Origin of the sequence: Actinomyces sp. oral taxon 448 str. F0400 (genome assembly GCF_000220835.1) — a bacterium.
Classification (GTDB): Bacteria; Actinomycetota; Actinomycetes; order Actinomycetales; family Actinomycetaceae; genus Actinomyces.
In genome coordinates this window covers 1857802-1951864 of sequence record NZ_GL985606.1, presented here as the reverse complement: position 1 = coordinate 1951864, position 94063 = coordinate 1857802, and the positions used below count along the sequence as shown (strand labels likewise).

78 protein-coding genes, 2 tRNA genes and 3 pseudogenes (1 of these 83 cut by a window edge) are annotated in these 94063 nt (G+C 68.9%); 59 read left to right on the top strand and 24 right to left on the bottom strand.

Features of this window, described 5'->3' with window-relative positions:
* Positions 1-43: 43 nt before the first annotated feature.
* Positions 44-1417: a dihydrolipoyl dehydrogenase gene (lpdA, locus tag HMPREF9062_RS08300; protein WP_034254004.1), complete on the bottom strand. Its 1374-nt coding sequence runs from the start codon at positions 1415-1417 to the stop codon at positions 44-46.
* 587 nt (positions 1418-2004) lie between these two features.
* Here lpdA and HMPREF9062_RS08295 point away from each other — a divergent pair.
* On the top strand, positions 2005-2517 hold the full coding sequence (locus tag HMPREF9062_RS08295) for a hypothetical protein (RefSeq protein ID WP_034254001.1): 513 nt from the start codon (positions 2005-2007) through the stop codon (positions 2515-2517).
* A gap of 59 nt (positions 2518-2576) precedes the next feature.
* Here the strand turns inward: HMPREF9062_RS08295 and HMPREF9062_RS08290 are convergent, their stop codons facing one another.
* Positions 2577-4001 (bottom strand): chloride channel protein, encoded by a 1425-nt coding sequence (locus tag HMPREF9062_RS08290; RefSeq protein WP_083820041.1) that lies wholly within the window; start codon positions 3999-4001, stop codon positions 2577-2579.
* 52 nt (positions 4002-4053) lie between these two features.
* The gene (locus tag HMPREF9062_RS08285) at positions 4054-6057 is read right to left on the bottom strand and encodes an alpha/beta hydrolase family protein (RefSeq protein ID WP_009749651.1); all 2004 of its coding nucleotides are present in this window, start codon (positions 6055-6057) and stop codon (positions 4054-4056) included.
* A gap of 219 nt (positions 6058-6276) precedes the next feature.
* On the opposite strand from HMPREF9062_RS08285, the gene dxs reads away from it, so the two are divergent.
* The 4 genes from dxs (at position 6277) to pflA (ending at position 11890) form a co-directional block, all read left to right on the top strand.
* A complete protein-coding gene (dxs, locus tag HMPREF9062_RS08280) occupies positions 6277-8238 on the top strand; it encodes a 1-deoxy-D-xylulose-5-phosphate synthase (protein WP_034253998.1) in 1962 nt (653 codons plus the stop codon).
* Between the two features lie 322 nt (positions 8239-8560).
* Positions 8561-10681, top strand: coding sequence for a pyruvate formate lyase family protein (locus HMPREF9062_RS08275; protein ID WP_009749648.1), 2121 nt, complete (start codon positions 8561-8563; stop codon positions 10679-10681).
* A 63-nt stretch (positions 10682-10744) separates the two neighbouring features.
* Entirely contained in the window at positions 10745-10990 is a 246-nt protein-coding gene (grcA2, locus tag HMPREF9062_RS08270) for an autonomous glycyl radical cofactor GrcA2 (RefSeq protein WP_008734270.1), read from the top strand.
* 21 nt (positions 10991-11011) lie between these two features.
* Positions 11012-11890: a pyruvate formate-lyase-activating protein gene (gene pflA, locus HMPREF9062_RS08265; protein ID WP_009749647.1), complete on the top strand. Its 879-nt coding sequence runs from the start codon at positions 11012-11014 to the stop codon at positions 11888-11890.
* 5 nt (positions 11891-11895) lie between these two features.
* Here pflA and HMPREF9062_RS08260 read toward each other — a convergent pair whose 3' ends face one another.
* Entirely contained in the window at positions 11896-13209 is a 1314-nt protein-coding gene (locus HMPREF9062_RS08260) for an HRDC domain-containing protein (protein WP_009749646.1), read from the bottom strand.
* Positions 13206-13808, bottom strand: coding sequence for a DUF3000 domain-containing protein (locus HMPREF9062_RS08255; RefSeq protein ID WP_009749645.1), 603 nt, complete (start codon positions 13806-13808; stop codon positions 13206-13208). The genes HMPREF9062_RS08260 and HMPREF9062_RS08255 overlap by 4 nt, the downstream gene beginning before the upstream one ends.
* 172 nt (positions 13809-13980) lie before the next feature.
* Here HMPREF9062_RS08255 and HMPREF9062_RS08250 point away from each other — a divergent pair, with 172 nt between their 5' ends.
* A complete protein-coding gene (locus tag HMPREF9062_RS08250) occupies positions 13981-15111 on the top strand; it encodes a lipid II:glycine glycyltransferase FemX (RefSeq protein WP_009749644.1) in 1131 nt (376 codons plus the stop codon).
* A 12-nt stretch (positions 15112-15123) separates the two neighbouring features.
* On the opposite strand, the gene treZ is transcribed toward HMPREF9062_RS08250, so the two are convergent.
* Genes treZ through glgX form a run of 3 tightly spaced genes read right to left on the bottom strand, consistent with a single transcriptional unit; the run spans position 15124 to position 21780 of the window.
* The gene (treZ, locus tag HMPREF9062_RS08245) at positions 15124-16971 is read right to left on the bottom strand and encodes a malto-oligosyltrehalose trehalohydrolase (protein WP_034253992.1); all 1848 of its coding nucleotides are present in this window, start codon (positions 16969-16971) and stop codon (positions 15124-15126) included.
* Entirely contained in the window at positions 16968-19535 is a 2568-nt protein-coding gene (gene treY / locus HMPREF9062_RS08240) for a malto-oligosyltrehalose synthase (RefSeq protein WP_009749642.1), read from the bottom strand. The genes treZ and treY overlap by 4 nt, the downstream gene beginning before the upstream one ends.
* Positions 19536-19572: 37 nt before the next feature.
* Complete coding sequence (gene glgX, locus HMPREF9062_RS08235; RefSeq protein ID WP_009749641.1) at positions 19573-21780, bottom strand: glycogen debranching protein GlgX; 2208 nt, start codon at positions 21778-21780, stop codon at positions 19573-19575.
* Between the two features lie 130 nt (positions 21781-21910).
* Between glgX and HMPREF9062_RS08230 the strand changes: the two genes are divergently transcribed.
* From HMPREF9062_RS08230 to HMPREF9062_RS08130, 21 genes are all read left to right on the top strand, one after another.
* Positions 21911-21983, top strand: a tRNA-Gly gene (locus HMPREF9062_RS08230).
* 1 nt (position 21984) lies between these two features.
* Positions 21985-22059, top strand: a tRNA-Val gene (locus HMPREF9062_RS08225).
* A gap of 189 nt (positions 22060-22248) precedes the next feature.
* Positions 22249-23496 carry a carboxylate--amine ligase gene (locus HMPREF9062_RS08220; RefSeq protein WP_009749640.1) on the top strand — a complete coding sequence of 416 codons (1248 nt, stop codon included), beginning with the start codon at positions 22249-22251 and terminating at the stop codon, positions 23494-23496.
* 181 nt (positions 23497-23677) lie between these two features.
* Positions 23678-24724: a lipid II:glycine glycyltransferase FemX gene (locus HMPREF9062_RS08215; RefSeq protein ID WP_009749639.1), complete on the top strand. Its 1047-nt coding sequence runs from the start codon at positions 23678-23680 to the stop codon at positions 24722-24724.
* An 85-nt stretch (positions 24725-24809) separates the two neighbouring features.
* Positions 24810-26855 carry a threonine--tRNA ligase gene (gene thrS, locus HMPREF9062_RS08210; RefSeq protein ID WP_009749638.1) on the top strand — a complete coding sequence of 682 codons (2046 nt, stop codon included), beginning with the start codon at positions 24810-24812 and terminating at the stop codon, positions 26853-26855.
* A 97-nt stretch (positions 26856-26952) separates the two neighbouring features.
* On the top strand, positions 26953-27540 hold the full coding sequence (locus HMPREF9062_RS08205) for an HIT family protein (protein ID WP_034254882.1): 588 nt from the start codon (positions 26953-26955) through the stop codon (positions 27538-27540).
* Between the two features lie 7 nt (positions 27541-27547).
* The gene (pgsA, locus tag HMPREF9062_RS08200) at positions 27548-28216 is read left to right on the top strand and encodes a phosphatidylinositol phosphate synthase (RefSeq protein ID WP_009749636.1); all 669 of its coding nucleotides are present in this window, start codon (positions 27548-27550) and stop codon (positions 28214-28216) included.
* Positions 28213-29190, top strand: coding sequence for a phosphatidylinositol mannoside acyltransferase (locus tag HMPREF9062_RS08195; RefSeq protein WP_009749635.1), 978 nt, complete (start codon positions 28213-28215; stop codon positions 29188-29190). Before pgsA ends, HMPREF9062_RS08195 begins: the two co-directional genes overlap by 4 nt.
* A complete protein-coding gene (locus tag HMPREF9062_RS08190; RefSeq protein ID WP_009749634.1) occupies positions 29187-30368 on the top strand; it encodes a glycosyltransferase family 4 protein in 1182 nt (393 codons plus the stop codon). The genes HMPREF9062_RS08195 and HMPREF9062_RS08190 overlap by 4 nt, the downstream gene beginning before the upstream one ends.
* A gap of 3 nt (positions 30369-30371) precedes the next feature.
* Positions 30372-31013 carry a hypothetical protein gene (locus HMPREF9062_RS08185; RefSeq protein WP_009749633.1) on the top strand — a complete coding sequence of 214 codons (642 nt, stop codon included), beginning with the start codon at positions 30372-30374 and terminating at the stop codon, positions 31011-31013.
* Positions 31010-32209: a PrsW family intramembrane metalloprotease gene (locus HMPREF9062_RS08180; protein ID WP_009749632.1), complete on the top strand. Its 1200-nt coding sequence runs from the start codon at positions 31010-31012 to the stop codon at positions 32207-32209. The genes HMPREF9062_RS08185 and HMPREF9062_RS08180 overlap by 4 nt, the downstream gene beginning before the upstream one ends.
* A 50-nt stretch (positions 32210-32259) precedes the next feature.
* The gene (locus HMPREF9062_RS08175) at positions 32260-32856 is read left to right on the top strand and encodes an NUDIX hydrolase (RefSeq protein ID WP_253270685.1); all 597 of its coding nucleotides are present in this window, start codon (positions 32260-32262) and stop codon (positions 32854-32856) included.
* A gap of 115 nt (positions 32857-32971) precedes the next feature.
* Positions 32972-33730, top strand: coding sequence for a YebC/PmpR family DNA-binding transcriptional regulator (locus HMPREF9062_RS08170; protein WP_009749630.1), 759 nt, complete (start codon positions 32972-32974; stop codon positions 33728-33730).
* A gap of 64 nt (positions 33731-33794) precedes the next feature.
* A complete protein-coding gene (locus tag HMPREF9062_RS08165; RefSeq protein WP_009749629.1) occupies positions 33795-34406 on the top strand; it encodes a crossover junction endodeoxyribonuclease RuvC in 612 nt (203 codons plus the stop codon).
* 91 nt (positions 34407-34497) lie between these two features.
* On the top strand, positions 34498-35127 hold the full coding sequence (ruvA, locus tag HMPREF9062_RS08160) for a Holliday junction branch migration protein RuvA (protein WP_009749628.1): 630 nt from the start codon (positions 34498-34500) through the stop codon (positions 35125-35127).
* A complete protein-coding gene (gene ruvB / locus HMPREF9062_RS08155) occupies positions 35120-36175 on the top strand; it encodes a Holliday junction branch migration DNA helicase RuvB (protein ID WP_009749627.1) in 1056 nt (351 codons plus the stop codon). Before ruvA ends, ruvB begins: the two co-directional genes overlap by 8 nt.
* A 151-nt stretch (positions 36176-36326) precedes the next feature.
* On the top strand, positions 36327-36722 hold the full coding sequence (locus tag HMPREF9062_RS08150; RefSeq protein ID WP_009749626.1) for a preprotein translocase subunit YajC: 396 nt from the start codon (positions 36327-36329) through the stop codon (positions 36720-36722).
* Positions 36723-36789: 67 nt separating this feature from the next.
* A complete protein-coding gene (gene secD / locus HMPREF9062_RS08145; protein WP_009749625.1) occupies positions 36790-38826 on the top strand; it encodes a protein translocase subunit SecD in 2037 nt (678 codons plus the stop codon).
* Positions 38823-39914, top strand: coding sequence for a protein translocase subunit SecF (gene secF / locus HMPREF9062_RS08140; RefSeq protein ID WP_009749624.1), 1092 nt, complete (start codon positions 38823-38825; stop codon positions 39912-39914). Before secD ends, secF begins: the two co-directional genes overlap by 4 nt.
* Complete coding sequence (locus HMPREF9062_RS08135; RefSeq protein WP_009749623.1) at positions 39911-40468, top strand: adenine phosphoribosyltransferase; 558 nt, start codon at positions 39911-39913, stop codon at positions 40466-40468. The genes secF and HMPREF9062_RS08135 overlap by 4 nt, the downstream gene beginning before the upstream one ends.
* A 138-nt stretch (positions 40469-40606) precedes the next feature.
* Complete coding sequence (locus tag HMPREF9062_RS08130) at positions 40607-42955, top strand: RelA/SpoT family protein (RefSeq protein WP_009749622.1); 2349 nt, start codon at positions 40607-40609, stop codon at positions 42953-42955.
* Between the two features lie 71 nt (positions 42956-43026).
* Here HMPREF9062_RS08130 and HMPREF9062_RS08125 read toward each other — a convergent pair whose 3' ends face one another.
* Both HMPREF9062_RS08125 and HMPREF9062_RS08120 read right to left on the bottom strand, forming a co-directional pair.
* Positions 43027-43668 (bottom strand): hypothetical protein, encoded by a 642-nt coding sequence (locus HMPREF9062_RS08125; RefSeq protein ID WP_156789997.1) that lies wholly within the window; start codon positions 43666-43668, stop codon positions 43027-43029.
* Positions 43669-43852: 184 nt separating this feature from the next.
* Positions 43853-45355 carry a DUF349 domain-containing protein gene (locus HMPREF9062_RS08120; protein WP_009749620.1) on the bottom strand — a complete coding sequence of 501 codons (1503 nt, stop codon included), beginning with the start codon at positions 45353-45355 and terminating at the stop codon, positions 43853-43855.
* Between the two features lie 357 nt (positions 45356-45712).
* Here HMPREF9062_RS08120 and HMPREF9062_RS08115 point away from each other — a divergent pair, with 357 nt between their 5' ends.
* On the top strand, positions 45713-46717 hold the full coding sequence (locus HMPREF9062_RS08115) for a helix-turn-helix domain-containing protein (protein ID WP_009749619.1): 1005 nt from the start codon (positions 45713-45715) through the stop codon (positions 46715-46717).
* 163 nt (positions 46718-46880) lie between these two features.
* Here the strand turns inward: HMPREF9062_RS08115 and HMPREF9062_RS08110 are convergent, their stop codons facing one another.
* Positions 46881-47522 carry a class I SAM-dependent methyltransferase gene (locus HMPREF9062_RS08110; RefSeq protein WP_009749618.1) on the bottom strand — a complete coding sequence of 214 codons (642 nt, stop codon included), beginning with the start codon at positions 47520-47522 and terminating at the stop codon, positions 46881-46883.
* Positions 47523-47648: 126 nt separating this feature from the next.
* Between HMPREF9062_RS08110 and HMPREF9062_RS08105 the strand changes: the two genes are divergently transcribed.
* The 5 genes and pseudogenes from HMPREF9062_RS08105 to hisS all read left to right on the top strand — a co-directional run bounded on the left by HMPREF9062_RS08105 (position 47649) and on the right by hisS (position 52382).
* Positions 47649-48491 (top strand): aldo/keto reductase, encoded by an 843-nt coding sequence (locus HMPREF9062_RS08105; protein WP_009749617.1) that lies wholly within the window; start codon positions 47649-47651, stop codon positions 48489-48491.
* 266 nt (positions 48492-48757) lie between these two features.
* Entirely contained in the window at positions 48758-49375 is a 618-nt protein-coding gene (locus HMPREF9062_RS13835; RefSeq protein ID WP_009749616.1) for an ATP-binding cassette domain-containing protein, read from the top strand.
* A 396-nt stretch (positions 49376-49771) separates the two neighbouring features.
* Positions 49772-50092, top strand: coding sequence for an ATP-binding cassette domain-containing protein (locus HMPREF9062_RS13830; protein WP_009749615.1), 321 nt, complete (start codon positions 49772-49774; stop codon positions 50090-50092).
* A gap of 4 nt (positions 50093-50096) precedes the next feature.
* Positions 50097-50924 carry an MBL fold metallo-hydrolase gene (locus HMPREF9062_RS08095; RefSeq protein ID WP_009749614.1) on the top strand — a complete coding sequence of 276 codons (828 nt, stop codon included), beginning with the start codon at positions 50097-50099 and terminating at the stop codon, positions 50922-50924.
* A gap of 58 nt (positions 50925-50982) precedes the next feature.
* Positions 50983-52382 (top strand): annotated as a pseudogene (gene hisS, locus HMPREF9062_RS08090) (histidine--tRNA ligase).
* On the opposite strand, the gene HMPREF9062_RS13660 reads toward hisS, so the two are convergent.
* From HMPREF9062_RS13660 to HMPREF9062_RS08075, 5 genes and pseudogenes are all read right to left on the bottom strand, one after another.
* The gene (locus HMPREF9062_RS13660; RefSeq protein ID WP_253270761.1) at positions 52326-52544 is read right to left on the bottom strand and encodes a hypothetical protein; all 219 of its coding nucleotides are present in this window, start codon (positions 52542-52544) and stop codon (positions 52326-52328) included. The pseudogene hisS and the gene HMPREF9062_RS13660 sit on opposite strands and share 57 nt — an antisense overlap.
* Before the next feature lie 803 nt (positions 52545-53347).
* A complete protein-coding gene (locus HMPREF9062_RS12550; protein WP_009749611.1) occupies positions 53348-54463 on the bottom strand; it encodes a winged helix DNA-binding domain-containing protein in 1116 nt (371 codons plus the stop codon).
* A 509-nt stretch (positions 54464-54972) separates the two neighbouring features.
* Positions 54973-55866: pseudogene (locus HMPREF9062_RS13655) on the bottom strand (transposase); the annotation flags it as partial.
* Positions 55848-56057 carry a hypothetical protein gene (locus HMPREF9062_RS08080; RefSeq protein WP_034253987.1) on the bottom strand — a complete coding sequence of 70 codons (210 nt, stop codon included), beginning with the start codon at positions 56055-56057 and terminating at the stop codon, positions 55848-55850. The gene HMPREF9062_RS08080 and the pseudogene HMPREF9062_RS13655, both read right to left, overlap by 19 nt.
* A gap of 253 nt (positions 56058-56310) precedes the next feature.
* The gene (locus tag HMPREF9062_RS08075) at positions 56311-58779 is read right to left on the bottom strand and encodes a DEAD/DEAH box helicase (RefSeq protein ID WP_009749606.1); all 2469 of its coding nucleotides are present in this window, start codon (positions 58777-58779) and stop codon (positions 56311-56313) included.
* A 461-nt stretch (positions 58780-59240) separates the two neighbouring features.
* On the opposite strand from HMPREF9062_RS08075, the gene HMPREF9062_RS08070 reads away from it, so the two are divergent.
* Complete coding sequence (locus tag HMPREF9062_RS08070; RefSeq protein ID WP_034254877.1) at positions 59241-59603, top strand: hypothetical protein; 363 nt, start codon at positions 59241-59243, stop codon at positions 59601-59603.
* Positions 59604-59634: 31 nt separating this feature from the next.
* On the opposite strand, the gene HMPREF9062_RS08065 is transcribed toward HMPREF9062_RS08070, so the two are convergent.
* The 3 genes from HMPREF9062_RS08065 to HMPREF9062_RS08055 are packed head-to-tail and all read right to left on the bottom strand — an operon-like array spanning position 59635 to position 62635.
* A complete protein-coding gene (locus HMPREF9062_RS08065) occupies positions 59635-60537 on the bottom strand; it encodes an ABC transporter ATP-binding protein (RefSeq protein ID WP_009749604.1) in 903 nt (300 codons plus the stop codon).
* Positions 60531-61502: an ABC transporter permease gene (locus HMPREF9062_RS08060; protein WP_009749603.1), complete on the bottom strand. Its 972-nt coding sequence runs from the start codon at positions 61500-61502 to the stop codon at positions 60531-60533. Before HMPREF9062_RS08060 ends, HMPREF9062_RS08065 begins: the two co-directional genes overlap by 7 nt.
* Positions 61499-62635 carry an ABC transporter substrate-binding protein gene (locus tag HMPREF9062_RS08055; protein WP_009749602.1) on the bottom strand — a complete coding sequence of 379 codons (1137 nt, stop codon included), beginning with the start codon at positions 62633-62635 and terminating at the stop codon, positions 61499-61501. The genes HMPREF9062_RS08060 and HMPREF9062_RS08055 overlap by 4 nt, the downstream gene beginning before the upstream one ends.
* An 814-nt stretch (positions 62636-63449) precedes the next feature.
* On the opposite strand from HMPREF9062_RS08055, the gene HMPREF9062_RS13650 reads away from it, so the two are divergent.
* The 3 genes from HMPREF9062_RS13650 (at position 63450) to aspS (ending at position 67965) form a co-directional block, all read left to right on the top strand.
* Positions 63450-65156, top strand: a complete 1707-nt coding sequence (locus tag HMPREF9062_RS13650; protein WP_009749600.1) for a hypothetical protein — start codon at positions 63450-63452, stop codon at positions 65154-65156.
* A gap of 158 nt (positions 65157-65314) precedes the next feature.
* Positions 65315-66103, top strand: a complete 789-nt coding sequence (locus tag HMPREF9062_RS08045) for a hypothetical protein (protein ID WP_156789996.1) — start codon at positions 65315-65317, stop codon at positions 66101-66103.
* Between the two features lie 86 nt (positions 66104-66189).
* Positions 66190-67965, top strand: coding sequence for an aspartate--tRNA ligase (gene aspS, locus HMPREF9062_RS08040; RefSeq protein ID WP_009749598.1), 1776 nt, complete (start codon positions 66190-66192; stop codon positions 67963-67965).
* Between the two features lie 430 nt (positions 67966-68395).
* On the opposite strand, the gene HMPREF9062_RS12540 is transcribed toward aspS, so the two are convergent.
* Positions 68396-68719, bottom strand: coding sequence for a hypothetical protein (locus tag HMPREF9062_RS12540; protein WP_083820039.1), 324 nt, complete (start codon positions 68717-68719; stop codon positions 68396-68398).
* A gap of 355 nt (positions 68720-69074) precedes the next feature.
* Here HMPREF9062_RS12540 and HMPREF9062_RS08025 point away from each other — a divergent pair, with 355 nt between their 5' ends.
* Positions 69075-69692, top strand: coding sequence for an L-threonylcarbamoyladenylate synthase (locus HMPREF9062_RS08025; RefSeq protein WP_009749595.1), 618 nt, complete (start codon positions 69075-69077; stop codon positions 69690-69692).
* A gap of 1 nt (position 69693) precedes the next feature.
* Here the strand turns inward: HMPREF9062_RS08025 and HMPREF9062_RS08020 are convergent, their stop codons facing one another.
* Positions 69694-70218, bottom strand: coding sequence for an ABC transporter ATP-binding protein (locus HMPREF9062_RS08020; protein WP_009749594.1), 525 nt, complete (start codon positions 70216-70218; stop codon positions 69694-69696).
* 17 nt (positions 70219-70235) lie between these two features.
* Positions 70236-71243: an ABC transporter substrate-binding protein gene (locus HMPREF9062_RS08015; RefSeq protein WP_009749593.1), complete on the bottom strand. Its 1008-nt coding sequence runs from the start codon at positions 71241-71243 to the stop codon at positions 70236-70238.
* Between the two features lie 57 nt (positions 71244-71300).
* Between HMPREF9062_RS08015 and HMPREF9062_RS13235 the strand changes: the two genes are divergently transcribed.
* The 4 genes and pseudogenes from HMPREF9062_RS13235 to HMPREF9062_RS13640 all read left to right on the top strand — a co-directional run.
* On the top strand, positions 71301-71492 hold the full coding sequence (locus HMPREF9062_RS13235; protein ID WP_009749592.1) for a hypothetical protein: 192 nt from the start codon (positions 71301-71303) through the stop codon (positions 71490-71492).
* Positions 71489-71647 carry a hypothetical protein gene (locus HMPREF9062_RS13230; protein ID WP_009749591.1) on the top strand — a complete coding sequence of 53 codons (159 nt, stop codon included), beginning with the start codon at positions 71489-71491 and terminating at the stop codon, positions 71645-71647. The genes HMPREF9062_RS13235 and HMPREF9062_RS13230 overlap by 4 nt, the downstream gene beginning before the upstream one ends.
* Before the next feature lie 74 nt (positions 71648-71721).
* Positions 71722-72066 (top strand): iron chelate uptake ABC transporter family permease subunit, encoded by a 345-nt coding sequence (locus HMPREF9062_RS13645; protein WP_009749590.1) that lies wholly within the window; start codon positions 71722-71724, stop codon positions 72064-72066.
* Positions 72067-72086: 20 nt separating this feature from the next.
* Positions 72087-72335, top strand: a pseudogene (locus tag HMPREF9062_RS13640) (iron chelate uptake ABC transporter family permease subunit); the annotation flags it as partial.
* Positions 72336-72376: 41 nt separating this feature from the next.
* Here HMPREF9062_RS13640 and HMPREF9062_RS08005 read toward each other — a convergent pair.
* Positions 72377-74686 carry an MMPL family transporter gene (locus HMPREF9062_RS08005; RefSeq protein ID WP_009749589.1) on the bottom strand — a complete coding sequence of 770 codons (2310 nt, stop codon included), beginning with the start codon at positions 74684-74686 and terminating at the stop codon, positions 72377-72379.
* A gap of 163 nt (positions 74687-74849) precedes the next feature.
* Here HMPREF9062_RS08005 and HMPREF9062_RS08000 point away from each other — a divergent pair, with 163 nt between their 5' ends.
* From HMPREF9062_RS08000 to nusB, 11 genes are all read left to right on the top strand, one after another.
* Complete coding sequence (locus HMPREF9062_RS08000; protein ID WP_034254869.1) at positions 74850-76262, top strand: replication-associated recombination protein A; 1413 nt, start codon at positions 74850-74852, stop codon at positions 76260-76262.
* Between the two features lie 378 nt (positions 76263-76640).
* Positions 76641-77264 (top strand): 30S ribosomal protein S4, encoded by a 624-nt coding sequence (gene rpsD, locus HMPREF9062_RS07995; protein ID WP_009749587.1) that lies wholly within the window; start codon positions 76641-76643, stop codon positions 77262-77264.
* 218 nt (positions 77265-77482) lie between these two features.
* The gene (gene alaS, locus HMPREF9062_RS07990) at positions 77483-80182 is read left to right on the top strand and encodes an alanine--tRNA ligase (RefSeq protein WP_034253977.1); all 2700 of its coding nucleotides are present in this window, start codon (positions 77483-77485) and stop codon (positions 80180-80182) included.
* Positions 80183-80196: 14 nt separating this feature from the next.
* On the top strand, positions 80197-80667 hold the full coding sequence (ruvX, locus tag HMPREF9062_RS07985; RefSeq protein ID WP_009749585.1) for a Holliday junction resolvase RuvX: 471 nt from the start codon (positions 80197-80199) through the stop codon (positions 80665-80667).
* Positions 80668-80677: 10 nt separating this feature from the next.
* Positions 80678-81928, top strand: a complete 1251-nt coding sequence (mltG, locus tag HMPREF9062_RS07980) for an endolytic transglycosylase MltG (protein WP_009749584.1) — start codon at positions 80678-80680, stop codon at positions 81926-81928.
* Positions 81925-82878 (top strand): shikimate dehydrogenase, encoded by a 954-nt coding sequence (locus HMPREF9062_RS07975; protein WP_009749583.1) that lies wholly within the window; start codon positions 81925-81927, stop codon positions 82876-82878. Before mltG ends, HMPREF9062_RS07975 begins: the two co-directional genes overlap by 4 nt.
* Positions 82879-82950: 72 nt before the next feature.
* Positions 82951-84183 (top strand): chorismate synthase, encoded by a 1233-nt coding sequence (gene aroC / locus HMPREF9062_RS07970; RefSeq protein ID WP_172634835.1) that lies wholly within the window; start codon positions 82951-82953, stop codon positions 84181-84183.
* Positions 84183-86051 (top strand): 3-dehydroquinate synthase, encoded by a 1869-nt coding sequence (aroB, locus tag HMPREF9062_RS07965; RefSeq protein WP_009749581.1) that lies wholly within the window; start codon positions 84183-84185, stop codon positions 86049-86051. The genes aroC and aroB overlap by 1 nt, the downstream gene beginning before the upstream one ends.
* Complete coding sequence (locus HMPREF9062_RS07960) at positions 86048-86611, top strand: shikimate kinase (RefSeq protein ID WP_009749580.1); 564 nt, start codon at positions 86048-86050, stop codon at positions 86609-86611. The genes aroB and HMPREF9062_RS07960 overlap by 4 nt, the downstream gene beginning before the upstream one ends.
* A 166-nt stretch (positions 86612-86777) precedes the next feature.
* Positions 86778-87341: an elongation factor P gene (efp, locus tag HMPREF9062_RS07955; protein ID WP_009749579.1), complete on the top strand. Its 564-nt coding sequence runs from the start codon at positions 86778-86780 to the stop codon at positions 87339-87341.
* 8 nt (positions 87342-87349) lie between these two features.
* Positions 87350-87895 carry a transcription antitermination factor NusB gene (nusB, locus tag HMPREF9062_RS07950; protein WP_009749578.1) on the top strand — a complete coding sequence of 182 codons (546 nt, stop codon included), beginning with the start codon at positions 87350-87352 and terminating at the stop codon, positions 87893-87895.
* A 402-nt stretch (positions 87896-88297) separates the two neighbouring features.
* Here nusB and HMPREF9062_RS12920 read toward each other — a convergent pair whose 3' ends face one another.
* Positions 88298-88639 carry a hypothetical protein gene (locus tag HMPREF9062_RS12920; RefSeq protein ID WP_156789995.1) on the bottom strand — a complete coding sequence of 114 codons (342 nt, stop codon included), beginning with the start codon at positions 88637-88639 and terminating at the stop codon, positions 88298-88300.
* On the opposite strand from HMPREF9062_RS12920, the gene HMPREF9062_RS07945 reads away from it, so the two are divergent.
* The 6 genes from HMPREF9062_RS07945 to carB all read left to right on the top strand — a co-directional run.
* Positions 88638-89006: a hypothetical protein gene (locus tag HMPREF9062_RS07945; RefSeq protein ID WP_156789994.1), complete on the top strand. Its 369-nt coding sequence runs from the start codon at positions 88638-88640 to the stop codon at positions 89004-89006. The genes HMPREF9062_RS12920 and HMPREF9062_RS07945 overlap by 2 nt on opposite strands.
* A 128-nt stretch (positions 89007-89134) precedes the next feature.
* Complete coding sequence (gene pyrR / locus HMPREF9062_RS07940; protein WP_009749576.1) at positions 89135-89752, top strand: bifunctional pyr operon transcriptional regulator/uracil phosphoribosyltransferase PyrR; 618 nt, start codon at positions 89135-89137, stop codon at positions 89750-89752.
* On the top strand, positions 89749-90753 hold the full coding sequence (locus HMPREF9062_RS07935) for an aspartate carbamoyltransferase catalytic subunit (protein ID WP_009749575.1): 1005 nt from the start codon (positions 89749-89751) through the stop codon (positions 90751-90753). Before pyrR ends, HMPREF9062_RS07935 begins: the two co-directional genes overlap by 4 nt.
* Positions 90750-92060, top strand: a complete 1311-nt coding sequence (locus HMPREF9062_RS07930) for a dihydroorotase (RefSeq protein WP_009749574.1) — start codon at positions 90750-90752, stop codon at positions 92058-92060. Before HMPREF9062_RS07935 ends, HMPREF9062_RS07930 begins: the two co-directional genes overlap by 4 nt.
* Before the next feature lies 1 nt (position 92061).
* Entirely contained in the window at positions 92062-93330 is a 1269-nt protein-coding gene (gene carA / locus HMPREF9062_RS07925) for a glutamine-hydrolyzing carbamoyl-phosphate synthase small subunit (RefSeq protein WP_009749573.1), read from the top strand.
* 1 nt (position 93331) lies between these two features.
* A protein-coding gene (gene carB, locus HMPREF9062_RS07920) for a carbamoyl-phosphate synthase large subunit (RefSeq protein WP_009749572.1) crosses the window boundary here: on the top strand, positions 93332-94063 show its beginning. The gene runs 2616 nt beyond the window's last position; only the first 732 of its 3348 coding nucleotides appear in the window; the start codon lies at positions 93332-93334; its stop codon lies off the right edge, out of view.

Genomic DNA, 94063 nt, shown 5'->3' with positions numbered 1-94063 from the left:
TTCACGGACTCGGACATGGTGGAAACTCTCTATCTCTTCGCGATCAGCCGTGATTGTGCAGCGGCTTGCCGGCGAGGGCCATGGCGGCCTCTCCAATAGTCTCGTTCTGGGTCGGATGGGCGTGCACGAGCGGAGCGATGTCGGCGGCATCGGCCTCCCACGAGACGATCAGCTGCCCCTCGCCGACCTGCTCGCCCATACGGGTACCGATGGCGTGGAAACCGAGAATGGGACCGTCCTTGAGCGAGACCAGCTTGACGAAGCCCTGCGCGCCCAGGATCTGACTCTTGGCGTTGCCGGCCACGTTGAACTCGGCTGTTTCGATGTTCTGCGCGCCATGGACCTCGGCGGCCCGTTCCTCGGTGAGGCCCACGGAGGCGATCTCGGGATCGCAGAAGGTCACCTTGGGGACCAGGTCGTCGTCGATCGGCCGGGGCTCCAGGCCCGCGATCGCCTCGGCGACCGCGATGCCCTGGGCGAAGCCGCGGTGAGCGAGCTGGACGCCGGGGACGATGTCGCCCACGGCCCACACGTTCTCGATGTTCGTGCGCCCATAGTCGTCGGTCAGGACGAAACCGCGGTCCATGGCGACTCCCGCCTCCTCGTAGCCGAGATTCGCGGTAGCCGGACCACGACCGACGGCGATGAGGAGTATCTCGGCGTCGTAGGTCGTGGAATCGGCGGTACGGACGGTTACGCCCGAGGCCGTGCGCTCGACCGAGTCGAACATGGTGTTGGTCTTGAAGGCGATTTTCCGCTTGCGGAAGGCTCGCTCGAGTTGTTTGGAGACGGCCTCGTCCTCACTAGGAACCAGGCGGGGCAGCCCCTCGATGATGGTGACTCGCGACCCCATGGAGGCCCAGGCGGAGGCGAACTCGACGCCGATGACACCGCCGCCCAGGATGATGGCCGACGTCGGCACGTGGTCGAGCTCGAGGGCCTGCTCGCTGGTCATCACCGGGCCGGAGATCTCCTGGCCGATGGTCTTGGAGAACGAACCGGAGGCGAGCACGATGTTCCGGCCCCTATACCGCCTGCCGTTGACTTCGACGACGTCCTTGGCGACCAGGCGGCCCCAGCCGCTGATCACCTCGATGCCGCGGGACGAGACCAGCCCCTGGAGACCCTTGTACATCCGGGCCACCACGCCGTTCTTGTACTTCTGGACCGCGGGCATGTCGATGCCCTCGAAGGCAGCCCTGACGCCGACGGCGGCGGCCTCACGCACGGTCTTGGCGGTCTCCGCCGAGTGCAGGATCGCCTTGGTCGGAACGCAGCCGCGATGAAGGCAGGTGCCGCCGACCTTGTCCGCCTCGATGAGCGCGACCTTCAGGCCCAGCTGGGCACCGCGCAGCGCGGCGGCGTAACCACCCGAGCCGGCCCCCAGTATGACCATGTCGTAGACGGTGTCTGTCACAAAAAACTCCTCATTGATGTCCTCCGCCCTTGTGGAGCGGCTCGGCACGTCTGCCATTGTTCCACCTGGGTGCGCTCCGCACGTGTCGGAACCGCTGCGTGAGAAGGACTTGGGTCCTGCGAGAACGGTGAGGCTGCTCACCTACGAGAGCGGATGTCCGCGCCCGACGCACTATTGGCGCCGGTGCCCGTCTCCCACGCGTCCGCCGGTGCCGATGAGGGACCCGGATCAGCATCGGCTCCGAAGAAATCCCAGGAGACTGGCGGCCCGACACCCGTGCCCCGAAGAGCACTGCGCAGATGCTCGAGCGCCGGCAGGGGCCCGAAGGCATCGCCGGCGCCGGTCAGGCATCCACCTGCACGTTCAGCGCCTGACGCGCCGCCGGAGCCGTGGTGAGCGCAACGGCATCGTCCGACTCCCCTCCCGGACCCGCGTCGGCGACGACCAGAATGCTGCCGGCGCGGACGTTCGAACCCAGGACGCCGGCGGGGGAGGAGGCGGTTCAGGAGTGGCCGCGGTCGCGATGGTAGGGTCCTGGACCAGTCCACCGTCGTCCCGGCCGACGCCCCGAGAGGAGAGCCGCACTGATGCCTGCACCAGTGGACGACCGTCCTGAGGTCCGAGGTGTCGAGGACCGGCGCCGCCCCGCCCACGGCTGGGGCCGACTCCTCGTCGTCGTCTTCGCCGTCTTCGGGCTGGCCGTCCTCGCACCCGCCGCTGTGGCGCTGGTGCGCACGCCCACCGCAGCGCCGGTGGTCGGGTCGATTAATGTCGCCGTCGGCCTTCTGTTCATCCTCTTGGCGGTGTGCGTTGCGCACAACGGGCGACGGATGCGGCTCATCGGATGGATGAGTCTGAGCGCGCTGCTGACCGGGGCGGCGCTCATCGGCGTGCTGACCTGGACCGATGCTGCTGAGGGGCTCGAGGCCAGCGTGTGGGCCGACGGCGGTCGGCAACTGTGCTACCTGCCGCTCCTGCTGCCGTTGATGGCGGCGGGCTGGATGTGGTTGAGCAACCCGCGGCGCATCGTCATCAATGCCGAGCGGATGGACGAGCTGGGCGCCACCCTGGCAGAGCGCCGACACTCGGCGGACCGCTGACGGGCCGCCGGCAAACGGGAAGAGGAACGGTCGGCGACTCACCAGACGCGCGTCCGCACCTATGGTCGGCCGGTGGAGTTCCGACGAGCCCGCCAGCGCCTTTGCACACGGGCGCCGAACGAGGTGGGCGCTTGCGGGTCCTCGATGCTCATGCCGCGGCGGCGCAGTTCCTCAGTGTAGATGGTCGAGCAGGTTAGGAACCGTCCCGTCACCGTGGACAGTACCACAGCGAGCATGAGCGGGGTCAGCAGGTTGTACTCTCCGGTCATCTCGATGATGAGAACAATCCCGGTGATCGGTGCACGGGCAGCGCCCGAGAACACCGCCCCCATCCCTAGCACTCCGAAAACGGCGGCCGCATGGGGGCGATCGGGCGCTACGAAAGTGCCGAAGCATGCACCCAGCATGCCTCCGATGAACAATGACGGGGCGAAGACGCCTCCGGGCATGCCCACCGCCAGAGTCACTGATGTCGCCACGATCTTCGCCAGGACCAAGCCGGCCAGGACCAGCGCCGGGTAGCGCCCGTCGAGAGCCCGGCCGAGCACCGCCGAGGACTCGCCGTACATGCTGGGAATCCCCAGAAGAAGCCCCCCGACCAGCAAACCTCCCACGGCGGGGCGCGCCCACAGGGGCAGCTGGAGCCGGTCGGCTCCCGCGGACACGGCGTCGGCGCTCAGGTACCGGCAGCGGGAGAAGCCAGCTCCGGTCAGACCACCTAGAACGCCGAGCGCGGCGACCCACCCGAGCTGGGCGGTGCCCGCGAGGTTGAGGGCGGGCAGGGACAACGACAGCGACGTGCCCAGCAGGTGGTGGGAGAGCACAGTCGAGGACACACAGGCGAGCACCACGAACGTGAAGGCGTCGACTGTGAAATCGACCAGAACCACCTCCATGGCGAAGAAAGCGCCCGCGAGCGGGGCGTTGAAAGCCGCGGCGATGCCCGCAGCCGTACCTGCGGCCGCCAGAAGCCGCACCGCTTGCCGGGGCAACCCCAGGCGCCGGCCGAACAGACTTGCGCTGCTCGCCCCGAGCTCGGCGATCGGGCCCTCGGGCCCCACCGACCCTCCGCCGCCGATGGTCAGCACCGCGCAGACCACCGTCGTCGCGGCGGGACCTGGGGCCATGACGCCGTCGGAAGCCCTCGACGACCACAGCACGCCCGCTACACCGTGCCCCGTCGGCGCACGACCCGGCCACGTCATGAGGGGACCGATGACCAGTCCCGACAACACGGGTGCGGCCACGATGAACCACCGCCCCAGGAAGGAGAGCGCGCCCGTGCCGGGACCCAGGGACAGCGTGTAGTCCTGCGCACCAGTCAGCGTTTTGGTCCAGGCATCGATGCCGAGGCGGAACAGGACGGCGCCCGCTCCCGAGACCAGACCGACGGCGATGGCCAGCATGAACAAGCCGCTGCGGTGGTGACGCAGCAGTCCCAGGATGTTGCTGCTCAGTCGTTCGCACGCGGGTCGGATGGTCATGGGCATAGACGGGGCGGCATCCGTCGGTGCGGGCCCGCCCCGGTGGCTGCGGTCAGTGGGCCAGATTCTCCACCTGCACCAGGACCGGGTCCTCCTCCGAGGACGCCATGCCCCACACCCGGGTGTAGAAGCTCAGTTCCGTGCGCAGTGCCCGGTGGATGTTCGAGGCGAGCCGCAGCCCGTGACCCTCGCCCTGGAAGACCTCGAGAGCGACCGGCAGACCCTTGGCTCTGACGGCCTCGTACATCGCGGTCGCCTGGTCCGCCGGTACGATCGGATCCTCGCTGCCCTGCAGGAGCAGGAGAGGGGCGTGGATGTCGTCGATGTGGTGCAGCGGCGAGCGCTCGGCCAGGATCGGGTCGTCGGCGTCTCGCGCCCCCGCCAGTGCGCCGATGTAGCGGGACTCAAATTTGTGAGTAGTGCGGGTCAGTCGGGCCAGGTCCGCCACGCCGTACAGAGAGGTTCCGGCGCTGAAAACCGTCGAGCGGGTGAGCGCGGCCAGGGCCGTAAAGCCGCCGGCCGAAGCGCCGCGTACCGCGATGCGGGCCCGGTCGACCTCACCGGAGTCGGCGAGGAACCGGGCGCCGGCGATGACGTCGTCCGCATCGTAGACGCCCCAGTGCCCGTCGAGCGCGCGCCGGTAGTCGGTGCCGTAGCCGGTCGAGCCCCGGTAGTTGACGTCCAGATAGGCGAATCCGCGGCTGGTCCAGTACTGGATGTTCAGATCGTAGCCGGGTCGGGCCGCCGCCGTCGGGCCGCCGTGGACGTTGACGATCAACGGGGGCAGCTCGTCGGCGGGGCCGGTGCGGATGGCCGAGGCCGGCGGGTAGAAGAAGCCGTGCGCGGTGGCGCCCCCGGTGGTCGGCCAGGCCACGGGCGTCGGCAGGGAGACGCCGATGGCCTCGGCCGCGAACTCGCCCGAGCCTCGCAGCACCTCGACGCCGCCGTCGCGCACTTCGACGATCGCGGGCAGCTCCATCTCATTGTTCGCCAGCAGGACGACGCGCCCCGCCGAGGAGGCGACGTTGCCCAGCGGCTGCCAGCCCACGTTCCACTCCTCGAGTTCACCGTTGGACAGCCGGATCGTACCCAGGTGCCACACGCCGTCACGGGCCCAGGAGGCGATGAGGTGCTCGCCGTCCAGCACGTCGTAGTGGTGGGGGCCCAGCACCCACGCGGGGGAGGTGAAGGTCGCCTCGGCCGGGTGCAGGGGGCGGGTGCGCAGATCGGCGGTCCATCCCTCGTGGTTGGTGCCGCGGCGGGGGAAGCCCTCGGTGCGGTACAGGTTGGAGAAGCCCGAGGCGTTGGAGATATGAACCAGTTCGCACTCCTCGGTCCACCGGGGCTCGGAAACGGCATTGCCGCCGCCGTCGATGACGGTCTGCTCCCCGATGCCGCCATCGGAGAGCAGGTCGCCCACATGCATGGTCGTGCTCTCCCACGGCATGCTCGGGTGGTTCCACGTGATCCACGCGAGGTGCTCGCCGTCGGGTGACAGGGTCGGAGAGGTTACGAAGTCCGTGCCCGACACGACGGTGGTCACCGGGGCGTCGTCGCGGGCCGCGGATCCGTCCAGTGGGATCGCCACTAGGGAGTTGACGGCCTCGCCCCGCCCGCGGTGGTCCTCGCGCACCGCGTAGACCAGGCCACGCGCCGTGTCGATCTCGAGGTCCCCGTGCCGCACGTCCCCGTAGATCGTCAGGGGCACCAGGCCGCGCATGCGGTGGGCGACGTCGTAGCGGTACAGGCGCCCGTCGCCGGCATGGGAGACGACGACGATCCCCGAGTCGACGGCGTAGGCGTGCCCGCCGTACTCGTGGACGCGGGTGCGCACGTCCACGAGTTCGTCGGAGGGAGTCAGGGGGAGGATCTCGCCGACCGAGCCGTCCCCGCTGCGGCGCAGCAGCACGTTGCGGCCCGCCTGCGAGGCGCGCTGCTCGACCCAGTAGGTGTCCGCGCCGTCCACGCGCACCTGCGACAGGCGCACTGTCCGGGTGGTGATGGTGCCGGGCGTGATGGGAGAGGGCCAGGTCCCGAACGGAGCAGTGGTGCTCATGGTTCCTCCTGAGTGGGGTGCGGCGGGGCGCAGCGCGGGCGTGCCGCGCATTCTGGGTCTCTACCCTACGTGCTCGTGCGCGGGTGCGGTGACGTCTCCGGGACCATGACCCCGACGCTTATGCTGGGGGCGTCGACACACGTGCGGCGGGCCCGCGATGTCGCACGGGCGGGGCCGGTGCGGGTGCACGGGAGGACCAGGACCGGGAGGAACGCGTTGATGAGTGAGAAGACGGCAGTGGCCGATACCGCACTGCCCCGTACGCCGCTGCTGTCCTCCATCGCCCGTCCCGGCGACCTGGACCGACTGACCAGTGAGGACCTGGTCGTCCTCGCTGGCGAGATCCGTAGATACCTGGTCGCCACGGTTTCCCGCACCGGTGGGCACCTGGGGCCCAACCTCGGCGTCGTCGAGCTGACCCTGGCGCTGCATCGCATCTTCCGGTCTCCGCGCGACACGATCGTCTTCGACACCGGCCACCAGGCCTACGTCCATAAGCTGCTCACCGGCAGGCAGGACTTCACCCGCCTGCGTGAGCGCGGGGGACTGTCGGGGTACCCGGCTCGCGACGAGTCCGTGCACGACGTCGTGGAGAACTCCCACGCCTCGACCTCCCTGTCATGGGCCGACGGCATCGCCCGAGCCAACCGGTTCCAGGGGCACGATAACCGCCATGTGGTGGCCGTCATCGGCGACGGGGCGCTGACCGGAGGCATGGCCTGGGAGGCCCTGGACAACATCGCCGACTCCTCGGACAAGCATCTGGTCATCGTCGTCAATGACAACGGGCGCTCCTACGCCCCCACCATCGGCGGCCTGGCCCACCACCTGGACGCCCTTCGCACTAACCCCGGTTACGAGCGGATGCTCGCCGGGGTCAAGCGCGTCCTGCTGACCCAGGGGGCTCCGGGGCGCGCGGCCTTCGACGCGCTGCACGGCCTCAAGCGGGGACTGAAGGATGTTCTCGTTCCGTCGGCCTTCTTCGAGGACCTCGGCATCAAGTACACCGGGCCGGTCGATGGGCACGACGAGACGGCTCTGGAGTTCGCTCTGACGCGGGCGCGCGAGTACGCCGAGCCGGTCATCGTCCACGTCATCACCCAGAAGGGCCGCGGCTATACGCCCGCCGAGGAGGATGTGGCCGACCGTTTCCACGCCGTCGGACGCATCCATCCCGAGACGGGACTGCCGATCGTGCCCTCGCGCTTCGGCTGGACCTCCGTCTTCGCCGAGGAGGTGCTGGACCTCGCGCGTGCCGATGAACGGATCGTCGGGGTGACCGCCGCCATGCAGCAACCGGTCGGGCTCCAGCCGATGGCGGACGCCCTGCCCGACCGGGTCATCGACGTCGGCATCGCCGAGCAGCACGCTCTGACCGTCAGCGCGGGCATGGCCTTCGCGGGCCTTCACCCCGTGGTGGCGCTGTACGCGACCTTCCTCAACCGCGCCTTCGACCAGGTCCTCATGGACGTGGGCCTGCACCGGGAGGCGGTCACGATCGTGCTCGACCGCGCCGGATTGACCGGTACTGATGGCGCCAGTCACAACGGCGTGTGGGACATGGCGCTGCTCTCCCACGTGCCTGGGCTGCACCTGGCCGCGCCGCGGGACGAGGTCAGCCTGCGCGAGGGCCTGCGCACCGCCGTGGCGACCACCGACGCCCCCACCGTGCTGCGCTACCCCAAGGGGGCCCTGCCCGATCCCGTCCCCGCCCTGCGCGTCCTAGGGCCTCAGGACGCGCCTTTCGAGGCGGTCGACGTGCTGGCGGAGCCGTCGCAGGAGTTCGCCTGCGATGAGCACCTGCTCCTGGTGGCCGTGGGAGCCATGACGTCCACCGTCCTGGCGGCGGGGCGGGCGCTGGCCGGGGAGGGACGCGCCGTGACCGTCGTGGCGCCCCGCTGGGTCGTGCCGGTGCCGCGGACGCTGGTGGAGGCGGCGCTGTCGGCCGCGGCAGTCGTCGTCGTGGAGGACGGTCTGGCCGACGGCGGCATCGGCTCCCAGCTGAGGGACGCCCTCGACGACGCCGCCGTTCGGGGCGGGCGCCGCAGCCCGGCCGTGGCTCGCGTGGGAGTCCCGCGTCGGTTCCCGGGCACCGCCGCCCGTGCCCAGCTCCTGGCTGACTTCGGCATGGACGAGGCGGGCATCGTGGACACCGCCCGCCGTCTGCTGGACGCCTCGTGACGGGCATCGAGGTCGTGGGACGCCCGTCCTATCGACACGATGACCGACGCTTATGCGAAGACGGGAAGATGGCCATGACCGTCGGGAAACTCGGTGTCCGCAACAACGATTCCCGGAACGAAGGATTAGGACTTAAGTCCCTATAGACGAGTGCTCAGCCGTTGCTTGTGAGTGATCCCACCGGCCTGCTGGACGGGCGGCCTCCGCAGTCGTCGAGGACCGGCCTACGCTGGTACCGACGGCGCAACGATGTGCCGCCGCGCCTCACGAGGGCGTACACGATCGGGTGGCCGACCGGCCACTCACCAACAGGAGGGCACGGATGACCACTGAGGTCACAGCATCCGCCACAGCGGAGGACACCATCAGCCGCGATGCGTGGGAGGGCTTTGCCACGGGTCCGTGGACCGACGATATCGACGTCCGCGACTTCATCCAGCGCAACTACACTCCTTACGACGGAGACGCCTCGTTCCTCGCCGACGCTACCGAGAAGACCCTTCGCCTGTGGGACACACTTGAGAACAACTACCTCTCCGAGGAGCGCAAGGTCCGCATCCTCGACGTCGACACCGACACCCCATCGGACATCGACGCCTTCAAGCCCGGCTACATCTCCGAAGATGATGACGTTATCGTTGGGCTTCAGACCGACTCCCCGCTCAAGCGGGCCATGATGCCCAACGGCGGGTGGCGTATGGTCGCCCAGGCGATCAAGGAGGCGGGCAAAGAGGTCAACCCCGACGTTCAGAAGATCTTCACGCGCTACCGCAAGACTCACAACGATGCCGTCTTCGACATCTACACCCCGCGCATTCGCGCCGCTCGCTCGAGCCACATCATCACCGGGTTGCCCGACGCCTACGGACGCGGCCGTATTATCGGCGATTACCGCCGTGTCGCCCTGTACGGGGTCGACCGACTCATCGAGCTCAAGCAGAAGGCCAAGGACATCGATGCTGACGAGCCCTTCTCAGAGCACTGGGCGCGCTACCGCGAGGAGCACGCCGAGCAGATCAAGGCCCTCAAGAAGCTCAAGAATATGGCGGCCTCCTACGGGTTCGACATCTCCGGCCCCGCGCGCAACGCCCATGAGGCCGTGCAGTGGACCTACTTCGCCTACCTCGCCTCCGTGAAGTCCCAGGACGGCGCCGCCATGTCGATCGGTCGGCTGTCGGCGTTCCTCGACATCTACTTCGAACGCGACCTGAAGGCCGGCCTCATTGACGAGTCACGCGCCCAGGAGCTCATTGACAACATCGTCATGAAGCTGCGCATCACCCGTTTTCTGCGCACCACCGATTACGACCAGATCTTCTCCGGAGATCCGTATTGGGCCACGTGGTCGGATGCAGGATTCGGCGACGACGGCCGAGCCATGGTCACCAAGACCTCCTTCCGTCTCCTGCAGACGCTGCGCAATCTCGGCCCGGCTCCCGAGCCCAACATCACGATCTTCTGGGACGAGAAGCTTCCGCAGGGCTACAAGGACTTCTGCGCGCTCATCTCGGTTACGACCTCCTCCATCCAGTACGAGGCGGATGAGCAGATCCGCGAGCACTGGGGCGATGATGCCGCGATCGCTTGCTGCGTGTCCCCGATGCGCGTGGGCAAGCAGATGCAGTTCTTCGGCGCCCGTGTCAACTCCGCTAAGGCGCTGCTCTACGCCATCAACGGCGGGCGCGATGAGATGACCGGTAAGCAGGTCGTCACCGGTCTTCCGGGCGTCGAGGGCGACGGGCCGCTCGATTTCGACGACGTGTGGGACAGGTACGAGAAGATGCTCGACTGGGTCGTCGCGACGTACGTCGAGGCCCTCAACATCATTCACTACTGCCACGACCGTTACGCCTACGAGGCCATCGAGATGGCCCTCCACGACTCCAACATCGTGCGCACCATGGGGTGCGGCATCGCCGGCCTGTCGATCGTCGCCGATTCATTGAGCGCGATCAAGTACGCCACGGTCACCCCCGTGCGCGACGAGACCGGCCTCGTGATCGACTACATCACCGAGGGCGACTTCCCACTCTACGGCAATGACGACGACCGCGCCGACGACATCGCCGCCACCGTGGTCCACACGATTATGTCCAAGATCAAGGAGCAGCCCTTCTACCGCGACGCGATTCCCACCCAGTCTGTGCTGACGATCACCTCCAACGTCGTCTACGGCAAGGCGACCGGAGCCTTCCCATCCGGTCACGAGAAGGGCACCCCCTTCTCCCCGGGCGCTAACCCTGAGAACGGCATGGACACGCACGGCATGGTCGCCTCCATGCTCTCCGTCGGCAAGCTCGACTACAACGACGCGCTCGACGGCATTTCACTGACCAATACGATCACCCCGCAGGGCTTGGGCCGCACGCTCGATGAGCGCGTGTCCAACCTCGTGGGTATTCTCGACGCCGGCTTCGTTCCGGATGACTGCGCCGAGGTTTGATCTTACCGGTCACCCACCGACTCTCTGTCGACCATATCTCTCACCACTAGAAAGGGGCCGATTATGGCCACGTATGAGGAGCGCCTCGCCTCGATGAAGGCGCAGCGTCAGGACAACGGCGGCGTGAAGGGTTTGTACCACGCCAACATCAATGTCCTGGATCGTAACACGCTCGAGGACGCGATGGAGCACCCGGAGAACTACCCGAACCTCACGGTCCGCGTCTCCGGCTACGCCGTCAACTTCGTCAAGCTCACGCGTGAGCAGCAGCTGGACGTCCTCAACCGTACCTTCCACGCTGGCGCCTGAGCTGGGCGGTGCTGGACTCAGATGACTGAGACCATCACCCCCGCGGCACCGGGCGGCCGGGACCAGGACTTCCTGGCCCCGGCCGCCCGTCTGCACGGGGCGGGGATCGGCGGGCTCGAGGAACTGACCGACCTCCAGCGCTCGGAACGTCTAGCCCGGATGCGCGACGGGTCGCTCGGATCCATCCACTCCTGGGAGCTCGTGACCGCGGTGGACGGGCCGGGCACGAGGATGACTATTTTCCTCAACGGCTGCCCGCTGCGCTGCCTCTACTGCCACAATCCCGACACCTTCCTCATGAGGGACGGGGAACCGGTCGAGGCCGACGAGCTTCTGCGTCGCATAAGGCGCTACCGGAGCGTGTTCCGAGCCTCCAAGGGCGGTATCACGCTGTCCGGTGGCGAGGTCCTCATGCAGCCCGCTTTCGCGGCGCGGTTGCTGGCCGGTGCCAAAGCGATGGGAATCCATACGTGCATCGACACCTCCGGGTTCCTCGGTGCGAACTGCTCCGAGGAGATGCTGGGCAACATCGACCTGGTGCTCCTCGACGTCAAGAGTGGTGACGAGGAGACCTACAAGAAGGTCACGGGCCGGGCTCTGGCTCCGACGATCACCTTCGGCGATCGGCTGGCCGCCCGAGGCATCGAGATCTGGATCCGGTTCGTTCTTGTTCCGGACCTGACCGACGATCCCGAGAACGTTGAGAATGTCGCTCGTATCGTTGAGCGCTGGCGCAGCACCGTCTCCCGCGTGGAGGTTCTGCCCTTCCATCAAATGGGTGCTGACAAGTGGAAGTCCCTGGGATTGAATTACCACCTGCGTAACACTCTGCCTCCGGAGCCCAAGCTCGTCGAATCGACTCGAGACATCTTTCGTTCTCACGGGTTCACCGTGCGCTGACCGGCTCACGCCAAAGCCGTGGTGAGAGCCTCGCTCAAGGCCGGACCCACCTGCTCGACCTGCCAGGGGCGTGCCTCCAGCTCCGTCAGACGCGCGGCCACAGCTGGCGTGGAGGTATCAGCCGGGGCTCCGGCCTCTCGGGCTCTGCCGAGATCCCAAGCGAGATGGCGCTGAGAATCCGGGGACAGGAGCAGCTCCTGGGGCAGACGCAGCTCGTCGGCCCGAGAGCGCACGGTCAGGCGCACGACCTCGAGCGCCCGCGCGGCTTCGGGGTGATGACGCCCCCATGAACGCGGTTGCGGGAGTTCGCCGTCGGGCAGAGGCGCGTGCACGGGAGGCAGGTCGCTTTCCGGTAGATGCATGGCCCGATCAACGGCCTCCCACCACACCTCCTGGTGCTGCCGGGTCTGACGAGAGGAGAATTCTTTGATCGCGACGAGCTTGCGCCGCGACGTCGGCCGTGTGATCGCAGCAGCGATGAGCGCCTGGTGCGACAGGACTCTGGAGGGGGTGCGATCCAGTTCGGCGGCCAGCTTCTCGCGGGCGATCCACAATTCTCGAAGTACCGCCAGCGACCGCGGAGTACGCACGGCGCGGCCCGCGTGCGGCGTCCTGCGCCACGGATCGACTCTCGTCGGACGCGGCGGCCTGGTCCGCTCGTATTCGAATTCCTGAGCCGCCCATTGCGCCTTGCCCGCTACCCGGAGCTCGGTGCTCAATGCGTCGCGCAGTTCGGCGAGCAGTTCGACGTCGAGGGCGGCGTAGATGAGCCAGGAGTCGGGTAGCGGGCGGACGGACCAGTCCGCCGCCGCGTGATCCTTGGCGAGTCTGAGGCCCAGAGTCTCCTCGGTGACCGCGCCGAGACCCACATGGGTGCGGCCGAGGAGACGGGCCGCGAGCTCGGTATCGAACAGGGAGCGCGGTCTTAGTCCGAGCTCGTGCAGGCAGGGCAGGTCCTGGTCGGCGGCGTGCAGGATCCACTCGGGACCGTCGAGCACCTGCGCGAGTGCATCCAGAGGCCCCGCCGTGACCGGGTCGATGAGGAGCGTGCCGCTGCCGGCGCGCCGCAGTTGAATGAGATAGGCGTCCTGCCCGTATCGGAAGCCCGAGGCTCGTTCGGCGTCGACGGCGACGGGCCCTGCACCCTTCGCCAGGGCCGCCGAGGCGCTGCGGAGGGCGGCTGGCGAGTCCGTGACCGGGGGCAGTCCGTCGCGCGGGCGCGTGTAGGCCACGACGTCGTCGGGCGGGACCGGTGAGTCGGTGGTCCCGGGTACCGGGACCGGGCGGGGGGTGGATTGACCGGATGGGCGCACCGTCACCGCACCACGCTGGCCAGCTCGATGGGCGTGGCGATCTCCGGCTCATGACCGGCGGCGACGTGGATCAGCTCGTACCACGCCTCCAGGTGGGGCGTGAGGTCGGGGGTGGTGGGGCTCCACGAGGCGCGGACCTCGGCATGGGCGCACGAATCGTCGAGCTCGAGCCCTCCGAAGGTCTCGGACAGTACGCGGGTGACCGTCCCGACGAGCGCCCTGTACCCCGCTCCGGCGCCGTGGAGAGCGTCGGTGAGCCAGGACCACGCGGCGGAGCCGAGCAGCGGATCGGTGCCCGCTTCCTCGTCAAGGCGGGACCGCGTCATGACCACCAGCCTGAGGTCGCCGTCCCACGCCTCCTGGCCGGCGGGATCGTGCAGGACGATGAACTTGCCCGAGGCCATCGGGGTGTCGGAGGACGTCTCGGCCGTCTCGGCGGTGAGCGCCGCCGCGTAGGGAGCCAGCCGGCGCGGTGCGGGGACCTCGTCCAGGATGAGGCCTCTGGGCCTGGTTGCGTGACGCATGGACAGCAGCGCCTCGGCGAAGCGATCGGGGACGGCGGGCTTGGGGTCTTGGGGGGAACCCGTGAGGGAGGAGTCGGTCACCTCGCCAGGCTACCGGGGCGAGGCGATGAGGCCCGCTGCCACGCCGACGGGAGCACCGACGGGAATTACTCACGCTGCGGACACGATCCTGGGGGGACAGGGGCTTCGTTACCATTAGTTCATCGTTGTCGGACCCGCGGGCGCTCGTGCATGGGCGTCGGAAGGAGAGCAGATGAGCCAGACCGGGACGGCGGCGACGGCCATTCCGCATGGCACGATGCGGCGCGTCGAGTGGGAGACATTCGCGCGGATCGCGCAGAATGCTGCGGTTACCCTGCCTGTGGAGCAGACCATCGTGTGGGACTCCTTCGACGCGGCCATGAGCGGTCGTGAGCCGTGGGGCCGCGTTGTCTACGAGCGTCCCGACGGCAGCCCCCGAGCCCTGCTCTCCCTGACGCGGATGAGCGTGCGCGGGTTCCCCTACTTATGGGCTCGGCACGCTCCGGTCTGGTTGAACGGGGCCCCCACTAGAAGTGAGGAGGCCGACCTGTACGAGCTTCTTCTCGACGGGGTGCGGTTCCACGACCCGTCGGTGGTGTTCGTGCGCGCCCACTTCCACCACGGGTCCGACCGGTCCCACGAGCTGTTGCAGACCATGACCTATGACCGCACGGTCGTCCTCGACCTGGGTCGCAGCGACGACGACGAGGCCGTGCTGGCCTCTTTCAAATCGCGCGGGCGGCGCGATGTCCGTAAGGCGCTGCGCAACGAAGACCTCACCTACCATGACGAGACGTCGCGGGCCGAGGAGGTCTTCTCCGAACTCTACGAAATCCTCGCCGAGACCGGTGAGCGCGACGGTTTCCGCGCAGCTCCCGAGGCCACCTACCGCACCATGCTGCGCACCCTCGGCCCTCAACACGCACGGCTGTACGTTGTGCGTCGGCGGGGCGGGAGGGCCCTCGTGTGGTCGCTGGTGACCGTTTGGGGGGACTGCGCCATGCGCTACTACGCCGGATCATCGGCCGAGGGACGCCGCATGCGCGCCGCCGACGCCCTGGTGTACAGGGAGGCCTGCTGGCTCAGGGCCGAGGGCGTGCGGCGCTACGATCTCATGGGGGTCGATTCCGAGCGGGTTCCCGAACTCGCGGGCGTGAGGGAGTTCAAGAACAAGTTCGTCACACGCGGGCCGATCGATGTTCCGGGGGCGTGGGACCTGCCCGTCCACCCGCACACCTACGCCGCCCTGGTGCGGGCTCTCGACCTCAAGCACAACGCGAGTCGAGCCGTCGCGGGTTTGCGTGACCGCGTCGGCTCCTCGTGGCCGTTCGGAGGCGAGACGGCGAACGCCGAAGGGAAGTGACCGTGGGGCTCTTCACGCGTACCGCAGGAGAGCCATGGTCTCCCCCGGATGCAGGATCGAGCCGTTGGGCGACGCCCCCCGCCAGGACAGGGCCACATCGAGCGCGGCGGCGTCCGGTACGAGGCCGTCGAGTCCGGTCGCGGTCGCCTCGGGCCGGTCGGCGGGTGCGAGACTCGTGGCCACGACCAGTTCCGCCTCGCGGCGGCCCGGACGCGCTGGGACGGTCAGAACGATGACGTCGCCGACATCTCGCAGCCCGGGCCACAGGCCCCGCCTGCCCAGGTCGAGCCGGCGCCGCAGGGCGATGAGGTCGCGGTACCAGGCGAGCATGCGGGCGTGGGCCGGCCGCCGGGGCTCGTTCCAGTCCAGGGTCGAGGCCTCGACGGTGGAACGAGCCTGCGGATCGGGCACTTCATCGGCGCCCCAGCCGAAGGAGGCGAACTCCCTGCGACGCCCCTGCGTCACCGCCTGAGCCAGATCGGGTTCTGAGTGATCGGTGAAGAACTGGAAGGGCCGACGAGTGCCCCACTCCTCGCCCATGAACAGCATCGGCGTGAATGGGGACAGGAGGATGAGTGCGGCCTCGGCGGCCACCGCGTCGTCGGTCAACGAAGCGGCCGGACGGTCGCCGGTGGCACGATTGCCCACCTGATCGTGGTTGGAGTCGAAAATGACGAAGCGGCGCGGGTCCGTCCCGGCCGGGACGGGTGCGCCCCAGCGGCTCCCGCGGAAGGACGACCATCCGCCGTTGTGGAGGAAGGCTCCCTCATAAACACGCCTGAGCGCATCCGGCGCGGCGAAATCCGCGTAGTAGCCCTGGGACTCGCCGGTCACCCGGGCGTGCAGGGCGTGGTGGACGTCATCTGCCCATTGCGCGGTCATGCCGAGCGAGGGTGTGCGGAAAGGCTGCATGGTGCGCGTGGGTGTGATCACGCCGGCGTCATTGAGATCTGATTCGGCTATGAGTGACAGGGGCTTGCCGAGCTCATCGGACAACTCTCCGACGGCGTCCGACAGCTCGGCCAGCAGGTGCTGATGGGGCTCGGCGCCGCGAGAGGCGTCGTCGCGGATCTCGTGGATGGCGTCCAGGCGCAGGGCGTCGACGTGGAAGTCCGTCAACCAGCGCAGCGCCGAATCGATGACGAAGGCGCGCACCTGTTCGGAACCGGATTGGTCATAGTTGACGGCGGAGCCCCATGGCGTCTCGTGCGCCTGGGTGAAGTAGGGGCCGAAACGGCCCAGGTAGTTGCCCGATGGGCCCAGGTGGTTGTAGACGACATCGAGGCACACGCCGATGCCGGCGGTGTGCGCGGCGTCGACGAACCCGGCCAGCGATGCCGGCCCCCCGTAGGCCTCGTGCACCGCCCACAGGTCGACGCCGTCATAGCCCCAGCCCGCCCGGCCGGGGAAGCCCGCCACCGGCATGAGCTCGACCAGATCGATTCCGAGGGCGGCGAGGTGATCCAGCCTCTCGGTGGCCGACTCCAAGGTTCCTTCGGGCGTGAAGGTGCCGACGTGGAGCTCGTAGATGACGGCGCCCAGGGCATCGCGTCCCTGCCAGCTCTCGTCCGTCCAGTGCAGGGCGGTGGCGTCGAAGACGCGCGAAGGGCCGTGCACACCGTGGGGCTGCCAGGCGCTGCGCGGGTCGGGAAGGTCGTCATTCCCGCCATCCAGCCGGAAGGCGTAGTCGGTGCCCGCGGGCAGAGGGCGGGGGCTGACCCACCAGCCGTTCCCACGGGCCTCCATGGTCAAGGTCTCGTCGGCCTCGGGCAGATGCAGGTCGACGCGGCGGGCCTGCGGCGCCCACACCGGCACAGATGGGCCCACCGGCAGCGCGGGGGAGCGTCGTCGGGCGTTCACGCGGCCTCCCCCCTCTCACGCGCCAGTACGACGACGGGCAGGTCGTCGAGCACGTCTGCCAAGCGCCGAGCTCCGCCGTCGACCGGGCGCCCTGACAGGACCTCGTTCCAGATGCCCTCGGGCAGCACGACGCTCTCCTCGCGCCAGCCGCCCAGCCGGGCCAGACGGCGGCTCAGGCGGCGCACGATGACGATGACATCGGGCTCCTCATCGAGCAGCCGGGCGTAGGAGAAGGCGTGGGAGGTCGTCACCGGGACCGTACGGTAACCCGAGCGCGGGCCGACGAAGGTGTCCGGCCGTTCAGCGCGCAGGTGGGTCAGGCATCGCGTCAGCCGCAGCTTCTCCTGGTCCAGTGTGCGAGGCGACCCGCCGGCGGAGATCTGGGCGAGCATCTCGCGCAGCCCTGCCTCGCCGTCGTAGGCCACAGGCCGGCGATTGTCCGGATCGACCAGACTTGTGCGAGTGACCTCACTGCCCTGGTAGATGTCTGCCACTCCGAACCAGGTCAACGCCATGGCCTTGTTCGCCAGGATGACAGAAGCCACATCCCGGGCGGTGAGGGAGGCGAAGGCGTTCATCTCCTGAGCCGTGTCCGGGTCGGCGAGCAGGTGAGCCGCGTAGTCGGCCAGGGCTCGCTCCCGGTCGGTGTCCGGGGCGGACCACGTGGTCCAGCCCTTCTGCTCGCGCGATGCCTTGACGAGATAGGCGGACAGCCGCTCGGGGGTCATGGGGTCGTCGGTGTCCGGGGCCCACGTGCCCCACAGGGTCTGCCACAGAAGATTCTCGGTGCGCCCGTCCAGATCGGTGGGGCGCGCGTCCTCGGTGGCGTCCCGCAGCCGGTGGACCAGGTCGTTCCACTCCTCGGCGTAGGAGGCCAGCACATCGAGACGGGCTCGCACGTCCTCCCCGCGCTTAGTGTCGTGGGTGGTCGTGGCCACCATCGTGCAGGGCCACACGTCCTGGACGCGGTCCGCCCAGGCGTGGGCCTCATCGGCGCCCAGGGCGAAGCCGCCCGGGTTCCCACCCACTTCGGTCAGACTGGTCAGATGCGTCCACCGATAGAAGGCCGTGTCCTCCACACCCTTGGCGGTCACAGCCCCGCACACCTGCTGGAAGCGGATGACTGCCTCGGCGCGCAGCGGGGAGGCGGCCAAGCCCTCGGACCCGACCGGCTCGCCGAGCAGGATCGCGACGACCATGTCGAGAGTCTCGCCCTGGTCGGCCTCGAGCCTCAGACGCGCCCGTTCGGCGTCCGCGTGCAGCACCGCCGCCTGCTCGGGATCGGCGGGCTGCCCCGGGCGGACGTAGGCTCGGTAGCGCTGCGCGGCGACGAGCAGCTCGACCACGCAGGCGCGCAGGTCCCGCCGCGTGTGATCGCGCAAACGCACATCCTGAACGGTGAGCTCGTCCAGAATGTGCGCCAGGCGGTCGACCTCCGCCGCCAGCGACCCGTCGATGACTTCCCGCTTGGCCTGCTCGACGACGTGCTCGTAGGAGACCGGCGCCTGCCCGGTCAGCTCGTGCATGAGAGCGCCGAGTCGCGCGGCCCCCCCGGGGTCGACCTGCAGCTGGTCGATGCGCCAGGAGGCGTCGTACCCCGTGGTGCCGGCGACATGCCAGGCGACCGGCAGGGGCTCATCAGGGGCGAGGATCTTCTCCGCGGCGATCCAGGCTCCGTCAGTGGCCTGCGCCAGGTGGTTGAGATAACCGGTGGGATCGGCCAGGCCATCGGGGTGGTCGACCCTCAGGGCGTCGACCACCCCCATGCGCAGCAAATCCAGGACGAGCTCGTGGGAACCGGCGAAAACCTCCGGGTCCTCCACGCGGATCGCTGCGAGGGTGCCGACGTCGAAGAAGCGCCGATAGTTGGTCTCCTCGTCGCCGACCTTCCAGTAGGCCAGCCGGTAGTGCTGGCGGTCGACGAGCACATGCATCGGCAGAGACTGGGTGCCCTCAGCGACGGGGAAGACATGGTCGAAATAGCGCAGCACCCACTGCTCGCCGCGCTCCGGTTCAGTGGGCACCGTCATACGATCGAGGACGAGCTGCTCGTCGGCGAGCACCTTGCCGATGCGCGCGCCGAGCACCGGCATGAGAATGGGGGCCTCGACCGACACGTCGAACCAGGAGGCGTAGGGGGAGTCCGGTCCGTCGCGCAGAACGGACCATAGGGGTAAGTTGTGCCACGCGGGGGTGGGTACCGCCATATGGTTGGGCACAATATCCAGAACTAGGCCCATTCCCGCCGCGTGCACATCATCGGCCAGGCGCTCCAGCCCGGCTCGCCCGCCCATGACCTCGCTGATGCGGGTGTGGTCGACGACGTCGTAGCCGTGCGTCGACCCCGGGGCGGCGGCCAGCACGGGGGAGAGGTAGACGTCGGTGATGCCCAGGTCGTGCAAATAGGGCACTAGACGGCGAGCGTCGTCGAAGGTGAGCGCGGCACCCATCTGGAGCCGGTACGTCGTGACGGGGGTGCGGCGGCCGTGGTCGGGCACGTGCCCCGACCACGGCGCGTACCCATCGGGCGCGATCGTGTGCTCCGACTCGGTCTGCGCAGTCATCGTGTCGTCCTCCTCGTGCCCGTGCGGTCCCTCGCGGTCAGGATACGACCGGGACGGCGGCCGACGTCAGGAAAAGCATGGAACGGGCCTCGACGACGACCTGGGCGCCCGCCTCGAGCGACTCATGGGGCTGGCTGTCCACGGCCGGGGCCGTGTCGAGGGCCTCCGACCAGTGCTTGCCGAGGCCCGGGCCCGGCAGGGTGAACGTGATGTCCTCCTCGCTAGCGTTGATGAGCACGAGGAAGGAGTCGTCGGTGACGCGGTGCCCCTGCTCATCCGGCTCGGCGATGGCATCGCCGTTGAGGAACACCGTCATAGCGCGGGCGTACCAGGTGCCCCAGTCCTGGTCCGTCATGCGCCCGCCAGAGGGTCGCAGCCACTCGATCTCCCCCAGCTCGGACTCCCCGCCGTGCGAGGCGGCGCCGGAGAAGAAACGACGCCGGCGCAGCACGGGGTGATTGCGACGCAACCACACCATGGTCCGGGTGAAGTCGAGGAGTTCGCGGTCCTCCTCATCCAGGTCCCAGTGGACCCATGTCATCTCATTGTCCTGGCAGTAGGCGTTGTTGTTACCGTCCTGGGTGCGGCCCATCTCATCGCCGTGGCAAATCATGGGCACACCCTGACTGAACAGGATGGTGGCCAGGAAATTGCGCGTCTGGCGCTTGCGCAGGGACAGGACCACCGGGTCGTCGGTGGGTCCCTCGACGCCGCAGTTCCACGAGCGGTTGTCGTTCGCCCCGTCCTGGTTGTCCTCCAGGTTGGCCTCGTTGTGCTTGGTGTCGTAGGACACCAGGTCGGCCAGAGTGAAACCGTCGTGGGCGGTGACGAAGTTGACGCTGGCCACCGGCGTGCGGCCCGAGTGCTGGTAGAGGTCGGAGGAACCGGTGATGCGCGAAGCGAACTCTCCGAGGGTCGAGGGGGTGCCGCGCCAGAAATCACGCACCGTGTCCCGGTACCGGCCGTTCCACTCACTCCACAGGGGAGGGAAGCCGCCGACGTTGTAGCCGCCGTCGCCCACGTCCCACGGCTCGGCGATGAGCTTGGTCTGAGACAGGATCGGGTCCTGGTGGATGATGTCGAAGAAGGCTGAGAGTTTGTCGACCTCGTGGAACTGACGGGCCAGGGTCGAGGCCAGATCGAAGCGGAAGCCGTCGACGTGCATCTCGGTGACCCAGTAGCGCAGGGAGTCCATGATGAGCTGGAGAACCGCGGGGGAGCGCATGAGCAGGGAGTTGCCGGTGCCCGTGGTGTCGAAGTAGTGGGTCTGGTCGCCGTCGACGAGCCTGTAGTACGCGGCGTTGTCGAGCCCCCGGAAGGACAGCGTCGGCCCCAGATGGTTGCCTTCGGCGGTGTGGTTGTAGACGACGTCGAGGATGACCTCTATGTCGGCCTCGTGGAAGGCTTTGACCATCGCCTTGAACTCCTGGACCTGCTGGCCGTCGGCACCGTAGGCGGTGTAGCCGTTGTGCGGAGCGAAGAAGCCGATCGTGTTGTACCCCCAGTAGTTGGACAGCCCCTTGTCCTGCAGGTAGGTGTCATTGACGAACTGGTGGACGGGCATGAGCTCGATGGCGGTGATGCCCAATTCCTTGAGATGGTCGATAACGGCGCCCTGGGCCAGGCCCGCATAGGTTCCGCGCAGCTCGGCGGGCACGAGCGGGTTGAGCTGCGTCATGCCTTTGACGTGGGCCTCGTAGATGATGGAGTTGTGGTACTCGTGAGCCGGCGGGCGGTCGTGTCCCCAGTCGAAGTACGGGGAGATGACGACCGAGCGCATGGTGGCGCTCGCCGAGTCCTCCGTGTTGCGTACCGAGACGTCGTTGAAATCGTAGGAGTACAGCGACGGGGACGCCGTCACGTGTCCGGAGATCGCCTTGGCGTAGGGGTCCAGAAGCAGCTTGGAGGCGTCGCAGCGCGGACCGTGCTCGGGGTCGTAGGGGCCGTGGACGCGGTACCCGTAGTGCTGGCCCGGCTGGACGGTGGGCAGGTAGGTGTGCCACACGTCCGCGTCCACCTCCGTCAGCTCGACCCGGGTCTCCGCCCCGGCGTCGTCGAACAGGCACAGCTCGATTCGTTCGGCGACCGAGGAGAACACGGCGAAGTTGCTGCCCGAGCCGTCGTAGGTTGCGCCCAGCGGATAGGGCTGCCCGGGCCACGTGGTGGGCGCCGGCGCGGGAGCGGTGTCGGTGGCTGCTGCGGGCCCGGACCGGCCGGGCGCGGCGGAAGGCGTGTCAGACGGCATGGGGACACTTTGCCACGTGCATGCCTCCTCGGCGCGGCAGAGCCGGCACTGCCCGCCCGATCGGGGACGATTTGGCCCCGTGCTCGTGCTCTGCTACCTTTCCTCCCGCACCGGTCATCGGTTGCAGCGCGCGGATGTGGCTCAGTTGGTAGAGCATCACCTTGCCAAGGTGAGGGTCGCGGGTTCGAGTCCCGTCATCCGCTCGGGCGATTGGCGCAGCGGGAGCGCGCTTCCCTGACACGGAAGAGGTCACTGGTTCGATCCCAGTATCGCCCACCATCGTCGGGTCCGGGACGTCATGTTCCGGGCCCTCGTTACGAGCGCTCTCCCTCGGGACGAGCTGTGCGCTCGCAGCGCATCACATCGAACCATGCTGAATCACACCGATCGCATCGCTCATGTCGATTGCGTCGCCGCGGCCCCCGCTCGGGCCCGGCGACCGGCGAGAACTGAGAACACGGAGAATCCATGCCCCCCTCCACGCGCCGCCCCTCGCGCCCCGACCTGCTTCCCGTGGTGATCGGCGGGGACATCGGCGGATACGCACTGGCCCGTCAGCTCCATGACGCCACCGGACAGCGGGTGACACTGCTGTCGCCCAGCCCCATCGAGGCGATCTCCCTGTCGAGCTACATCGACGTCATCCACCAGGACTCACGCGACGAGGCCGGTATGGTCTCCCGCTTGCGCGGCCTCGTGGCGGGACGGGCCGAGCGCAGCGCCGTGATCATCGGCAACCGCGATTCGACGGCCCAATTCCTCGTCGCCCATCGCGATGAGCTCGAACCCGAGTACGTCGTCCCCTTCCCCGACGTCGAGGCGATGAACACCCTGAGCGACAAGGTCGCCTTCGCCGCCGCCTGTGCGGACCAGGGCCTGCGCACCCCGCGGCAGGTCGTCGTGGACTGCTCCGAGCTCGCCGACGCCGATCCTCGGATCGACATCCCCTTCCCCCTGGTCGGCAAGGCCGCGGTTGGAGCCGACTGGGACGCCGTCGAGTTCCCCGGCCAGCGCAAGATCTACTTCCTCGACACCCCCGATGAGCTGGCCGCGCTGTGGGAGGACCTGCGCGGCGCCGGCTACAGGTCCACTTTCCTCATCCAGGAGCGGATCCCGGGCGACGACGACGCCATGCGGTCGGTGACCGCCTACATGGCCTCCAACGGCGAGATGACGATGATCGGGTCAGCGCGGGTGCTCCTGGAGGACCACGCGCCCACCCTCATCGGCAATCCTGTGGCCATGATCACCCAACCCTTCCCCGAGATGTGGCGGGGCGTTGAGAGACTGCTGACGTCCGTGGGCTACCGGGGCTTCGCCAACTTCGACATCAAAATCGACCCGCGCGGCGGAGACCCGGTGTACTTCGAGCTCAACCCTCGCATCGGCCGTAACTCCTTCTACATGAGCGCCGCCGGTGTCAATCCCATGGTCGTCATGATCCGGGACCTGGTCGACGCTCGCCCCGGACCGCGACGGGAGGCCGTCAAAGAGGTGCTTTACAGTCTCCTGCCGCGTCACCTCGTCCTTCACCAGGTCGACGATCCGGACCTGCGTCGCCGCGTTCTGCGCCTGGCGCCGCGCGCGGTGGACCCGCTGCTCGACCCCTGCGAGCGCTCGCTGCGTCGCCGTCTGCTCATCAGCGCTCAGAAGCTCAACCACGACCGGAAGTTCCACCGCTACCACCCCCGGCCGCTGGGCCTGAGTCGGCGTTGAGCCGATGCTGAGTCGGCGCTCCCGCTCTGGCATACTTTCCGCACGGCACCCGTCTACTCGCCGGGCCGTCCACCCCGTCCTCCTTTCGAGCGAGTGACGATCTCGTTCCAGGGGAGGAGCACAGGGACCCCACGGGCCGATACTCTCAGCCCAGAAGATATTCCATTGACCTGGAGGCTTCATGACGCACGCGTTCCGCACCACTTCGCGCACCGAGAGCCTCCGCCCCATCTCCGCGCGGGACATGCGGCTGGCCATCGGCTGCACTCCGGCTCCCATCGAGCAGCTGGAGCCGTGGGAGGCCTACGAGGCCAGCCAGGGGCACCCCCTGTTCGGGCGCTATGTCTACGAGAATGAGGGCAAGCCCGTCGCCGTCGTGGCTCTGTACCGCTACGAGGTCGCCGGTCAGCGCTTCCTGTGGGCCAAGCACGGGCCCGTCTGGCTCAAGGAGCAGAGCCCCGAGCGCGAGGCGCATCTGCGCTCGCTCCTCGTGCGGGAGGTCAGGATGAAGGATTCCCGCATCATCTTCGTACGCATGCATGCCCGCTACCGGGCGGCGGACACCCGCGAGCTGTTGTCGACCATCACCTACGACCGTACCTACGTCATCGATCTGCGACCTCGTACGCCCGAGGCCATCGCGGCGGCCATGCCCAAGGATGGGCGGCGCGGCGTCAAGCGCGCCGCCCGGGTCGCCGCCGAGGCCGGGTGCGTCCTGACCGAGGAAACCGGGCTGAGCCGTCAGGCCTTCGATGAGGTCTACGCGGTTATGGTCAACACGGCCGAGCGCGACGGCTTCAGACCCCATCCCTCCGAGGTCTACTGGGACATGCTGCGCACCCTGGGGCCGGAGCACGCCAGGCTCTTCGTGCTGCGTCGCGACGGCGCACCGCACTGCTGGGATCTGGTCACGGTCGCCGGCAGGGCGAGCGTCGCCTACTACGGGGCCTCCTCGGATGAGTCTCGGACGTTCCGCGGCGCTGAGGCACTCGACTGGTTCGTGGCCTGCACCATGGCCGCCGAGGGCAAGGACACCTTCGACCTCATGGGCGCGGATTCCGCACGGGTGCCTGAGCTCTACGGAGTCGGACGCTACAAGAAGCGTTTCGCCCACCACGCCACCGAGGTCGATGGCGCCTGGGACGTCCCCGTGCATAGGGCCATCTACGCCGGGCTCGTCCACGCGCGTCGTGCTCGCCACCTGCTGCGGGATCGTCTGGGCCTCTGAGGCGGCTGCCCCGACGAGTAGACTCCCCGCCGTCAGCGGGCGCACCCGTGCAGCGCCCGGTCCACGCAATCACAGGAGCAGACCCGTGCCATCCCAGCCCACCATCGACATCGCTCTTGACGGCGCCGTGCGCAGCATCGAGGCGGGCACCACGGGAACGGCCCTCTTCGGGGACGACCGCCGGATCGTCGCCATGAAAGTCGACGGCGATCCTTGGGATCTGGACCGCGAACTGCCCGACGGCGCCGTCGTCGAGCCCATCGTGCTGACCAGCCAGGACGGCCTGAACATCCTGAGGCACTCGGCCACGCACGTCATGGCGCAGGCGGTCCAGGAGATCTTCCCGGATGTCAACCTCGGTATCGGCCCTTTCATCACCGACGGTTTCTATTACGATTTCGGCAATATCGGCGCCGTCACCCCCGAGCTGCTCAAGGACATCGAGAAGCGCATGAAGCGCATCGTCAAGGAGGGGCAGCGATTCGTGCGTCGGGACATCACCGAGGCCGAGGGGCGCACCGAGCTGGCCGACCAGCCCTACAAGCTCGAGCTGATCACCACCAAGGGCAGGGGGGCCGAGGCCTCGGCCAGCGTCGAGGTGGGCGAGACGGGCCTGACCATGTACGACAACGTCCGCAGGAACGGCGAGGTTGCCTGGAAGGACCTGTGCCGTGGTCCCCACCTGCCCTCCACCCGATTCATCGGGACGGGTTTCGCCCTGACCAAATTCTCGGCCGCCTATTGGAAGGGCGACCAGTCAGGGGACTCCCTGCAGCGCATCTACGGCACCGCCTGGGCCTCCAAGGAGGACCTCAGGGCCCACCAGGAGCGCATCAAGGAGGCCGAGCGCCGCGATCATCGCAGACTCGGCGCTGAGCTTGATCTGTTCAGCTTCCCCGAGGAGATCGGGCCCGGCCTGGTGGTCTTCCACCCCAAAGGGGGAATGCTGCGTCACCAGATCGAGAGTTACGTCATCGCCCGGCATGAGGAGGCGGGCTTCGACTTCGTCCACACTCCGGAGATCTCCAAGGGGGGCCTGTTCCGCACCTCGGGGCATCTGCCCTATTACGCGGACACCATGTTCCCGCCCATGCTCGCCGATGAGGAGACCGACGCCGGGGGGAACGTCATCAGGGCAGGCCAGGAGTACTACCTCAAGGCCATGAACTGTCCGATGCACAATCTCATCTTCCGCTCCCGCGGACGCTCCTACCGGGAGCTCCCGATGCGCCTGTTCGAGATGGGGCGCGACTACCGCTACGAGAAGTCCGGGGTGGTCCACGGTCTGACCCGTATGCGCGGCTTCACCCAGGACGATTCCCACACTTACTGCACCCGGGAGCAGGCGCCCGATGAGATCAGGAAGCAGATCGAGTTCTTCATCTCGATCCTGTCGGCCTTCGGACTGACCGACTTCCACCTCGAGCTGTCCACGCGTGACGAGGACGGGAAGGGGAAGGGCAAGTTCATCGGGGACGAGGAGGACTGGACGGTCGCCACCCGGACCCTGGAGGAGGTCTGTCGCTCCACCGGGCTCGATTTCGTGCCCGATCCGGGCGGTGCGGCCTTCTACGGGCCCAAGGTCTCCGTCCAGGTCAGGGACGCTATCGGCCGGACCTGGCAGATGTCGACCATCCAGTACGACTTCAACCAGCCCGAGCGCTTCGATCTGGAGTACACGGCGGCCGACGGGAGCCGTCAGCGGCCGATCATGCTGCACTCGGCCAAGCTCGGCTCCGTCGAGCGCTTCATCGGCGTGCTGATCGAGCACTACGCGGGCGCGTTCCCCGCCTGGCTCGCGCCCGTGCAGGTGCGGCTCGTGCCCGTCGCCGAGGCCTTCAACGATTACGTCGAAGACGTCGCCGTCCGCCTGCGCGCACGCGGGGTGCGAGTCGAGGTCGACGTCTCCGACGATAGATTCGGCAAGAAGATCCGCAACGCCTCCAAGGAGAAGGTCCCCTTCACGCTCATCGCCGGCGGTGAGGACGCCGCCGCCGGCGCCGTCTCCTTCCGCTTCCGCGACGGTGCGCAGACCAACGGCGTCCCCTTGGACGAGGCCGTCGCGCATATCGTTCGCGTTGTCGACGACCGTATCAACGATCCGGCGGGGGAGAGGTTCACCCGTGACTGAGATCCCCGAGTCCGACGGCGTCCTCGTCTCCGGAGCCGGGGGCGAGGACACGGATGCGGCCGTCGAGCCGGACGCGTGCGCGGATTCCCGGACGGACCTGGCGCATGTGGAGGGCGTCGTCGTCGATGGCGTTCGCATTGAGACGTCCTTCCAGCACGCTGATGCCCCCGACCCCTTCGGACGCTTGTGGACACCGCATCGGATGGTCTACATCGGCGGCCAGGACAAGCCGAAGGACTCCTCACGCGAGCAGTGCCCCTTCTGCTCCGCCCCCGGGCGCTCCGACCAGCAGGCGCTGATCGTCCACCGCGGTGAGGCCGTCTACGTGCTCATGAACCTCTACCCGTACAACACGGGTCATCTTCTCGTATGCCCCTACCGCCATATCTCGGACTGGACCGAGGCCACTGACGCCGAGCGCGTCGAAATCGGCCGGCTGACCGCTCGCGCTATGGAGGTCGTCCGCGTCGTATCCCATCCCCACGGCTTCAATCTGGGCATGAACCAGGGCGAAGTCGCCGGCGCCGGCATCGCCGCTCACCTCCACCAGCACATCGTCCCGCGATGGACCGGCGATGCCAACTTCATGCCGATCATCGGCAAGACCAAGCCCGTCCCTCAACTCCTGGGCATTCAGCGCGACCAGCTCGCGGCCGCCTGGGACACCGCTCCCACGACCCTGTGAGGACCCTATGCTCGGACAGTACGGCCGAGGCCTGACCAAGGCACTTCTCACCCGTCCCGCGCTCGCCATGGCCCGGGTCGGGATCACTCCCAATATGCTCACCGTGACCGGCGCCGTGGCCTCGGCGGGCGTGGCCGTGGCGACTCTCCCGCAGGGCCGCTTCGTCGTCGGTCCACTCCTGCTCGCGCTCGTCCTGATCGGGGACTCCTTCGACGGCATCCTCGCCCGAGCTACGGGGAGCGGTTCCGTCTTCGGCGCCTTCCTCGACTCCACATTGGACCGGCTCGCCGACGGCGCCGTCTTCGGATCTCTGGCCGCCTGGGCGGCCCTGACGATGGATGCCGACGACATCCGGCTGCGCACTGCCACGGTCGTCCTCGCCCTAGGCTGCGTCGTGCTCGCCGCAACCGTGCCCTATGCCCGCGCCCGCGCCGAATCCATCGGGGCCACCGCCTCGGTCGGGATCGCCGAGCGCACCGACCGTCTTGTGATCGCCCTTGTGGCGACCTTCGCCGTCGGGCTCGGGGCCCCCCAGTGGGTGCTGTCCGTCGCCCTCGGCTACGTGGCGCTGGCCTCCGCGATCACCGTCGTCCAGCGCATCGCCGCCGTTCGCCGCCAAACGGTGGACCGGCAAACCAGCCGGGCGAGCGGGACCGCATCGGGGACGACCGCATGAGAACGCGTGCCGACGCCCTGTACCGCATCGCCTGGCGGCATGCGCACGCGCTGCCAACGCCACTGGGTTACGGCCTTTCCCGCGCGGGAGCCGACGCCGTGTGGACCGTGCAGCGGCTGCGCAGGGGACGGACCGGGGTCGATCAGCTCGAGAAGAACCTGGCGCGCCTCCTGCCGGCCAGTGCGACTGCCGCGCAGGTGCGCCGGACCTCCCGGGCGGGCATGCGCTCCTATATGCGCTACTTCTACGAGGCTTTCGCCCTGCCCGGCGTAAGAGAGGAGCAGATCCTCGCACGAGTGCGCCCCGAGCTGCCTCCGCAGGTGCACACCGACTTGAAGCAGGGCTCGATCGTGCTGGCCATGAGCCACATGGGCAACTGGGATCTCGTGGGCGCCTGGGCGTGCCGCCGGCTGGCCACCGTGCTGACCGTGGCCGAACGCCTGGAGCCGGCCGACCTGTTCGACCAGTTCGTCGCCTTCCGCGAGGGCCTGGGCATGAAGATCATCGGCCAGGGACGCGGCGAGAAAGTCTTCGACCGACTCGTCGTCGCCGCTCGGCACGGCGGCCCCTACGTCATTCCCCTCCTGGCCGACCGCGACCTGTCTGCCGCCGGCGTGAAGGTGGACCTGTGCGGGTGCACGGCGCGGTTCGCGGCGGGCCCCGCTGCTCTCGCCGCGCGTCTGGATCTGCCCCTGTACGTTGGCGCCATGCACTACGAGCGCCTGACGGGTGGGCGTCGGCGGGCGGCGGGATCGCGGTGGGGCCAGGTGCTGACGCTGCGCGAGGTGCCCCGACCCCGGGGACTGAGCGGGCGCGACCTCGTCGTGGCCCACACCCGTGCCTGGGCCGCCGTCATGGGGTCGCTGCTCGCCGAGCACGCCGTCGACTGGCACATGCTCCAAGCAGTCTTCGACGCCGATCTCGACCAGAGACGTCTGGCGCGTAGCCACGCGGCGCAGGAGGAGCGCGCATGAGGATCGGCCTCGTCTGCCCGTACTCGCTGGATGCGCATGGAGGAGTGCAGGTCCATGTCATGGACCTGGCCGCGGAGTTGCGCGGGCGCGGTCATGACGTGCGGGTGCTGGCGCCGGCGTCGGCCGATGTCGAGCTGCCCGAGTGGGTCACCAGCGCCGGCGATTCGATCGCCATCCCCTACAACGGCTCGATTGCCCGCCTCAACTTCGGCACCGCGGTGGCGCGTCGGGCCCGTCGTTGGCTGGAGACCTACGACTTCGACCTGCTTCACGTTCACGAACCGATCACGCCCAGCGTCGGCATGCTCGCCCTCCAAGCGGCTGCCTGTCCTGTGGTGGGCACCTTCCACGCCGCCATGGACCGCTCTCTGGCCCGCGAGCTGCTCTCGCCCGCCGCGGTACCGCTCATGGAGCGGATCGGCGCGCGCATCGCTGTGTCCGAGGAGGCGCGCCGCACTCTCATCCAGTACCACGGCGGCGACGCCGTTGTCATCCCCAACGGGGTCTACGTCGCCCCCTTCGCGGCGGCCGCTAAGGACGATCCGCGTTTCGCCGGCACGCCCGAGGCACCCACGATTTCGTTCCTGGGACGCCTGGATGAGCCTCGAAAGGGACTGCAGGTGCTGGCGGCGGCCATCCCCGCCGTCCTGGAGCGCGTTCCCGGAGCCCGCTTCCTGATCGCCGGTCGCGGTGAGGCCGAGGAGCAGCGCAGCGCCCTGGCCCGCCATGGCGACGCGGTGGTCTTCCTGGGCGGGGTCTCGGACGCGGACAAAGCGGCCATGCTCGCCTCGACCTCGTGCTATGTGGCGCCTCAGACCGGCGGCGAATCCTTCGGAATCGTGCTGGTGGAGGCCATGGCCGCGGGCACCCGAGTGGTCGCCTCGGACATCACGGCCTTCTCCGACGTCCTGGGAGAAGGGGCCTACGGCGCGCTGTTCCGCAACGAGGACGGTCAGGACTTGGCGCGTGCCATCGTGGAGACCCTGACCGACACGCGCGCCTCCGACGCCCGTCGCGTTGCAGCCGCCGCCGTGGTGGGCCGCTACGACTGGTCCACGGTGACGGATGCGGTGCTCGACGTCTACGACATGGCCCTGTCCACCGCCCATACCCGAGTGACCATCGCACCGGGCTCGCGCACCATCGTGGGCCGCCTGCGCGATGTCCTGGAGGACTGACCCGTGGATGCCCCGCTGACCGTTCTGGCCGCCGTGCTCGCAGCGGCTCTCGTCCTGCTGGCCCTGGGGTGGACCCTGTATGCCGTGGCGCTGCGCGTGGATCGGCTCCATCGGCAGGTTCTGGGCTCACGGGCCACACTGGAGGCGCAATCGATCCACCGCGCTCAAGCGGCCCTCGATCTCGCGGCCACCGGGGCGCTCGACCCGGCATCGGCCCTTCTGCTGTCCCGCGCAGCCCACGACGTCCTCGACTGCGAGGGTCCGCTGGTCGAGGATGGGCTGGACCCCGAGGCCGGCGGCAGCGTCGTCGCAGGGCGCAGCCGGTCTCTGATCGAGTCCGACCTGTCACGGGTCATCCGGGCAGTGCTGCACGCACGCGCGCGCGCGGCCCTGGCCGACCAGCCGCTGGCCGACGACGCGCTCGCGCGCCTGGACAAGGCCTGCTACCGGCTTGTCCTGGCCCGGCGGTTCCACAACACCCACGTGGCCGAGGCGCGGCACCTGCGTTCTGGCGTCCTCGTCAGGCTTCTGCATCTGGCCGGTCGCGCGCCAATGCCCCGGACCTTCGACATCGACGACGACGCGGCTCCGTCCGGGCCGGTCACCAGACCGGACGGCATCCCTGTGGACGGGGGGACGGTATGAGCATGCACACCCCTCCCGCCAACGGCTGGTCTCCGCGCGCCGGCTACCGGCGCACGGCCTACCCCGCAGCGGCCGCGGGCCCGTCGTCACTGACCGAGTGGACACCACAGGTCGCCTCCGCACGTCGTCACAGCCTCATCGCGACCGCCGTGCTCGGCGTACTGGGGGGACTGGGGCTGCTCATCATGCTGGTCGTCGTCTACCTCTCGACGGGAGAGGCCTCTCGACTGCTGACTCCGGTGCTGCTGGCGGCCGTCCCTCTCACCATCGTCCTGGGCACCGTGCGCTGGATCGATCGGTGGGAGCCCGAGCCCGTGGGCATCCTGGCCGCCGCCTTCCTGTGGGGCGCGGGCGTGGCCACGGTGGTCTCGTTGGTGGTCAACACCTCAACCTCCTCCCTCGTGGTCTCCTCCACCGGGTCCAGCTCCGGGGCCGAGTTCTTCTCGTCGGTCGTCTCGGCGCCCTTGGTCGAGGAGTCGACCAAAGGTCTGGGCGTGCTCCTCATCTTCCTGGTGTGGCGGCGCTCCTTCAGCGGCCCTGTGGATGGGATCGTCTACGCTTGCGTCGTTGCGGCGGGTTTCGCCTTCGCTGAGAACGTCCTGTACTTCGCCACTTACTCCGACCAGATCGTCTCCATCTTCATCATGCGCGGCATCCTCTCGCCCTTCGCGCATGTGACCTTCACCGCCTGCACCGGGTTGGCGATCGGCGCGAGTTCGCGCATGCGCTCCTCCCTGGCCTGGATTTGGACGACGCCGCTGGGTCTGGTGTGCGCGATCGTCCTCCACGCCTTCTGGAACGGCGTCATCGGCCAGGCCCAGGTGCTCTACTTCCTCATCGAGGTGCCCTTCTTCATCGGCTGGGTCGGCCTGGTCGTCTGGCTGCGGTGGAGTGAGCGCATGAACATACGTGCACGGCTGTCCGATTACCAGCGCGCTGGTTGGTACGGCTCAGCCGAGATCATGATGCTCACCACCAGCTCGGGCCGTTCGGCGGCCGTTCGGTGGGCCAGGAGCCGGGGGCCGCAGGCTTTGAGCGCCATGAAGACGTTCTTGACGACGTCGGCGGCGCTTGCCCAGCTGCGCCAGCAGGCGCTCGACGGCCATGCCGAGGCCGACTTCGCGACACGGGAGGCGGCTCTGCTGCGCACGGTGTCCTCCACCCGTCGCGTATTCACCGGTGTGGGTCCGGTATGACCGGATGCGACGCGGTCGGCCTGGCTGACGACGGCCGGGATCCTCGGCGCGTGCCCGAGAACTGGCGCGAGTTCGTCGACCCCGACGAGTGGGTCCTCAATCGCGAGGGGCTGCCGGCGCGGCGGGCGGCGCGTGTCATCGTGCTGCGTCGGACTCCGCGACCGGCGATCCTGCTCGCCGTCGGGCACGACGCTGCCGACGCGGGGCGCTTGTGGGCGTTCACTCCGGGGGGAGGCATCCTGCCCCGGGAGGGCCCGAAGCAGGGGGCGCTGCGTGAACTGGCCGAGGAGACGGGCGTGCACTTGACGGCGCGCGATCTGGTCGGGCCGGTTGTTGATCGCTCCGCCCGTTTGGATTTCGACCGCATCACCTGCAGGCAGGAGGAGCTGTTCTACCTGGCCCGGCTCGACGCCCGGGGCGTCGGACGTGCCGACGCGGCCCGCGGGGAGGATGGGCAGATGGACCGCAGCGGCTGGACCGCTGCGGAGCACGAGGTGCTCGATTCGCTGCGGTGGTGGCCCCTGGACGAGCTCGACGCCGCCGCGGGCGCCGGGATGACCGTCTACCCCGCTGTGCTGCCGGCGCTCGCCCGCAGCCTCCTGGCCGGCTGGGACGGGAGGCTACGCGTGATCCGCGAGGAGGACTGACCGCCGCCCAGCGTTAGTATGGCCGAGGTTTTCCATGAGCCGCGAGGCGGCCCGTGGTCGTAAACATGGCGCTCCCGCACGGGACGCGCATCCGGATCGATACCCAGGAGAACACATGTCGGGTCACTCCAAGTGGGCCACAACCAAGCACAAGAAGGCCGCGATCGACGCCAAGCGCGGCAAGCTCTTCGCCCGCCTCATCAAGAATGTCGAGGTGGCGGCGCGCACCGGGGGAGGCGACCCTGCCGGCAACCCCACCCTCTTCGACGCCATCCAGAAGGCCAGAAAGAACTCCGTGCCAGCCGATAACATCACTCGAGCCGTCAAGCGCGGGTCCGGTGAGGAGGCCGGCGGCGCCGACTGGCAGACCATCATGTACGAGGGCTACGGTCCCGCCGGTGTCGCCTTTCTCGTCGAATGCTTGACCGACAATCGCAACCGAGCTGCTTCCGACGTACGGGTCGCCTTCACCCGAACCGGTGGGAGCCTCGCCGATCCGGGAAGCGTGGCTTACAACTTCACCCGCAAGGGCGTGGTCGAGATCGCCAAGACCGATGGCATCGACGAGGACGCGATCCTCATGGCGGTGCTGGACGCGGGAGCCGAAGAAGTCGTCGAGGGGCGGGACTCCTTCGAGGTCATCAGCGAGCCCAACGATCTCATCGCGGTGCGCAGCGCCGTGACGGAGGCGGGCATGGACTACGACTCCGCCGAGTCCCACTTCGTGGCGGGCACCAAGATCGAGGTCGGTCCGGAGGACGCCCGCAAGGTTCTGCGCCTCATCGACGCCCTGGAGGACCTCGACGACGTTCAGAACGTCTTCACCTCGGCGGATATCTCGCCCGAGGTCGCCGCCCGACTCGACGACGAGTGAGCCGACCCTGGTCCCCCTCGCCGTCCGGCCCGCCTCCGCCAGCGCCGTCGTCGCCCAGCAGCGGGTGCTCGGGGTCGATCCGGGTCTGACGCGGTGCGGTCTGGGCTGCGTCGACATCGATCCCCGGCGTCGGGCGCGCCTCGTGCGGATGGGTGTCGTGCGCACCCCGCCGTCCCAATCCCCCGAGCAGCGCCTGCTGACCATCGCCGAGGCCTTCGAGGACTGGATCGCCGGGCTTGCCCCCACGGCCGTGTCGATCGAACGCGTCTTCGCCCAGGACAACCTGCGCTCGGTCATCGGGGTCGCTCAAGTGACGGGTGTGGCGATGGTCGTCGGCGCTCGGGCTGGCCTGGAGGTCGCCTTGCACACCCCCAGTGAGGCTAAGGCGGCGGTGACCGGGTCGGGCACGGCGGGCAAGGCTCAGGTGCAGGTGATGGTCCAACGGATCCTGGGGCTGGTCGAGCCGCCCCGGCCGTCGGATGCCGCCGATGCCCTCGCCCAGGCCATCTGCCACGGATGGCGCGGCGGCGGGACGGGTGCGGACGGGGCCGCTGAGATGGTCTCCGCAGGCGGTTCGGTGCGCGTGTCGGCGCGCACCTCCGCACAGCGGCAGTGGGCGGCCGCGCAGGCTGCCGTTAGACGCACCGGGGCCGTCGACCCCCGGCGTCGGCGGTGACGGCGCGCGCCGTGCGCGTACGGCTCCCCGGTCGCCGGCTGCTAGCCTGTGGACAGGTGTTCGACCCCCTTCTACCCAAGGAGCCTGCCCCATGATCGCGTCACTGCGCGGAAGAGTCCTCGACGTCTCCCTGACCGGAGCGGTCATTGAGACGGGGGGCATCGGCATGGCCTTCCAGGCGACGCCCGCCACGTTGTCCGGGCTGCGCACCGGCGAGGAGGGCTTCGTGCTCACCGAGCTCGTCGTCCGGGAGGACTCCATGACCCTATTCGGTTTCGCCGACGCCGACGAGCGCCACTGCTTTCGCGTTCTGCTGTCGGCCAAGGGCGTCGGCGCCAAGCTGGCGCTGGCCGTGCTCGCCGTCCACGCCCCTGACGCCCTGCGCCGGGCGGTCGCGAGCCGGGATGTCGCCGCTCTGACGCGCGTGCCCGGTCTGGGCCCCAAAGGGGCGCAGCGCGTCATCATCGACGTTGGCGACGGGCTGGGCGCGCCCGCCACCGACGTCGAGTCCGTCGCCGAGGCCGGGGGCGGGACGCAGGGGGAGGGGGGCGAGCCGAATCCGGACGTCGTCGCCGCCCTGATTCAGCTCGGCTGGAACGAGACGACGGCCACACGAGCGGTGATCGCCGTCGAGTCGAGTGGCGAGGGGGGAGCCGGGCTGAGCGTTCCCGAGCTGCTGCGGGCTTCCCTGCGCTGGCTGGGAGGCGGTCACCGTGACTGATGCCGTTCCATCGGCGCCGGGGACGGACCCGGCCGGTCGCCTCGTCACCGGCGGCGCAGATGATACCGAGCGCGCCGCCGAGGCCGCCCTGCGTCCCCGGCGCCTGGAAGACTTCATCGGCCAGGAGGTCGTGCGCAGTCAGCTGTCGGTCGTGCTGCGCGCCGCCCTGGCCCGCGGTGCCACGCCCGATCACGTCCTGCTGTCGGGCCCGCCCGGACTGGGGAAGACGACGCTGGCCATGATCATCGCCGCGGAGGTCGAGGGCTCCCTGCGACTGACCTCCGGACCGGCCATCCAGCACGCCGGCGACCTGGCGGCCATCCTCTCCTCTTTGGAGAGGAGCGACGTTCTGTTCATCGATGAGATCCACCGCCTGGCCCGCACCGCCGAGGAGATGCTCTATCTGGCCATGGAGGACTATCGGGTCGATGTCGTCGTGGGCAAGGGGCCCGGTGCGACCTCGATTCCGTTGACGCTGCCGCCCTTCACGGTGGTCGGCGCGACGACTCGCGCTGGGCTGCTGCCTGCCCCGTTGCGCGACCGCTTCGGCTTCACCGGTCACCTGGAGTACTACGGGCCGGCGGATCTGGCCCGCATCGTGGCCCGGTCCGCCGATCTGCTCGGCGTCGTCATCGCGCCCGATGCGGCCGACGAACTGGCGCGCCGATCGCGCGGCACCCCTCGCATCGCCAACCGCCTGCTGCGGCGCGTTCAGGACTGGGCCCAAGTGCACGGCACACCGGGACGGTTGGATTTGAGGGCGACCCGCGACGCGCTGGCGATCTTCGAAGTGGACGTCTTGGGGCTGGACCGCCTCGACCGCTCGGTCCTGCACGTCCTGTGCACCCGTTTCGCGGGCAGCCCGGTGGGGCTGACGACCCTAGCGGTCAGCGTCGGGGAGGAGCCCGAGACCATCGAGACGGTGGCCGAGCCCTATCTCTTCCGCGAGGGCCTGATCGTGCGCACGCCCCGGGGCCGCATGGCGACGCAGGCCGCCTACGAGCATTTGGGGCTGGCCGTCCCCGACGACGGCCTTCTGTTCTCCTGACACCGCGCGAGGCGTCGGGGACCGAGCGCCCGTGACGGCGACGGTCATGTCTCACACGCGCTCGCGCGCTGACAGCGTCGGGCGGTGGCCTAGACTCGGCAGCGCTGTTCCTCTCGACAAGAGGATCTCTCAGACGAACGGAGTCTTCCTCATGATTTCCATGCTTCTCATGGTCGGCCTCATGCTGCTGGCCCTGTGGGCCATGTCGCGCTTCTCACGCACGCAGCAGCAGAAAATGGTCGCCGAGCAGGAGCGGCGCACGGAGGAGGCTCTCGTGCCGGGTAACTGGGTGCGCACGCGTGCCGGTTTTTACGGCACCGTGGTCGAGGTCAGCGGCGATGTCGTGACGTTGGCCACTCCATTGGGCGATGAGTCGCTGTGGAACAAGGCCGCGATCATCGGGGCCGAGGAACCGCCCTTCGCCACCGAGGACGACGGTTCCGCGGACGACGGGCGCACCGGCGGCGCTGGCCCGGACGAGGGCGGGACTTCCGATGCGCCCGGCGATGAGGACGCCGAGGCGGAGAAGGTCGATGACGAGGCCTGACACCCCCGCGCGCACCAGAGACACCTGAGCGGCCGAGAGCCGCACCACCTCCTGAGGAAGGGACCGCGTGTCCACCAAGCAGACGAAGCATCCGGGACGTCGCCTCCTGGTGCTGCTTCTCATCATCGTGATCGGTTTCGCAGGGCTCTACGCCGGCGCCGCCACCGGCCGTGCATCCATGACTCCGGGCCTCGCCCTGGATCTGGAGGGCGGTACTCAGATCATCCTGACTCCCACGACGTCGGACGGTTCCGAGATCACCGACGACGACGTCAACCAGGCCATCGAGATCATTCGTCAGCGCGTGGACGCCTCCGGCGTCGCCGAAGCGCAGATCTCGCGCCAGGGCGGGCAGAACATCGTGGTTTCACTGCCGGGCACCCCCAGTCAGGACACGCTCGAGCTGGTGCGGACCTCGGCCGTGCTCTACTTCCGGCCGGTCATCAGAATCATCCAGGGCAGCGCGAGCGCGATCGCGGATTCTCAGAACCAGTACCTGGCCCAGCAGGCCCCGGCTACCGACGAGGCCGGCCAGGCGGACGCCGAGGAGGGGGCGTCCGAGACCCCGTCGGGGGGGACCGCTCAGCCCGAGGCCGACTCCCAAGCTGCTCAGCCCGACTCGGGGACGGGCGACGATGCCGCCGGAGGGACCGCCGAGCCGTCCGCCCCGCAGACCGTCACCCCCGAGCAGGTCGCGATGACCTACGCCGACACCAACGGCGATGGAATCATCAGCGATGAGCCCCTGGCCTCGACCTCCGACGACAGCTCCTCGGACTCATGGATCACCGAGCAGATGATCTACGACGCCTACATGACCGATTGCACGGCGCCGGACAACCTCACCGGCGAGACGCAGGACCCGGCCAAGGCCGTCATCTCCTGCTCCAAGGACGGCTCCGGCACGGCCTACATCCTCGGTCCCGCCGATATCGCGGGCACCGACATCGCTAGTGCCACCTCCGGTCTGGAGACCACCAGCCAGGGTACGACGACCAACAAATGGGTCGTGTCCCTCGAATTCGACTCCGAGGGTACCCAGGAGTTCGCCGATGTCTCACAGCGCCTGATCGCCTATCGGGACCAGGCCGCCGCCTCCCAGTCGCAGGGGTCCTCCGGAGCGCAGTCCACGGACGCGCAGAAGGCCCAGTTCGCCATCGTGCTGGACGGGCTGACCATTATGTCCTCGGGCTTCAACCAGGAGGTCACGAGCCCCATCACCGACGGCCGCGTCCAGATCACCGGCGGGTTCACTCAGGAGCAGGCCAAGACGCTGGCCAATCAACTGTCCTTCGGCTCCCTGCCGCTGAGCTTCACCGTCCAGTCCGAGCAGCAGATCTCGGCGACCCTGGGCACCGAACAGTTGCGCAACGGGCTGATCGCCGGTCTGGTCGGCTTTATCCTCATCATCGTCTACCTGGCCTGGCAGTACCGGGGCCTGAGCGCTGTCGCCGTGGCCTCGCTCATCGTGGCTGCCGCCATCACCTACCTGGCGATCGCACTGCTGAGCTGGGGTATGGGCTATCGCCTGTCTCTGGCGGGTGTGGCCGGGCTCATCATCTCTATCGGCATCACGATGGACTCCTTCATCATCTACTTCGAACGGGTGCGCGACGAGGTCCGCAACGGTCGCACCCTGGTAGCCGCCGTCGATGAGGGCTGGAGGCATGCACGTCAGACGATCATCGTCTCCGACACCGTCAACCTGGTGGCCGCCGTCGTGCTGTACTTCCTGGCCGTGGGCGGTGTGCAGGGCTTCGCCTTCACCCTGGGCGTGACCACGGTGGTCGACCTGGCGGTCATCGTCCTGTTCACCCATCCGATGATGGTCTGGATCCTGCGCTTCGCCTTCTTCGGCGAGGGGCATCGGCTGTCGGGTCTGGACCCCGAGCATCTCGGAGCCCGCTCTCTGGCCACCTACGGCACGAGGCGCCAGGCGGTCATCGAGGCCGCTACGGGTTCGTTGGCCCGCCGCAAGGCCGAGGCCCGCAGACGGGAGACCGCCGACTCGGGGGATCGACAGGACCGTGAGGAGCCGGAGGAGGCGGACGGAGACGGCGCCGTCGGCTCCGAGGCCATCGAGGGAAAGGACGAGACTCAGTGATCTCGCTCGCCGCGCTGGGCAATGAGCTGTACTCGGGCAGGACCTCCCTGCCCTTCGTCCCCAGACGACGCCTGTGGTACACTATCGCCGTCGTCGTCATCGTCGTCTCCGCCGTCCTCGTGGTCAAGCCGGGCCTCAACCCTGGCATCGACTTCAAGGGTGGTTCGGAGATCACCATCACCGGGGTCGCGGATCCATCAGAGGGCCCTGCGAATGACATCCTGAACGATGAGGGCCTGTCCGCCGGCTCAAGTGTGACGACCATGGGCTCCTCCTCCGTACGGGTTCAGGCCAGCGAACTCGACAAGTCGCGGCTCGACGCTCTGGCCTCCGCCTTGGCAACTGCCTACCGGGTGGACGCAGGCAACGTGTCGGCCACCACCATCGGCCCGACCTGGTCCTCGGATGTGACCAGCAAGGCGATCCGAGGCCTGGTGATCTTCTTCCTTCTCGTGGGCGGCCTCATCTGGATCTACTTCCGCACCTGGAAGATGGCCGTGGCCGCCCTGCTCGCCCTGGGTCACGACATCATTATCACCGTCGGCGTCTACGCCGCCTCGGGCTTCGAGGTCACTCCCGCGACCATCATCGGCGTGCTGACCATCCTGGGGTACTCTCTGTACGACACGGTGGTCGTCTTCGATAAGATTCGTGAGAACACGGCGCACTTCGATACTCAGACGCGTTCGACTTACAGTGAGTTGGCCAATCTCGCGGTCAATCAGACCTTCATCCGGTCGGTCAACACCTCGGTGGTCGGTGTCCTGCCCGTCGCCTCCCTGCTCGTGGTCGGCGCTTTCATCCTGGGAGCGGGCACGCTGCGGGATATCGCCCTGACCCTGTTCATCGGCATGATCGCCGGAACCCTGTCCTCCATCTTCCTGGCCACCCCGTTGCTGGTGGACCTGCGCAGTCGGGAGCGGAGCGTCGTCGACCAGGCGGAACGAGTGGTCGCCAGGCGTGCAGCGCAGGCCGGCGACGACGAGGCACAGGCGGCCGTAGCCGCCGCGCCGGCGGCCGCTCCGCTCATCCCCGGCCACCATCTCGGCGTGTCCGCGCAGCCCAAGAGAAGGAGAAAGCGGTCATGACCGCACCCGCGTCCGTCCTGCCGGCCGAGCTGACCCGGCTCGTTGTGGACAACCTCCGGGAGGTGCCGGACTTCCCTGAACCCGGTGTCCTGTTTCGCGACATCACTCCTCTACTGGCCAACGGGCCCGCCTTCGCCGCCTTTATCAACGGTCTGGCGGCCCACTACCGTGGACGGGTCGATGCCGTCGCGGGTCTGGAGTCGCGCGGCTTCATTCTGGCAGCGCCCCTGGCCGTGCATCTGGGCATCGGCATGATCACCGTTCGCAAGGGAGGCAAGCTGCCGGGACCGGTCGTCGGCGTGGACTACGAGCTGGAGTACGGCACCGCCCGGATGGAGATCCGCCCCGAGACGGTCGTCCCGGGCCAGCGGGTTCTCGTCATCGACGATGTTCTAGCCACCGGCGGGACCGCCTCGGCCTCCATCGAGTTGATCGAACAGGCGGGCGCCAGCGTCGAGGCTATTTGCATGCTCCTCGAGTTGGCGGGGCTCGGCGGTCGGGATAAGCTTCCGGGCCGCGAGATCGACTCCGTCGTCACGTTCGCCACGACCTGACGTTCACGGGACTCGGCGCGGCGTCGACGGAGGCACCCCCCGGCAGCCGGCCGAAAGCTGCGCAGCAGGCGTAGGGCGGGGGACTTGTGAGGCTGCGTCGGGTCGGGGCATGACCTGCTTCACGGCTATGATCCCGACATGACGGAGACGAAGAGCAGCGGCGTCGACGGGCGAACCGTTGTCCCAGGGTCGCGGGTCCGCAGCCGCCTAGCGTGGTTCGGCTCGCGCGGGCATTCGACGCCCGCGGCTATTGAGCCGCTCATGCGGGCGCTGCGCGCCAACCATCCCAAGGCGGACACCAGTCTCATCGTGCGCGCCTACGAGGTCGCTGAGAAGGCCCACACCGGGCAGTTCCGCAAGTCCGGTGAGCCGTATATCACCCATCCTGTGGCGGTGGCGACCATTCTCGCCGAACTCGGCATGACGTCGCAGACTCTGGCGGCCGCTCTGCTGCACGACACCGTCGAGGATACCGACTACTCCCTGGATCGTCTGCGCGCCGACTTCGGTGGTGAGATCGCCCTGCTCGTCGACGGCGTCACCAAGCTCGACAAGCTTCAATACGGGGAGGCGGCGCAGGCCGAGACCGTGCGCAAGATGATCGTCGCGATGTCCAAGGACATCCGCGTGCTCGTCATCAAGCTCGGCGACCGGCTCCACAATGCGCGCACCTGGAAGTACGTCTCCGCGGAGAACGCAGCCCGGAAGGCCAAGGAAACCCTTGAAATATACGCGCCTCTCGCACACCGTCTGGGCATGAACACCATTAAATGGGAGTTGGAGGACCGCTCCTTCAAGGCCCTCTACCCCGGTGTGTATGAGGAGATCGAGCATATGGTCGCCGAGCGGGCTCCGGCTCGTGAGGAGTACCTGCGCCAGGTCCGGCTTCAGATCGAGGAGGATTTGCGCGTCAACAAGATCAAGGGTGTCGTCACCGGTCGCCCCAAGCACTACTACTCGATCTATCAGAAAATGATCGTACGGGGTAAGGAATTCGATGACATCTACGACCTGGTAGCCGTGCGCATCATCGTGGACACTATTCAAGACTGTTACGCCGTCCTCGGTTCTCTGCACTCGCGGTGGACGCCCATGAGCGGTCGCTTCAAGGATTACATCGCCGTTCCCAAATTCAACCTCTACCAATCCCTGCACACTACTGTTGTCGGCCCGGGCGGGAAACCGGTGGAGATTCAGATCCGCACCCATGAGATGCACCGCATGGCGGAGTACGGGGTAGCGGCGCATTGGAAGTACAAGGAGGATCCCAACGCCACAGGACCCAGTCCCCTGGGAGGCGCTCCCGGGGACTCGGACGCAGGGGAGATGGGCTGGCTGCGTCAGCTCGTCGACTGGCAGAAGGAGACGAAAGACCCCACCGAGTTCCTGGACTCGCTGCGCTATGAAATGGCGGGCACACAGGTCTACGTTTTCACCCCCAAGGGCGACGTGATGGCGCTCCCCGGCGGGGCCACACCGGTGGATTTCGCCTACGCCGTGCATACTGAAGTAGGCCACCGGACGGTGGGGGCCCGTGTCAACGGGCGCCTCGTCCCCCTGGACACGCGTCTGGACAACGGTGACACCGTCGAGGTCTTCACCTCCAAGGCGCAGGGCGCCGGGCCGAGCCGCGACTGGTTGACCTTCGTGGGCTCCACGCGTGCCCGCAGCAAGATCCGTTCCTGGTTCTCCAAGGAGCGTCGTGAGGAGGCGATCGAGGCGGGCAAGGACGCCATCGCCCGCGCGATGCGCAGGAAAGATCTGCCGATCCAGAGACTCATGAGTCGCGACTCGCTCATGGATGTGGCCACCTCGCTCGACAAGGGGGATATCGACGGTCTGTACGCCGCTGTGGGGGAGAGACGCATTTCGGCCCAGCATGTCGTCGAAACCCTCGTGGCCGCCTTGGGCGGGGAGGCAGGCACCGAGGAAACCCTCTCCGAAGGGGTCGTGCCCACCAAATCCGCCGCGGATCATCGCCGCGGTGGGACGGCCGACGCGGGCGTCGTCGTCGACGGCATGGAGGAGGGCGATGTCTACGTCAAGCTCGCCCGCTGCTGCACGCCCATGCCGGGGGACCCGATCATCGGCTTCGTCACCCGCGGCTCGGGCATCTCGGTGCACCGGACCGACTGTCAGAACGTCGAGCAGCTCGGACGCGAGCCCGAGCGCATGCTCTCGGTGCACTGGGCCGAACACGCCCACAGCGCCTACCTCGTCCAGCTCGAGGTCGAGGCCCTGGACCGCGGGGGTCTGCTGGCGGACATCACCCGCGTCCTGGCCGATAACCACGTCAACCTCATCAGCGCCACCATCGGCACCTCACGCGATCGCGTCGTGACCGGGCGATTCGTCGTCGAGCTCGCCGAGGCCGGTCACCTGGACCACACGCTGTCCTCGCTGCGTCGCATCGACGGCGTCTACGAGGCGCGACGCACCACGTCCACGGCCGCCCGCCGGCACAGGCCCGAGCTCTCGACAACGTAGGAGCCGCGCTCGTGGGCGCCTCACCCGCGCCCCGTGTTCCGGAGGTTTCCCCCGGGCGAGGAGTCGAGGCCTCATTCGCGGGCTCTGTGCTCCGGCACGATCGCTTCGATGATGCGCCGGGCACGGGGTCCGCCGCGCTGCGACGCACCCCGGCAGGTCATCAGCGCCAACGCCAGACGGTTCCGGTCCAGCCCGGCGTCGCGGGCGCGGATCATCGCGTCCACGGCGCGCACGGGCGGTGCTGTTCGAGCGACGTCGACCACCGCCCGTGCGAGTGTGCTGCACGGCACGCCGCCGACGAGTTCGACCTCCTCGGGTGGGATAAGCGCTCGGGAGAACACGACCGTCCGGTTCCGGCCCCGGCGGGCCGGGTGGGCGACGTGAATGGCGGCGGGGGCCTGCCCGTCGAGATGAACCCACACTGCCGTATCCATCGCGATAACCCCGCCGTCGGGCACGACGGTGGAGACGATGCGTGCGCGCGCACCGGGAGTGCGCAGCAGATCGCGAGGGACCCTCATGGTGCCGACGGGCGCGAGGAGCCGCTCGTCGAGTCGATGGCAGCGCAGCACAGTCAGCTCCCGGTCCGACAGGGGTCCCAGCGCGGGCTCGAAGGGGCGGGGCAGGAAACGGGCGAGCACCGTGCGGGCGCTCAGATCCCGTGGGAAGTCCGATGGGCGGGCCGACGCGGCGGCGATGGAGGAAGGAGGCATGGGGCCATGGTGATGGCACTGCCGCGCACCGCACCAGAGCACGGGCGCCTTGTGGATAAAACCCGTCTGCGACGCCATGAGCTCCGACACGCGGAGGCGGGGTGTTGAAGACAGACGCCCCGTCGGCGCCGTCGGCCCACTGGATGACGGCGCCGACGGAGCGGCGGGAGCGCGCCGGCGACTCTCAGGCGCGGGCGGAACGGCGCACTTGGTCGAGCCAGGCGCGCCGGGCCGTGAGCGCGGCCTCGGCCTCGGCGATCTTCTTCGTGTCGCCCGCAGCCGTTGCCGTCGCCAGATCCTTCTCCAGCTCGGCGATCGAGTCCTCGAGCTGGCCGGCCAGGCCTTCGGCCCGGGCCTTGGTCTCCGGGTCGGTGCGGCGCCATTCGGCGTTCTCCGCCTCGCGGATCGCGTCCTCGACGGCGCGCATGCGGCCCTCGATGCGGCGCAGAGCCGAGCGCGGGACACGACCCGCCTCCTCCCAGGCGTCCTGGATGGGGCGCAAGGCCTTCTTGGCGGACCTGACGTCCTTGACCGGGAGGAGCGCCTCGGCCTTGGCGGCGAGGGCCTCCTTGACCTTGAGATTCTCGGCGTACTGAGCGTCGATGGCCGCATCCTTGGCGCGACGGGCGTCGAAGAACACCTGCTGGGCCGCGCGGAAGCGAGCCCATAGAGCATCATCCTCCTTGCGGGAGGCTCGGCCCGCCTTCTTCCATTCGTCCATCAGGGCGCGGTACTTCGCGGAGGTCCCCGCCCAGTCGGTCGAGTCCGACAGCTCTTCGGCGCGCTTGATCAGGGCCTCCTTGGCGACCTTGACCTGCGCCTGCTTGGCGTCCAGTTCGCTGAAGAACTGGCGGCGGTGGCGGTCGAACGCCGTGCGCGCGTGGCTGAACCGCTTCCACAGGGCGTCCTCCGTGGGGCGGTCCAGACGCGGGCCACGGCGCTGGGCCTGCTTCCACTTCTCCAGCAGCTCGCGCAGCTCGGCGCCCGAACTCTTCCACTGGGTGCGGGCAGGATCCTGGATACTGATCGCTTCGGCGCGCTCGACGATGGCGGTGCGGTCCTTCAGCGCCTGCTCCTTGGCGGCAGCGCGCTCGGCGGCGACAGCTGCGCGACGCTCGGAGGCGACGGCCTTCAAGGCCGTGAAGCGGGCTCGCAGCCCCTCCAGATCTCCGACGGCGGCCGGCTCGGTCAGGGACTGGTCGATCGACTTCAAAGTCGAGTCGATCTCCCTGATGCTCAGCTGGGGAAGACGGGTGGCGAACAGATCGACCGTGGCTTTGAGGTCCAGGAAGCGGCGTACGTAGAAGGCCATGGCTTCAGCGATAGGAGCGTCGGGGAACTGACCGACCTCCCGCTCAGCGCCCTTGTCCTGGACGTAGACCCTGCCCTCACCGTCGACGCGGCCCCACTTGGCGGCGTCCATGGCCTCCTGAGGGTCGACCTCCGGTTCGCCGGACGCGGCCGCCGCAGGGGCCTGGGAGACGGCGGGCTGCCTGGGCTCTGGTGCATCCCCGGCGGGGGGATCGGTGGGCCGAGTCTTTCCGGTGGCGGGCGGCTCCGGTGATGCCGGTCCGGACGCGATGCTGCGCTCCCCGGCGCTGGCGGTGGTCTCGATGGCGGAGGAGGGCTCCGTTTGGGACGTGGCGGTGGGATCCAGCTCGGTGTCGGGCTGCGTCTGCTCAGTCACGTGTGCTCCTTCATAAGTTGACGGGGTGGATCCGGGCAGAAGCCCTGGCCATGTCCGTTCGCGCCCGGCGGTGCCGGGAGTGTCCTGCTGCGGGGCGGCAGAGATGAGCACCACTCTACGTGCTCATCGCGGTGCGCGGGACCGCCTGGCACCGGCAAGCACCCGGTTCCTGACCCCGACGGCGTGGTGATATCGACTGCGCCGCCCCGACCGCATTGATGGCCGTCGATGGATGCCGAGAGCCGGACATTGTCCTGACACCCGCCCGGTGACGGGGGAGAGTCGTTACGGTGGATGGCGGCCGGCTGACCGGTCGCCATCCGACGGACACTCGAGCAACATGTGTGAGGAGCGAGGATGAGCCGCACGAACGACCAGAGCACCGAACTGCCGCACCACGAGCCCACCGACTCCGACATCGCCGAGGCGATGCGCGATCGGCGCGTCGAGCTCGGCCTGACCGTCGAGGAGTCCGCCGAGAGGGCCGGAGTATCGACGCAGACCTGGCGCAATTACGAGCACGGGCGGACCACGGTGCGCGGTGACAAGCAGCACGGGGTGTGGGACGTCCTGGGCTGGGAGCAGCCCGGCCGGTGGGCGCCCCTCAGCGCGTTGGAGAGAGTCGTCGAACCGGCCGGCGGCCCACTGGACGACGACGTCATGGAGAGCTTCCGCAACCTGTGGGGCGATGAGCCGGCGGATGGGGCCACGAAGACGCTGGGCCCGCCCGCCTGGGACAGCGTCCCCGACGTTCTCGGCGCCTACTCGCCGTTGCTCGCGACCACCCTGGGGGAGGGCGCCGCCCGCTGCTACGCCCTGGGAGCGGACCTGTACGGCCGTCTCCTGGAAGAGGACCTTGGGGCTCTCGCCGCTATGCCCCGGGACGCGCACATCGGCCAGCTCGACGTCTCGCACATGAGCGAGATGCTTCCTTCTCTATGGCTCACACGCTACGACTACGAGTTCCTCTTCCAGCTCAAGGAGATCGGAGCGGTCACGACCCATCGCCTGGTCGGTGCGGAGCCCGCCCCCGATGAGCCGCTCGTACGCAGCTTCGCCGAGGCGATCGTCGTCCACGACGCCTTCGCTCTGGGAGGCGTCGTCGCCTCCTCCTTGGGGGTGGACCTCGCCGAGCGGGACTGGGAGGGCTGGGTCAACGCACTCAGCGGTCCGGCCGAGCCTGCTCACCGGCTCACGTCCACCGTCCTCATCCCGTCGGCGGATGAGATGATCCACATCGATCACTGGTTCGATCCGCTCACCGATCCCTTTGTCCCCGCCTGGAGAAGCGTCGATGACGTTCCTAGCGCCGGAGGGCCCGAGGCCGGGGCGACTGTCACCGCGCTGCACCACGAGGACTGAGCGATCCGCGACGGCCGGCCGCACTGTGCTCGTGGCGGATCGACGACCGGTTCCTCACCGGCTGCCGCCAGAGGTTCGGAGCATCCCGGGAGGGGCGGGGTGCGCGTGCGGTTGCGGGACGAACGACCGGCGTGCCGCGCATGTCCCCGGGGCACAGGGAGGCTCAGCGTTCGGCGACGACTCGCAGCCAGCCCCTGCGCGGGTGGCGCTCGGCCGTGGTACGGGCGAAACCGGCCGCTCGGCACGCCGCGGTCAGCACCCGCGCATCGGGCACCCTCATCGCGAGGCGCTCGGCCCACGCCCCCGCCGAGCGGCGATCCGCGAACTCGTCCGCCACCACGAGGCGGCCTCTCGATCTCAGAACGCGCACCGCCTCACGCAATCCCGTCTCCAGATCCGGCCAGAAGTAGACGGTCTCGAAGGCGGTGACGACGTCGAAGCAGGCCGAGCGGAACGGGAGCGCCTCGGCCGAGCCCTCCATCACTCGCAGACGTCCGCGGGCAACGTCGGCGGTGTTGAGCCGGCGCGTGCGATCGACCGCAGTGGGGGAGTGATCGACGGCGCCCACCTCGGCGCGCGTCAGGCGCAGGATTCGGCGCACGGCGGCCCCGCCGCCGCAGCCGACGTCCAGGACCCGCGAGTCCGGCCCGATCGAGCCCGCGTCCAGCCCCCACCGATGCAGGCGCCGGTGCCCCAGGTTCATCGACCGCAGCGTGAGCCGGCCGAGCAGTGAGGAGGAGGGCAGCTCGAAGTTGGAGGGCCTGGCCCGACCGGAGGGCGCATCAGCGGAGGAGGCGGTGCTCATGCGCCGAATATTGCGACCTCGAGGCGCCGGCGCGCTAGAGCCGTCGTGACGTCGGTCCGACCGCTCGCCGCACCGGAGCTCGAGCGAGGCCTGGAGGTGGCGCCGCACCCGTGGCAGGGTCGGAGCATGGAGAACTTCACTTTGAACAACAACGTGACCATGCCGGCCCTGGGGCTGGGCGTCTTCCAGATGACGGGGGAGCAGGTGCGCGCCGCCGTCCCGGTCGCCCTCGATGCCGGCTACCGGCTGCTCGACACCGCCTCCCGTTATTACAACGAGGAGGACCTGGGTGCGGCCATCGCCGAGTCTTGCGTCGCACGCGAGGACCTGTTCATCACCACCAAGCTCTGGTTCAAGGATCACGGCTACGAGGCCACGAGGACCGCCTTCCGGATCAGTCTCGACAAGCTCGGCCTGGACTACCTCGATCTGTGGCTCGTCCACCAACCCTTCAACGACTACTACGGGTCGTGGCGGGCCATGGAGGAGCTCGTCGACGCCGGGCTCGTCCGCGCTATCGGGGTCTCCAACTTCTACCCCGACCGTTACTACGACCTCGTGTGCCACAACCGGGTGGTCCCCGCCGTCAATCAGCTGCGCCTCAACCCCTACGACCAGCGTCGCGACACCCGCGAGATCTCCGCCCGGTACGGCACCGTATTGCAGGCCTGGTCTCCGTTGGGCCAGGGCGGTGCCGTTCTGAAGGATCCGGTTCTGGTCTCCATCGCGCGGGAGCACGGCAAATCCGTCCCCCAGGTCATCCTGCGCTGGCTCGTCCAGACCGGTGTGAGTGTCGTCGTCAAGTCCGTCCACGAGGACCGGCTGCGTGAGAACATCGACATCTTCGACTTCGCCCTCACGCACGCGCAGATCGACGCGATCAACGCCTTGGACCGCCGGGAGACCGGCAACGGCGGCCCCGATCACCGTGACCCCGCCATGCTCGACTTCCTGCGCACCTTCGAGTGACATGCGTCCGCGAGCCCGGATCCGCTGTCTTCGACGACGGCCGAATCGGTCGACTCAGCCGGGTCGGAGCCTGCCCCGAAGCACGTGCGCTCCTTATATGAATTGATGGGGCGGTTCCGAAGGAGCCTCCGGCCATGTCCGTTCGCGTCCGGCGGTGCCGGGAGTGTCTTAGTGCTGCTACGGTCGCGGGGACGAGCGCCTTGGTCGCTCGGATATCCTGTGATCCGTCTCACCGAAGGGGCCGTGCCGCGGTCCGACTCGAGTCCGTGTCGTTCTCCTTCACTGCGGAGCCGCTCCTCGACGGCGTCACCTTCACCGTCGGCGACGGGGAGCGCGCATGCCTCGTCGGCCCCAACGGCTGCGGCAAGACCACTCTCCTGCGCCTTGTCGCGGGTGACCTCGTTCCCGACTCCGACACACTCAGGGCCCCTGCCGTCGCTCCCGTCCCCGACGTCCTGACCCGCACCGGCGACATCGGCGACTACCTCGATGCCGCTACCGCGCCTCTGCGATCCATGACCACGCGCTTCGAGACGATCACCGCACGATTGGTCTCGTGTCCCGACGATGCCGCTCTCGTCCGCGATGACGATGAGCTCTTCGCCGCCATGACCGCGGCCGATGTGTGGAACCTGAATATTCGCATCACCTCGGTGCTCGCTGGTCTCGGGCTCGGCGGCCTTGCCGAGACCTCGGCGCGCTTGCGCGAACTGGCGTCCCTGTCGCCCGGCCGGCGCGGCCGCCTCTCTGGCCGCTACTCTGATCATCCGCCCCGCCGCGCTCCTTCTGGACGAGCCGACCAACCACCTCGACGACGGGGCAGTCTCTTTCCTCTCCGAGACTCTCCGCGGGTGGGAGGGCCACGTCCTGCTGGCCAGTCATGACCGCGCCTTCATCGACGACACCGCCACCTGCGTCCTCGACCTCGACACCGCCCCCTGGCAGGCGCTCCTGACCGTCTCCGGTGGCGGACGGGTGCCCGGCATCCACCGCTGCTCCGGCGCCTACACCGACTACCTGGAGAACAAGGCCCGCGCTCGCGCCTCTGCTCGTCACCGATCTCAACGGGTGCGGCAAGACGACCCTGCTGCACTGGATCGCCACCGGTGCACCGCCCACCACCGACTCCAGCGGGGCGCTGGCCGCGTCCGGTCGCATCGCCGTTGTCCCCCAGCGGTTGCCTCGCCCCGGCGACTCCGGCCTGGGGAAGGAGACCTGGGACTCGGGTATCGGCGAGGTCGGGGCCGGTGTCCTGCATCCCGCACTACTGAGGGCGACGGGTGGCCGAACTGTCCGCGGGGAATCAGCGTCGCGTCCAGTTCGCCGCAGCGGTCGCCGCCGATCCCGAGATCCTCATCATCGACGAGCCCACCAACTACCTCGACCTCGACACCACGGAGGCGCTGGAGGCGGCGCTGGCGGCCTGGAACGGCACGCTGCTCGTGGCCAGCCACGATCGCTGGCTCGTCGCCCACTGGAGCGGGCCCCGGTTGCACCTGACGAGTGCGCTGCAGGACCACCGGCCGATGACCCGAGCCGATGAGCCGCGGAGGCTGCCTCGTCGTGGCGATGTCCATGAGACCCGGACGCGCATAGGCTGATCCCATGATCCTCGAGCGCACAATCGCCCCCGTCTTCGCCGCGAACTGCTACGTCCTGGCCCCCGGCCCGCTTCGACCCGCACTGGTCGTCGACCCCGGGGCCGGGGCGGCGCGCGGGGCACTGGCGCTGCTGCGCTCCAACCGCTTGACGTTGGGGGCCGTTCTGCTCACTCACGGCCATGCCGACCACGTATGGGACACGGTGGCCCTCATCGAATCCGCTCGTGCCGAGGGTCTGCTGGCCGACGAGAGTGGGGCCAACGGCGCCGCACCCGTACCCGTCTACATCCCCGAACCCGACCGCTACCGGCTTCGGGACCCGGATGCCACCACGGGCATCCGTTCTGGCGGCATGAGCTTCGCCGACATGGCCACTACGCCCTGGCGCGAGCCGGACGGCATCCGGGTGGTTCCCGCCGAGGCCTTCACCGATGCCGTCGAGTTGGTGTCGGGAATCGCCCTGAGGGCCCTGCCGGCTCCGGGCCATTCGGAGGGCTCGACGCTGTTTTTCCTCAACGCCCGCCTGCGGGCGACCGACCTGCTCTACGAGGCCGAGGTCGTCGAGGACGACCCGTCCGTAGCCGACGAGGAGCACGACCACCTCATTGCACTGGACGGCGACGTCATCTTCAAAGGCTCGGTGGGCCGCACCGATCTGCCCGGCGGCGACCAGGTCCAGATGTGGGCCACGCTGCGTTTTCTCTCCTCGGTCGTCAATCCCGAGACGGTCCTGCTGCCCGGGCATGGGGCTGTGACCACGATGGCCCACGAGCATCAGGCTAACCCCTACCTGGCGGAGGCAGAAGTACGCGGCGGGGATCGGCACGCGTGAGTCTGCGCGTCGCCGCACCGGTGGTGGGGCGCGCAGGACGGCGTGAGAGGATGCGCCTATGGCGCACCCCGCACAGGCACGACAGGCCCTCTCATCCATCTCCGGCTTCCCCGAGTGGCTCCCGGCGGGCCGCATCGTCGAGCAGTACTTCCTCGACACTCTGCGCCGCACCTTCGAGCTTCACGGCTTCAGCGGCATCGAGACCCGTGCCGTCGAGCCCGTCAGCGAACTGACGCGGAAAGGGGAAACCTCCAAGGAGGTCTATACGCTCTCCCGCCTCCAGGCCGACCCGGCGCAGGCTGATGGGACCGATGCCGAAGACGCGGACTCCTCCAGGCGGCTCGGCCTTCACTTCGACCTGACGGTTCCTTTCGCCCGTTATGTTGTCGACAACGCCGGAATCCTCCACTTCCCGTTCAAGCGCTACCAGATTCAGAAGGTCTGGCGCGGAGAGCGGCCCCAGGAGGGCCGTTTCCGCGAGTTCTACCAGGTCGACATCGATGTAGTCGGCGATGGCTCCTTGCCGCTGCACCAGGATGTCGAGGTTCCTCTCGTTATGCACGAGGCTCTGACCGCGCTGCCCATCCCCCCGGTGACCATCCACGTGTCCAATCGCAAAGTTGCCCAGGGCTTCTACCAGTCCGTGGGCATCGGCGACGACCGGCTCGTCGAGGTTCTGCGCGTGGTTGACAAGATCGACAAGATCGGCCCCGGGAATGTGGCCGGCGAACTCGTCGAAGCGGTCGGCATTACGCGGTCGCAGGCCGAGGCCGCCCTGCGTCTGGCCGCCATCACGGGCGCCGACCCCGCCGGCGTGCGCGCGGCCGTTACCACTGCCCTGGAGGGCGTCGAGCCCGGTGAGCTGCTCACAACGGGCCTGGATGAGTTGACCGGTCTGCTGCGGGCCGCCGCTCGACGTCGCCCGGGCGCCATCGTGGCCGACCTGAAGATCGCCCGCGGTCTGGACTACTACACCGGCACCGTCTACGAGTCCTTCATGGCTGGCCACGAGGACCTCGGCTCGGTGTGCTCGGGCGGGCGCTATGACTCGCTCGCTTCCAGCGGCAAGCGCACTTTTCCGGGCGTGGGCATCTCCGTCGGCCTGTCGCGCCTGCTCTCGCGCGTCCTGGGAGCCGGCTCGGTCAGGGTCAGTCGGACCGTGCCCACCGCCGTACTCGTGGCCGTGACGGATGAGGACCACCGCGCCGTCTCCGATACCGTGGCCGATTCTCTGCGTGCTCGGGGTATCGCCGCCGACGTCGCCCCTACGGCCGTGAAGTTCGGCAGACAGATCCGGTTCGCGGACAAGCGGGGCATCCCCTTCGTCTGGTTCCCGGGGGCGGGGGCGCCGCCGACTCGGTCAAGGACATCCGCTCCGGCGAGCAGACGGATGCGGACGCATCAACATGGACGCCCGCGGACGAGGCCGACCTGGCTCCGCGCATCCTGCCCTCCTGAAACGGACGGCCGACGGTCGCCGCAGCCCGATCCATGGCTCGCGGACATTCCGTTCCCGCAACGGGCCGGCCGTTCAGTGGAGTCATCATTATCGATGCCGAGCACATCGGTCTTCCCGTCGGCGTGCAGGCGGGTATAGGTGGCGCGCCCTACGCGTCCCATGCCGAAGACGACCGTTCGCATCCCTAGGATGTTGAGCGGACGCTCCTCGGGGACAAGTTTATTTAATTATGCAGCTACTTCTTTCGCGCTCGTGGCGTAGACGGGGAGCGCAGAGGGACTCAGAGGGCGGGGGGTAGGGAGAGTGGGGAGCGCACTTGCATGCATAGGGCCATATGGACTCCTCCAAGTCCCTCCGTCCTTCCTGGGGTCGTGTTTCCAATGCGAAAGTCATGGAGGTCTTCGTGGACAGGTCTCTCCGTAGTCTTGTCCCTGGCCCCTCCAAGGCCTCTCTAGGTCTTGTACGGGGAAACCGCTTTAGTGACTGAGGTGGAGTTGCGGTCTGTTCGGCAGGTTGTGACGACAATGTTGGTGCAGCAGCTGCGCGGCGCGTCCTCCCATACTGGGGCCAGGCCGTCCGCTGTTCGAAACTGATCGACACCGGTTTCGCGGCTCTTCGCAGAAATCGTCGACGCGGTGCTCCCTGAGCGATTCCCTGCCATGCATCCGATCTATCAGGCTACATACGAACTTCAACTTTCCGGATGGTTGCCGGTGGAACTGTCAGATTGCACCGTTACCTACGATCTGTCTTTCACACGGCACGGCGCGCTACGACGTGTCGTTTTATGGCTGGTCTACCCCGGTGATATGTCTGTCATGCTGGAGCTCAACACCGATCTCTGGACACAGTAGACCGGTTTGGAGCGAATTGCGTCTGTCACGAATCTGCTGTCCCGGGCGGCAGAATCACCGGGGAAGCGCTTGTCCCAACAAGACGGAATGGTGCGGTGACACTGCGGGGGTCATCCCGTCCGCGGTGTCACCTTCACCAAACCATGCACCGCTGCAAGCCGCGCAGCTGCATCCTCCAGCACCTTGGGTGGCGGCGCCTGCTCACCTGGAAACGGGGTGACGACAAGATTCTCGTCATCCATTTCCCAGACGCCGGTGATCCGCCCCCCTTGGGTCAGGACGGGAGCGATCCAACCCGCAGCCTTGCTCACCCGCGAGCGATGCTTGTTCGCCAGCATGTGAGTGTCCTTAGTCCCAGGACCAAGGACGAACTGGTCGAACGCTCCTAGGAGGTGGGTAGCACGGCTGGGCTGGGTGGCCGCGAGCTCGTCCTCATGCTCGGCGAGCAGATATCGTGTCTCATCCTTCACCTGCACCTCGACGACTTGCTTGCCAAGACTAGCGAACCAGCCCTTGAGCGTTGACTTCTTGTTGCTGTTGCGCGAAAGCCACGCGTCAAAGGTTTCAGGGGTCGCTGGGCCATAGACGGAGAGGTATCGCTTAATGACCTCCGGTGCTGCCTCCACAGGATCAGGTAGCCCATTCCAGTTCTTCAGAAAACTGGCAGGATTAGTAAATGTCACCTTCGAAGAACGGCTCGGACCATAGCACAAGGCACCCTGCCATGCGAGAGGCTTGAGTAAAGCACCCCACCCGGAGCGCAGTTGTTCTTCCATCCCCTTGAACCGTTTGTCCTGAACCAGTTCGCTCACTAGCTCATCGCGAGACAGTACCTGACCGTCGAGGAGGTCAGCGACAGACTCCGTCAGTTGCTCGATCTCTTCTGGCGTAGCGCCGAAGTGCCGTGACCAGGTGGGCTTGGCCCACGTACGAGCGCTAGCTAGCAGCGATAGGTACTCGGCTACGTCCGCAGACCGCACCGCGTGCAGCGTTCCGCGCATCGCCCAAGTCTTGACAAGCGAGCGGTCGGAGTACGCACGCTTGACCCCTTTAGGTCGCGGGTTGCGTTGCCGTAAGGCGATAGCGGTCTCAGCAGCGGAAGCCACCTGCGCCTGCGTACCGCAGAGCCGTCCGACGATCTCAACAGGACCTGCGTCTGTCAACGGTTCCAGGTACTGCCTGTGCAGCCGCCATGCGAGTACCTGTTCGGCGGAAACCTCGATCAATGTCGTTCCCTCTCGTCGTTACCGTCAGATTCTAAGCCTCTTCGGAGCTTTGATTCGGTACACAGGGTTGCATTTCACACAACCAGTCGCTGCGTGCCCGCTGAGATTTCCACTCCCGCGGGTATTCCATCGACACTTCCTCCAAGTGGACGCCGGAGAGCTCGATGGCGCGAGGGATGTGCAGGTGTCCGTACACCACGATCTTCGCGTTGTACTCGATGCGCCACCGTGCGGTTTGGTCAGTGCCGCACCACAGGCCGAACTCGGGGTGACGCAAAATCTGCGTGGGTTCGCGGTGTAGCGGCCAGTGATTGACGAGCACTGTGGACATCCCGTTGAGGCAGGCCAACCGGTTTCGCGTGTATGCGAGCCGCGCACGATACTAGTCCTCACGGGTGGGGTAAGGATCCGGATGCAGGAAGTACTCGTCAGTGCAGACGACGCCAGCGGACGCCGCGACAGAGAGTGCCTCGTCAAGCCGCGAGAGGGGCGGGCGCGCGGTAGGCCTCTTAGTTGCGGAGCATGGCGAACAGGACGTCGCAGCGGCGGCGGGACAGGCAGATGAGTGCGGCGTTGTGTTTGTTTCTTGCCCTGGGCCCGTTTTGCGATCGTGTGACGGGGTCGGAGCGCAGCGCGGCGAATGCGGACAGGAACAGGGCTCGTTTGAGGTGCTTGTTCCCGGAGCGGGCTGGGAACTCGCCTCGGATGCTGGTGTCGGAGCGTCGGGTGACCGGCGCCAAGCCGGCGCAGGCGGCGAGGTGTCGGCTGTGAGGAACTGGAGGGCGTCACTGACGTCGAAGAGGATCCGTACTGCGGTCCTGACTCCGAAGCCTGGCATCGAGGTCAGGACCTCGGCAAGAGGGTGAGCATCAACAATTTTTTCGACTTGACCAGCGAGTTCGGCCCGCTGGTCCAGGACGTGCCGCAACGACGCTGCCAACCTGGGAAGGACTTGTCCGGCGGCGGCCGTTCCGGCAACGACGATTGCGGCGGTGATCGCGTCGGCGAAGTCGGTCGCACCGCGCGGGGAGGCCTTGGTGATGACTCTCAACAGTTTGCTATTTGACGCCGTAGCCATTCCTCAAGGGTCGCCGGGTCGTTCGATCACGGCCAGGCCTTGTTTGGCGGTCAGTCGGGGTCCGATGACGCGTTTCAGTGCGGAGTGGATCTCGGTGAGTAGTCCGCGGATGTGGTTCGACAGCCGGGTGGCTTCGGCGGTGAGGTCTTCGTCGAACCCGACCAGGATCTTGAGTTCGGCGAGGGTTTTTCTCCGGTGTCGACGCGGCGCGGCGCATGGCAAGGCCGGGCAGGTAGGCAACTTCGATGCCCACCGAGCGCGCCACTGCGATCGGTAATGCGCCGATCGTGTTCGGCTGATCAACGATCACCAGCACCCGACCAAGGGTTTGGAGTGTGTTGTACCCGCAATCTCATGACGGGCGAAGGTTTTGAGGTCGGGCTTGAGCCCGATGATGAGCAGCAGCACTGCGACACCGAGATCACCGAGAGACCCGATGAGGTTGAGATTGGGAATTCTGGACACGCCCAGCACGAAGCCCGCTGCGAGGAAGTCGACGAGCGGTGGGAGGCGCATATGCCGAACCTCACCGGAGGCGGCCTACGGGTATCGGCCGGTATTCCGCGCTGACCCGCGAGCACGGGGGAGAGGAATTGCCGGCGAGCCGGTCCGGGACCTCGAGGTCCCACCAGCCCGCGGGTGCGGGGAGGAGGACGATGCGGGGCCTCGCGAGCGGGACTGAGCATCGGGGCCCGGACCAGTGGGGACGGTTCGGCGTGCGGCGCCCGCGTCCACCATGTGCGGCTCTCCATCTCAGCGGGCCACCGCTTCACCACCGCCTGCCGTGTCCCGGGCGACGGTCGTCGCGCCGGTTCGCCCAGCGTCGATCACCACGATCGCTCCGATCCTCCCACCGGCCCGCACCGCGGTGGTCGTTGCGCCGGAATCCGTTGCGCTGACCACCGCTGCGGCCGCGACCGTGCTGATCGCGGACCTCGCGCCGTTCCGCACCGCGCCGCTCGCGACTCTCCCAGCGCCGGTCACCGCGACGATCGTCGTGCTGGTTGCCACCACGATCCTCGCGGCCGGAGCGTCGAGACCGGTCCGACCGGTGGGTGATATCGCCATCGCCACGCGGGTCATCGTCCCATCCGCGCCCCGGACCCTGATCCGGACGGATGCGCAGCTCGCGACCGCTGAAGGTGGCCCGGCCCAGCGTGGCCAGCTGCTCCTCGCTCAACGGGGTGCGGATCTCCACCAGGGAGAAGGACTGGAGGATATCGATCTTGCCGATGTCAGCCCCCGGGATACCGCCCTCGTTGGCGAGCGCCCCCACGATCGCGCCGGGCAGGACCCGGTCGCGGTGTCCGACCTCGATGCGGTAGACGGTGCCGGCGCCGTCATAGGTTCGGCGACCCCCGCGGGCGGCACCGGGCTTGTTCTCTGGGCGGTTCGAGCGACGGCCACCACGATCGCGGCTCCCCTCGAAGGAGGCGGATACGAAGGCGCCCTCATCATCGAGATGCTCTTCGCGCCGCGTGCGCCGGTGGGACTCGCCCTCGCGACGGCGAGGTCCGTCATCGCCCACGGCCAGAGCCAGCAGGGTGGCGGCGAGCTCGTCGGCATCGATGCCCAGTCTCTGCGTCCCGGTGGCGACCAGTCCCCGGTACAGAGACAGGCGTCCGCGCTCATGGCGGACGGCCGCCTTGTTCAGGAGCTTGCCGGCGCGGTGCTCGGAAACGTCGGCGGGAGAGGGCAGGGTGATCTCCTCCAGGCGCGTGCCGGTGAGTCGTTCGATCTGGCGGAGCTTGCGCTTCTCCTTGGGGGTCAGGAAGGTGACGGCCTCGCCGTGCCGCCCGGCCCGGCCGGTTCGTCCGATACGGTGCACGTAGGCCTCGGCCTCACGGGGCACGTCGAAGTTGACGACCAAGCCGATGCGGTCCACGTCCAGTCCGCGGGCGGCGACGTCGGTGGCCACGAGCACGTCGAGGGTGCCAGTGCGCAGGCGCTCGACGAGCCGCTCGCGCTCGCGCTGGGGGACGTCCCCGGAGATGGCGGCGGCCTGGATACCGCGGCCGGCCAGCTCGATAGCAACGTCCTCGGCGCTCGACTTGGTGCGCACGAACACGATGGCGGCCTCGGCGTCGGTGACCGCCAGAACTCGGCAGACGGCGCCGATCTTGTGGCGGAAGGGCACGACTGCATAGGTCTGGTGGACCGTGTCGACGGTCGAGGCCTGACGGGAGACCTCGATCTGGACGGGCTCGTGCAGGTGCTGGCGGGCGACCGCCTGGATCGCCGGGGGCATGGTCGCGGAGAACAGGGCGGTGCGCCGTCGGCCGGGCAGGGAAGCGGCGATCGTCTCGACGTCCTCGGCGAAACCCATGCGCAGCATCTCGTCGGCCTCGTCGAGCACGAAGTACTTGACGTCGTCCAGAATGAGAGCGCCTTTGTCGATGAGGTCGATAACGCGTCCGGGTGTGCCGACGACGACCTGGGCGCCCTCCCTCAGCGCACCGATCTGCGGGCCGTAGGGGGCGCCGCCGTAGACGGCGACGACGTCGAGGCCGCGGGACCGGTGCGCCATGTCGGTGACGGCGTCCGCGCTCTGGAGGGCCAGCTCGCGGGTGGGAGCCAGAACTAGGGCTTGGACGTCGTGCTCGTCCGCCTCGACGGCGTTGAGCAGGGGCAGGCCGAAGGCGGCCGTCTTGCCGGTGCCGGTTTGGGCGACACCCACGACGTCCTGGCCCGCGAGCAGTACCGGAATGGCCTCGCGCTGGATCGCGGTGGGGGTCTCGTAGCCCATGTCGGTGACGGCCTTGAGAAGGTCCGCCGGCAGCCCGAGATCGGCGAAGGCGATCTCCTCAGGGGCTTTGACGGCAGGAGCGTCATCGGCGTCCTCACCGGCCGCCTCGTCCCCGCAGCCGGTCTTGAGGAAGGACGTGCGGCCGTTGATGTCGTCCTCGCTCGTCTCCTCATCCCCGTCGCCGACCCCCTTGTCCTCGGGGTCGACCTCGGGGAGGGCGAGATCGACATCATCGGCTTCCTCGTCGTGCTCAACGTCCTCGGGGTCCTCCGGGGAGTCCGAGGAAGCGGGAGTGGCGAAGACGTCGGGGGAAGCGGGCGAGGGCGCCCGGCCCGTGTGAGGCGCAGCTATCTCCTCCGCCTCCTCCCCGGAGGCGATCCCCGTCGGGGGGCCGGAGGCGGCGACCTCGGCGTTGAAGAGGTCGTTGAGGCTGGGCGAATCGCTCACGGTCCCCTCGGAGGACTCGGAGGGGCCCGTATTGGTGGCGGTCATGACGTTCTTCCCGTATCCGGCCCGCTGAGGGGCCCATTGCGGAGTGTGGGGGAGGACGGTTCGTCCTCCACTCTTGCCGCACCGCACCCACCACACTCGTCCTTACCTCGTCTCGCCCCGGGAGGGTAACGACGAGTGACGGACTTCACGCACAGACTCACGGGGATGGTCCCGGCTGCCTGCACTCGCAGATCGTTCGACCGGCCCCGAACGGGATTCGCACTGCGGATCGCTCCTTCCCGCATCCTATGAGCGCGAGTCGACGCGCGGGAGCCGGCGCATGATGTAACGCCGAACGTCACACGTGAGGCCCGTCTCGTGAAGCTGCGCGGCCGGGTGCACGGGGAGGACTCCCCGTCGCCGCGACGGTGCTCATGTGCTTCTACTTCGGGTGGCGGCAGTGCCGGTGCCGCACCGGTGACGTCGGCGCTGGTCCGTCGCCCGCTATCGAGAGGACGACCGTGGCCCACGACGACAGACTCATCGGAATCGTGGAGACGTCTCGATGGGGCCGTCCATCGGCCTCATTGATCCTTTACGCGGGTCACCCGCCGACCGCCGGCACCATCAGGGGTTTGGGCCATGCCTGCGTGGGACGCTTCTGGCAGGGCGTCGCACTCCGGCTCATCGAGCGGGGCGAGGCGCCCGAGGTGGAGAGTCTGGGCGCCGAGTCCGGCGTCTTCTTCGCCAGCGGCGGTCAACAGCCGATCGAGGCCCTCGCCGAGGCTCTTATGCCTTATCTGACCGACGCCGAGGCCGTCACGGCGCTCGTGCGTGAAGCCGACGCTGTCGGCTTCGACTTCCACGACGACTGCGGCCCCTGAGGCGGTGAGTGCAGGCGGCACGGTGGCCGTCTCATCGCCCCAGCAGGTGCAGGATCCTCGTGCGCAGGTCCTGGAACGTCGACGAGGCTTGATCCTGCCCGACCCCGTCGGGCACTTCGATGTCCGCCACGACGTGCGCGGGTCGTTCGGAGAGCACGATGATACGGCCGGACAGGCGCAGCGCCTCGTCGACGTCATGCGTGACCAGGACCGCGGTGAACCGTTGGGAGATCCACAGCCTTCCGACCTCGTCCTGCAGGGTCAGACGCGTCAGGGCGTCGAGCTTGCCGAAGGGCTCATCCAGGAGGAACAGCCGGGGCCGGTTCACCAGGGCCCGGGCGAGCGCCACCCGCTGCGCCATGCCGCCCGACAGGGTCGAGGGGTAGGCATCGGCGAAGTCCCGCAGCCCCACGATCTGGAGTGCGGCGGTAATACGGCGCTCATCGACGGTGAGCCGTTTACGCGCCTGCGGCCCCAGAGCCACGTTCTCCCGCACTGTGCGCCATGGCAGCAGGGTCGCATCCTGGAAGGCGAGCGCCCGTTCGGGCTCGGGAGCGGTCACCGGTCGTCCGTCGACGTCAACGCGTCCGGCGCTCGGCCTCTCCAGTCCGGCGAGCAGCCGCAGGATCGTCGACTTGCCGCAGCCGGACTGGCCCACGAGAGCCACGAACTCGCCGGGTGCGATGTCCAGATTGATGCCGTCGAGCACGGCCAGCTCGGAGGGCTTGGCGGCCTCCGCCTCGTGGCGGGCGCGGGCGGCGGGAGAGACCAGGCGCACCAGCGAGGGCACCCAACCGTGGTCGAGATCGCGGGAGAGAGGGTAATGGTGCGAGACGCCGTCCAGGCGCACGTGCGCGCCTCGCGGCGCCCGCGCCGAGGAGCTCGGGGCGCTGCCGGAGTCATCGGTTGTCGTCTCGATCATATCGGTCACCACCTGACGAGATTCTGCTGCCAGGCGAGCAGTGAGGAGCGGAGCTTGAACAGCAGGACCATCAGAGCACGGCAGAAGACGATGAGGACGACCAGCCCGACGTACATCCTCGGGTAGTCGGCCCACCCCTTGACCCAGTTGATGTACCAGGCCAGCCCTCGGTCGACGCCGACGAGCTCGGCCGTCATGAGTGCCGCCAGGCTCGTTCCCAGCCCGGTGAACAGTCCGGTGAGCATGTCGGGCAGCGCCGAGGGGATCGCCACGCGCGCCACCAGGAAGCCCTCGCCCGCCCCCAGCGTACGCGCCACGTCGATGAAGGACTTGGGCACCGATCGCACACCGGCCCGGGTCATCGTCGCCATTGGGAACCACGCCCCGAAGGCCACGATGAAGGCCGCCGACAGGTATGTGGTCGGCACGACGAGCACCGCCAGGGGCAACAGAGCGCTGGCAGGGACCGGGCCGACCGTCTGCAGGAGGGGGTGCAGCCAGTAGTCGGCCCGCCTCGACCATCCCATGAGCAGTCCAGTCGCGAAACCCGCAACCGATCCGATGAGATACCCCGCCATGAACAGCAGTCCGGAGGACAGCAGGCATCTGGCCAGGAGGGTCCAGTCGTCGACGAGATCCGCGATGAGTACCTCGGGAGCCACGAAGTAGGGCGGGTCGAGCAGACCCGATTTCACAGTCGACAGCTGCCACGCCAGGAACCATCCGCCGCCGAAGACGATCCACGGCAGACGATGCGCGAGGGCGCGCGCGACAGTCCCCGTGGGTCGGTCCAGAGCGAGGACGAGCCAGCTGACGAGGCCCACCAGCCCCGCCCCGACGATCGCTGCGAGCGGTGCGGTGGGGGCGGTGCGCGCACCGGCGGTATCGGGCAGAAGAAGAACGACGGCGAGATAGGCGCCCCACAGGGCGAGGGCGATCGCGCCCCATAGACGCAGGAGCCGGCGGCGGGCGCTCATCGGGTGATGCCCAGGTCCGCGTACACCGTGTCGGCCAATTCATCGGGGCTTGCGTCCGCCGAGATGAATCCGGTGCCCTTGAAGTCTTCGATGCCGCTGGCGATAGCGGTGCGGAATTCGGTGGCGGACGCGTGCCAGCCGTAGGTCTCCAGGATGTCCTCGATGACGCTACGCTCGGCGGCGACGTACTCGTTATCGGCCTCGATCTTGGCGATCTCCCGACGGTTGGCCTGATCCTGCGCCAGGTAGTCCGACCCCTTGAACCAGGCCTCCGTCAAGGCCCTGGCGCGGTCGGGCTGGTTGGCGACGAAGTCCCCGTTGAGGGCGACCGAGCAGCAGAAGGGCTCGGCACTGTTGGAGGCCAGCACCTTCGCGGTGCCGTTGAACACCGGTAGGAGCGGGGCCGGGTCCGACCCCATAATGGCGTCGACGTCCCCGTTGGTCAGACGCCTGCCCAGGGAGTCCTCGTCAACGGTCACCCACGAGACGTCTCCCTTGTTCGGGTCGACATCGAGACCGGCGCGGGACAGACCGATAGCGAAGTAGGCGAAGGCGGAGCTGGACAGCGAGGGCACGCCGACTCTCCTGCCCCTGAGATCGGCCATCTGCGTGATGGGGGAGTCGTTGTTCACGACGAGCTGGAGGCAGCCGGAGTGGAAGCCGCCGGTGAGCTTGGCGTTGACGCCGTTGTAGATCGGTTCGAGCCAGGCGAAGAAGATGCCGGGGGCGCCGATGTATCTGCCCGCGCCGACGGCGTCCTTGGTGTCCTCCGTGCGTTGAGTACGGGCCAGGGTCACGTTGAGGCCGGCGTCGTCGAAATAGCCCATGTGGTAAGCGGCGTACAGAGGGGCGGCGCAGATGTCTCCGCCGATGACGAGCGGCAGCTCCTGAGCGGCGCCGACGACGCCCTGATTGGTGCGGCGCAGAGTCAGCCAGGCGCCGCCGGCGACGAGGGCGGCCGCGGCGGCTGTGCCGCCGATAAGAAATCGACGACGCGATACGCGGCCGGTGGCCGGGACGGTCTCGGCCTCATCGTCGGCGGCGAGGATCTCGGCGGCATTCTCGGCGGTGACTTCGGGCGGGTCGGAAGACGGGCTGTCGGTGCTGTCGGGGGTGGTGGAGGTGGGTGGCACGTCGGTCTCCTGAGCGGAACGGTACGGAGGACTCGTCCGGTGGTGGGGGTCTGTCAGGCGCGGGCGCGGAAGAGGACTACCAGAGCCGATCGGCCACGGCCGTGCGGTTCGGGTCGGGGTGACGGAGCCGGGCTGTGAGCGATGGCCGCTCAACGAGCCGGGCTGCGGCGCGGTACCGGTGTCCCCGGCACCGCGGCCCCCCGCGCTCTGCGGACGGGGTTCACAGCGCCTGACAGCGACGACACGTACGAGGAGCGCACATGGCGGCGGCCGTCAGAGCGGCGCACACGGTGTGAGTCGTCGACGTGATTCGTGCCATGGGGCGGACATTACGCCCTCCGGGTGCGGGGCGCACAAGACGCGAGCCTGCGGTGTGAGTCACGCTCGACGAGCGGCTTCCGACCACTCTGCTGTCTAGCTACGCAGTTGTTACCGAGATGAGACCTTGGTGCTGCTCGGCCCGACCGCGGGCGGGCCGAGCCTAGAAGGAGTAGGAGGAATCGTTGAAATGACGAGCATGCGGTGTTCGTCGCCGGCGAGCGGGAGGCCCCATCCGCCTCGGAGAGCGGCGCCCCGGGGCGCCGCAGCGGCTCGTGGATGGTTTCACCGCATCACCGGCGGAGATACCATCTGCCGCGTCGGATGACCGACTCGCCACGATCTCCGTGCCGGCCGGGACCGACGTCCCCAACCGCCGCAGCGGCCCCTGGGCGCTCGCGACATGATCCTTTAATCCCTCGAGCCCATCGACGAGTTTCACCGCATGACACGCTCACCGCGCCACGTCGCAGCGCACCCTGGGACCAGGGCTTGCGTGCACGTCGCGTTCGTGCTGCTCGCGGTGCTCGGCATCGCCGCGGGCGGTGCGGGCACCGCCGCGGCCGTCGGCGCGACGCGACCCGCGCAGCTCGTAGCCGATAGCGAATTCGTTCTCCAGGACTCGGACGGAACCGGAGACGCACCGGCGACTTCTCTCCCGGAGCCGACGGCCGAGATCTGCGAGGGGCCGGGCCCGAGTGCCACCGTCGTCGCCGCGGACGGGACGGCCTCCGACGCCGGGCCCGTTTACCGGCCCGGATCGCCGATCCGGGTCACCGGCGGCGGCTGGTGCATCGGCGGACGCCCCGCTCAGGGGGAGCAGGTCCTGCGAGCGCGCTTGGTCGCCGTGGGCGGCTACGTCTCCCACGAGAAGACGACCCAGACCGTCGTGTTCGCCGACGGAGCCTTCGACACGACGATTCGGATCGCCGACCTCTACGCCCATCTGCCCCGCGGCGCCGAGGATCATTACTACCTGTCCGTCACCCTCGATTCGCGTGCCTTCGTCGGCAGCAACCAGTTCCAGATCTCCGAGCGGGGGCCTTGGTCGGAGCCCTCCTCCCCGGAACCGGCCGACGCCGACGCACGTCTGGGGGAAACAGATTCGGGCGCGAACGGCGCCCCCGCGTCCGGTGGGGAATCCGATTCCGAACCCGGGAACCGGCCTGCGGACCCAGGCGCCGTTGCGGAGTCCTCGCCTGGGGACCGGCCTGCGGACCCGGGCGAGGACCGGCAGACGCCCTCGCCGTCGTCTTCGGGGACGGCGGAACCGACCGACCGGCCGACCGACCAACGGGACGTTCAGGACGTCGGACCGACCGACCGGCCCACCGGCTCCACCGCCGGACCGGGAACGGACGTCACTGCCGGCGCCGTTGCGGAGTCCTCGCCTGGGGACCGGCCTGCGGACCCGGGCGAGGACCGGCAGACGCCCTCGCCGTCGTCTTCGGGGACGGCGGAACCGACCGACCGGCCGACCGACCAACGGGACGTTCAGGACGTCGGACCGACCGACCGGCCCACCGGTCGGCCCGATGCGGAGCCGACGCCGGCCCCGACCCCGGCCACGGGCTCGTCGGAAGATGGGGGTGCCCCGGGCGGCGGATCCTCCGCCGTGCCCCGACCGACCGGCACGTCGGCCGAACCCGGTCGAGGCCCGGATCCCACCGCTCCGACCGACGCGATGACATCGGATGCGCAGGAGGATGCGGGGCGCCCCTCGCAGGAGCCCTCGGTCCCGGTCAGGGACGCCAGCGAGCTCAACGCTTCCAACGCCGGCTCGCTGTCGGGCACCCGGCACGGCAACGTCGTCTCGCTGATCCTCCCGTCGGGCAAGGCGAAGATGGACGACTGGGTCGCGGTCTTCCTCTTCCCGGGTGATTCGACGCCCGGATGGACCCAGGTCGACGCCGACAATTCGGTGTCGATCGATGTGTCGAACCTCAGCGCCGGCACCTACCAGCTCGCCGTCATCGACAGGGATTCCCTGCTGCTCGGCTGGGCGCAGCTCGAAATCACGACCGCCGCCGCCAGCACCTCCGACCCAGCGGTTCTCATGGTGGAGACGACGACCTCCTCCTCCGATGCGCGCGCCCTGGGCCGGGACGACTGGATGCTCGTCTCAGCGGGCGGTCTCCTGCTCGTCGGCGCCGCCTCCTTCCTGGTCCTCGCGCGGTCGGCGCTGACCGGTCGCACGACGTGAGCGCGCGAGGCGACAGTGAGCCGGTGAGCGGGACGCGGGCAGTGCCGCCAGTGCCGCAGGCAGCGGTGCGCAGACCATCGCGAGGACTGCGGTACGAACCGTCCCCGGGAGGAACCAGCGCCTCGACGGCTCTCACCCGTTCGGGACGCTGCTTGGTCGTGCTGGTCCTCACGCTGGCGGCGCTGCTGTGCGCCGTCGCGGCATGCCCGGTCGTGGGCGCCGCGGAGCCGAGCGAGTCGACCACCGGCACGGCATCGACCGTCAGTCCCTCGATCGTGGCGGTCGGCGGCACCCTGACCTACACGCTGTCCGGGTTCCCGCCCGGCGCCGCCATCCAGATCCTCGTCGACGACGGAATCCCCGTGCCGGGCGGGCAGACCGCCGAGCAGGACGTCATCGGCGGTGCTGTTGTCGACGAGGATGGGATAACCTCAGGAGTGGTCGAACTGCCCGACTACATCGCCAAGGGCCCTCATTGGCTGCGATTCGAGGTCTCCGCCGGGCAGGACGTTCCGACCAACAAGATCCGCACCCTGGACTACACGAACAAGAGCCCCTATTTCACGGTCGGTGATGTGACGATCATCGCAGGCGCACCCGCAGCACCCGGGGTGGGTTCCGCGGGGCCGCCGGCGACCGCCGAGCCGACCCCCGGGCTCGGGACGGAGGACGCCGCCGATGACTCCCGTACGACCCAAGTCGATATCGTCGCCGAAGGAGAGGACACGCAGGCCCCCGCCATCGAGGTCTCCAATGGCGCCTTCCCCCTGGTGGGGATGTTGATCTTCGCGATCGCCCTCCTCCTGGCCGTCCTGGCGGTCGTCGTCGTGGTCTGCCGACGGCGGCTCGCCCGCAGACAGGACCCGCCCGCGTGTGCTGCGTCGTGCGGGGAATCCGCTTCGGACCCTCCTGCACGTGCGCGCGGCGAGTCCCGGACTCCGGCGTAGGATCGCGGCGGCGTCCGCCCGTTTCGCGGTGCGCCCCGACGAGCACCGGTTCAGTGCCCAGCCCCGTACGGAAGGAACCCAGCACCGTGCTGCGAACCCGCACCGCAGGCTCCCTGCGCGCCGCCGATATCGGCCAGGTCGTCACCCTCACCGGATGGGTGGATCGTCGCCGCGATCACGGGGGCGTCGCCTTCATCGATCTGCGCGACGCGTCGGGCATCGCTCAAGTCGTCATCCGTCAGGAGATCGCTCACGACCTGCGCGCCGAGTACGTTCTGGCGGTGACCGGGCGGGTGACTGCCCGCCCGGAGGGCAATGACAACCCGAACCTGCCCACGGGTCAGATCGAGGTCGTCGTCACCGACGTCGAGGTCCTCAGTCCCGCGGCCCCCCTGCCCTTCCAGGTCTCGGATCACGCCGAAGATGCGGGCCAGGTCGGTGAGGAGACGCGTCTGAAGTACCGCTACCTGGATCTGCGCCGCTCGCAGATGCAGCGCGCCATTCGCCTGCGCGCCAAGGTCAACCAGGCTGCGCGCCGGGTGCTGGACTCCCACGACTTCGTGGAGATCGAGACCCCGACCCTCACCCGATCCACCCCCGAGGGCGCCCGCGACTTCCTCGTACCCGCACGACTGGCGCCCGGTTCCTGGTACGCCCTGCCCCAGAGCCCCCAGCTGTTCAAGCAGCTGCTCATGGTCGCGGGGATGGAGCGCTACTACCAGATCACCCGCTGCTACCGGGACGAGGACTACCGCGCCGACCGCCAGCCCGAGTTCACCCAGCTCGACGTCGAGATGAGCTTCGTCGAGCAGGCCGACGTCATCGCGGTGGCCGAGGATGTCTTGAGATCGGTCTGGGCGCTCATCGGTCACGATCTTCCCACTCCGATTCCGCACATGACCTACGGGGAGGCGATGAGCAGGTACGGCACCGACAAGCCCGATCTGCGCTTCGGCTGCGAGCTGGTCGAACTGACTGACTTCTTCGAGAACACCCCTTTCCGCGTCTTCCACAACGAGTACGTCGGTGCCGTCGTCATGCCCGGCGGCGCCTCCCAGTCCCGTCGCACCCTCGATGCCTGGCAGGACTGGGCCCGGCAGCGCGGTGCCAGGGGACTGGCCTACGTCACCGTGGCCGAGGACGGATCCCTCGGCGGCCCCGTTGCGAAGAACATCTCCGGCGCTGAGCGCGAGGGACTGGCCGCTGCCGCGGGCGCGGCACCCGGCGACTGCATCTTCTTCGCAGCCGGGCCCGTGGACGCCTCTCGTGCGCTCCTGGGCACCGCGCGCGAGGAGATCGGCAGGCGGTGCGGCCTCATCGATTTCGACGCGTGGTCCTTCGTGTGGATCGTCGACGTCCCCCTGTTCAAGCCGTCGGCCGAAGCCAGGGCTGAGGGTGATGTTGCGCTGGGTGAATCCGCGTGGACCGCCGTCCACCACGCCTTCACCTCTCCCAAGCCCGACTGCCTCAATACCTTCGACACCGATCCCGCGGGTGCACTCGCCTACGCCTACGACATCGTGTGCAACGGCAACGAGATCGGCGGAGGATCCATCCGTATTCACCGGCGCGACGTTCAGGAGCGCGTGTTCAAGGTCATGGGCATCGACGAGACCGAAGCGCGCGAGAAGTTCGGCTTCCTGCTGGACGCCTTCGCATACGGCGCTCCGCCGCACGGCGGCATCGCCTTCGGCTGGGATCGGATCGTCTCCCTGCTGACCGGAGCCGATTCCATCCGCGACGTCATCGCCTTCCCTAAGTCCGGCGGCGGCTACGACCCGCTCACCGAGGCGCCCGCCCCTATCACGCCCGAGCAGCGCAGGCAGGCCGGTATCGACGCCGAACCGAGAGGGAAGGCGTAAAGCAGGAGGAGCGGACTCTCCGCCGAGGCCTGACGAGCCGTACTCGGGCGCCGGGTCCGAATCCCGCGGGGCCCGGGATCGCGCCGGTGCAGTGCGATCCCGGGCCCGATGTTCTCACGGACGATCCAATGTCGGACGGTTCGTAACGACGCTCCTAATCTTCCCGCTAGTCCTCTTCGTTCCACACACTCCACCGACGTTCGAGAATCTATTTCGCGTCCATGACGCGTGCACTTTCCCCTGACCCCGGGGGCCGTGAGAGAGCCCTACTTTCGAAGAAGAATCTGGTATTCATGAGTGACCGCGAAGATTCGCGTTTTTCGGCCGAGTTCCCGGAACGGGTGCCCGGCGTGTATTCGGCCAGGACCACCGGTGGCTCTGGCCGAATACACGCCGGGCACGTGTTACGGCGCAGGTTGGCGAGTGCCCGTCAGGCCGCGTGCGTGCAGGTGGGGCAGGTGCAGTCCTGGCAGTTGCACGAGACGCAGGAGTCGCTGCAGTGCTCGCACGAGCAGACGTTGTGGTTGCAGGTGGGGCAGCTGCAGTCCTCGCACGTGCAGGTGGCGCAGTGGTCGGAGCAGTGCGGACAGCTGCAGATGTCGCACTCGTCGTAGTGACCGTTGTCCTCGCGGTGGACGTGCCCGTCGTGCAGGTAGTCGACGTGGTCGCCGTGGATAATGGCCCGGTGGCCGCAGCCGGGGCCGTGGGTGTGGGAGTGGGCCTCGGCCGGACGGTGCTCAAGAGTTGCGGTCATAGTGTGCCTCCAGGGATCGATGCAGCTTGACGCGCTGCGATTCTGCTGACGTATAGAATCGTAAGGGGGAATACATGTGATCGCAACTATAGAACGCATCCTCATCAGTCAATGACACGGAGATAAAAGATAATCGTTTTCGTTAATGTGATGAAGGAATGCGACTCGTTATCGCGAGGAGTGAGTTGTGGGCGATCCGGAGGCGTTGCCGAGGTGCGGGTGGTGATGAAGGAGGGACGAGCGTCGTCGCCGGCGTCCACCCGCGCGCCCGGAAGGATTTCCGGCTCGCACCCGGTTCGAGCGCCACTCGCTGCACCGTCCCCTGCGTCGGCGGTTTCTGGAGCACAATGAGCCCATGTCCCGCTACATCGAACTCCACCCCGCCAACCCTCAGACTCGTCTCGTCGACAAGATCGTCGCCGTGCTGGAAGAGGGCGGCCTGATCGCCTATCCGACCGACTCGGGCTACGCTCTGGCCTGCGCTCCAAGGAACAAGGAGGGAATGGACCGCATCCGGGCCATTCGCCAGCTCGACTCCAAGCACAACTTCACCTTCGTGTGCGCGGACTTCGCTCAGGCCGGTCCGCTGGCGATCGTGGGGAACAACGCCTTCCGCCTCATCAAGCGCCTGACTCCCGGCCCGTGGACCTTCATCCTCAAGGGGACCAAGGAGGTGCCCCGGATGACGCTCAACCCGAAGAAGCACACTCTGGGCGTGCGCATCCCCGACCACACGATCGCTCAGGCCCTCGTCTCGGGCTTCGACGCCCCTATCCTGTCGTCGACCTTCATCCGTCCCGGACGCACTGAACCGGAGAGCTCCGGGTGGCAGATCGAAGACACCCTGGGGCATCTCATCGATGTCGTCGTCGAGGGGCCGGTGGGCTCAACCGAGCCCACCACCGTCGTCGATCTGACCGACGACGCTCCCGAGGTCGTGCGCGAGGGCTCGGGAGACGTCAGCCTGCTGTGACTCAGGGCCCCTCGGAGTGGACGTGGGCGCGCGGCGGACTCGGCAGGATGAGGGGAGTCCCCGTCACCGGATCGGGCGTGATGCAGACTTCGAGCCCGAAAGCCTCGTGGATGGTCTGCGGCGTGATCACCTGCGCGGGCCGTCCCCGGGCGAGGATCCTGCCGGCGCCCATCACCACGATGCGGTCCGCGTATCGACAAGCCTGGTTGAGATCGTGCAGGACGGCCACAATCGTGGTGCCCAGGACCTGATTGAGCTCCCGGCACAGCTCGAGGACCTCCACCTGATGCGCCAGGTCGAGGTAGGTCGTCGGCTCGTCGAGCAGCAGGATTCGCGGCTGCGCCAGGAATCCAACCTGACGCGCGAAGACCTTGGGGTGCATCGAAGAGATCTCGCGTCCGTCGAGAAGGACCGTCCCCGAGCGCGGCGGAAGCACCTTATCCTCGCCGGCCGCGTACCCCAGGTGCAGGTCGTGGCCCTCCAGGGCGGGACGGGCGGGGTTCTCCGCCCGCGGGACGGTCGTCATGGCATCCTCGCGGGGACTCACGCGGACAGTGCCGAGGTGAGCGTGTCCATCACGACGCGCGCGGCTGTCGGGCCGGCGTTGAGGAAGAACGGGTCGTGGTCGACCTCGACCGCGCGGCCCGCGGCCACCGCGGACAGGGACGGCCACAGCTTCTCGCCGGTCAGGCCGGCGGTATCCCTGCTCTGGACGCCGTAGAAGAGCCAGTCGCCGTCGGCCTGGTCGAGGGTTTCCGCGGAGATGTCCTGGGAAACACCGTCGGTGAACTGCTGCGCCTTCAGACGGGCCAGGCCCAGGTCCGCGACCACGGAGTCGGCGAAGGACAGAGGGCCGAAGATGTGGAGCTTGTCCTGACCGCTGCGCAGCAGGGAGATGGTCGCCGTTCGCTCCAGTGCGGTCCCTCTCCGGGCGGCCTCGGCGGTGGAGGCGTCGAGCATGCGCTGGGTCTCCTCCCGCTTGCCTAGGGCGTCGGCGAGCAGGAGGAAGTCTGTCCTCCAGTACTGGCCGGTACTATGCATCGAGACGGTCGGAGCGATCCGGGTCAGGGACCGGTAGAGGGTGTCGGCGTCGTCCTTACCCGAGGCGTTGGTCGCGATGAGATCAGGGCGCAGGTTCCCGATGGCCTCGGTGTGCGGACTGTTGCGCGAGCCGACGGAGGTGATCGTCGCGATAGCCCCGGCCTGGTCCGGGTGGGCGCCCTTAAGGTATTGGGTGATGGGATCCTCCGCACCGGAGGGCGCCGCCGCACCGATCGGACAGAACCCGAGAGCCAGCAGCGCATCGGCCTGTCCGGTGCCGATGACCACGACGTTCGTCGGTGCGGCGTTGATCATGCTCTCGCCCTGGTAGCGGATGACCGCGCGGGGGAAGACGCCGTCGGCCGCGTCCAAGCCCATGCCCTCTTCCATTTGCGTCGGAACGGTGGCGGCGGGCTGCTCGGAGGAGGCCGTGCCGGCCGCGTCGGTGGATGCGCCGCCCGAGGACGAGCAGGCGCACAGGGCGTCCAGGGCGGACAGCGCGCCGCCCACCAGGAGCGTGTGACGGGGGACGAAGCCATAAACGTATGGTGAGGCTAACTTTTCTATATGAGACAGACCGGCATCCTGCGTCGTGCGACGCGTCTCAGGTCCGTCGTCCGGAGCGCAGCAGTCGTCCTCGTGCCCGTCCTTCTCATCGCACTGCTGCTTGCGATGAGTCTGGCGCTGGGCTCGCGGACGCTGTCCCCGTCCCCGAACCCGGGATCCTGGGAGTCAACGCCGGCGCCGCCCTCGGGGTGATCCTGGCGATTAGCGCACTCGGCCTGCCCGAGATCGGGCAGTACACGCCCTTCGCCCTACTCGGCGCCGGCTGCGCCGCGGCGGCGGTCTACACGATCTCCCACCGCACGATCGAGACCGGATCGCTCGCCTCGTCCTGGCCGGAGTTGCCCTGAGCGCGGCATTGTCCTCGGTGACGGGGACGATCACCATGTACGACTCCCGGGCCTTCGACTCCTACCGTTTCTAGGTGGTCGGCTCGCTGGAGGGCCGGGACGCTTTCGTACTGACGCGCATCGCTCCGCTCCTCCTGGTCGGTCTAGTCCTCGCAGTCGGCTCGGCCCGCGGATTGAACGCACTGGCCCTCGGCGAGGAGCAGGCCATAGCGCTGGGCGCCGACCTCATGGCGACCCGGGCGTCGGCCCCTTGCCATCACGCTGCTGTGCGGAGGCGCCACCGCGGCCGTCGGCCCTTGTCCTTCGTTCGTCGGGGCGCCCGTCCTCCTCCTGCTCGCCGTCAGGAGGGAGCTGAGCCCGCGCCCTCGCAGAAGCATCCTGGAGACGGGGGGACGACACCGCCGCCGGTCTCGGATTGAGGCCCAGGCGCACACGAGTCGTGCTGATCGGCTACGGTGTCGTTCTCGCCTCCGCCTGCGTGACGGCGACCGGGCCGATCGGATTCCTCGCCCTGGCTGCCCCGCAGGTCGCCCGGAGGTTCTCGCGTGTCTCGGGGCTCGGCGTCCTGCCTTCCTTCGGGGGCGGAGCGGTGCTGCTGACGCTGTCGGACCTCGTGGCGGGCCGTCTGCTCAGTTCCTTCCAGATCCCGGTGGGACTTATCACCTCGGCCGTCGGCGGCCTCTACCTCATGCAGCTCGTGGGAGCCGGGCGGACGGGCCACCCCATGAGTCATGAGTCATTCGTCGTAGGGGACCGGGGCGGGCCGTCGTCTATGCGCCTCAGGCGCTGCGGCGCCCACCAGCTCCAGCGGCCGAGCAGGCTCATGGTCGCGGGCACCAGGAGCATGCGCGTCACGGTGGCCTCCAGCGTCACCGCGGTGGCCAGCGCCAGGCCGATCTCCTTGACCATGAGCAGGTCGCTCGTTACGAGGCAGAGGAACACGACCGCCATTACCAGAGCCGCCGCGGTCACGGCGCGCCCCGAGCGCTGCAGTCCCCGCTCGACCGCGGCGTCATCGCCGTCACCGGCGTCCCGGCACTCCTTGATCCGGTCCAGGACGAACACGTCGATGCTCATCGTCAGGGCCAGGCCCACGCCGGCGGCCGCGACGACCGCGCCGGCCTCGATCCCACCGATCGGGGTGAAGCCGAGCAGCCCGCTGAGACGACCGCCCTGGAAGACCCATACGGTGATCCCCAGGCAGGCCGCCAGGCAGACGGCGTTGACCAGCAGCGCCCGAAGCGGCGCGATCACCGACCCGCTCATCAGGAACAGGAACACCACGCTCGCCGGCACGAGCACACTCGCCGCCCACGGCGCCCCGTGAACGACGGCCTGATGGAAGTCGAGCTGAGTGGCGGCCTGCCCCGTGACCCACATGTCCGCCGGCGCCTGGAGGGAGCGGATCGCAGCGACCGCCTTCTCAGCGGTGACCGAAGAGGCCTCGCCCTCCAGGTCGAGGTAGACCACCGTGTAGCTGCCGGCGGTCGCCGACCGGAGCACCTGGGTCACCCCGTTCGTGGCGGCGACCTGCTCGTTGATGTAGGACGTTACCCGCTCGCCCGTCGACGCGACGATGAGGGTGGCGTCCTCCTCAGCCTGCGTGGCCGCCGGGTAGTCGTCCTGCAGGAGCTGGAGATACGTGCGCTGATCGGAGTGAGCCGGCAGGAGCTCGGTGGTGGAGGTCAGCATGCGCAGATCATGTAGAGGCGAGGCCAGGACGATCAGGAGGGCAATGCCGGCGACGGCCGCCACCCAGGGCATGCGTCGCACCTGGCGGGCGATCCAGGCCGGGCCCCCGATCCGCCCGGAGGCGATCTCGGAGCGCGGGAATGAGGATCGGCCCATCGCCCGCCGCAGGAGCGAGGGGCGCTGGAGCCGCCTGCCCATGAGCACCAGCAGCGCCGGGACCAGCGTCAGGGCCGCCGCAACGGCGACCAGGGCGGCGAGCGTACCCGCCACGCCGACGGACCACAGAACGTCGGCTCCCATGAGCGTCAGCCCCGCCAATGACGCGGCCACCGTCAACCCGGAAAACAGCGCGGTGCGCCCCGCCGTGGTCAGCGCCGTCGTCATGCAGTCGGCGACGAGCGGGTCGCGGCGACCGGTGCGTCGGCGGCGCCGGAGGCCGTAGGCCGCTGAGTCGTCCTCGTCCTGGCGGGCCAGCTCCTCGAGGTAGCGGCGGGTCAGGATCAGCCCGTAGCCGAGAGACAGGGCCAGTCCGAGGGCTGAAGCGGTGGCGACGACGAAGGGCGACAACCCGTTGACCAGATCGAGCGCGTAGAACACCCCCAGCGAGCCGGCGACCTGGACCAGCCCGCCGAGCAAGGGGGCGACGGCGGCGAGGGGGCCGTCCAGGACCAGCGTCATAACCAGGAGAACCAGAGGCAAGCAGATGAGCCCCCCGCGGACCAGATCCTTCTCGACCCGATCGTCGACCGCCCGCGAGACGAGCGCGTCGTCCGAGACCACGCCAGTCGCCGCTGGGCTGACGGCGTGCAGCTCGTCAGGGATCTCCTCCAGACGGGACTCGACTTTGGAGACCAGGCTCGCGACCTCGGCCGCATAGGCTCTGTCTCCCGCCGGGGCCACCTTGCTCCCGTTGGGATTGACGGTCACGATCATGAGGAAGCCGTCCAGGTCGGCGGAGGCCAGGGCCTGCGCCGCGGGTTCCGAGAGCATGCCGGGGACCACGAAGGGATCGAGCACGTTCTGCTCGCCCACCAGCGCGCGCAGGTCGGCATGCGCCCCGGTCAGAGCCGAGGCGACCTCCTGCTGAGTCCCGGTGTCCGAGATGTCGATGCCCGTGACCAGCAGGCTCACGGTCTGCGAGTCGCCGGACAGGGTGCGCAAGACCTGCTCACCCCGAGCGCTCTGGGCCCTCGGCACCGATGAATCGCCGGTCTCCAGCTGGCCGAACAGGCCCGCGCCCCCGAGGCCGCCCAGGCAGACGGTCAGGAGGACGACGGCGAGCACCGCCCACGTACCGACGACGTACCAGGCGTCCTTGACGACGCGACGGGAGAGCCAGGCGAGCATAGGGGCATTGTCGCAGACGGACCGGCCCGCCCCGCGGACGGACGGTGTTACGGCGGTGTCACGGACCGGCCTCGATGCGTTCGAGCCGTCGACGCCGGCGAGGCGCAGGGGCCCGTCGAGGCCGTCAGGAGGCGGGCACGACTAAGGTCGACCCATGGGGGACATGGACCTGTTCGAGAGCGCCGGGACCGACGACGTCGGCGTGCCGCTGGACTCCCGCGCCCCGCTGGCCGTGCGCATGCGTCCGCGCACCTTAGACGAGGTCGTCGGCCAGGACCACCTTCTCGTCCCGGGATCACCGCTGCGCCGACTGGTCGACCCGCCCCGCGACCGCGACCGCGGGGCCGGCGGAGCCGGCGGAGCCGGCGTGGCCAGCGTCATCCTGTGGGGCCCCCCGGGTACCGGCAAGACGACCCTGGCCTACCTCGTGGCACGGGGGAGCGAGCGCCGCTTCGTCGAGCTGTCCGCGGTGACCGCCGGTGTCGGGGACATTCGTCAGGTTGTCTCCGACGCCCGGCGACGTCTGGTCGCCGGCGGTGAGGAGACCGTCCTCTTCATCGACGAGGTCCACCGCTTCTCCCGATCCCAGCAGGACGCCCTGCTGCCCAGCGTCGAGAACCGCTGGGTCACCCTCATGGCCGCCACCACGGAGAACCCGAGTTTCTCGGTGGTCTCCCCGCTGCTGTCGCGCTCCCTGCTGCTCACCCTCCGGCCTCTGGACGTCGAGGCGGTCCGGAGGCTGATCGACCGAGCAGTGGCCGACGAGCGCGGGCTGGCCGGGACCGTCTCCGTCGACGATGACGCCCGCGAGCAGATCGTGCGCATGGCGGGTTCGGACGCACGCAAGTCCCTGACCGTCCTGGAGGTCGCAGCCGGGGCCGTGCTGGCCGGGGACGGACGTCCGCCGGTCGGCACGGGGCGCGCCGCTGACGAGCAGGAGACCCCCGTCGTCACCCTTGAGGACGTCGAGCACGCCGCCGACGTCGCCGCCGTACGCTACGACCGGGCGGGAGACCAGCACTACGACGTCGTCAGCGCCTTCATCAAGTCCATGCGGGGCTCCGACCCCGACGCCACACTCCACTACCTGGCCCGCATGATCGCCGCCGGGGAAGATCCTCGTTACATCGCGCGGCGCATCACGATCCACGCGGCCGAGGACGTGGGCCTGGCCGACCCGACCGTGCTGTCCACCGCGGTGGCCGTCCAGCAGGCGGTCGCTCTCATCGGCATGCCCGAGGCACAACTGGTCCTGGCCGAGGCGGCTCTGGCGGTGGCGACCGCTCCGAAGTCGAACGCGGTGACCACGGGCATCGGCCAGGCCATGGCGGACGTGCGCGCCGGTCGTCTTGGCCAGGTTCCCGCTCACCTGCGCGACGCCCACTACGCCGGTGCCGAGCGCCTGGGCCACGGACGCGACTATCTCTATCCGCACGACTTCCCCCACGGCGTCGTCGCCCAGCGCTACCTGCCCGACGAACTGGCCGGGCGACGCTACTACGAGCCGACCGGCAACGGCTTCGAGAAGCAGCTCGCCTCTCGTTTGGAGGCCGTTCGCCGCATCCTGGATCGCTGAGGCGCCGCCCGTGCGCCCCGACGCCCCCGAGGGCCGGCGGATTCTGAGACCGGGCCGGATGCCACCGAGCCCGGTGGCCAGGAACCGCGGCGGGGCTCCCGGCCGGACTGGTCGGCGCAGGCGCCGGAGAGGGTCGGGGCGCCGAGGACATCACGGTCCCCGATGCGGCGAGAATCGATGGGCCTGAGGATCCGCTCACATCGATGCGCTCCCAGATGCGCGGGCGGTCCGCAGGCAGCTAAAGTTCTCGGGCTGTCGTCGGGCGGTTATCGCCGCACGACGCAGCACTCCTGGGGTCCCGGCCCACGCAGGCTGACCCCGCGTCGCGGCAGACTCGCCCGCGATGTGCGATCACTCCGACAGGAAGACGACAGATTCATGAGCTCCTCCCGCTCCCGCCGTCAGGTGCGCCTCTCCCGCGCCCTCGGCATCCCGTTGACCCCCAAGGCCGTGCGCTACTTCGAGAAGCGGCCCTACGGCCCCGGTGAGCACGGCCGCGCCCGTCGGCGAGCCGAATCGGACTACGCCGTCCGCCTGAAGGAGAAGCAGCGTCTGCGCGCCCAGTACGGCATCCGCGAAGCTCAGCTCCAGCGCGTCTTCGAAGAGGCGCGCCGTGAGAAGGGTCTGACCGGTGAGTCCCTGGTCGAACTGCTCGAGATGCGTCTGGACGCCCTCGTACTGCGCTCCGGCTTCACTCGCACCATCGCCCAGGCCCGTCAGAGTGTCGTCCACCGTCACATCCTCGTCGACGGCAGGATCGTGGACCGTCCCTCCTTCCGCGTCAAGCCCGGCCAGACCATCCAGGTCCGCCCGCGCTCGCAGGTCATGGTGCCCTTCCAGGCCGCCGCCGCCGGCACCCACCGGGACGTCCTGCCGCCCGTGCCCGACTACCTGAGCGTCGAATTGGAGAAGCTGTCCGCCACACTCGTGCGCCGCCCCAAGCGGGACGAGGTCCCCGTGACCTGCGACGTCCAGATGGTCGTCGAGTACTACTCGCGCTGAGCCCCACGCGACGCAGCGCTCGGGACGCCCCGAACCACCCGTCGGTTCGGGGCGTTCGCGCGTTCGGAGGCGATCGGGGAGTACTCTCACCCCGACCCGCCGTCTGCGCCGACCACTGTCCATCGATCGCTTCAACATCCGCAGCCGCCTGCAGCACCCCGCCTCCGCCGGGCGGCCCCATGACCACCACGCACATACGCGAGGAACCGAGGAACTCCATGCGCACTTCCGAGATCCGCACCCGCTGGCTCGACTACTTCGCCGCGAACGGGCATGAGATCCGCCCCTCCGTATCTCTGGTCTCCCCAGAGCCCTCGATCCTGTTCACCGTGGCCGGCATGGTCCCGTTCATCCCCTACATCCTGGGCACGGAGCCCCCTCCTTGGCCGCGGGCCGCCAGCGTGCAGAAATGCATCCGCACCAACGACATCGACAATGTCGGCGTCACCACCCGTCACGGCACGTTCTTCCAGATGAACGGCAACTTCTCCTTCGGCGACTACTTCAAGGAGGGGGCGATCGACTACGCCTGGAGGCTGCTGACCGGGTCCAGGAACGAGGGCTGCTACGAGTTGGACGGCGACCGGCTGTGGATGACGATCTGGGAGGAGGACCGAGTCTCCTTCGACCACTGGACCCGCGTCATCGGCGTACCCGAGGCGCACGTCCAAAAGCTACCCTTCGAGGAGATCTCCTGGTCCACCGGTCAGCCCGGTCCGGCCGGCTCGTGCTGCGAGATCCACTACGACCGCGGCAGCGACTACGGCCCCGACGGCGGCCCCGCGACCGATGCGCAGGGGGACCGCTTTCTGGAGGTCTGGAATCTCGTCTTCGACGAGTTCGTCCGCGGCGAGGGCCGAGGCCACGACTTCGAACTGGTAGGCAAACTCGACCGCACGGCGATCGACACCGGCGCCGGCTTGGAGCGCCTCGCCTTCGTCATGCAGGACAAGCCCAATATGTACGAGATCGACGAGGTCTACCCCGTCATCGCCGCCGCCGAGGAGATGTCCGGCAAGTCCTACGGGCGCGGCTCCGCGGGGCCGACGGCCGGGCAGGCCCACCTCGACGACGTGCGCATGCGGGTGGTGGCCGATCACGTCCGTTCCTCGCTCATGCTCATCGGGGACGGAGTGCGCCCGGGCAACGACGGACGCGGCTACGTCCTGCGCCGTCTCATTCGCCGAGCGGTGCGCTCCATGCGTCTGCTCGGCGTGGACGAGGCCGCTCTGCCGATCCTGCTCACCGCGTCGAAGGACGCTATGAAGGCCTCGTACCCCGAACTCGAGACGAACTGGGAGACGATCCGCCAGGTCGCCTACGCAGAGGAGGACGCCTTCAGACGCACCCTGGCCGCGGGCACCGCCATTCTCGACACGGCGGTCGCCGACGCCAAGAGCCGCCCGGGCAGACCGGTGCTCGGCGGCGACCGGGCTTTCGCCCTGCACGACACGTACGGGTTCCCCATCGACCTGACCCTGGAGATGGCCGCCGAACAGGGGGTCGAGGTCGACGAGGCCGAGTTCCGCGCCCTCATGGAGCAGCAGAAGGAGCGCGCCCGTAGGGACGCGCGCACCAAGAAGGCCGGCTTGTCGGATGTGCGCGTCTTCCATGAGATCGAGAAGTCCATGGGGGGCCCCTCGGTCTTCCTGGGGTACACCGAGTCGGCGGCCGACGCCACTGTCACCGGCCTGCTCGTCGACGGTCGCCCGGAGCCGGCGGCCACCGCCCCCGCCGAGGTGGAGGTCGTCCTGGACCGCACCCCCTTCTACGCTGAGATGGGCGGCCAGCTCGCCGACCACGGCACCATCCGCCTGGCCGATGGCGGCGTCATCGAGGTCCATGATGTCCAGGCCCCCGTCAAGGGGCTGTCCGTCCACCGCGGGACCCTCACAGAGGGCACGGCGGCGGTGGGGGAGCGCGCCTATGCGCAGATCGACGTCGTACGCCGCCTGGCCATCGCCCGCGCTCACACCTCCACTCACATGGTCTACGCCGGGCTGCGCCGGGTGGTCTCCCCCGACGCTCCGCAAGCCGGGTCCGAGAATTCGCCGGCCCGCCTGCGTTTCGACTTCCGCCACTCCTCGGCGGTCAGCGGCACTCAGATGGACGACATCGAATCCCTTGTCAACGACAGGGTCGCCGATGACCTCGCAGTGACCACCGAGGTGATGTCGCTGGAGGAGGCGCGGCAGTCCGGTGCGATCGCCCTGTTCGGTGAGAAATACGGCAGCCGGGTGCGCGTGGTCACCATTGGGGACGACTTCGACAAGGAGCTGTGCGGCGGCACCCACGTGCCCTCCACCGGTCACATCGGCCGGATCACCCTGCTGGGCGAGGGATCCATCGGCTCAGGTGTGCGACGCATCGATGCGCTCGTGGCGGACTCGGCCTACCGGCTCCAGCACAAGGAGCACGCGCTGGTCTCCCAGCTGTCCGCTCTGGTGGGCGGACGGGCCGAGGAGCTGCCCGAGCGCGTGGCCTCCCTCATGGGCCGGCTGAAGGAAACGGAGAAGAGACTCTCCGCCGCCCAGCAGGCGGCGCTGGCCTCGCATGCGACGGAGCTCGCGGCCGCGGCCACCCGCACGGGTGACTACCTCGTCGTAGCCGCGAACGCGGGCGACGTCGGTTCAGCAGATGCGCTGCGCGGCCTCGCCCTGGATGTGCGCGGGCGCCTGCCCGACTCCGAGCCGATCGTCGTGGCCGTGGCCGGTACGGCGGGCGACCGGCCCCTCGTGGTCGTCGCCACCAACGCCGCCGCCCGCGACGCCGGGACCAGAGCGGGTGCGCTTGTGCGCGTGGCCGCGACCGTTCTCGGGGGCGGGGGCGGCGGCAAGGATGATGTCGCTCAGGGCGGCGGGCAGGACGCGGGCAGGATCGACGCCGCCCTAGCCGCGGTCACCGACGAGCTCGCTTGAGTTCGGGAGGAAGCGTGCGTCCGGGTGTCCGGCTGGCTTTCGACGTCGGCACGGTGCGGGTGGGCGTTGCCCGTTGCGACGCCGAGGCCATCCTCTCCGTGCCGCTGGCCACGCTTCGCCGCGATCGTTACGGGGCTGACCTCGATCAGGCCGCTGATCTCGTCGAGGAGTATGATGCCGCGCAGGTCGTTGTCGGTCTGCCGCGTCGCATGAGCGGCGGGTCGTCGGTCTCGACCAGGGATGCCCGTCGATGGGCGCGTGGGCTGGCCCAGCTCATCACGCCGGTTCCCGTGCGCCTGGTCGATGAACGGCTGTCCACCGTGACCGCTCACCGCGAGCTTCACGCGTCCGGACGGACGGAGGCGACTTTCCGGCAGGTCGTCGATCAGGCGGCCGCCGTGGTTATCCTCGACCAGGCCCTTGAGACAGAGCGAACGACGAACGCCCCGGCGGGCGAGCTCGTCCCCCCGACCCGGAGAGGCTGAGAGACCGATAGTGAGTCAGGACGATTTCTTCACCCAGCTGGGGATCGAACCGCGTGAGACCAGGCGGACCACCGGACGCCGCCTGGACGCGGAGCGCGCCCGCCGCCGGGAGGAACGCGCCCGTCGCCGCAGGAAGCGCAAGCGCCGCCTGATCACGGCGCTCATCCTGGTGGTGGTTCTGGCGGCCGTGGGCGGAATCGGCTACAAGGCCTACAACTACTCCGGGTTGAGCAGCATCGGTGCCTCCCCCTCCGACTACTCGGGCGCGGGCGAGGGTGAAGTCATCGTCACCATCCCCGACGGCGCCACGGGCAACGACATCGCCAAGGTCCTCGTGGACGCCGACGTGGTGGCGACCGCCGGGGCCTTCGCGAACGCCTATGCCGACAACGCCAACGCCAGCAATATTCAGCCGGGCACCTACACCTTGCGGTCCCATATGTCGGCGGCCAACGCTGTCGCCATGCTGCTGGATCCGGCCTCCAGGTCCGACCACACCCTGACGATCCCCGAAGGCGCCACGAAGACTCAGGTCAAGGACCGCCTGATGAGCGTGGGCCACTACACCGACACCGAGGTGGAGGAGGCCTTTGGCGCCACCGACGCGATCGGACTGCCGGCCGTCGCGGGCGGCAACGTCGAGGGATGGCTCGCACCGGGCGTCTACGACGTCGCTGACGGCTCCTCGGCGACCGACATCGTCACCTCGATGGTGTCCACCACGCGCGGCAACCTGGCCAAACTGGGTGTGAACGACGCCGACTACGAAAGCGTGCTGACTAAGGCATCCATCGTGGAGCGCGAGGGCAACCCGCAGTACTACACGCAGATCGCCCGAGTCATCGAGAATCGGTTGACGAACACCGATGCGCAGACTCAAGGCAAGCTGGAGATGGACTCCACAGTCCTGTACGGCCTGAACCGCACAGGCGGCATCCCCTCCAAGGAGGAGATAGCCGATGGGAGCAACAAGTACAACACCTACGCCCATCCCGGGCTGCCCCCCAGCCCGATCGGGAGTCCGGGCTCGGCGGCGATCTCCGCGGTTATGAAGCCCGCCGAGGGGGACTGGCTCTACTTCGTCACCGTCAACCTTCAGACGGGGGAAACGCTCTTCGCCACGACTCAGGCCGAGCAGGACGAGAACACCAAGAAGCTCACCGAGTACTGCAACCAGAACCCGGGGGTCTGCGATGGCGGCAACGGCAGTGGGGCCACGGGCTCGGCCACTCCGAGCGCTGGCGCGGGCGACGGGCAGTGAGTGCTGTCGGCCCTCCAGAGCGCGGGCATCGGGCCGCCGTCATCGGCTGGCCGGTCGCGCATTCCCTGTCCCCGGTCCTGCATCGGGCCGCCTACCGCGGTCTGGGCCTGGAGGATTGGACCTACGGGACCATGCCGGTGGAGCCCTCGCAGCTCGAGGGGATTCTCACTGAGGTATCCTCCCCAGCCGAGCGGGAGGCGGTATGGGCCGGGCTGAGCGTGACCATGCCGCATAAGCGGGCCCTGCTGCCGATGCTCGACGTCGTCGACCCCCTGGCGGCCGTCGTCGGCGTGGTCAACACCGTTGTGGCGCAGCGTTCGGGGACGGGTCCCGCCCTGCTGACGGGCTTCAACACCGATGTGGCCGGGATCGTCGGCGCCCTGCGCGAGACGGCGGTGCCACCGGCCCGTCCCGGTCAGGCCCCGCCGAGTGGGAGGAGCGCCGTCGTGCTGGGCTCGGGGGCCACCGCCTGCTCCGCCCTGGCCGCGCTGAGCGAGCTCGGCGTCACCGATCTGACCGTGGCCGCACGCCGGCATGCGGGCCCCGGTCGCGCCGCCACGGCCGCGCATCGCATGGGCCTAGAGGTCGCCACCCTGACCTGGCGACCGGGCCAGGCCTCCTCCGACACCGCTGTGGCCGAGTCGCTCGTTCGCTCCGACCTGGTCATCTCCACACTGCCCGCGCGCGCCGCCGACACACTCGCCGGGCCGCTCGCGACCGCCTTGGAGCACTCGGGGGGGCCGGCCCCTGGAGCCGTCATGCTCGATGTCGTCTACGCCCCATGGCCCACTCCGCTCGCCTCGGCGTGGAGCGGCGCGGGGGGAGCGACCGCGCCCGGCTGGCTCATGCTGCTCCACCAGGCCGTCCCGCAGGTGACTCTCATGACCGGGCGGACCCCTCCGACGGCCCCGATGCGCCGGGCCCTTCACGAGGCGCTCGCCGCCCGCTGAGAGCGCCTCCCGCATCCGCGCCCCGCCGGCGCCGATGCCGTGGAGGCGGACGAATGTGGGATGATCAGCCTCATGCTTCGATGGATGACCGCCGGCGAGTCCCACGGCGAGGCCCTGACCGCCCTGATCGAGGGCGTTCCCGCGGGAGTCGAGATCACGAGCGGACAGATCGCTCGGGCGTTGGCCCGACGGCGCCTCGGCCACGGCCGGGGGGCCCGGCAGGCCTTCGAGCAGGACCGCCTGACCGTGCTCGGCGGCATCCGGCACGGACGCACCATCGGCGGCCCCATCGTCGTGCAGATCGGCAATTCCGAGTGGCCCAAGTGGTCCACCGTTATGAGCGCCGACCCCGTCGACCCCGCGGCGCTCGCCGTCGACGCCGGAACCGGAGATGAGCGGGAGATCGCCCGAAACCGGCCGTTGACCCGGCCGCGTCCCGGCCATGCGGATCTGGCCGGGGTCCTCAAGTACGACCTGCCGGACATCAGGCCGGTGCTCGAACGGGCCTCGGCTCGCGAGACCGCCGCTCGGGTCGCGCTCGGCGCGGTGGCCGCCGCGGTCCTCCGGCAGGTGGCGGGGACTCGCCTGACCAGCCATGTCGTACGAATCGGGGCCGTGGAGCTGCCCGATGATGCGCGTCGCCCCGGGCCCGACGACGAGGAGCGTTTGAGCGCCGACCCCGTGCGGTGCACCGACCCGACCGTGTCGGCCGCCATGGTTGCCGAGATCGACGCCGCCAGGAGGGACGGCGACACTCTGGGCGGTACGGTCGAGGTCATCGCCTTCGGGGTGCCCATCGGACTGGGGACCCATGCTGAGGCGGACCGGCGTCTCGATGCCCGTCTGGCGGGCGCGCTCATGGGCATCCAGGCCGTCAAGGGGGTTGAGATCGGGGACGGCTTCGCCCTGGCCGCGCGTCGCGGCAGCCGGTCCCACGACGAGATCACGGCTCTCGTCTCGGGGACCGTCACCCGCGCCTCGAATCGCGCCGGCGGCATCGAGGGCGGGATGTCCAACGGCAGTCCGATCCGCGTGCGCGCCGCCTACAAGCCGATCTCCACCGTTCCCCGGGCGCTGCGCACCGTGGACACGGCGACCGGCGAGCGGGCCACCGGGTTGCACCAGCGCTCCGACACCACGGCCGTCGTGCCCGGAGCCGTCATCGCCGAGGCCATGGTCGCGCTCGTCCTGGCGGATGCGCTGCTGGACAAAACCGGCGGGGACAGCCTCGCCGAGGCCAGACGCAATCTCAGGGGCTACCTGACCCGTCTCGCCGAGCGCACCCGGTGGCGGGGGGACGAGTGATGATCCGTCGCCCCGGCCCTCGCGTCACGCTCGATCAGGCGCTTCTGCCCCTGGTTCTGGTGGGGCTGCCGGGCGCGGGCAAGACCACGGTGGCGCGTCTGCTCGCCACCGCCCTCGGCGTGCAGGTCACCGACACCGATGCCGAGATCCGCCGACGGGCGCGCCTGACGATCCCGGAGATCTTCGCTCGAGAAGGCGAGGAGGGGTTCCGCGCGCGGGAGGCGCGGGCGTTGCGCGCGGTGCTGGACTCCCCGACGCCAGCGCAGGGCGTCGTGGCTCTGGGCGGAGGCGCCGTCCTGCGCGAGGAGAACCGATCCCTGCTGGAGGGCCGCACTGTGGTTCACCTAGTGGCCTCGCCCGAGACAGCCGCCGCGCACGTGGGCGACGGAAGGGGACGCCCGCTCATCGCCCCGGACGCGGACTCCGACGCCGCGCAGAGCGCGCTGCGCACTGCCCGCCAGCCGACGCGGACGGTCCCGCCGGACGAGCTCGGCACCGTCCTGACACGGATGGAGGCCCTCCACGCCCAGCGCACCCCGCTGTACACCGGGGTGGCCACACTCGCCGTTCCCACCGACGGCCTGACGCCTCAGCAGGTGGCGGCGCTCATCCTCGTGGGGCTGGGCGTGGAGGCGTCCGGCACGGCACGAGCGCTGTCCCATCTGGGCGAGCCCGCCCCGCCCCCCCGGAGGCGTCCGACCCCGGCCGACCCGACCGGTTCCAGCGCCCTCGAGCCCTCCTCCCAACGCCTGCGGCCGGGGGCCGACGGGCGTCTGCGCCTGCGGGTGAACGCCGCGCGGCCCTACGAGGTCGTCGTCGGGCATGACCTCGCTGCGGAGGCGGTTCGCGCCGTCATCGAGGCGCCCGGCGGCGGGGCCGGGGGAGTGGCGCTCGTCCACGCCCGTGAACTGGTGGAGTTCGCCGACAGGTACGAGGAGGGGTTGCGCGACGCGGGGCTGAGGGTTGAGCGGATCCTCGTCCCCGGCGGGGAGAGGTCCAAGACCAGCGCTGTACTGGAGACGCTCTGGGAGCGGCTGGGCCGGATGCGCATGGGGCGCGACGGCTGCGTTGTCGCCGTGGGCGGGGGCGCGACGACCGACCTCGCCGGCTTCGCGGCGGCCACGTGGTTGCGGGGCGTCGCCCTCGTCCATGTTCCCACCACGCTGCTGGCCATGGTCGACGCGGCCGTCGGCGGCAAGACCGGCATCGACACTCCGATGGGCAAGAATCTGGTCGGCGCCTTCTATTCGCCGCGAGGCGTCGTGTGCGATCTGATGGCGCTGGGAACGCTGCCGGCCGACGAGCTGCGGGCCGGGCTGGGCGAGGTCATCAAGTGCGGGTTCATCGCCGACCCGGTCATCCTCGACCGCGTTTTGGCCGACCCGGCCGACGTCGTCCGGTGGGACTCGCCGGTGCTCACTGAGCTCGTCGCCCGTTCTGTGGCCGTCAAGGCCGCCGTCGTGGGAGAGGATCCGGTCGAGTCCGGCTCGCGCGAGATCCTCAACTATGGTCACACCTACGCTCACGCCGTGGAGACGGCCACCGGCTACCGGTGGCGGCATGGCGAAGCGGTCGCCGTCGGCTGCGTCTTCGCGGCCGAGGTCGCCCATCGTCTCGGACGCGCGAACGCCGATGTGACGGCCCTGCACCGCGAGGCCTTCGCTGCCGCCGGTCTGCCCATCGCCTTTCCGGAGGGGGTCGGCCGCTTCGAAGAGATGGCGGGCATCATGCGCTCGGACAAGAAGGTGCGCGCCGGGCGGATCCGCATGGTCCTGCTCGATGACGTCGCTCGCCCCGTCCGCGGTGTCATCCCCGGCGCCGCGGTGCTGCGCGGGGCCCACGACGCGGTCGCCGGATCCACAGTATGAGCGATACGAGCGGTGAGCACGCATCCGGCCCGACCGGCTCCGTCGTCCTGATCGGCCCGCCCGGAGCCGGGTGCACCACCGTGGGCCGGGCCCTGGCCGGGGTTCGAGGAGTGCCCGTCGCGGACCTGGGCGAGGAGGTCGCCCGGGCCGCGGGCACGAGCCCGGACGTGGCGCTGGTCGCGGTGCCCGAGGTCCGCTACCGACGCATTGAGGCGGCTATCGCGCTCGACCTGCTCGCCGGGGCGGCGCGGGCCGCGAACCGGCCCATGGTGATCGCGCTCGGCTCGGGCTGCCTGGAGGACCCGGAGGTCCGGCGCTCCCTGGACGAGGTGGTCGATGCCGGCGGCCGCGTTGTGGCTTTGACGGCGAGCACGCGGTGCCTGGCCACCCGCGACGGCCTGGACGCACCACGCTCGATAGCGCTGAGAGGCGTCCGCCGCGCGTTCGTCCAGATGCTGCACGCCCGCCGGACCCTGTGCGGCGGACTCGCCGCGGCGCAGATCGATACCACCCAGACGACTCCGCGCGAGGCGGCCGCCCTCATCGCCGACGACTGGTGATCGTCGCCGGCCCGGCTTCCGGTTGGCGACCGCAGCCGACGAGCTCGTCCTCGTGACCGGCCTCGCAGGCGGGCGCGAAGGTCGCGCGCGGAGCCCGCGGTAGACTCGCGTCGTTCCAAGACTCTTCCAGTTCTCAACAGTGTCCCCAACAGTGAGGAATCCTCTCGTGGCAACGACGAACGACCTGAAGAACGGCCTGGTGCTCAACCTCGAGGGCCAGCTGTGGCAGGTGGTCGAGTTTCAGCACGTCAAGCCGGGCAAGGGTCCCGCGTTCGTGCGCACCAAGATCAAGAACGTCATGTCGGGCAAGACCGTCGACAAGACCTTCAACGCGGGTCTGAAGATTGAGACCGCCACCGTCGATCGTCGCGACATGCAGTACTCCTACAGGGACGGCGACGGCTTCGTCTTCATGGACCTGACCTCCTACGAGCAGACCTACGTGACGGCCGAAACGGTCGGCGACGCCGCTGACCTCATGCTCGAGGGTCAGGACGTCATCGTCGCCTTCCACGACGACGACGTCCTGTTCATCGAGCTGCCGGCAGCCGTCGTCCTGACGATCTCTCACACCGAGCCCGGTCTGCAGGGCGACCGCTCGAGCGCCGGCACCAAGCCGGCCACGCTTGAGACCGGTGCCGAAATTCAGGTCCCGCTGTTCCTCAACACGGGGGATAGGGTCAAGGTCGACACCCGGTCGCGTTCCTACATCAGCCGGGTTACCGACTGACCGACACGATGGCTGACGATACGGCTAGTACCGGGCGGGCAGGCGGAGCCTCCGGATCGGGGAGCGGGAGTAGGCACGCTGTCACCGCCCGGACCAAGGCGCGCCGCCGCGCCGTCGAGATCCTCTTCGAGGCCGACCAGCGCGGCCTGCTGCGCTCCGGCGACGGTGAGGCCGGGTCGGGCGCGTCCAACCCGACTGGGGCCGCCGAGCGCCTGCGCGAGTTCGCGGCCGAGCGCGCTGTCCACTCCGCCAACCACACCGAGGCTCCCGCCTACACTCGCACGATCCTCGCCGGGGTGGCGGACCACCTAGCGGAGGACGATGAGATCCTCGAGACCTACGCTCAGGGCTGGACGCTGGCGCGCATGCCGGCGGTTGACCGCGCGGTCGCCCGGATCGCCACCTGGGAGATCGTCTGGAACGACGAGGTTGACGCCCCGGTCGCCATCAATGAGGCCATGACGCTAGGGCGTATGCTGTCGACCGACGACTCCCCGAGGTTCCTCAACGGTCTGCTCGGCCGCATCGGCGATCTGGCTGACACATTGCGCTGAACGTCGCACCCGGCGACGGGGTCCCGCCGGCGCCTTGGACCGCGTTACCGACGACGTCGGGCGGCTCACTGACTGCCGGCCGATCACTTTTGCTGAGCTCCTGATCGCCTATGATTGACTAGCGCCGGTCGCCGCCCGGGCAGTGGGCCCCATCGACGTCACGAGGTCTCCGTCTAGGCTGAGGGCGTGACCACGTTTCAGTTCCGGCCTGTCCGCGGCCGTCCTGGCAGCGATCCGCGCACCGCCCGTCCCGATGCGATGATGTCTTGGGGTGTCCGCGGCCGTCCGCTGGCCGTTGGATTTTGGTGCACGGCTGCGCTCGACGCCGACGGCGGGCCCGCCGCTGCCGGTCCGTCCGCCGTGAAGCTTCCGGAGAGCTGAGAGCATGAGCCAGTACCCGCCTTACCAGCCCGGCCCGTACTCCGATCCGACCGCCTCCTCGCACTCCGGCGGATCCCAACGGCCCCCGTATGCACCGGGTTCGCCGTACGGGCCGGGCGGCGCGCCGTTCATTCCACCGCCGGTGTTCGTCATTCCACCGCCGAGTCCCGAGGAGACTGCGAACAGGAGTCGTAGAACCACTCGGGGCCTGGCCCTGGGAGGGGTGATCACCGGTGTCGTCTCCGAGACGGTGCAGCTGCTCACGGTGCTCTTGTTCTTCGCCTCTGTGAGCACGGGGTCGTCGAGGTCCTCCGGGGCCGGGTCCACCGATGCGGTCGCCTTCTGGTTCGTGATAGTGGCCATGAGCATCATGGTTCTGCCGTGGCTCATCGGCATCTTGTGGGCCACATCCTTCGGTTTGTCCCTGGCGGCGTGCGTGCGGGTTTATTCGGACTCCTCCCCGCAACCCGCCCACTGGGACGGGGCCAGGTCCGTCACCGGCGCGCTTCTGGCCGTTTCCGTCCTCCAGGGGGCGCCGGCCGTCACAGTGGTGGTCGTCGTCATGAGCGCTGTCGACTACCTGGGCTGGAGTAGGAGCGATCCGGCGGTGATCGGATTGGGGATCGGGCTCGTCTGCGCTCTCGCCCTCCTCATCACCCACGCGGTCCTCATCGCCAAGATTCGTTCGCTTGCGGACAACGCGTCCGACCCGCGGGTCCCCTACGCCTGATGAACGTCCGGCAGTCGCTCAACAGGCACGCGGTGAACGCACCCGGCGGGCGGGTGGCGCGCTATTATCGCGCTGCCAGACATCCTTGAAGCTCGTCCAGTGAGGCGAAGAAGGAGGTCCACGTCACCGTGGCCGACAAGCAGCCCACCGGGAAGCGGATCCTCGGCGCAGCCGAGATCCAGCGCTCTCTCGTCCGCATCGCTCACGAGATCGTCGAACGCAATCGGGGCGTTGACGACGTCCTCCTCCTGGGTATCCCCTCGGGCGGCGTCCCCCTGGCCAGCCGCCTCGGCGGAGCCCTGACCGTCGCGCTGACGGAGGAGGCCGCGCTGTCCGGCTGCCGACCCCCCGCCGCCTCGGTCCCCGTCGGAACGCTGGACATCACCATGTTCCGTGACGACCTGGGTCGCCACCCCATCCGCGTTCCGCAGCCCACCCGGATCCCCGGCGGCACGCTCGAGGGACGCACCGTCATTCTGGTCGACGATGTCCTGTACTCCGGACGCACCATCCGTGCGGCACTGGACGCCCTGGGCTCGGTCGGGCGTGCCGATGCCGTCCAGCTCGCGGTCCTGGTCGACCGCGGCCACCGCGAGCTGCCGATCCGCGCCGACTACGTCGGCAAGAACCTGCCGACCTCCCGCACCGAGACGGTCGTCGTCTCGCTGACCGAGCTCGGCGCACCCGCCGACGCCGTCACCATCCATGATGTCACCGGCGCCCGGGACGAGGAGGCCGCCCGGTGAAGCACCTGCTGTCCGCACAGGATCTGACTCATGAAGAGGCCGTCATGATCCTCGATACCGCCGAGGCCATGGCCGCCACCCAGCGTCACGCCGTCAAGAAGCTGCCCACCCTGCGCGGCAAGACCGTCGTCAACCTCTTCTTCGAGGACTCCACTCGCACGCGCCTATCCTTTGAAGCCGCCGCCAAGCGTTTGAGCGCCGACGTCATCAACTTCTCCGCCAAGGGGTCGAGCGTCTCCAAGGGCGAGTCGCTCAAGGACACGGCCCAGACGATCATGGCCATGGGGGCCGACGCCGTCGTCGTGCGTCACCGCGCGTGCGGGGCCGCCCACCTGCTCGCCCACGCCGGTTGGATCGACGTCCCCGTCCTCAACGCGGGCGACGGCACTCATCAGCATCCCACGCAGGCGCTCCTGGACGCCATGACCCTGCGTCGCTGGTACGCGCCCGGCGGCCCGGACTCGGGCGCCGCCCGCGCCGGGGACGGCACCCCGGCGCCGCAGGGACGCGATCTCGCCGGGGCGAGGGTCGTCATCGTCGGGGACGTCCTCCACTCCCGCGTGGCCCGTTCCAACGTCGCTCTGCTGACCACTCTGGGAGCCCGGGTCACCCTCGTGGCCCCGCCGACTCTCCTGCCGGTCGGCATGGATGAATGGACCTGCCGGGTGCGCTACGACCTCGACGCGGCCATCGAGGAGGTCGAGCCCGACGCCGTCATGATGTTGCGCATCCAGCGCGAGCGGATGAGCGCCGCCGGGGGCGGCTTCTTCCCCAGCCCGGCCGAGTACTCGCAGGCCTACGGTCTGAACCTTGCGCGTCGCGCGGCCATGCCGTCCCACGCCATCGTCATGCATCCCGGTCCGATGAACCGCGGCCTGGAAATCACCGCGGAGGCCGCGGACGACCCCCGCTCACGCGTCATCGAGCAGGTCGGCAACGGTGTGTCGGTGCGCATGGCCGCTCTCTACCTCCTCCTGGCCGACGAAGGGAATCAGCTGTGATCGCGCACCTGCTGACCGGAGCTCGCCCCTACGGCGAGTCCGCCGCCGACATTCTGCTGGTCGACGGCATTATCGCCGCCGTCGGCCCCGACGCCGCCGCCCGGGCTCCGGACGACGTCCACCGCTATGACGCGGATGGCCTGGTGGCTCTGCCCGGCCTGGTCGACATCCACACCCATCTGCGCGAGCCCGGCGGTGAAAGTGCTGAAACCGTCTTCACCGGTACCCGGGCCGCCGCCGTGGGCGGGTACACCGCCGTGTTCGCCATGGCCAATACCACTCCCGTCCAGGACAACGCCGGCGTCGTCGAGCAGGTTCTGAGGCTGGGCCGCGAGGCGGGCTGGGTCGACGTTCATCCGATCGGCTCCGTGAGCGCCGGTCTGGAGGGCCGGCACCTGTCGGAGATGAGCGCCATGGCGCACTGCGCCGCCCGGGTCCGCATCTTCTCCGACGACGGGCGGTGCGTGGCCGACCCCGTCCTCATGCGCCGCGCACTGGAGTACGTCAAGAGCTTCGACGGGGTCGTCGCCCAGCACGCTCAGGATCCCCGCCTGACCGAGGACGCCCAGATGCACGAGGGCGTCGTCTCCGCCGAACTGGGGTTGCGTGGTTGGCCGGCCGTGGCCGAGGAGTCGATCATCGCCCGCGACGTCCTGCTGGCCCAGCATGTGGGATCCCGCCTGCACGTGTGCCATCTGTCGACGGCCGGAAGCGTCGACATCGTCCGCTGGGCCAAGGCTCGCGGCATCGACGTGACTGCCGAGGTCACTCCGCACCACCTGCTGCTGACCGACGAGATGGCGCGCACGTACTCGCCCCTGTACAAGGTCAACCCGCCGCTGCGCACCGCCGAGGACGTCGAGGCCGTGCGTCGAGCGCTGGCCGACGGCACCATCGACGTCGTCGGCACCGACCACGCTCCTCACCCGCTGGAGGACAAGGACTGCGAATGGCAGGCCGGCGCCTTCGGCATGACGGGGCTGGAGACAGCCCTGCCGGTTCTCATCGAGACCATGGTGAGCACTGGGCGCATGAGCTGGCGCGACCTCGCTCGGGTCATGTCGAGCGCGCCGGCCCTCATCGGGCGGGTGGACGACCAGGGGCGGGGCCTGGAGGCGGGCGCCCCCGCTAATCTCACGCTGATCGACCCCGACGTGCGGCGCACCGTCGACGGCCGGGCGCAGTGGACGCATTCGGCCAACACCCCCTACGCGGGCATGCGGCTTCCCGGTCAGGTGCGGGCCACCTTCCTGCACGGCCGGGCGACCGTGCTCGACGGGGTCCCGATCCGCACGCGGGAGGCCTGAGATGCCGATTGCATCCGCTGCGCGCACGGCGCCGGGATCGCGGCGCTCCCAGACCCGCGGAAAGGCTCTGCTAGTCCTGGAGGACGGCTACGTCCTGCGGGGCGCGGCTTACGGCGCCGCGGGGCGCGCCGTCGGGGAGATCGTCTTCAACACCGGCATGACCGGCTATCAGGAGACCCTCACCGACCCGTCCTACCATCACCAGATCGTCGTCATGACGGCCCCGCACATCGGCAATACCGGCGTTAACGACGAGGATCGCGAGTCGGGGCGCATCTGGGTCGCTGGCTACGTCGTGCGCGATCCGGCGCGGCGCGCCTCGAGCTGGAGGTCGCGTCGGGAGCTAGAGGACGAGCTGGCTGACGCCGGCGTGGTCGGCGTCTGCGAGGTCGACACTCGGGCGCTGACCCGGCATCTGCGCGAGCGCGGCGCCATGCGCGCGGGCATCTTCTCCGGGGCGGCCCTGCCCGCCGGCGCCGATGATCCGGCGGGACCGTCCGCAGCGGCCGTCGACATCTGCCTGGACGCCGTGCGCGTCTCGCCCCCCATGGCCGGTCAGGCCCTGGCCGGCGAGGTCAGTACGCGCGAGCACTACGTCGTCGAGCCCTCGGGACGCTTCGAGGGGCGCGAACCCGTGGCCCGGGTCGCCGCCATCGACCTGGGCATCAAGGCCCGCACCCCGTGGCAGTTGGCAGAGCGGGGCGTGCGCGTCCACGTTTTGCCGCAGACCACGTCTCTGGCCCAGGTGCTCGCCCTCGGTCCTGACGGCGTCTTCTTCTCCAATGGGCCGGGCGACCCGGGCGCCGCGACAGGTGAGGTCGAGCTGCTGCGCGGAGTTCTGGACGCCGGCATCCCGTTCTTCGGCATCTGCCTGGGCAACCAGATCTTCGGGCGGGCGCTGGGCTACGGCACCTATAAGCTCGGCTACGGCCACCGCGGCGTCAACCAGCCGGTGCTCGACCGCGCCACCGGACGCGTCGAGATCACCGCGCACAATCACGGCTTCGCCGTGGACGCGCCCATCGACGCCCCCAGCACGGCCCCCTACGACTCGGGCCGCTACGGGCCCATCGAGGTCTCTCACGTCGGGCTGAACGACGACGTCGTCGAAGGGCTGCGGGCCCTGAACATGCCGGCCTTCTCCGTGCAGTTCCATCCCGAGGCGGCCGCGGGCCCCCACGACGGGGAGCACTTGTTCGACCGGTTCATCGAGCTCATGGTCTCCCACCGGGACGGTACGGCTCCCGAGACGACCCAGGAGGCGCACTGACATGCCGCTGCGTCCCGATATCCGCTCCGTCGTGGTCATCGGCTCCGGGCCGATCGTCATCGGCCAGGCCTGCGAGTTCGACTACTCCGGTACTCAGGCTTGCCGTGTCCTGCGCGCAGAGGGCATCCGAGTCATCCTGGTCAACTCCAACCCGGCGACGATCATGACCGACCCGGACATGGCCGATGCCACCTACGTTGAGCCGATCACCACCGAGGTGCTCGCCGCCGTCATCGCCAAGGAGCGCCCCGACGCTCTCCTGCCGACCCTGGGCGGGCAGACGGCGCTCAACGCCGCCATGGGCCTGGTTGAGGCGGGCGTCCTGGAGCGCTATGACGTCGAACTCATCGGGGCGAGCGCCGGGGCCATCAACGCCGGCGAGGACCGCGACGAGTTCAAAAGCGTCGTCGAGCGCTGCGGCGCCGAGGTGGCCCGCTCCATCATCGCCCGCACGATGGTCGAATGCCACGAGGCCGTCGAGTCGCTGGGCGGTTATCCAGTCGTCGTGCGCCCCTCCTTCACCATGGGCGGGCTCGGCTCCGGCATCGCCTTCGATGAGGAGGACCTTACCCGCATCTGCGGGCAGGGTCTGGCGGCTTCGCGCACCACCGAGGTGCTTTTGGAGGAGTCCATCCTGGGTTGGAAGGAGTACGAGCTCGAGCTCATGCGCGACAAGGCGGACAACGTCGTCGTCGTGTGCTCCATCGAGAACGTCGACCCCGTGGGCGTCCAC

What these genes read in the sequence shown, in the direction of transcription:
- HMPREF9062_RS08295 (WP_034254001.1), top strand. Translation starts at nt 2,005, where the DNA reads ATGCCTGCACCAGTGGACGACCGTCCTGAGGTCCGAGGTGTCGAGGAC.
- HMPREF9062_RS08290 (WP_083820041.1), bottom strand. Translation starts at nt 4,001, where the DNA reads ATGACCATCCGACCCGCGTGCGAACGACTGAGCAGCAACATCCTGGGA.
- HMPREF9062_RS08285 (WP_009749651.1), bottom strand. Translation starts at nt 6,057, where the DNA reads ATGAGCACCACTGCTCCGTTCGGGACCTGGCCCTCTCCCATCACGCCC.
- dxs (WP_034253998.1), top strand. Translation starts at nt 6,277, where the DNA reads ATGAGTGAGAAGACGGCAGTGGCCGATACCGCACTGCCCCGTACGCCG.
- HMPREF9062_RS08275 (WP_009749648.1), top strand. Translation starts at nt 8,561, where the DNA reads ATGACCACTGAGGTCACAGCATCCGCCACAGCGGAGGACACCATCAGC.
- grcA2 (WP_008734270.1), top strand. Translation starts at nt 10,745, where the DNA reads ATGGCCACGTATGAGGAGCGCCTCGCCTCGATGAAGGCGCAGCGTCAG.
- pflA (WP_009749647.1), top strand. Translation starts at nt 11,012, where the DNA reads ATGACTGAGACCATCACCCCCGCGGCACCGGGCGGCCGGGACCAGGAC.
- HMPREF9062_RS08250 (WP_009749644.1), top strand. Translation starts at nt 13,981, where the DNA reads ATGAGCCAGACCGGGACGGCGGCGACGGCCATTCCGCATGGCACGATG.
- treY (WP_009749642.1), bottom strand. Translation starts at nt 19,535, where the DNA reads ATGACTGCGCAGACCGAGTCGGAGCACACGATCGCGCCCGATGGGTAC.
- glgX (WP_009749641.1), bottom strand. Translation starts at nt 21,780, where the DNA reads ATGCCGTCTGACACGCCTTCCGCCGCGCCCGGCCGGTCCGGGCCCGCA.
- HMPREF9062_RS08220 (WP_009749640.1), top strand. Translation starts at nt 22,249, where the DNA reads ATGCCCCCCTCCACGCGCCGCCCCTCGCGCCCCGACCTGCTTCCCGTG.
- HMPREF9062_RS08215 (WP_009749639.1), top strand. Translation starts at nt 23,678, where the DNA reads ATGACGCACGCGTTCCGCACCACTTCGCGCACCGAGAGCCTCCGCCCC.
- pgsA (WP_009749636.1), top strand. Translation starts at nt 27,548, where the DNA reads ATGCTCGGACAGTACGGCCGAGGCCTGACCAAGGCACTTCTCACCCGT.
- HMPREF9062_RS08195 (WP_009749635.1), top strand. Translation starts at nt 28,213, where the DNA reads ATGAGAACGCGTGCCGACGCCCTGTACCGCATCGCCTGGCGGCATGCG.
- HMPREF9062_RS08190 (WP_009749634.1), top strand. Translation starts at nt 29,187, where the DNA reads ATGAGGATCGGCCTCGTCTGCCCGTACTCGCTGGATGCGCATGGAGGA.
- HMPREF9062_RS08180 (WP_009749632.1), top strand. Translation starts at nt 31,010, where the DNA reads ATGAGCATGCACACCCCTCCCGCCAACGGCTGGTCTCCGCGCGCCGGC.
- HMPREF9062_RS08170 (WP_009749630.1), top strand. Translation starts at nt 32,972, where the DNA reads ATGTCGGGTCACTCCAAGTGGGCCACAACCAAGCACAAGAAGGCCGCG.
- ruvA (WP_009749628.1), top strand. Translation starts at nt 34,498, where the DNA reads ATGATCGCGTCACTGCGCGGAAGAGTCCTCGACGTCTCCCTGACCGGA.
- HMPREF9062_RS08150 (WP_009749626.1), top strand. Translation starts at nt 36,327, where the DNA reads ATGATTTCCATGCTTCTCATGGTCGGCCTCATGCTGCTGGCCCTGTGG.
- HMPREF9062_RS08135 (WP_009749623.1), top strand. Translation starts at nt 39,911, where the DNA reads ATGACCGCACCCGCGTCCGTCCTGCCGGCCGAGCTGACCCGGCTCGTT.
- HMPREF9062_RS08130 (WP_009749622.1), top strand. Translation starts at nt 40,607, where the DNA reads ATGACGGAGACGAAGAGCAGCGGCGTCGACGGGCGAACCGTTGTCCCA.
- HMPREF9062_RS08125 (WP_156789997.1), bottom strand. Translation starts at nt 43,668, where the DNA reads ATGCCTCCTTCCTCCATCGCCGCCGCGTCGGCCCGCCCATCGGACTTC.
- HMPREF9062_RS08115 (WP_009749619.1), top strand. Translation starts at nt 45,713, where the DNA reads ATGAGCCGCACGAACGACCAGAGCACCGAACTGCCGCACCACGAGCCC.
- HMPREF9062_RS08110 (WP_009749618.1), bottom strand. Translation starts at nt 47,522, where the DNA reads ATGAGCACCGCCTCCTCCGCTGATGCGCCCTCCGGTCGGGCCAGGCCC.
- HMPREF9062_RS08105 (WP_009749617.1), top strand. Translation starts at nt 47,649, where the DNA reads ATGGAGAACTTCACTTTGAACAACAACGTGACCATGCCGGCCCTGGGG.
- HMPREF9062_RS08095 (WP_009749614.1), top strand. Translation starts at nt 50,097, where the DNA reads ATGATCCTCGAGCGCACAATCGCCCCCGTCTTCGCCGCGAACTGCTAC.
- HMPREF9062_RS13660 (WP_253270761.1), bottom strand. Translation starts at nt 52,544, where the DNA reads ATGGGACGCGTAGGGCGCGCCACCTATACCCGCCTGCACGCCGACGGG.
- HMPREF9062_RS08080 (WP_034253987.1), bottom strand. Translation starts at nt 56,057, where the DNA reads ATGCGCCTCCCACCGCTCGTCGACTTCCTCGCAGCGGGCTTCGTGCTG.
- HMPREF9062_RS08075 (WP_009749606.1), bottom strand. Translation starts at nt 58,779, where the DNA reads ATGACCGCCACCAATACGGGCCCCTCCGAGTCCTCCGAGGGGACCGTG.
- HMPREF9062_RS08060 (WP_009749603.1), bottom strand. Translation starts at nt 61,502, where the DNA reads ATGAGCGCCCGCCGCCGGCTCCTGCGTCTATGGGGCGCGATCGCCCTC.
- HMPREF9062_RS12540 (WP_083820039.1), bottom strand. Translation starts at nt 68,719, where the DNA reads ATGACCGCAACTCTTGAGCACCGTCCGGCCGAGGCCCACTCCCACACC.
- HMPREF9062_RS08025 (WP_009749595.1), top strand. Translation starts at nt 69,075, where the DNA reads ATGTCCCGCTACATCGAACTCCACCCCGCCAACCCTCAGACTCGTCTC.
- HMPREF9062_RS08020 (WP_009749594.1), bottom strand. Translation starts at nt 70,218, where the DNA reads ATGACGACCGTCCCGCGGGCGGAGAACCCCGCCCGTCCCGCCCTGGAG.
- HMPREF9062_RS13235 (WP_009749592.1), top strand. Translation starts at nt 71,301, where the DNA reads ATGAGACAGACCGGCATCCTGCGTCGTGCGACGCGTCTCAGGTCCGTC.
- HMPREF9062_RS08005 (WP_009749589.1), bottom strand. Translation starts at nt 74,686, where the DNA reads ATGCTCGCCTGGCTCTCCCGTCGCGTCGTCAAGGACGCCTGGTACGTC.
- HMPREF9062_RS08000 (WP_034254869.1), top strand. Translation starts at nt 74,850, where the DNA reads ATGGACCTGTTCGAGAGCGCCGGGACCGACGACGTCGGCGTGCCGCTG.
- rpsD (WP_009749587.1), top strand. Translation starts at nt 76,641, where the DNA reads ATGAGCTCCTCCCGCTCCCGCCGTCAGGTGCGCCTCTCCCGCGCCCTC.
- alaS (WP_034253977.1), top strand. Translation starts at nt 77,483, where the DNA reads ATGCGCACTTCCGAGATCCGCACCCGCTGGCTCGACTACTTCGCCGCG.
- aroC (WP_172634835.1), top strand. Translation starts at nt 82,951, where the DNA reads ATGCTTCGATGGATGACCGCCGGCGAGTCCCACGGCGAGGCCCTGACC.
- aroB (WP_009749581.1), top strand. Translation starts at nt 84,183, where the DNA reads ATGATCCGTCGCCCCGGCCCTCGCGTCACGCTCGATCAGGCGCTTCTG.
- HMPREF9062_RS07960 (WP_009749580.1), top strand. Translation starts at nt 86,048, where the DNA reads ATGAGCGATACGAGCGGTGAGCACGCATCCGGCCCGACCGGCTCCGTC.
- nusB (WP_009749578.1), top strand. Translation starts at nt 87,350, where the DNA reads ATGGCTGACGATACGGCTAGTACCGGGCGGGCAGGCGGAGCCTCCGGA.
- HMPREF9062_RS07945 (WP_156789994.1), top strand. Translation starts at nt 88,638, where the DNA reads ATGAGCATCATGGTTCTGCCGTGGCTCATCGGCATCTTGTGGGCCACA.
- HMPREF9062_RS12920 (WP_156789995.1), bottom strand. Translation starts at nt 88,639, where the DNA reads ATGGCCACTATCACGAACCAGAAGGCGACCGCATCGGTGGACCCGGCC.
- carA (WP_009749573.1), top strand. Translation starts at nt 92,062, where the DNA reads ATGCCGATTGCATCCGCTGCGCGCACGGCGCCGGGATCGCGGCGCTCC.